General features: G+C 42.3%; 133 protein-coding genes, 1 tRNA gene and 2 pseudogenes. 41 read left to right on the forward strand and 95 right to left on the reverse strand.

Features of this window, described 5'->3' with window-relative positions:
- Window positions 1-429 precede the first annotated feature (429 nt).
- The 4 genes and pseudogenes from FTV31_RS02735 to ftsY all read right to left on the reverse strand — a co-directional run bounded on the left by FTV31_RS02735 (window position 430) and on the right by ftsY (window position 4,041).
- Window positions 430-1,095, reverse strand: a complete 666-nt coding sequence (locus tag FTV31_RS02735) for a DUF2057 domain-containing protein (protein ID WP_180012908.1) — start codon at window positions 1,093-1,095, stop codon at window positions 430-432.
- 195 nt (window positions 1,096-1,290) lie between these two features.
- The gene (locus FTV31_RS02740; protein ID WP_180012909.1) at window positions 1,291-1,884 is read right to left on the reverse strand and encodes a nitroreductase family protein; all 594 of its coding nucleotides are present in this window, start codon (window positions 1,882-1,884) and stop codon (window positions 1,291-1,293) included.
- Between the two features lie 182 nt (window positions 1,885-2,066).
- A pseudogene (locus FTV31_RS02745) lies at window positions 2,067-2,756 on the reverse strand (nitroreductase family protein).
- 181 nt (window positions 2,757-2,937) lie between these two features.
- A complete protein-coding gene (gene ftsY / locus FTV31_RS02750) occupies window positions 2,938-4,041 on the reverse strand; it encodes a signal recognition particle-docking protein FtsY (protein WP_034171087.1) in 1,104 nt (367 codons plus the stop codon).
- A 232-nt stretch (window positions 4,042-4,273) separates the two neighbouring features.
- On the opposite strand from ftsY, the gene FTV31_RS02755 reads away from it, so the two are divergent.
- Both FTV31_RS02755 and FTV31_RS02760 read left to right on the forward strand, forming a co-directional pair.
- Window positions 4,274-5,614, forward strand: coding sequence for a M16 family metallopeptidase (locus FTV31_RS02755; RefSeq protein ID WP_373686974.1), 1,341 nt, complete (start codon window positions 4,274-4,276; stop codon window positions 5,612-5,614).
- 11 nt (window positions 5,615-5,625) lie between these two features.
- Complete coding sequence (locus FTV31_RS02760; protein ID WP_180012911.1) at window positions 5,626-7,203, forward strand: pitrilysin family protein; 1,578 nt, start codon at window positions 5,626-5,628, stop codon at window positions 7,201-7,203.
- Here FTV31_RS02760 and FTV31_RS02765 read toward each other — a convergent pair.
- On the reverse strand, window positions 7,127-7,450 hold the full coding sequence (locus FTV31_RS02765; RefSeq protein ID WP_180012912.1) for a hypothetical protein: 324 nt from the start codon (window positions 7,448-7,450) through the stop codon (window positions 7,127-7,129). The two genes, FTV31_RS02760 and FTV31_RS02765, sit on opposite strands and share 77 nt — an antisense overlap.
- 104 nt (window positions 7,451-7,554) lie before the next feature.
- On the reverse strand, window positions 7,555-7,917 hold the full coding sequence (locus FTV31_RS02770; RefSeq protein ID WP_081402667.1) for a hypothetical protein: 363 nt from the start codon (window positions 7,915-7,917) through the stop codon (window positions 7,555-7,557).
- A 220-nt stretch (window positions 7,918-8,137) separates the two neighbouring features.
- Between FTV31_RS02770 and FTV31_RS02775 the strand changes: the two genes are divergently transcribed.
- The 3 genes from FTV31_RS02775 (at window position 8,138) to FTV31_RS02785 (ending at window position 9,434) form a co-directional block, all read left to right on the forward strand.
- On the forward strand, window positions 8,138-8,371 hold the full coding sequence (locus FTV31_RS02775) for a hypothetical protein (RefSeq protein WP_034171084.1): 234 nt from the start codon (window positions 8,138-8,140) through the stop codon (window positions 8,369-8,371).
- A gap of 156 nt (window positions 8,372-8,527) precedes the next feature.
- Window positions 8,528-8,902: a DUF2750 domain-containing protein gene (locus tag FTV31_RS02780; RefSeq protein WP_034171083.1), complete on the forward strand. Its 375-nt coding sequence runs from the start codon at window positions 8,528-8,530 to the stop codon at window positions 8,900-8,902.
- 100 nt (window positions 8,903-9,002) lie between these two features.
- On the forward strand, window positions 9,003-9,434 hold the full coding sequence (locus tag FTV31_RS02785; RefSeq protein ID WP_125279146.1) for a CBS domain-containing protein: 432 nt from the start codon (window positions 9,003-9,005) through the stop codon (window positions 9,432-9,434).
- Window positions 9,435-9,580: 146 nt separating this feature from the next.
- Here the strand turns inward: FTV31_RS02785 and trpB are convergent, their stop codons facing one another.
- From trpB to FTV31_RS02830, 9 genes are all read right to left on the reverse strand, one after another.
- The gene (gene trpB, locus FTV31_RS02790) at window positions 9,581-10,786 is read right to left on the reverse strand and encodes a tryptophan synthase subunit beta (RefSeq protein ID WP_180012913.1); all 1,206 of its coding nucleotides are present in this window, start codon (window positions 10,784-10,786) and stop codon (window positions 9,581-9,583) included.
- 107 nt (window positions 10,787-10,893) lie between these two features.
- Window positions 10,894-12,081 (reverse strand): VWA domain-containing protein, encoded by a 1,188-nt coding sequence (locus tag FTV31_RS02795; protein ID WP_180003757.1) that lies wholly within the window; start codon window positions 12,079-12,081, stop codon window positions 10,894-10,896.
- Window positions 12,082-12,094: 13 nt separating this feature from the next.
- Window positions 12,095-12,946 (reverse strand): MoxR family ATPase, encoded by an 852-nt coding sequence (locus FTV31_RS02800; protein ID WP_104426039.1) that lies wholly within the window; start codon window positions 12,944-12,946, stop codon window positions 12,095-12,097.
- 21 nt (window positions 12,947-12,967) lie between these two features.
- Entirely contained in the window at window positions 12,968-13,351 is a 384-nt protein-coding gene (locus FTV31_RS02805) for a hypothetical protein (protein ID WP_180003755.1), read from the reverse strand.
- A 21-nt stretch (window positions 13,352-13,372) separates the two neighbouring features.
- Entirely contained in the window at window positions 13,373-13,678 is a 306-nt protein-coding gene (locus FTV31_RS02810) for a YcgL domain-containing protein (protein ID WP_004783715.1), read from the reverse strand.
- 129 nt (window positions 13,679-13,807) lie between these two features.
- Complete coding sequence (locus FTV31_RS02815) at window positions 13,808-14,950, reverse strand: HRDC domain-containing protein (protein WP_179992997.1); 1,143 nt, start codon at window positions 14,948-14,950, stop codon at window positions 13,808-13,810.
- A 176-nt stretch (window positions 14,951-15,126) separates the two neighbouring features.
- Window positions 15,127-15,723 carry a recombination mediator RecR gene (recR, locus tag FTV31_RS02820; RefSeq protein ID WP_125279141.1) on the reverse strand — a complete coding sequence of 199 codons (597 nt, stop codon included), beginning with the start codon at window positions 15,721-15,723 and terminating at the stop codon, window positions 15,127-15,129.
- A gap of 13 nt (window positions 15,724-15,736) precedes the next feature.
- Window positions 15,737-16,066, reverse strand: a complete 330-nt coding sequence (locus FTV31_RS02825) for a YbaB/EbfC family nucleoid-associated protein (RefSeq protein ID WP_125279140.1) — start codon at window positions 16,064-16,066, stop codon at window positions 15,737-15,739.
- 28 nt (window positions 16,067-16,094) lie between these two features.
- Window positions 16,095-17,282, reverse strand: coding sequence for an O-succinylhomoserine sulfhydrylase (locus FTV31_RS02830; RefSeq protein WP_180012914.1), 1,188 nt, complete (start codon window positions 17,280-17,282; stop codon window positions 16,095-16,097).
- A gap of 142 nt (window positions 17,283-17,424) precedes the next feature.
- Between FTV31_RS02830 and FTV31_RS02835 the strand changes: the two genes are divergently transcribed.
- The 10 genes from FTV31_RS02835 to FTV31_RS02880 all read left to right on the forward strand — a co-directional run bounded on the left by FTV31_RS02835 (window position 17,425) and on the right by FTV31_RS02880 (window position 25,339).
- On the forward strand, window positions 17,425-18,522 hold the full coding sequence (locus FTV31_RS02835; protein ID WP_180012915.1) for an alpha/beta fold hydrolase: 1,098 nt from the start codon (window positions 17,425-17,427) through the stop codon (window positions 18,520-18,522).
- A gap of 55 nt (window positions 18,523-18,577) precedes the next feature.
- Window positions 18,578-19,450, forward strand: a complete 873-nt coding sequence (locus tag FTV31_RS02840; RefSeq protein ID WP_166134859.1) for an NAD(P)-dependent oxidoreductase — start codon at window positions 18,578-18,580, stop codon at window positions 19,448-19,450.
- Between the two features lie 83 nt (window positions 19,451-19,533).
- Window positions 19,534-19,800 (forward strand): YARHG domain-containing protein, encoded by a 267-nt coding sequence (locus tag FTV31_RS02845; RefSeq protein ID WP_159124442.1) that lies wholly within the window; start codon window positions 19,534-19,536, stop codon window positions 19,798-19,800.
- 31 nt (window positions 19,801-19,831) lie between these two features.
- Window positions 19,832-20,245: an HIT family protein gene (locus FTV31_RS02850; RefSeq protein WP_180012916.1), complete on the forward strand. Its 414-nt coding sequence runs from the start codon at window positions 19,832-19,834 to the stop codon at window positions 20,243-20,245.
- 338 nt (window positions 20,246-20,583) lie between these two features.
- Window positions 20,584-21,636: a porin gene (locus tag FTV31_RS02855; RefSeq protein WP_180012917.1), complete on the forward strand. Its 1,053-nt coding sequence runs from the start codon at window positions 20,584-20,586 to the stop codon at window positions 21,634-21,636.
- Between the two features lie 351 nt (window positions 21,637-21,987).
- A complete protein-coding gene (gene cydP, locus FTV31_RS02860; protein WP_004783737.1) occupies window positions 21,988-22,179 on the forward strand; it encodes a cytochrome oxidase putative small subunit CydP in 192 nt (63 codons plus the stop codon).
- The gene (locus FTV31_RS02865) at window positions 22,179-23,765 is read left to right on the forward strand and encodes a cytochrome ubiquinol oxidase subunit I (RefSeq protein WP_125279135.1); all 1,587 of its coding nucleotides are present in this window, start codon (window positions 22,179-22,181) and stop codon (window positions 23,763-23,765) included. The genes cydP and FTV31_RS02865 overlap by 1 nt, the downstream gene beginning before the upstream one ends.
- Entirely contained in the window at window positions 23,762-24,907 is a 1,146-nt protein-coding gene (gene cydB, locus FTV31_RS02870) for a cytochrome d ubiquinol oxidase subunit II (RefSeq protein WP_180003736.1), read from the forward strand. The genes FTV31_RS02865 and cydB overlap by 4 nt, the downstream gene beginning before the upstream one ends.
- Before the next feature lie 24 nt (window positions 24,908-24,931).
- The gene (cydX, locus tag FTV31_RS02875; RefSeq protein WP_004783742.1) at window positions 24,932-25,033 is read left to right on the forward strand and encodes a cytochrome bd-I oxidase subunit CydX; all 102 of its coding nucleotides are present in this window, start codon (window positions 24,932-24,934) and stop codon (window positions 25,031-25,033) included.
- Between the two features lie 3 nt (window positions 25,034-25,036).
- On the forward strand, window positions 25,037-25,339 hold the full coding sequence (locus FTV31_RS02880; protein WP_159123153.1) for a cyd operon YbgE family protein: 303 nt from the start codon (window positions 25,037-25,039) through the stop codon (window positions 25,337-25,339).
- Window positions 25,340-25,387: 48 nt separating this feature from the next.
- On the opposite strand, the gene FTV31_RS17255 is transcribed toward FTV31_RS02880, so the two are convergent.
- From FTV31_RS17255 to FTV31_RS02915, 7 genes are all read right to left on the reverse strand, one after another.
- Window positions 25,388-25,747, reverse strand: coding sequence for a hypothetical protein (locus FTV31_RS17255; protein ID WP_257227135.1), 360 nt, complete (start codon window positions 25,745-25,747; stop codon window positions 25,388-25,390).
- A 137-nt stretch (window positions 25,748-25,884) separates the two neighbouring features.
- Window positions 25,885-27,024 carry a rod shape-determining protein RodA gene (gene rodA, locus FTV31_RS02890; protein WP_125279132.1) on the reverse strand — a complete coding sequence of 380 codons (1,140 nt, stop codon included), beginning with the start codon at window positions 27,022-27,024 and terminating at the stop codon, window positions 25,885-25,887.
- Between the two features lie 100 nt (window positions 27,025-27,124).
- The gene (ispD, locus tag FTV31_RS02895) at window positions 27,125-27,838 is read right to left on the reverse strand and encodes a 2-C-methyl-D-erythritol 4-phosphate cytidylyltransferase (RefSeq protein ID WP_180012918.1); all 714 of its coding nucleotides are present in this window, start codon (window positions 27,836-27,838) and stop codon (window positions 27,125-27,127) included.
- Window positions 27,807-28,190, reverse strand: a complete 384-nt coding sequence (locus FTV31_RS02900) for a septum formation initiator family protein (RefSeq protein ID WP_034171068.1) — start codon at window positions 28,188-28,190, stop codon at window positions 27,807-27,809. Before FTV31_RS02900 ends, ispD begins: the two co-directional genes overlap by 32 nt.
- A 13-nt stretch (window positions 28,191-28,203) precedes the next feature.
- Window positions 28,204-29,493: a phosphopyruvate hydratase gene (gene eno, locus FTV31_RS02905; RefSeq protein ID WP_034171067.1), complete on the reverse strand. Its 1,290-nt coding sequence runs from the start codon at window positions 29,491-29,493 to the stop codon at window positions 28,204-28,206.
- 44 nt (window positions 29,494-29,537) lie between these two features.
- Entirely contained in the window at window positions 29,538-30,395 is an 858-nt protein-coding gene (gene kdsA / locus FTV31_RS02910) for a 3-deoxy-8-phosphooctulonate synthase (RefSeq protein ID WP_180012919.1), read from the reverse strand.
- 31 nt (window positions 30,396-30,426) lie between these two features.
- A complete protein-coding gene (locus tag FTV31_RS02915; protein WP_104426986.1) occupies window positions 30,427-32,067 on the reverse strand; it encodes a CTP synthase in 1,641 nt (546 codons plus the stop codon).
- A 228-nt stretch (window positions 32,068-32,295) separates the two neighbouring features.
- On the opposite strand from FTV31_RS02915, the gene FTV31_RS02920 reads away from it, so the two are divergent.
- Window positions 32,296-32,751: a hypothetical protein gene (locus tag FTV31_RS02920; RefSeq protein ID WP_373684945.1), complete on the forward strand. Its 456-nt coding sequence runs from the start codon at window positions 32,296-32,298 to the stop codon at window positions 32,749-32,751.
- Between the two features lie 61 nt (window positions 32,752-32,812).
- Here FTV31_RS02920 and FTV31_RS02925 read toward each other — a convergent pair whose 3' ends face one another.
- The 3 genes from FTV31_RS02925 to FTV31_RS02935 form a co-directional block, all read right to left on the reverse strand.
- Complete coding sequence (locus FTV31_RS02925) at window positions 32,813-33,919, reverse strand: YheT family hydrolase (protein ID WP_180012920.1); 1,107 nt, start codon at window positions 33,917-33,919, stop codon at window positions 32,813-32,815.
- A 69-nt stretch (window positions 33,920-33,988) separates the two neighbouring features.
- Complete coding sequence (locus FTV31_RS02930) at window positions 33,989-34,399, reverse strand: nuclear transport factor 2 family protein (protein WP_180012921.1); 411 nt, start codon at window positions 34,397-34,399, stop codon at window positions 33,989-33,991.
- A gap of 182 nt (window positions 34,400-34,581) precedes the next feature.
- Window positions 34,582-36,606 (reverse strand): NADPH-dependent 2,4-dienoyl-CoA reductase, encoded by a 2,025-nt coding sequence (locus FTV31_RS02935; protein WP_180012922.1) that lies wholly within the window; start codon window positions 36,604-36,606, stop codon window positions 34,582-34,584.
- 166 nt (window positions 36,607-36,772) lie between these two features.
- On the opposite strand from FTV31_RS02935, the gene FTV31_RS02940 reads away from it, so the two are divergent.
- From FTV31_RS02940 to FTV31_RS02955, 4 genes are all read left to right on the forward strand, one after another.
- Entirely contained in the window at window positions 36,773-37,321 is a 549-nt protein-coding gene (locus FTV31_RS02940) for a PadR family transcriptional regulator (RefSeq protein ID WP_166134890.1), read from the forward strand.
- A 14-nt stretch (window positions 37,322-37,335) separates the two neighbouring features.
- Window positions 37,336-38,268: an alpha/beta fold hydrolase gene (locus tag FTV31_RS02945; protein WP_180012923.1), complete on the forward strand. Its 933-nt coding sequence runs from the start codon at window positions 37,336-37,338 to the stop codon at window positions 38,266-38,268.
- Between the two features lie 19 nt (window positions 38,269-38,287).
- Window positions 38,288-38,992: an NAD-dependent deacylase gene (locus tag FTV31_RS02950; protein ID WP_180012924.1), complete on the forward strand. Its 705-nt coding sequence runs from the start codon at window positions 38,288-38,290 to the stop codon at window positions 38,990-38,992.
- Between the two features lie 87 nt (window positions 38,993-39,079).
- On the forward strand, window positions 39,080-39,979 hold the full coding sequence (locus FTV31_RS02955; protein WP_180012925.1) for a LysR substrate-binding domain-containing protein: 900 nt from the start codon (window positions 39,080-39,082) through the stop codon (window positions 39,977-39,979).
- A gap of 293 nt (window positions 39,980-40,272) precedes the next feature.
- Here the strand turns inward: FTV31_RS02955 and map are convergent, their stop codons facing one another.
- Window positions 40,273-41,067, reverse strand: a complete 795-nt coding sequence (gene map, locus FTV31_RS02960; protein ID WP_180012926.1) for a type I methionyl aminopeptidase — start codon at window positions 41,065-41,067, stop codon at window positions 40,273-40,275.
- A gap of 352 nt (window positions 41,068-41,419) precedes the next feature.
- Between map and brnQ the strand changes: the two genes are divergently transcribed.
- The gene (brnQ, locus tag FTV31_RS02965; RefSeq protein ID WP_180012927.1) at window positions 41,420-42,706 is read left to right on the forward strand and encodes a branched-chain amino acid transport system II carrier protein; all 1,287 of its coding nucleotides are present in this window, start codon (window positions 41,420-41,422) and stop codon (window positions 42,704-42,706) included.
- A gap of 593 nt (window positions 42,707-43,299) precedes the next feature.
- Window positions 43,300-43,515, forward strand: coding sequence for a hypothetical protein (locus FTV31_RS02970; RefSeq protein WP_004783783.1), 216 nt, complete (start codon window positions 43,300-43,302; stop codon window positions 43,513-43,515).
- A 102-nt stretch (window positions 43,516-43,617) separates the two neighbouring features.
- On the opposite strand, the gene FTV31_RS02975 is transcribed toward FTV31_RS02970, so the two are convergent.
- Entirely contained in the window at window positions 43,618-44,076 is a 459-nt protein-coding gene (locus FTV31_RS02975) for a hypothetical protein (protein WP_180012928.1), read from the reverse strand.
- A gap of 116 nt (window positions 44,077-44,192) precedes the next feature.
- Between FTV31_RS02975 and FTV31_RS02980 the strand changes: the two genes are divergently transcribed.
- A complete protein-coding gene (locus tag FTV31_RS02980; RefSeq protein WP_180012929.1) occupies window positions 44,193-45,059 on the forward strand; it encodes an alpha/beta fold hydrolase in 867 nt (288 codons plus the stop codon).
- A 504-nt stretch (window positions 45,060-45,563) separates the two neighbouring features.
- On the opposite strand, the gene FTV31_RS02985 is transcribed toward FTV31_RS02980, so the two are convergent.
- The 49 genes from FTV31_RS02985 to FTV31_RS03225 all read right to left on the reverse strand — a co-directional run bounded on the left by FTV31_RS02985 (window position 45,564) and on the right by FTV31_RS03225 (window position 76,407).
- Window positions 45,564-46,244, reverse strand: coding sequence for a hypothetical protein (locus FTV31_RS02985; RefSeq protein WP_180012930.1), 681 nt, complete (start codon window positions 46,242-46,244; stop codon window positions 45,564-45,566).
- Window positions 46,245-46,412: 168 nt separating this feature from the next.
- Window positions 46,413-47,162, reverse strand: coding sequence for an N-acetylmuramoyl-L-alanine amidase (locus tag FTV31_RS02990; protein WP_180012931.1), 750 nt, complete (start codon window positions 47,160-47,162; stop codon window positions 46,413-46,415).
- On the reverse strand, window positions 47,159-47,716 hold the full coding sequence (locus FTV31_RS02995; protein ID WP_180012932.1) for a hypothetical protein: 558 nt from the start codon (window positions 47,714-47,716) through the stop codon (window positions 47,159-47,161). The genes FTV31_RS02990 and FTV31_RS02995 overlap by 4 nt, the downstream gene beginning before the upstream one ends.
- Before the next feature lie 48 nt (window positions 47,717-47,764).
- Window positions 47,765-48,661, reverse strand: coding sequence for a LamG-like jellyroll fold domain-containing protein (locus FTV31_RS03000; protein WP_180012933.1), 897 nt, complete (start codon window positions 48,659-48,661; stop codon window positions 47,765-47,767).
- Entirely contained in the window at window positions 48,654-51,422 is a 2,769-nt protein-coding gene (locus FTV31_RS03005; protein ID WP_180012934.1) for a phage tail protein, read from the reverse strand. Before FTV31_RS03005 ends, FTV31_RS03000 begins: the two co-directional genes overlap by 8 nt.
- Window positions 51,409-51,585, reverse strand: a complete 177-nt coding sequence (locus FTV31_RS03010; protein ID WP_257227137.1) for a hypothetical protein — start codon at window positions 51,583-51,585, stop codon at window positions 51,409-51,411. Before FTV31_RS03010 ends, FTV31_RS03005 begins: the two co-directional genes overlap by 14 nt.
- 8 nt (window positions 51,586-51,593) lie before the next feature.
- Window positions 51,594-51,899 carry a hypothetical protein gene (locus FTV31_RS03015; RefSeq protein WP_180012906.1) on the reverse strand — a complete coding sequence of 102 codons (306 nt, stop codon included), beginning with the start codon at window positions 51,897-51,899 and terminating at the stop codon, window positions 51,594-51,596.
- 7 nt (window positions 51,900-51,906) lie between these two features.
- Window positions 51,907-52,827: a phage BR0599 family protein gene (locus FTV31_RS03020; protein ID WP_180012936.1), complete on the reverse strand. Its 921-nt coding sequence runs from the start codon at window positions 52,825-52,827 to the stop codon at window positions 51,907-51,909.
- Window positions 52,827-54,038: a hypothetical protein gene (locus FTV31_RS03025; protein WP_180012937.1), complete on the reverse strand. Its 1,212-nt coding sequence runs from the start codon at window positions 54,036-54,038 to the stop codon at window positions 52,827-52,829. The genes FTV31_RS03020 and FTV31_RS03025 overlap by 1 nt, the downstream gene beginning before the upstream one ends.
- Window positions 54,039-54,080: 42 nt before the next feature.
- Window positions 54,081-57,374 (reverse strand): tape measure protein, encoded by a 3,294-nt coding sequence (locus tag FTV31_RS03030; protein WP_180012938.1) that lies wholly within the window; start codon window positions 57,372-57,374, stop codon window positions 54,081-54,083.
- Window positions 57,375-57,434: 60 nt separating this feature from the next.
- Window positions 57,435-57,965 carry a hypothetical protein gene (locus tag FTV31_RS03035; protein ID WP_180012939.1) on the reverse strand — a complete coding sequence of 177 codons (531 nt, stop codon included), beginning with the start codon at window positions 57,963-57,965 and terminating at the stop codon, window positions 57,435-57,437.
- A gap of 5 nt (window positions 57,966-57,970) precedes the next feature.
- Window positions 57,971-59,002, reverse strand: a complete 1,032-nt coding sequence (locus FTV31_RS03040; protein ID WP_180012940.1) for an HIRAN domain-containing protein — start codon at window positions 59,000-59,002, stop codon at window positions 57,971-57,973.
- A gap of 75 nt (window positions 59,003-59,077) precedes the next feature.
- Entirely contained in the window at window positions 59,078-59,203 is a 126-nt protein-coding gene (locus tag FTV31_RS17500) for a hypothetical protein (protein WP_306669702.1), read from the reverse strand.
- A gap of 113 nt (window positions 59,204-59,316) precedes the next feature.
- Window positions 59,317-59,724, reverse strand: coding sequence for a phage tail assembly chaperone family protein, TAC (locus FTV31_RS03050; protein WP_180012941.1), 408 nt, complete (start codon window positions 59,722-59,724; stop codon window positions 59,317-59,319).
- On the reverse strand, window positions 59,724-60,194 hold the full coding sequence (locus FTV31_RS03055; RefSeq protein WP_180012942.1) for a phage tail tube protein: 471 nt from the start codon (window positions 60,192-60,194) through the stop codon (window positions 59,724-59,726). Before FTV31_RS03055 ends, FTV31_RS03050 begins: the two co-directional genes overlap by 1 nt.
- A 68-nt stretch (window positions 60,195-60,262) precedes the next feature.
- Complete coding sequence (locus FTV31_RS03060) at window positions 60,263-60,484, reverse strand: hypothetical protein (RefSeq protein ID WP_180012943.1); 222 nt, start codon at window positions 60,482-60,484, stop codon at window positions 60,263-60,265.
- Entirely contained in the window at window positions 60,481-60,855 is a 375-nt protein-coding gene (locus FTV31_RS03065) for a DUF3168 domain-containing protein (protein ID WP_180012944.1), read from the reverse strand. The genes FTV31_RS03060 and FTV31_RS03065 overlap by 4 nt, the downstream gene beginning before the upstream one ends.
- Window positions 60,852-61,310, reverse strand: a complete 459-nt coding sequence (locus FTV31_RS03070; RefSeq protein WP_180012945.1) for an HK97-gp10 family putative phage morphogenesis protein — start codon at window positions 61,308-61,310, stop codon at window positions 60,852-60,854. The genes FTV31_RS03065 and FTV31_RS03070 overlap by 4 nt, the downstream gene beginning before the upstream one ends.
- A gap of 3 nt (window positions 61,311-61,313) precedes the next feature.
- Window positions 61,314-61,643: a phage head closure protein gene (locus FTV31_RS03075; RefSeq protein WP_180012946.1), complete on the reverse strand. Its 330-nt coding sequence runs from the start codon at window positions 61,641-61,643 to the stop codon at window positions 61,314-61,316.
- Between the two features lie 8 nt (window positions 61,644-61,651).
- Window positions 61,652-61,942, reverse strand: a complete 291-nt coding sequence (locus FTV31_RS03080; protein ID WP_180012947.1) for a head-tail connector protein — start codon at window positions 61,940-61,942, stop codon at window positions 61,652-61,654.
- Entirely contained in the window at window positions 61,939-63,378 is a 1,440-nt protein-coding gene (locus FTV31_RS03085; protein WP_180012948.1) for a phage portal protein, read from the reverse strand. The genes FTV31_RS03080 and FTV31_RS03085 overlap by 4 nt, the downstream gene beginning before the upstream one ends.
- Window positions 63,379-63,388: 10 nt before the next feature.
- On the reverse strand, window positions 63,389-63,556 hold the full coding sequence (locus FTV31_RS03090) for a hypothetical protein (protein WP_005145897.1): 168 nt from the start codon (window positions 63,554-63,556) through the stop codon (window positions 63,389-63,391).
- A gap of 86 nt (window positions 63,557-63,642) precedes the next feature.
- Entirely contained in the window at window positions 63,643-64,974 is a 1,332-nt protein-coding gene (locus tag FTV31_RS03095) for a phage major capsid protein (RefSeq protein WP_180012949.1), read from the reverse strand.
- Window positions 64,971-65,579: an HK97 family phage prohead protease gene (locus FTV31_RS03100; protein WP_180012950.1), complete on the reverse strand. Its 609-nt coding sequence runs from the start codon at window positions 65,577-65,579 to the stop codon at window positions 64,971-64,973. The genes FTV31_RS03095 and FTV31_RS03100 overlap by 4 nt, the downstream gene beginning before the upstream one ends.
- 54 nt (window positions 65,580-65,633) lie before the next feature.
- Window positions 65,634-67,307, reverse strand: coding sequence for a terminase large subunit (locus FTV31_RS03105; protein ID WP_180012951.1), 1,674 nt, complete (start codon window positions 67,305-67,307; stop codon window positions 65,634-65,636).
- Window positions 67,308-67,312: 5 nt separating this feature from the next.
- Window positions 67,313-67,507 (reverse strand): hypothetical protein, encoded by a 195-nt coding sequence (locus FTV31_RS03110; protein ID WP_180012952.1) that lies wholly within the window; start codon window positions 67,505-67,507, stop codon window positions 67,313-67,315.
- 2 nt (window positions 67,508-67,509) lie between these two features.
- Complete coding sequence (locus FTV31_RS03115; protein ID WP_180012953.1) at window positions 67,510-67,962, reverse strand: terminase small subunit; 453 nt, start codon at window positions 67,960-67,962, stop codon at window positions 67,510-67,512.
- A gap of 104 nt (window positions 67,963-68,066) precedes the next feature.
- Window positions 68,067-68,237 carry a hypothetical protein gene (locus FTV31_RS03120; RefSeq protein ID WP_180012954.1) on the reverse strand — a complete coding sequence of 57 codons (171 nt, stop codon included), beginning with the start codon at window positions 68,235-68,237 and terminating at the stop codon, window positions 68,067-68,069.
- Entirely contained in the window at window positions 68,234-68,524 is a 291-nt protein-coding gene (locus tag FTV31_RS03125; RefSeq protein ID WP_180012955.1) for an HNH endonuclease, read from the reverse strand. The genes FTV31_RS03120 and FTV31_RS03125 overlap by 4 nt, the downstream gene beginning before the upstream one ends.
- Before the next feature lie 5 nt (window positions 68,525-68,529).
- Complete coding sequence (locus FTV31_RS03130; RefSeq protein ID WP_180012956.1) at window positions 68,530-68,730, reverse strand: hypothetical protein; 201 nt, start codon at window positions 68,728-68,730, stop codon at window positions 68,530-68,532.
- 53 nt (window positions 68,731-68,783) lie between these two features.
- Entirely contained in the window at window positions 68,784-69,272 is a 489-nt protein-coding gene (locus FTV31_RS03135; RefSeq protein WP_180012957.1) for a recombination protein NinB, read from the reverse strand.
- Between the two features lie 16 nt (window positions 69,273-69,288).
- Window positions 69,289-69,486, reverse strand: coding sequence for a hypothetical protein (locus FTV31_RS03140; RefSeq protein WP_180012958.1), 198 nt, complete (start codon window positions 69,484-69,486; stop codon window positions 69,289-69,291).
- Window positions 69,486-69,764 carry a hypothetical protein gene (locus FTV31_RS03145; protein ID WP_218948665.1) on the reverse strand — a complete coding sequence of 93 codons (279 nt, stop codon included), beginning with the start codon at window positions 69,762-69,764 and terminating at the stop codon, window positions 69,486-69,488. The genes FTV31_RS03140 and FTV31_RS03145 overlap by 1 nt, the downstream gene beginning before the upstream one ends.
- Window positions 69,703-69,927, reverse strand: coding sequence for a hypothetical protein (locus FTV31_RS03150; RefSeq protein WP_180012959.1), 225 nt, complete (start codon window positions 69,925-69,927; stop codon window positions 69,703-69,705). The genes FTV31_RS03145 and FTV31_RS03150 overlap by 62 nt, the downstream gene beginning before the upstream one ends.
- Before the next feature lie 5 nt (window positions 69,928-69,932).
- Window positions 69,933-70,172: a hypothetical protein gene (locus FTV31_RS03155; protein ID WP_180012960.1), complete on the reverse strand. Its 240-nt coding sequence runs from the start codon at window positions 70,170-70,172 to the stop codon at window positions 69,933-69,935.
- A 309-nt stretch (window positions 70,173-70,481) separates the two neighbouring features.
- Window positions 70,482-70,556 (reverse strand) — tRNA-Trp (locus tag FTV31_RS03160).
- Between the two features lie 124 nt (window positions 70,557-70,680).
- Window positions 70,681-71,121: a hypothetical protein gene (locus FTV31_RS03165; protein WP_180012961.1), complete on the reverse strand. Its 441-nt coding sequence runs from the start codon at window positions 71,119-71,121 to the stop codon at window positions 70,681-70,683.
- Window positions 71,122-71,133: 12 nt separating this feature from the next.
- Window positions 71,134-71,811: a metallophosphoesterase gene (locus tag FTV31_RS03170; RefSeq protein WP_180012962.1), complete on the reverse strand. Its 678-nt coding sequence runs from the start codon at window positions 71,809-71,811 to the stop codon at window positions 71,134-71,136.
- A gap of 1 nt (window position 71,812) precedes the next feature.
- A complete protein-coding gene (locus FTV31_RS03175; protein WP_180012963.1) occupies window positions 71,813-72,238 on the reverse strand; it encodes a hypothetical protein in 426 nt (141 codons plus the stop codon).
- Window positions 72,231-72,536, reverse strand: coding sequence for a dATP/dGTP diphosphohydrolase domain-containing protein (locus tag FTV31_RS03180; protein ID WP_180012964.1), 306 nt, complete (start codon window positions 72,534-72,536; stop codon window positions 72,231-72,233). The genes FTV31_RS03175 and FTV31_RS03180 overlap by 8 nt, the downstream gene beginning before the upstream one ends.
- Entirely contained in the window at window positions 72,529-72,693 is a 165-nt protein-coding gene (locus FTV31_RS03185; RefSeq protein ID WP_180012965.1) for a hypothetical protein, read from the reverse strand. The genes FTV31_RS03180 and FTV31_RS03185 overlap by 8 nt, the downstream gene beginning before the upstream one ends.
- Window positions 72,690-73,007 carry a hypothetical protein gene (locus FTV31_RS03190; protein WP_180012966.1) on the reverse strand — a complete coding sequence of 106 codons (318 nt, stop codon included), beginning with the start codon at window positions 73,005-73,007 and terminating at the stop codon, window positions 72,690-72,692. The genes FTV31_RS03185 and FTV31_RS03190 overlap by 4 nt, the downstream gene beginning before the upstream one ends.
- Window positions 73,004-73,174, reverse strand: coding sequence for a hypothetical protein (locus FTV31_RS03195; RefSeq protein ID WP_168386824.1), 171 nt, complete (start codon window positions 73,172-73,174; stop codon window positions 73,004-73,006). The genes FTV31_RS03190 and FTV31_RS03195 overlap by 4 nt, the downstream gene beginning before the upstream one ends.
- Window positions 73,171-73,626 carry a phage N-6-adenine-methyltransferase gene (locus FTV31_RS03200; RefSeq protein WP_218948666.1) on the reverse strand — a complete coding sequence of 152 codons (456 nt, stop codon included), beginning with the start codon at window positions 73,624-73,626 and terminating at the stop codon, window positions 73,171-73,173. The genes FTV31_RS03195 and FTV31_RS03200 overlap by 4 nt, the downstream gene beginning before the upstream one ends.
- 5 nt (window positions 73,627-73,631) lie before the next feature.
- On the reverse strand, window positions 73,632-74,231 hold the full coding sequence (locus FTV31_RS03205; RefSeq protein ID WP_180012968.1) for a restriction endonuclease: 600 nt from the start codon (window positions 74,229-74,231) through the stop codon (window positions 73,632-73,634).
- Window positions 74,231-74,968, reverse strand: a complete 738-nt coding sequence (locus FTV31_RS03210) for a helix-turn-helix domain-containing protein (RefSeq protein ID WP_180012969.1) — start codon at window positions 74,966-74,968, stop codon at window positions 74,231-74,233. Before FTV31_RS03210 ends, FTV31_RS03205 begins: the two co-directional genes overlap by 1 nt.
- Complete coding sequence (locus tag FTV31_RS03215) at window positions 74,965-75,636, reverse strand: phage antirepressor KilAC domain-containing protein (protein WP_180012970.1); 672 nt, start codon at window positions 75,634-75,636, stop codon at window positions 74,965-74,967. Before FTV31_RS03215 ends, FTV31_RS03210 begins: the two co-directional genes overlap by 4 nt.
- A 51-nt stretch (window positions 75,637-75,687) precedes the next feature.
- Window positions 75,688-76,152, reverse strand: coding sequence for a phage regulatory CII family protein (locus FTV31_RS03220; protein WP_104471652.1), 465 nt, complete (start codon window positions 76,150-76,152; stop codon window positions 75,688-75,690).
- Between the two features lie 51 nt (window positions 76,153-76,203).
- On the reverse strand, window positions 76,204-76,407 hold the full coding sequence (locus FTV31_RS03225; RefSeq protein WP_179992044.1) for a helix-turn-helix domain-containing protein: 204 nt from the start codon (window positions 76,405-76,407) through the stop codon (window positions 76,204-76,206).
- A 110-nt stretch (window positions 76,408-76,517) separates the two neighbouring features.
- On the opposite strand from FTV31_RS03225, the gene FTV31_RS03230 reads away from it, so the two are divergent.
- The 9 genes from FTV31_RS03230 (at window position 76,518) to FTV31_RS03270 (ending at window position 80,684) form a co-directional block, all read left to right on the forward strand.
- On the forward strand, window positions 76,518-77,183 hold the full coding sequence (locus FTV31_RS03230) for a S24 family peptidase (RefSeq protein WP_218948667.1): 666 nt from the start codon (window positions 76,518-76,520) through the stop codon (window positions 77,181-77,183).
- A gap of 302 nt (window positions 77,184-77,485) precedes the next feature.
- On the forward strand, window positions 77,486-77,782 hold the full coding sequence (locus FTV31_RS03235) for a hypothetical protein (RefSeq protein WP_306669704.1): 297 nt from the start codon (window positions 77,486-77,488) through the stop codon (window positions 77,780-77,782).
- A 94-nt stretch (window positions 77,783-77,876) separates the two neighbouring features.
- A complete protein-coding gene (locus tag FTV31_RS03240; protein WP_180012971.1) occupies window positions 77,877-78,407 on the forward strand; it encodes a hypothetical protein in 531 nt (176 codons plus the stop codon).
- 11 nt (window positions 78,408-78,418) lie between these two features.
- Window positions 78,419-78,652 carry a hypothetical protein gene (locus tag FTV31_RS03245; protein WP_180012973.1) on the forward strand — a complete coding sequence of 78 codons (234 nt, stop codon included), beginning with the start codon at window positions 78,419-78,421 and terminating at the stop codon, window positions 78,650-78,652.
- 229 nt (window positions 78,653-78,881) lie between these two features.
- Entirely contained in the window at window positions 78,882-79,127 is a 246-nt protein-coding gene (locus FTV31_RS03250; protein ID WP_180012974.1) for a hypothetical protein, read from the forward strand.
- 1 nt (window position 79,128) lies between these two features.
- The gene (locus FTV31_RS03255; RefSeq protein WP_180012975.1) at window positions 79,129-79,719 is read left to right on the forward strand and encodes an HNH endonuclease signature motif containing protein; all 591 of its coding nucleotides are present in this window, start codon (window positions 79,129-79,131) and stop codon (window positions 79,717-79,719) included.
- Window positions 79,719-80,084, forward strand: coding sequence for a hypothetical protein (locus FTV31_RS03260; protein ID WP_180012976.1), 366 nt, complete (start codon window positions 79,719-79,721; stop codon window positions 80,082-80,084). Before FTV31_RS03255 ends, FTV31_RS03260 begins: the two co-directional genes overlap by 1 nt.
- Window positions 80,077-80,391, forward strand: coding sequence for a hypothetical protein (locus FTV31_RS03265; protein ID WP_180012977.1), 315 nt, complete (start codon window positions 80,077-80,079; stop codon window positions 80,389-80,391). Before FTV31_RS03260 ends, FTV31_RS03265 begins: the two co-directional genes overlap by 8 nt.
- A complete protein-coding gene (locus FTV31_RS03270) occupies window positions 80,388-80,684 on the forward strand; it encodes a hypothetical protein (protein WP_180012978.1) in 297 nt (98 codons plus the stop codon). The genes FTV31_RS03265 and FTV31_RS03270 overlap by 4 nt, the downstream gene beginning before the upstream one ends.
- On the opposite strand, the gene FTV31_RS03275 is transcribed toward FTV31_RS03270, so the two are convergent.
- From FTV31_RS03275 to FTV31_RS03315, 9 genes are all read right to left on the reverse strand, one after another.
- Window positions 80,681-81,697 (reverse strand): site-specific integrase, encoded by a 1,017-nt coding sequence (locus FTV31_RS03275; RefSeq protein WP_180012980.1) that lies wholly within the window; start codon window positions 81,695-81,697, stop codon window positions 80,681-80,683. The two genes, FTV31_RS03270 and FTV31_RS03275, sit on opposite strands and share 4 nt — an antisense overlap.
- A gap of 244 nt (window positions 81,698-81,941) precedes the next feature.
- Window positions 81,942-83,165 (reverse strand): sodium/glutamate symporter, encoded by a 1,224-nt coding sequence (gene gltS / locus FTV31_RS03280; protein WP_180012981.1) that lies wholly within the window; start codon window positions 83,163-83,165, stop codon window positions 81,942-81,944.
- A gap of 124 nt (window positions 83,166-83,289) precedes the next feature.
- Window positions 83,290-83,511 (reverse strand): hypothetical protein, encoded by a 222-nt coding sequence (locus FTV31_RS03285; protein WP_180012983.1) that lies wholly within the window; start codon window positions 83,509-83,511, stop codon window positions 83,290-83,292.
- Between the two features lie 16 nt (window positions 83,512-83,527).
- A complete protein-coding gene (locus FTV31_RS03290; RefSeq protein WP_180012985.1) occupies window positions 83,528-83,803 on the reverse strand; it encodes a hypothetical protein in 276 nt (91 codons plus the stop codon).
- 30 nt (window positions 83,804-83,833) lie between these two features.
- Complete coding sequence (locus FTV31_RS03295) at window positions 83,834-84,517, reverse strand: PD-(D/E)XK nuclease family protein (RefSeq protein WP_180012987.1); 684 nt, start codon at window positions 84,515-84,517, stop codon at window positions 83,834-83,836.
- 73 nt (window positions 84,518-84,590) lie between these two features.
- The gene (locus FTV31_RS03300) at window positions 84,591-87,230 is read right to left on the reverse strand and encodes a bifunctional aconitate hydratase 2/2-methylisocitrate dehydratase (protein ID WP_180012989.1); all 2,640 of its coding nucleotides are present in this window, start codon (window positions 87,228-87,230) and stop codon (window positions 84,591-84,593) included.
- Window positions 87,231-87,527: 297 nt separating this feature from the next.
- Window positions 87,528-87,797, reverse strand: a complete 270-nt coding sequence (locus FTV31_RS03305; protein ID WP_004783805.1) for a hypothetical protein — start codon at window positions 87,795-87,797, stop codon at window positions 87,528-87,530.
- A gap of 215 nt (window positions 87,798-88,012) precedes the next feature.
- Window positions 88,013-88,372: a hypothetical protein gene (locus FTV31_RS03310; RefSeq protein ID WP_004783806.1), complete on the reverse strand. Its 360-nt coding sequence runs from the start codon at window positions 88,370-88,372 to the stop codon at window positions 88,013-88,015.
- A 112-nt stretch (window positions 88,373-88,484) separates the two neighbouring features.
- A complete protein-coding gene (locus FTV31_RS03315; protein WP_004783808.1) occupies window positions 88,485-88,931 on the reverse strand; it encodes an I78 family peptidase inhibitor in 447 nt (148 codons plus the stop codon).
- Between the two features lie 454 nt (window positions 88,932-89,385).
- Here FTV31_RS03315 and xseA point away from each other — a divergent pair, with 454 nt between their 5' ends.
- Together xseA and xseB are read left to right on the forward strand one after the other, a co-directional pair.
- Window positions 89,386-90,657: an exodeoxyribonuclease VII large subunit gene (gene xseA / locus FTV31_RS03320; RefSeq protein WP_180012991.1), complete on the forward strand. Its 1,272-nt coding sequence runs from the start codon at window positions 89,386-89,388 to the stop codon at window positions 90,655-90,657.
- A complete protein-coding gene (xseB, locus tag FTV31_RS03325) occupies window positions 90,647-90,841 on the forward strand; it encodes an exodeoxyribonuclease VII small subunit (RefSeq protein WP_005235956.1) in 195 nt (64 codons plus the stop codon). Before xseA ends, xseB begins: the two co-directional genes overlap by 11 nt.
- A gap of 108 nt (window positions 90,842-90,949) precedes the next feature.
- Here xseB and FTV31_RS03330 read toward each other — a convergent pair whose 3' ends face one another.
- Entirely contained in the window at window positions 90,950-95,473 is a 4,524-nt protein-coding gene (locus tag FTV31_RS03330; RefSeq protein WP_180012993.1) for a translocation/assembly module TamB domain-containing protein, read from the reverse strand.
- A 38-nt stretch (window positions 95,474-95,511) separates the two neighbouring features.
- Entirely contained in the window at window positions 95,512-98,268 is a 2,757-nt protein-coding gene (locus FTV31_RS03335) for an autotransporter assembly complex family protein (RefSeq protein ID WP_180012995.1), read from the reverse strand.
- 174 nt (window positions 98,269-98,442) lie between these two features.
- Here FTV31_RS03335 and FTV31_RS03340 point away from each other — a divergent pair, with 174 nt between their 5' ends.
- The 4 genes and pseudogenes from FTV31_RS03340 (at window position 98,443) to FTV31_RS03350 (ending at window position 101,656) form a co-directional block, all read left to right on the forward strand.
- Window positions 98,443-99,762 (forward strand): MFS transporter, encoded by a 1,320-nt coding sequence (locus FTV31_RS03340; RefSeq protein WP_180012997.1) that lies wholly within the window; start codon window positions 98,443-98,445, stop codon window positions 99,760-99,762.
- A 3-nt stretch (window positions 99,763-99,765) separates the two neighbouring features.
- Complete coding sequence (gene coq7, locus FTV31_RS03345; protein ID WP_004783823.1) at window positions 99,766-100,401, forward strand: 2-polyprenyl-3-methyl-6-methoxy-1,4-benzoquinone monooxygenase; 636 nt, start codon at window positions 99,766-99,768, stop codon at window positions 100,399-100,401.
- Between the two features lie 420 nt (window positions 100,402-100,821).
- Window positions 100,822-100,926: pseudogene (locus FTV31_RS17260) on the forward strand (KGG domain-containing protein); the annotation flags it as partial.
- A 73-nt stretch (window positions 100,927-100,999) separates the two neighbouring features.
- Window positions 101,000-101,656: a hypothetical protein gene (locus tag FTV31_RS03350; protein WP_180012999.1), complete on the forward strand. Its 657-nt coding sequence runs from the start codon at window positions 101,000-101,002 to the stop codon at window positions 101,654-101,656.
- Between the two features lie 456 nt (window positions 101,657-102,112).
- On the opposite strand, the gene FTV31_RS03355 is transcribed toward FTV31_RS03350, so the two are convergent.
- The 5 genes from FTV31_RS03355 to FTV31_RS03375 form a co-directional block, all read right to left on the reverse strand.
- Entirely contained in the window at window positions 102,113-102,547 is a 435-nt protein-coding gene (locus FTV31_RS03355) for a 2-amino-4-hydroxy-6-hydroxymethyldihydropteridine diphosphokinase (protein WP_004783827.1), read from the reverse strand.
- Window positions 102,504-102,884 (reverse strand): dihydroneopterin aldolase, encoded by a 381-nt coding sequence (gene folB / locus FTV31_RS03360; protein ID WP_004783828.1) that lies wholly within the window; start codon window positions 102,882-102,884, stop codon window positions 102,504-102,506. Before folB ends, FTV31_RS03355 begins: the two co-directional genes overlap by 44 nt.
- Window positions 102,885-103,016: 132 nt before the next feature.
- On the reverse strand, window positions 103,017-104,315 hold the full coding sequence (locus tag FTV31_RS03365; RefSeq protein ID WP_180002241.1) for an AarF/ABC1/UbiB kinase family protein: 1,299 nt from the start codon (window positions 104,313-104,315) through the stop codon (window positions 103,017-103,019).
- Window positions 104,316-104,373: 58 nt separating this feature from the next.
- Window positions 104,374-105,144 (reverse strand): HesA/MoeB/ThiF family protein, encoded by a 771-nt coding sequence (locus FTV31_RS03370; protein ID WP_180013072.1) that lies wholly within the window; start codon window positions 105,142-105,144, stop codon window positions 104,374-104,376.
- 39 nt (window positions 105,145-105,183) lie between these two features.
- Complete coding sequence (locus FTV31_RS03375) at window positions 105,184-105,372, reverse strand: hypothetical protein (RefSeq protein WP_180013001.1); 189 nt, start codon at window positions 105,370-105,372, stop codon at window positions 105,184-105,186.
- A 257-nt stretch (window positions 105,373-105,629) separates the two neighbouring features.
- On the opposite strand from FTV31_RS03375, the gene FTV31_RS03380 reads away from it, so the two are divergent.
- Window positions 105,630-106,139, forward strand: coding sequence for a pyridoxamine 5'-phosphate oxidase family protein (locus FTV31_RS03380; RefSeq protein ID WP_180013004.1), 510 nt, complete (start codon window positions 105,630-105,632; stop codon window positions 106,137-106,139).
- A 189-nt stretch (window positions 106,140-106,328) separates the two neighbouring features.
- On the opposite strand, the gene FTV31_RS03385 is transcribed toward FTV31_RS03380, so the two are convergent.
- From FTV31_RS03385 to FTV31_RS03395, 3 genes are all read right to left on the reverse strand, one after another.
- The gene (locus tag FTV31_RS03385) at window positions 106,329-107,975 is read right to left on the reverse strand and encodes an AMP-binding protein (protein WP_180013006.1); all 1,647 of its coding nucleotides are present in this window, start codon (window positions 107,973-107,975) and stop codon (window positions 106,329-106,331) included.
- Between the two features lie 254 nt (window positions 107,976-108,229).
- On the reverse strand, window positions 108,230-109,366 hold the full coding sequence (locus FTV31_RS03390; RefSeq protein ID WP_004783839.1) for an acyl-CoA dehydrogenase family protein: 1,137 nt from the start codon (window positions 109,364-109,366) through the stop codon (window positions 108,230-108,232).
- A 92-nt stretch (window positions 109,367-109,458) separates the two neighbouring features.
- The gene (locus FTV31_RS03395) at window positions 109,459-110,229 is read right to left on the reverse strand and encodes a 3-hydroxyacyl-CoA dehydrogenase (protein ID WP_180013008.1); all 771 of its coding nucleotides are present in this window, start codon (window positions 110,227-110,229) and stop codon (window positions 109,459-109,461) included.
- A gap of 138 nt (window positions 110,230-110,367) precedes the next feature.
- Here FTV31_RS03395 and FTV31_RS03400 point away from each other — a divergent pair, with 138 nt between their 5' ends.
- Both FTV31_RS03400 and FTV31_RS03405 read left to right on the forward strand, forming a co-directional pair.
- Complete coding sequence (locus FTV31_RS03400) at window positions 110,368-111,390, forward strand: AraC family transcriptional regulator (RefSeq protein WP_180013011.1); 1,023 nt, start codon at window positions 110,368-110,370, stop codon at window positions 111,388-111,390.
- A gap of 228 nt (window positions 111,391-111,618) precedes the next feature.
- The gene (locus FTV31_RS03405) at window positions 111,619-111,972 is read left to right on the forward strand and encodes a hypothetical protein (protein WP_004783846.1); all 354 of its coding nucleotides are present in this window, start codon (window positions 111,619-111,621) and stop codon (window positions 111,970-111,972) included.
- Window positions 111,973-112,058: the final 86 nt, after the last annotated feature.

Below are 112,058 nucleotides of genomic sequence, written 5' to 3' on the forward strand. Positions count from 1 at the left end.
TTTCTGACTTAAATTTCGCTCAAATAAACTTCGAGTAATTTAAACCAATCAATCAATGAAAATAATTTCGATCAATCAACCAGTAAAAATCCACACAAGTTGTTCTTCATAATCTCTTAATGATCTTACTTAAAACCTCGTCAGTTTTAAGCTCCAACCCAACCACTTAACGTTTCGTTTCATGCATTGCGTTGGTGTGCTGCGTATTCTATACAGTTTCCGAACCAGTGCAAGAGCTTTTCTTAAAAATATTCAAAAAAGCGCATTGTACGTTTATTTTTTAATCTGAATTGCTATTTTTAGCAGTTTTAATGCTTTTTTCCAGTCATTTTCAGCCTAAAAGTTTAAGCAAATGTGAATTTCTATTAGTTTAGTTTTTATTAAAAGGAATCGTTGCATAGGATCCCTTTTAATATTGAACAATAAATTTTAATTTTCCTGCTCGCCAAGCCAATTCATAAATTTTTGTCGTTCAGCTTTAGATGCCTGCTTCCATAACTGAATTAATTTCTGATCAAGCTGACCAACTGATGCATTTTCCTGAACGTTTGCAGTAGCAATATTCGGTGTACTTGCAGTTTGAGTGTAGACCGCTGCCGGCTGATTTGTTGGAGTTATTACTTTATTCGTTGTCAAATCCACAGATTTTCCTAAAACGCTTTGCCCTAGTAATGGTTTCGCTGCATCTTTTGCTCCCGCCTGCTGAACCAGAAGCTGATTTTTTGCATCATATAAACCAATAATTGGCTGATCTTTATATTTTTTCGCTTCATCAAAATTTTTAGGCGCGTTAATTAAAGCCAATTTATAAGCTTCACCATCTTTAAGTTCTGGAGTTTTTACAGTTACTACGCCAGATTTTAAAATGTCATGAGAATTGTCATTGTGCTGGAAAAATTCAGTATAGCGAACACTAATCGCATTCGTACCAGCATCCAGTTTATAAGTTTGATCTGAGCGCAATAGACCTGAACGTACTTCCTGATCATTCACTGCAATCATCTTGATTTCTTCAGGTACGGTTAATGTCACGGCTGAAAAAACTGATGTGCTGCCCAATAATGCAACTACAGCTACTGTGATACGTAAATCCATGTCTCTCACTCATTCCGGTTAATATATAAAATTTTCATTGCACTATGCCGTGTACAAATGACAATTCTATGACAAATGCTTTTCCTCTACAGCACTTTACTCAGCATTTATCAGACTATCTATCTTCTGATTTCTGCTGTATCACACATAAAAAAAGAAGTACTTAACAGTACTTCTTTCTCATCTCTAAATCGATTATGCAAAGGTCTTAAATCGTTCTGCATCATCCACAAAGGTTTTTTCACCTGGAGGCGCTTCGATTGAACCAAATACCAATTGAGCACGAAGTTTCCAGTTCGATGGAATACTAAAAGTTTGCGCTACTTCTTCATCAATGATCGGATCGTAGTGCTGTAGTGATGCGCCAATATTATGTTCAGCCAAAGCTGTCCAGGTTGCAAACTGCGCGATACCGCTAGCATGCTCTGACCAGATCGGGAAATTATCTGCATACAGCGCAAATTTCTCTTGCATTCCTTTAATAACATTCTGGTCTTCATAAAACAGTGCCGTTCCATAACCTGCCGCAAAACCATCTATTTTGCTATTGGTAGCCTCAAAAGCATCTGCTGATACCAGGTCGCGTAAAGTTTCACGCACAATATGCCAAAAAGTATCATGTGATTGACCAAACAAAATCACCACGCGTGAAGATTGCGAGTTAAAAGATGATGGACTATGTTTCACCGCCTCTTTAATGATGGTTTCAATTTCTGCCTGATCCAGGCTGACATTTTTCCCAATGGCATAAATACTACGGCGTTTTTTAATATGATCTAGAAATGCCATGATCTCACCTCGTTCTATTTTGATTATTAAAAACCGATAAGATCATCCTAAGCATTTTCACTACCCAAAACAGTCTTATTTCGATAACAATGTGTTTTATTTATAGAACATTCTCAGAGATGTTAAGGTTGATCCTTTGTATCAGTCACCTTAGCACATACTAATTTCAAGAATCACAGGTCTTAGCTAAATACCTGGAAGCTGTCTGGGTTTACAGACTCAATTTTATCTTCTATTGCTTCTTCAATTGAACCGAAACAGAGCTGAGCACGTAGCAACCAGTTTTCATCAATCTTAAAATGCTCAGCTACAGGGTGATTGATCTGCGCATTATAATGTTGCAAAGAAGTACCTAGACCAGCATCTGCCAGCGCAGTCCACGCAGCAAACTGTACCATGCCAGAAGTCTGCTCTGACCACAGTGGAAAATCATCGGCACTAAATAGAATCTTTTTCTGTAATTGCTGAATGGCGCGCTGATCTTCATAGAATAAAATCGTGCCATAGGCATTTGCACATTGATCCAGCTTGATTCTAATCCCTTCATAGACCGATGCCGGCACATGCTAGCGTTGAATGTCTTTCACAATATTCCAGAATTGATGATGTGAATCGGCAAATAGCACGATAATGCGTGCACTTTGTGAATTATAGGCTGAAGGACAACTATGCACAGCTTCCTGAATCAGCTCGGTCAGATAAGCCTGACTGTAATGCACACGCTTACCTAGCTGATAGGTCCCACGGCACTTTTTTAATTTCTCAACAAAAGTGAATTCTAAATTTTCAACTGCTTTACTTTTTTTAGGAAATTTAAAATCCTTAGTCAGGTCAGTTGTTAATACCTGCCCAATTTTATTGAGTAATGCCATTTTCTACCCTCTACATATAGCCTGAACTTCAATCATCAGGAAAATCCCATACAATTATAATGGGTTTATTCAGGCAGGCAGGATTTGCTATTTTTTTATGCTGCTTTTTAGAGCATTCAAACTCCTTAAAAACAAAAAAACTCCGCATTTAGCGGAGTTTATGTGACGCAAGTCGCATTAATTATTTTTCAGTTTCAAACAATGCAGCAACGAATGATTTTGCCGAGAATGGACGTAAGTCATCAATTTTCTCACCTACACCGATAAAGCGAATCGGTACATGGGTACGGCTGGCAATATTAAACAGCACACCACCTTTTGCAGTACCATCCAGCTTGGTAATGGTTAAACCCGTTAAACCTACTGCTTCATCAAACATTTCAACTTGATTAATGGCATTCTGTCCTGTACCGGCATCCACCACCAGCATCACTTCATGTGGCGCAGTCGCATCAATCTTCTGCATGACACGTTTAACCTTGGTCAATTCCTGCATCAGGTGACCTTTGTTATGCAAACGGCCTGCAGTATCTGCAATTAAAACATCCACACCTTTGGCACGTGCACTTTCGAAAGCATCAAAAATGACAGAAGCAGAGTCAGCACCATGACCTTGGGCTACGACGGCGATATTGTTGCGTTCACCCCAGATCTGTAACTGCTCAGTTGCAGCAGCACGGAAAGTATCACCCGCAGCCAGCATGACTTTTTTACCTTCGCCTTGCAGACGTTTTGCGAGTTTGCCAATGGTCGTGGTTTTACCTACACCATTTACACCCACCACCAGAATTACATAAGGATTTTTGTTTGGATCGATATGCAGCGGTTTTACACGCGGAGCCAACAGAGCCACCAGTTCTTCCTGAAGCGCTTTATACAGCGAGTGAGAATAGATCAGATCACCACGTGCGGTACGTTCAGTCAAATTGGCAATAATTGTTTTAGTCGCATCAACACCGATGTCTGCAACCAAAAGCTGTTCTTCAACTTCTTCTAATAATTCATCGTCAATTTCTTTGCCACCAATCAGGATATTGACCATCCCATCGGCAAGATTTTTACGGGTTTTGGTTAAACCCTCTTTCATACGGCTAAAGAAACCGCCTTTTGTAGCAGGTTCTTCTTCCTGAGCTTCTGTCGCTACAGGTGCAGAAACTTCAGCAGTTGCGCTTGGTGTTTCTACAATTGGCACATTAACCGCAGGTAAACTCGGTAATGTGACATCATCATCTCCGATATCAGCATCAATCAAAAATTTGTTTTGCCCATTAGATTGCTGTTGCATGCCGAATCCTTGAAAAGCATTGCGTTAAAAAATTGAATTCTAGCATAACTTGCAGGGTTTTGAGCGGGCAATCCAATCCATGAATAAACAACCAAAAAATAACAGTGTTTGGTTGCTTTCAATACAAGATTTCTGAAAAATAATCCTAAATACAAATATCTATTCATTGGAAGACTTTGTGTCCATATCTTTTTTTGCTATCTCCTCCTTATCCAGAATCATCAAACAGCGGATTTCTCCTGTTGCAGTACTCATCCTGAGTTTTGGTTTTAGCCCGGTGCATGCCGCAACACAGAGTGAATTATCCCGCACTACCATCGAAACCTATTTAGGTAATGGCTTAAAAGTCATTATCCGGGAAGATCATCGCTCCCCGATGGTGATGACACAAATCTGGTATAGAGTCGGCAGTAGCGACGAATCTGGTAATATTCTCGGCGTCTCCCATGCCTTGGAACACATGATGTTTAAAGGCACGAGCAAGGTTCCCAATGATGAATTTACCCGCCTGAGCCGGATTTATGGTGGCAGTATTAATGCCGCAACCTTTACCAATTACACGAACTATTATCAACTCTATCCCAAAGCCTATTTCCCGATGGCGCTCGAACTTGAATCTGACCGCATGAACAACCTCTTGTTACGCCAGCAAGATTTTGATCCGGAAATTAAAGTAGTGATGGAAGAACGGCGTCAGCGTACTGATGATAATCCGCGTGCCCAGGCATTTGAACGATTTAGATGGATCAGTTACCCCACCAGTCACTATCGTCAGCCTGTGATTGGTCACATGAAAACGCTCAATAATATTCAGCTCAGTGATGTTAAAAAATGGTATCGAGACTGGTATAGCCCGAATAATGCCATTCTGGTGATTGTCGGTGATTTAGATGTGCAAGAAGCTCTCGTTCAGGTACAGAAATATTTCGGTGATATTCCGGCGCGTCCCACACCCTCACGTAATGATGTACTCGAGTTTGAGCGCTTAGGCTATCGTCATATGGAAATTGAGAGCAATGTTCAGGTGCCTAATCTGTATATGACCTGGAATGTGAAATCTCTAGCTACCGCCAAGAATCCTCAAGATGCCTATGCTCTAACCATTATTCGCAGCCTGCTGGATAGTGGGATTTCTTCTCGGTTGCAGGATCGTCTGGTTCGCGACCGCAAAGTGCTTACTTCTGTGAGTGTATCCTATGATCCTTATAACCGTGGAGATAGCCTGTTTGGTATTTCCGCACTTCCGGCTCTAGGTGTAAATCTGACAGAAGCACAAACGGCCATCCAGAAAGAAATTGATTTATTAAAAACTGAAGCTATTTCTGAGTATGAACTGGCACGGATCAGCACACGCTTTATTTCAAATCTGATTTATAGTCAGGACAGTCTGAGCGGACAGGCCAAAATGATTGGAAACCTTGAAGTAAACGGATTGAGTTACCGCCTGATGGATGAACTGCCTCAGCATTATGACAGTGTCCGTGCAGAGGACATTCAGCGGGTTGCTAATGCCTATTTTGTCCGTGAAAATTTAAGTACGCTCTACCTTTTGCCTGAACAGAAAGCTCAATAATGGTTATTACAATGTCTAAAGTTCGCTCTCTTATCCTTTTAACCAGCTTAAGCCTCAGTTCAAGCCTTTGGGCAGAAAATTATTTAGATACCCAACCTGATCTGAATGATAATCCCAGTCAGTTACAAGCGATCCCTCTCCTGCAAAGTTTAAAAAACATTAATCAAAAGCAGGCATTTCAAGCACCTTTTATTCATGACCTGAATAATCACTACAAAGTTCGCACTTTATTTGTTGAAACCCGTGATTTACCTATGGTCGATATTCAACTGACCTTTAATGCCGGATCAGCACGAGATCAGGAAATTGCTAAAGGTTTATTTGGCTTATCCAGCACAGCAGCCAAACTGATGCGCGAAGGAACAGATAAATATACGGCCGCACAGGTAGCTTCAGTCTTTGATGCCACAGGCGCACAATTTAGCGTACAGGCTTATCGCGATATGTTTGTCGTTCGCCTGCGAACTTTGTCAGATCCCAAGAAAATGGAACCTGCTTTGGGTATGATGATGGAAGTTCTCAAAAATGCTACATTCAAGCCTTCGAGTATTCAGTTAGCACTCAGTAATACTCAAGTAGGACAAAAACAGCTTCAGGAAAATCCAAGTAAACTGATGGATATCCGGTTTTATCGGGCATTGTATGGTCAGCATCCTTATGCCGAACCCATTACCGGCACCATTGGTAGTACCAAAAAAATTACGGCTGATTTACTGAAAAAATTCCGCGACCAGTTTCTGGTAGCACAAAACATGAATATTGCCATTACCGGCAAACTCAGTTCTAAACAGGCACTGGAACTTTCTGAACGAATTGCAGGCAATTTGCCTCAAGGACAGAAAGCTGTTGCATTAGCTGAACCTGAAGAAAAATCGGGTTTTGATATCGTGCATTTGCCTTATAACTCATCCCAAGCGCATGTGACCTTCGGCCACTTAGGACCAAACCGTTTTACTGAAGATCGGCTTGCTCTAGAAGTGGCTAATCGCATGTTTGGTGGTAGCGGATTTAATGCAGTATTAATGCAGGAATTAAGGGTAAAACGCGGCTATACCTATGGTGCCTATAGTACTTTCAGCTTTAGTCAGGCACCCGGTATATTTAGCTTCCGTTATTCGACTAGACAAGATCAATTACTGGATAGCATTCAGGTCGCCCATCAGGCTTTTATCAACTTTGTAAATCAGCCGATTGATACTAAGCGCCTGGAAGAAACCAAGGCCGGGATGTTAAGAGCATTTCCGAATAATTACAGCAGCAATGCCACGATCAATGCCCAGTTAGGCACGATGGGCTTTTATGCAGAGCAAGCCGACTATCTATCACGCTATCCAGAACGTCTAGCCAAAATTACCGCAGCAGATGTGCAAAATGCCGTGCGCAAACATCTGCATCCAGAACGTTTAACGCTGGTCGTGGTAAGTCAAGAGTTAGATAAAGAGGCATTAAAACTACGATTGAAACAGAACCTGTTAGATCCTTCTACACCACTGCCGAATACGATTCCAATACCTAAGGCATATCCACAGAAACCGGCGGAAGCTGACGAGCCCGTAGAGATTCCTGCTGATACGCCTGCATCAATTTAAGATATTGACCGCGATGGATGCGGTGCTGTTGCAGCAAAGCCTGAGCCATATCCTGGGTTTGAGGTAAGCTCTGCTGTTCTGCAAGTTGCTGAAGTAAATTAAGTTGAGAAGTCGTCAATGGACGATAAATGGCAAATGTGGCCAGACATAAAATTAATGCCACAATGAAAATAACAACCGCATTATAAATTTGTTCAAGCTTAATTTTATTCAGAAAATCGCTTAATTTTTTGCTATCTATAGCCATACACTACCTCAAGTTGCAGCTAGTGTATGGCTGGGCCCCATGAAGTTCAAGCCAAAGATTGAATGACCAGTATAAATACACATCTCGATATGACTATAAATCGATTAGGATTTCAACAATTCGTACACACTCCAGGCAATGACCATAGCCACCAGACCTAAAACCAGTAAAATTGCAAACTTGCTTAAGCCGGCTTCTGCTTCAGGTGGATGCAGTCGATCTTCATCTGCAATTCGGACCAATTCATCATTATAGTGACTATAAAACTCTGCACGCTGGGTTTCGTCCAGAGCGCGGGTAAAATCATAAACTTCTTTACGTTGAGCCAGACTGTAATCACCTAGATGGGTATATTTGTCATAAATTGCCTCATCCAGTTTTTTACGGTGTACATGCGCCAATTCTGTAATCTGACTGGCTGTTGGGGGCATATCAAAACTGAGCCCTTCAAGAGTTCTTTGCATCATGTTGTTCTCCTTTTCTTTTGTTCTATTGTTAAAATCTATACCAACCAAACTTCCAATTGTGTATAGTTTGATCGTACAAACTATAAATTAAGTAAACAGGAAAGCTGATATAGTTGACTTTTCCATTATTTTGTAATATTAGTTTAATAATACTAAGTTATATTTGTATTTAGACTTAAAAGTCTATCCGAAATCATAATTAAAATTAAGGAGTTTTTATATTATGCAGAATATCTCTCAACATGATTTGGAACATCTGTATGCAGATGCAGTGAATACCATTCAATCGCAAATGAACTTTGTCGATGCAGTAAAACAATTAGAAGATGCAGCGCGCGCCGGTCACGGTAAAGCAGCTCTCTTTTTAGCTGAACTGTATTATCAGGGTTTTCGTGTAGAACGAGATTCACTCAAAGCGCAATACTGGCAGAACATGGCTACCATGCAAGCCTGAAGAAACGTCACCTCGGTGACGTTTTTTTATGCCATTTTTTCGAAATACTGCAATTAAGACATAATTTATTACGATTGCTTGCAAAGCTGAAACAGTAATTTCACTGGAACTTTCTAGAATAGAGCTGAACTCTAATAGCACTTTATTTTAACGACAATGCGAAAAATTATTCAATACGACCCGATTTGTAAAAACTTTCTTTTGAGGCTGACCATCCTCAAATCTATGATGTATTGCGGCGTTTTGTGGGGCGTCTATCATCAGGGTTGGGCGATGATGCGCGATCAGGAAGATTATATTTTTCCATTCTGGCTTAATTCTCTGGATGCCAAAAATTATGCCAAGGAACATTGGCCAGGTTATGTACCCCGTAGAATTAACCCGGAAGATTTCGAAAATAACTTATTACCTACACTGTCCCGACTAGCCGTGACCCCTACTTTATGTAGCGGTAATGGCACTAAACTAAAATTATCAATTCCACAGATGCGCCACCTGTTTTTTTCACAACAAAGACTGCACTTTGCCTAAAAACATGTTATTTATAAAGACATAAAATAGACACCTAGAGATGGTCAGTTGGATACATACTCTAGGACTCATAATAATTAGATAAAAAGGACTCAATAGAATGACCAACGTAGCACAAGTGCTCGGTGATAAAGTACATCAGGCAGTTTATACCATCCGTCCAGACTCTACAGTTTTAGAAGCAATTAGCCTGATGGCAGAAAAAGGAATCGGGGCGCTGGTCGTTACCCACGAAGACAGTGTGGTCGGCATTTTGTCAGAGCGTGATTACACCCGTAAAATCGCATTGATGCAAAGAACCTCTTTTGATACCACGGTCAATGAAATTATGACACCTAAAGTCATAACCGTGACTTCTGCAACTTCTGTTGAAGACTGCTTAGCATTAATGACTGACCGCCATTTACGCCACTTACCTGTAGTTGAAAATGACAAACTGATTGGCCTGATTTCGATTGGTGACTTGGTCAAAGCTGCAATGGAAGATCAACGTAAGCTGATTGATCAGTTACAACAGTATATTTCAGGCTAAAATTCTTTCTTAGTTAAATACGTAAATTAAGATTCAAGCTCAAAATGTCATTACAAAGAAATGATAATGCCATATCAAAACCGGATCAGATATAAAAAATCCCAGTCTTAAGACTGGGATTTTTTTGATCATGACAATAAATCAAATTAAAGACTGAGTTTCTCTGCCACGTAATCAGAGTCTTTATCACCACGACCTGAAAGATTCACTACAATCTTAGTTTCTTTAGGCAGTTTACCCGCTTCACGAATTGCCCAAGCCACTGCATGTGAGCTTTCTAATGCTGGCACAATTCCCTCAACGCGTGACAGGGTCATAAAGGCATCCAGACACTCCTGATCTGTCGCCGTAGTGTATTCCACACGACCTAGATCTTTAAGCAGGCTGTGCTGTGGCCCTACGCCTGGATAATCCAGGCCAGAAGCAATCGAATGCACAGGTAAAGGTTCACCCTGCTCATCTTCAAGCACATAGCATGCCATACCATGCAACTGGCTTGGTTTACCCAAAGTCAGCGTTGCGGAATGCTTATCGGTATTTAAACCATGACCTGCAGGCTCTACACCTACCAGTTTAACTTCTGGATCATTTAGAAATGCCGTGAATGCACCCATAGCATTTGAACCACCACCCACACATGCCACCACAAAGTCTGGGTTTGCACCGAAGCGTTCATTGGTTTGAACCTTGATTTCATCGCCAATAATGGACTGGAAATCACGCACCATCATTGGGAATGGATGCGGTCCTACCACCGAACCAATCGCATAGATATAGTTTTTCGGATCTTTCAAGTATTCTTCAAAAGCACTGTCGACTGCATCTTTAAGGGTCGCTGTACCACGCGTCACAGAAATCAGCTTAGCACCCAAAATTTTCATCTTAACGACGTTTGGATGTTCTTTTTCGATATCCACCTGGCCCATATGAATTTCACATGGAATACCCACCAAGGCACATGCAGTGGCCAATGCCACACCATGCTGACCTGCACCAGTTTCTGCAATGACTTTGGTTTTACCCATGTATTTCGCCAGCAGTGCTTCACCCAGGCAGTGATTGATTTTATGTGCACCGGTATGATTCAGGTCTTCACGTTTTAAATAGACCTGTGCTCCACCTAACTGGTCAGAAAGGCGTTTAGCATGAAACAAAGGACTAGGACGGCCGACATAGTTAGCAAACAGGTCTTTTAATTCACTCTGGAATTCTTCAGTTTGACGGATTTCCTGATAGGCAACATTGATGTCATCCATGGCCTGTTTTAGATCTGGTGGAATGAACTGACCGCCATATTGACCAAAGAAGCCCTCTTCATTGGGCAACGCAATACCATTAATTTGATGAGCCATAATAATTCCTGAATATTGGAATAAGGTATAACAAGTGACTTTATACTAGAATAATTCGTTTTAAAGCACTAATAACTATAGATAAAGTCACTTATAGATAAATGGAATCAACGCGCCAGATATTTGGTCATATCCTCAATGCCTTTTAAGGTCATTGGAAACATATGATCTTCAAAGATTTGCTTAATCAGGCCAATAGTATGCGTGTAATGCCAGTATTTTTCTTCTTCAGGATTGAGCCAGGCGGTTTTATCAAAATGCTGACGCAGACGCTGTAACCAGACCTGTCCTGCCTCATCATTCATATATTCGACCGAACCACCAACGGAGTTCAACTCATAGGGTGCCATGCTGGCATCACCCACTACAATCACCCGGTAATCCCGTCCATAGGTATTGAACAGATCCCAGGTATTCATGCGCGAGCTGGAACGACGGACATTATCTTTCCAGACATAGTCGTACAGACAGTTATGGAAATAGAAATATTCCAGAGTCTTGAATTCGGTCTTGGCGGCGCTAAACAGTTTTTCACACTGAGCAATATGCGCATCCATCGATCCGCCGATATCAAACAGCATTAGTACTTTAATGCGGTTACGACGCTCCGGCACCAATTGCACATCCAGAATGCCCTGTTTGGCGGTTTCACGAATAGTGCTATCAATGTCCAGCTCTTCAGCCGCACCCTGACGGGCGAACTTACGCAAACGGCGCAATGCCATCTGCATCTGACGACTACCAAGAATCTGATCATCATCCAGATTACGGTATTGACGCTGTTCCCAGACTTTGACTGCGGAACGTTTACGCCCCGGCCCACCAATGCGCACACCTTCAGGATGATCACCATAGGCACCAAATGGCGACGTGCCACCAGTACCAATCATCTTGTTACCGCCCTGATGTTTTTTATGCTGTTCACGCAGACGCTCTTCCAGCATTTTCATTAGTTCTTCAAGCGATCCGGCCTTTTTTAGTTCTTCACGCTGTTCAGGAGTTAAATGCTTTTCCAAAAGTTCTAGATCAAACCAGTCTTTGGGCAGTTTATGCACCTGATTCAGCAGTTCATCCAGATCAAAAGTCGCGATACCATCAAAATAATCTTTCATGGCGCGATCGAACTTGTCGAAGTAGCGCTCGTCTTTGACCATCACAGTTTTAGCAAGCTGATAAAACTCGTCCTGATCGGCAAAAACCACGCCTGCCGCTACCGCCTGATTCAGATCAATCAACTCACGGGTAGAAACCGGTACGCCATATTTTCTAAGGGTATAAAACAATCGCACAAACATGCGTGTTTCTCCCTTAGCGACGCGACATAAAGGCTAGACGTTCAAGCAGTTGCACATCCTGCTCATTTTTGATCAACGCGCCGTACAAAGGCGGGATCGCTTTGGACTTGTCGGTATTTCTTAAAATGTCTTCCGGCATATCATCTGCCATTAACAGACTTAACCAGTCGATCAGTTCAGAAGTTGAAGGTGGTTTTTTCAGACCTGGAATCTGGCGTAACTTGAAGAAGACTTGCAGAGCTTCATTGACAAGCGTTGCTGAAATATTCTCAAAATGCACATCGATAATTTCACGCATGGTCGCTTCATCCGGAAACTCGATATAGTGGAAGAAACAACGGCGCAAGAAAGCATCTGGAAGCTCTTTCTCGTTATTTGAAGTGATGATGACAATCGGACGCTGGGTAGCAGTAATGGTTTCACCCGTTTCATAAACGAAGAAAGACATCTTGTCGAGTTCATGCAGCAAGTCATTTGGGAACTCGATGTCTGCTTTATCGATCTCATCAATCAGCAATACACAGCGTTCTTCACTGGTAAATGCTTCCCAGAGTTTACCCGGCTTGATGTAGTTCTTGATGTCATAAACGCGATCATCACCTAACTGACTATCACGTAAGCGTGATACCGCATCATATTCATACAGGCCCTGCTGTGCCTTGGTCGTTGATTTGATATGCCAGGTAATCAGCTTCAGTCCAAGGCTTTGTGCCACTTGTTCAGCCAACAGGGTTTTACCTGTACCCGGCTCACCTTTAACTAGCAAGGGTTTTTGCAAACTACGCGCAGCTTTCACAGCCAGTTTTAAACTGTCAGTGGCAATGTACTGATCCGTACCTGAGAATTGTTGAATATCAGCAGACATGATTGAACCTTATTTTTTTATTTACAGCGGTGAACTTTTCTTGTTTGACCCAAGACCCGTTTTACTGGATGCATAGGTCGACCAGCAATAGCCAATCACAGACCCGATACCAATGACAAATAAAATAAGTGACGCATTAATCCAAACGAGTTCATATTCCTTGGTCAGAATCCCAAACAGCAGCCCGAAAATAGCGGGCGCAACTGAAGCATTGCTGCCTTCAGAAACGGTTGGAGTCAACAGCACGGCAAAGGCCAATAGCCATAAAAAACCGCCCATTGCTTTTGGCATGCGCTTGGTCACGCCATACCAGCAGGCTAACGCAATCAGACTGCCCAGCAGATACACTGCAAACGCAATACTCTGATCAGGAATTGAGTCCAATACAGCTACAAAACCATTCATTTCACAACTCCTGAACTGAGCTTAAGCCCCACGAAGACCTTCTGGTGCTGGCGCATTCGGGTTAATCAAACCTTCTGGTGGCATTTGCAGGAAGAAACCACGGGTAGAAATTGAATCCATCACATGTAAAACATTGGCACGTGCCAGTTTACGCGATTCACTCAATTCAAGATGCATGACAAAAGTCGCACGACCAAACGCAACACGTACCGGTTCAGCCAATACCTCTAGTGGTTCAAATGTTTCGGCTTCGTTCTCATCTGCAGGACGCGCCACATAAAGATACATTTCATCTTTTTTGCTAGATTTGTAGATAGACACTTGCATGTTTCAAACGACTTTTCTGAAAAAACAATCGCAAGGATACATCAAAAAAACGACAGAAACATTAGCCGCTTCAAATGCATCAGTCGTGATTTTGTATAATTGCTTTATCTTTAATCAATCCAGTAAAAATCACTCAACCACTTTCATCTGGGTCGACAGATAAGACTCATCCTGATGCAATACCTTAATTAGCGGCAGAGTTAATAACTCATAGCGCCAGCCGAGCAAGTAGTTTGGCAGATCCTGTTCATCCTTATGACATACCACATGCTGATATAAGGCATTCAGCCATTTCTTGCGCATCAGCACTTCTTTAGGTACAGAGATTTCATTGGATATATTCTGGATCATTGTTTCGACCTTCTCACCAATCTCTCTGGATGAATGGCGGATTGGGCGTGCCAGACGCAGTGGCCAGTCGGCCTGATCAGGCAGGAATTTCAACAGATCAAGAATAGTCTTGCCATGTTCACGGACAATATTGGCCCGGATGTCTTTCATCTGACTGAGCTGGAAATTATTGCGCGGGAATTTCTCTACTAGATCAATCATGGTCGAGTTTTTCAAAATAAAACTACGCGGCTGATTCAACGCCTTGGCAATCTGCTCACGCCATACAGCCAGTTGTTGTAACTGCATCAATTGACGGCGTGAATGGCGATAATTACCGACATCCTGATAAAGTAAGGCAGTCGGCGTTTCTTCACCAATTTCATGGGTCAAAAAACGGCAATCTTCAAGAGCGAAATCGAGCAGATATTTGCTTTCCAGATCCTGTTTGACTTTATCCGACAACTGCACCAGATAATGCACATCATTGGCTGCATACAGTAACTGTTCAGAACTTAAAGGTCGTGCCAGCCAGTTAGAGCGGGTCTGATCTTTTTCAATATCGACATCCAGCATCTGTTTCAAGGCATTCTGATAGCTGACCTGCAAACCATGTCCGAGGAATGACATGCCGACCTGTGTATCAAAGACATTACTCAGGGCTTTTTTCTGGGTGTAGTGATAAATCAGGTCAATATCTTCACTACAGGCATGGAAAATATTCTGTTGAGCATTAAAAATCTTATTCAGAAATTCACTCAGATCCAGTGTTGTTCCATCCAGCAGGTAGACCTTGTTATTGACATTGATTTGAAAAACACCAAGTTTTGGCCACAAGGTGTCTACCTTAATGAATTCTGTATCCAAGCCATAGACCGGATTTTGATCCATAAGATTCAGGACATGATTTAAGTCGTGCTGATGTTGAATAAATTGAAACATAAAGACTGAGTCTAAAATTAGATGCTCGATGAAGCTATATTACCCGATATATAGAATTTTTATATAAAAATATGACAACCAAATCACACTTTTTGTTCCATATTTTTCGAATATAGCTTATCTAGTTTATATTTTTAATAATATATTTTTTATATTAAGAGAATATAATTAATATTTCACTTAATTCGCATCCGGTTATGCACTGCCTGACTCAATGTATGACTATCGACATACTCCAGTTCTCCGCCTTGAGGCACCCCTTGAGCGATACGCGTCATTTGCACCGGTAAATGTTTACTGGCTTCAACCAGATAATGTGCGGTTGCTTGTCCTTCAACAGTCGCATTGGTAGCCAGAATCACTTCCTTGATCTGTCCCTGACTTAAGCGTTGCAGTAAATATGGAATACCGATTTCTTCAGGCCCGATTCCATCTAGAGGTGACAGATGACCACCCAGAACATGATATTTACCGCGGAAACTGCCGCTTTGCTCAATTGCCATGACATCTGCCGGTGATTCCACGACACAAAGCAGTTCATCATCACGCTCAAGTGAGGTACAGATATTACAGACTTCATCTTCCGTCAATGAATGGCAGATCGAGCATTCATGAATGTGATCGGTTGCTTCAGTTAAGGCATGTGCCAGACCGATCGCCCCTTCACGATTTTTCATGATTAAATGCAAAGCCATACGCTGGGCCGATTTCGGCCCAACGCTTGGCAAAATGCGTAATGCTTGAACCAGTTGATCAAAACGATCACTAAACATTGCGCATACTTCCTTAGAATAAACCAGCCAGACCAGGTGGTAAGCCCATACCTGAGTTTGCAGATTTCATTTTCTCTTCAGAGATCGCTTCTGCTTGACGCGCTGCATCATTCATCGCTGCTGCAATCAGATCTTCGATCATATCTGGATCGTCCTGTAACAGTTCAGGATTGATTTCGATACGTTTCACCACATTGCGGCAAGTCATGGTAACTTTCACCAGACCGCCACCAGCCTCAGCATGCACTTCAGTTTGCGCAAGCTCTTCTTTGGCTTTTTTCATGTTGTTTTCGACTTCTTTTTGCATGCGCTGTGCTTGCTGCATCAACATATTAATGTTCATAAAGATCTCCGAACATATATTTATAAAATTAGATTAGATCTAAACCGCGTGTAATGTCGCGAATAATATCATCAATCTCTTCCAAACCAACAGAAACGCGAATTAAACCTTCACGAATACCCGCTGCTGCTTTGGCTTCTGGAGACAATTTACCATGCGTGGTTGTTGCTGGATGAGTAATCGTTGATTTCACATCACCTAAGTTACCAGTGATTGAAATGAACTGGGTATTGTCAATTACTTTCCAGGCGCCTTCACGGCCACCTTTCACTTCGAAAGATACGATACCACCGAAACCGGTTTGTTGTTTTGCAGCCAGTTCATGACCGATATGTTCAGGCAAACCAGCATAGTAAACTTTTTCTACTTTCGGATGTGCATTTAAGAACTCAGCCAGTTTTTGTGCATTGGCAGAATGTTCACGCATACGTAAACGTAAAGTTTCCAGACCTTTCAGGAATACCCAGGCATTGAACGGGCTCATAGAAGGACCAGTGGTACGTACATAACCGAAGATTTCTTCAAGCAATTTATGGTTACCTACTACAGCGCCACCGAGTGCACGGCCTTGGCCATCCAGATATTTAGTCGCAGAATATACGACTAAGTCTGCACCAAATTTGAGTGGTTGTTGTAACACTGGTGTACAGAAGCTGTTGTCAATCGCGAGCAATGCATCATTGGCATGCGCAATATCTGCCAAAGCCTGAATATCTGCCACTTCAGCCAGTGGGTTTGATGGAGATTCAACAAAGAGTAATTTGGTTTCTGGCTTGATGGCATTTTTCCATGCATCCAGATCAGTCAAGTCGACAAACTCAACTGCGACACCAAATTTAGCCACGTATTTTTCAAATAGAGAAACTGTTGAACCAAATACTGCGCGCGAACAGATCACATGATCACCTGCTTTCAGGTAAGCCATCGCTACAGCCATAATGGCAGCCATACCAGAGCTGGTCGCAACAGCACGTTCTGCGCCTTCTAAAGCAGCCAGACGCTTTTCAAACATGGCAACAGTTGGATTGGTAAAGCGAGAGTAAATATTACCCGGCTCTTGGCCTGAAAATTTCGCTGCAGCTTCAGCCGCATTTTCATAAACAAATGACGATGTTAGAAAAATCGGTTCACCATGCTCACCCTCAAAGCTGCGGGTGTGACCGGTACGGATGGCTAAAGTTTCTAATTGATAGTTAAAATCGTCTTGCTGGCTCATCACTTTACTTCAGCCCAAAGGCTGCCTTTTGTAAAAAATTGCCAACATTTTGAGCGTCTAAGCTATTTCAGGTCAAGGCATAATAAGCAATTATTGCTTAGACTTCGACCAATTCTCCTTTGTATACGGATAAATTATTTACATGATTCAGTTAAAACAAAATATTCAACGCCAGAAGAAAAAATTAAAACACCTGAATGCGCGGTTATTTAACTCGTCTTCCCTGATTCTTTCGCAAAAAACACCCTTTGAATATATTGCTGCGACTGAGTTCTGCAAAATTCGCTATTATGCAGCACCTGAAAAAAAGTACCGTGAGCCGTTAGTCTTTGTTGCCCCTCTTGCGATCAATATGGATATTTATGATCTGTATCCTTACCGTTCACTGGTCAAGCATTTTCAGCATAGCGGTTTTGATGTCTATTTAGTGGAATGGAAACGTTTCCGTTATAAACACCGTCACTTGAACTTTCTGTCTTTTATTGACGGCGCGATTCCTCAGGCGATTGAACGGATCTGCTCGCATTCAGGCAGTCAGTTTATTTCCCTGCATGGCTGGAGCATGGCAGGAATTTTCGTCACGCTTTATACAGCATTGCATTCGCCTGAACATGTTAAAAACCTGATTGTGCTGGGCAGTCCGATTGACAGTTATGCTTCAGGTCGAGTCGGCAAGTTATTTAGTACCACCAATAAGCTCATTTCTAAAAATAAAAACCTGCAACAGGCCATTCACCAAGGATTGATTCCCAAGGAATATATTCATTCGCCCGGCATCATCAATGCATTGGGATTTAAGCTGCTTGATCCGATTGGCTGGTTTAAAAGCCAGAAGCAGTTTTTGATGAACCTAGAAAATGTTGAAGATGTTTATGAACATGCCACCATGGGCAATTTTCTGAACAAGATGATTGATTATCCGGGTGGAATCAATCAGGACATGGTGCTGCACTTATGGCTGCAAAATCCTTTAAAAAATGGCTCGATGACTTTAAACGGCCGAACGATTGGCCTAAAAAATATTAACTGTTCCTTACTGGTCGGGGCTGGGAAAACCGATCAGATTGTTACGGAACAGTCAGCTAAACCTTTGATGGAATTGACAAGTAGTACCGATAAGACGTTTACTCTTATCCCGGGTGGTCATCTTGGACTGATGTCCAATCAGAAAACAGCCAATACATTCTGGCCGAAACTGACCACCTGGCTGGCACAACGCTCAACCCGGATAGATGCTTAATTCCGGAAGAGCCGGCAATTTTCAGGTATTTATTATTTTATTCAGAGGGTATGACATGATTCAGTCAGTGGCATTTATTGGTTTAGGCGCAATGGGTTATCGCATGGCAGCGCATTTACCCAAGCATTTTGAGACAGTCTATGTCTGGAACCGTACTTTTGCCAAGGCTGAAGAACATGCTGCTGAATATGGCACCCAAGCTGTCGCTTTAGAACAGGCAGTTCAGGCAGATATTATTTTTTCCTGCCTGCCGACCAGTGCCGATGTTGAAGCATTAGTCCAAGGCCTCAGCCTTAAAGCTGGCAGTATCTGGGTAGACTGTACCAGCGGTGTTCCTGACGCTGCCCGACGCTTAGAAGAAGCACTGGCTGAACAGGGTGTGATTTTCCTGGATGCGCCTGTGAGTGGCCAGACCATTGGTGCGGAAAATGGCACATTGACTGTGATGGTCGGCGGTAATGCGGAAGGCTTTGAAAAAGCCCTGCCAGCGATGCAGGCGTTTGGCAAATTGATCAAGCATGTGGGGACATCAGGTGCCGGCTTTGCGGTAAAAGCGGTAAATAATATGTTACTGGCTGTAAACCTGTGTGCAGCAGCAGAAGGCTTTACCACACTGAAAGCGCACGGCGTTGACCTGAATGAAGCGCTGGATTGTATCAATGCATCAAGCGGTAAAAGCAATGTGACTGAAACCGTTTTACCACAGCGTGTTTTGAACCGTAGCTTCCCTGTTACCTTTGCCCTGCCTCTTTTAGCCAAAGATACAGGCATTGCACTTGATCTTGCGCGCGATGCCAAACTGGCAGTACCACTTCTCGCTTTAGGTCAAAGTCTGGTGCAAGCTGCTAGCAATCTGTCGGATAAAAATAGTGACTTTTCCAGTGCTGTAAAAATGTATGAATCATGGAGTAATATTACCATTGAGTAATATCTCGCCATTGAATAATAATAAACAAACCTAATATTGTGACTATAGACTAGCCACATGCAGTGATACCTGAGGAAACTCTTATGAATAAGTTATTTGTTGCAGCACTCGTCGGCTCTGCAACTTTGTTTGGGGCTTCAACATCGGTTCTTGCATCTGAACAGGAATGCAAAAAATTGAAAAATGACCATGATGTCATTTATGCATCAAAAGGTTTCTGTTTCAAGGATCCTGAAGCAAAAGCAAAGTTTAATGACAATTGCTACACAACCAAGCCAAAATTTTCAGAAAAAGAGCAGCAACGTCTTGACGCGATCAAAGAACGTCAGAAAGAATTGAACTGTAAATAATACAATTCAATTCTGCTCAAGGAATGCACTTATGACTTACGATGACCAAAATATTTTTGCACGAATTCTGCGTGGTGAACTTCCAGCAATTAAAGTGTATGAAGATGACCAAGTTCTTGCATTTATGGACATCATGCCACAGGCCGATGGTCATACTCTGGTCATTCCTAAAACACCCGCAATCACCCTGCTTGACCTGGATCCTGAAGTTGCAGCCTATACCATTCAGGTGGTGCAAAAAATTGCCAAAGCGATTGAAAAAGGTTTAGGTGTAGATGGCATTGTACTGATGCAGCTCTCTGGCGCTGCAGCGGGCCAAACGGTTCCGCATGTTCATTTCCATCTGGTACCTACCTCTTTGCACAATCTCGGCAAACATGCTGCACAAATGGGTGATCAGGAAAAAATCAAACAACTGGCAGAGAAAATTAAAGCTGCTCTTTAATTCATTCTTCGTCCTTAAAAATGGAGCTTCGGCTCCATTTTTTATGCCTTATTTTTCATTTTTTATCATTATCAATAAATACAGAATTCATCTCAAATAATTTTGTTAAGAACAGTATTTCTCATTCACTTGATCAGCTTTAACTAAAGCAAAAAAAATCCTGCACAGAATCTTAAAAATTAAAATTGCTCCCTTTTTAGATTTCATAGATCTGCAATATTTCCTTAACCATACTGACTTATTCATCCTCAATACTGAGCACCAATACAGGATGGTAGCCAAGACCGAGCTACTGCATACACCTCAAAAGACCTAAAAAAGTCTGATTGGAGCTTTATATGAAAAAATCACTTTGCATTTTCGCAATTGGGGCGAGCGTTTTCACACCGCTCATGGCAGTCGCTGCTGATGTCAAAGTCTATGGACGTGCACATGTGTCTTTAGATTATCTGGATGATGGCCAGGATTATAATGAAGTTGGAATTTCCTCCAATGCATCACGCCTTGGATTTAAAGCTGAACAAACACTTGAAAATGGCATGACCGTATTTGGCCAGATTGAGCAGGAAATTAACTTTGCTAGTGGCTCTGCAAATGATGATGTCGAGTTTGCTACTCGCGATACCTTTGTCGGTTTAAAAGGTGATTTCGGCCAGGCACGGATCGGCCGTTTCGACAGCCCATTTAAAGTGGCGCGCAGTCCAGTTAACTTCTTTGGAGATATGGTCGGAGATGTACGTAACGTGACTCGGGTGGGAAATCTGCGTTTTGATGAACGTAATGCCAATAGTATTGAATATAAATCACCAAAATTCGGTAACGGCTTTAATGTTCTAGGTGCACTTTCTCTGCATGAAGCCAACAGCCCGGATGCTTCTAAGGATGGTGAAAAAGATAAAGATAAGGCTTATGACCTTGCCCTTACCTACCAAAAAGATAAAGTTGATTTTGCAGCGGCATATGAACATTATGAAGAAGAAGCCAGTCGTGGTGAACGTGATGGTTTCCGGATTGCAGGTGCCTACAAAATCACGCCAGACTTGAAACTCGGTGGTCTGTATCAGTACCTTCAGCATGACAATACCGAAGTCAATCCTGATGCTCAGGTCTTTGGCATCGCGGGTGAATATAAATTCGCAGCCAAGACCTCATTGCGTGGACAGGTCTTTCACCGTGATGTAGATGCCGATGATGCCAATGCTACTTTACTGGCGATTGGAATTGAACATCGTCTTGACCCAGCAGTCCGCATCTACAGCAATCTGGCCAGTGTATTAAATGATGAAAACTCAAATCTGACACCTTGGGCACAAGGCCGTAGCAATGCAGTGGCTGGCGCACGTGGTGAAGACAGCTTCGGACTATCGGTCGGTATGCGTTACGACTTCTGAAGCCCTCCCCAATTTCATATTAGAAAAGAGCCTGCCTGATGCGGGTTCTTTTTATTTTTTAATTAATCCCGACTATTTTAACTAGAATAAAAACTGAATAAAAACCCCAGCAAAATAATCAGGATTAATATACTTGAAAAATAAATTCCAACCATTTTAATCAGATTAAAATAATCTATTGTTACAAAAAATAATCACAAATATTTAGAATAATTATCAAACTTTTAATTAAATATTATTAATATTTTCAATAACTTATAAATATATATTTATTTAAACTATTTGGTCTATTTATTTTTTAGTTACAATCGATTAATAATATATAACAAACCACATAATAGGCTTGTTCACATGAGCTTAGTTTCTAAAAATTTAAACCAAAAAACAGTAAGAGAGATTACTGCGATTTTAATTATCAAGATCATTCTACTTCTGGTAATTAAAAATATTTGGTTTGATGCGCCTACTATTCCAAAAGATTTTGACACTCAAGTCGCCGAGCGTATCGCCGGCAATCCTTCCCAAATCAAGGAGACACGTTGATGATTTCTGAAAGCGTGGTCGATCTTTCGCGGTTCCAGTTCGCTATGACCGCGATGTATCACTTTATTTTTGTTCCACTGACCTTAGGCCTGGCATTTCTGCTTGCCATTATGGAAACCACCTATGTGATTTCCGGCAAAGAAATTTACAAGGACATGACTAAGTTTTGGGGAAAACTGTTCGGGATTAACTTTGCCTTAGGGGTAACCACAGGCTTGACCATGGAGTTCCAGTTCGGAACCAACTGGGCATATTATTCGCATTATGTGGGTGATATTTTCGGTGCACCATTGGCCATTGAAGGTTTGATGGCCTTCTTCCTTGAATCTACTTTCATTGGTTTATTCTTCTTCGGTTGGGACCGTTTATCCAAAGTACAGCATCTGGGCGTGACCTGGTTAGTTGCACTGGGATCTAACATGTCTGCACTGTGGATTCTGGTTGCCAATGGCTGGATGCAAAACCCGGTTGGTTCAGCATTCAACTATGAAACCATGCGTATGGAAATGGTGGACTTTGCAGCACTGATCTTTAACCCGGTTGCACAGGTTAAATTCGTACATACTGTTTCTGCAGGTTATGTGACTGGTGCCATCTTCGTACTGGCGATTTCAAGTTACTACATGCTGAAAAAACGTGACCTGCCATTTGCACGCCGTTCATTTGCGATTGCTGCCATTTTCGGTTTAGCGTCTACCCTTTCAGTGATCTTGCTGGGCGATGAGTCTGGTTATGAAATTGGTGATGTACAGAAAACCAAACTGGCTGCGATTGAAGCAGAATGGGAAACTGAACCAGCGCCTGCAGCATTTACTTTATTTGGCTTCCCAAATAAAGAAACCATGTCTACCGATTATGCTGTGAAAATTCCTTATGTTATGGGGATTATCGCTACACGTTCTGTAGATACTCCTGTTACTGGTATTAAAGACCTACTGGTTGAACATGAAGGTCGTATCCGTAACGGTATGGTGGCTTATGAACAACTGGAAAAACTACGTGCTGGTGATCAGTCTCCTGAGCTGAAAGCTGCATTTGCAGAAACTCAAAAAGATTTGGGCTACGGTCTGCTTCTGAAAAAATATACTGCAAATGTTGTAGATGCTTCTGACGAGCAAATTAAGGCAGCAGCAAAAGATACTATTCCACATGTACCAAGCCTGTTCTGGGCATTTCGTGCCATGGTCGCTTCTGGCTTCCTGATGCTGGTTCTATTTGTTCTTGCAACTTTTGCGGTGGCTAAACGCAATGCAGAAAACAAACCTTGGTTATTAAAATTTGCATTATTTGCACTACCACTTCCATGGATTGCGGCACAAACTGGCTGGTTTGTTGCTGAAGTAGGTCGTCAACCTTGGACTATTGGTGAGGTTCTGCCTACACATTTATCGACTTCAAGCTTAAGCACAGGCGATGTATGGGGTTCAATCATTGCATTAGCAGCGTTCTACACTGTACTGCTGATCATTGAAATGTACTTAATGATTAAATTCTCACGCCTTGGCCCAAGTTCTCTACATACTGGTAAATACCACTTCGAGAAACTTGAAGCTGCAAAAAAGGCAAATGAGGAGGCTCAAGCATGATCGAATATGAATTACTCAAAATAATCTGGTGGGTACTGGTTGGCGTCTTGCTGATTGGTTTCGCCCTGACTGATGGCTTTGATATGGGCTCCATGGCGATCATGCCATTCGTGGGTCAGAATGATGAAGAACGTCGTGCGGCAATCAATACGATTGCCCCGCATTGGGATGGTAACCAGGTCTGGTTTATTACTGCGGGTGGTGCCCTGTTTGCTGCCTGGCCAATGGTTTATGCAACTGCCTTTTCTGGTATGTACTGGGCACTTCTGCTTGTTCTGTTTGCCTTATTCCTGCGTCCAGTAGGATTCGACTATCGCTCCAAACTGGAAAATACCAAATGGCGTAATGCCTGGGATTGGGGCCTAGCAGTTGGTGGTGCTGTGCCTGCACTGGTTTTCGGTGTCGCATTCGGCAATATGTTCCTGGGTGTTCCATTTACATTAGACGAAACAGTTCGTTCGACTTATTCTGGCAGCTTCTTTGCCCTGCTCAATCCATTTGCACTGGTATGTGGTGTTGTCAGCTTATCTATGCTGTGTGCACACGGTGGTGCATGGTTGATGCTACGTACAGATGGCGATTTACGTGAACGTTCTGCCAAAGCAACCAAAATCATGGGGATTGTTTATCTGGTAGCTTTCCTGGCAGTCGGTGCATGGTTATATTTCGGTGGTATCCAGGGTTATACCCTAGTGACTCCTTACGAAACTAACGGTATCGCTAATCCACTAGCAAAAGAAGTACTGACCAATGCCAACCCAGGCTGGATGAACAACTACAGCACTTATCCAATCACTATACTGGCACCAGTTGCAGGTATTTTAGGTGGCATTATTGTGGTATTGGCTGCATCTAAAGCCAAAGCAGGTTTGAGCTTCTTGGGTTCATCTTTAGCAGTGATCGGTGCAATTTTGACTGCCGGTTTTGCCCTGTTCCCATTCCTGATGCCTTCAAGCATTAATCCGGTTGCAAGCTTAACCATGTGGGATGCGGTCTCCAGCCAAAATACCTTAACTGTGATGACTGTGGCTGCATGCATCTTCGTTCCACTGATTCTGTGCTACACCACTTGGTGTTACTACAAGATGTGGGGCGTGATTACCAAAAAACATATTCAAGAGAATTCACACAGCCTGTACTAAGGCTGTGTCTTAGGAGATAAAATTATGTGGTATTTCGCATGGATTCTCGGCATTTTGATGGCCTGTTTCGCTGGTGTACTCAGTGCACTATATATTGAAAATCATCAAGACCTGGATGAGAAATAAGAGATGACAGACGCTGCAGTTGAACAAGTAAAGATAGAAAAAAAATCTAACCCTTTTGCAATGGTGATTTCTTGCCTATTGGCTTTTCCACTCGCAGCGGTGTTGCTGGTTCATCCTGCTGCAATGCTGGATGCCAACGGGGAATATAGCCACCGCGCCATGATGTTTATCATGATCGGGATTTCAGGCGGTTTTATTCACGGGGTTGGCTTTATCCCTCAGCACTGGTTCTGGAAATGGCTATTTAGTCCGTTTCTGGCTTGGCCGTTAATGCTATGGGGTTATTACACCTGGTTTCTTAATTAGGTATTAAACAGCCAAAAACAAAGCCCTCATTTGAGGGCTTTTTGTTCTTTATTTCTTTTGTGAAACACAGCCTGGTTCATAGGTAGTTCCCAAATCCTGAAGGGATTGAGTAAACTGATTATCCAGTGTACTCACAAACCGGAATTCATCCTGCGCTGTCGCAAGATGCAGATTCTGTTCTGATAGATACTTTAACTGCTTTAAACCGGTTGCATATTCACAGGCTTTAGCAATCATAAGTGCAGGATGCTCACGTCGGTCTACCGATGAGTTCAACACGGCAAGTTTTAGCTCTAACTCATCATATTTTTGTTTGGTTTGCGCCTTAAATTCAGCCTGACTCAGTGGTTTGGTCCAAGCTGAAACAGATAAGCCCAAAATTCCAATGGCTATAATTAATTTATGCATTTTCCCCTCAACAATAAAAATTACATACGATTTATCTAAGTTATTGAATATTTATAGCATAAAGCTACTTTTAATAAATATGAGCAATAAAAAAGCCAGAACTGGTCCGGCTTTGAAAACTTACTTCATTGAATTTTTTAACGATGAGTATGAATTGACATCACAATACCCATCCCTGCCAACATGGAAATCACAGCTGTACCCCCATAACTCATCAATGGCAAAGGGTCACCCGTTACAGGTAAAATCCCACTGACCATGCCTGAGTTTAAAAACACGAAGAAAAAGAAAGTCAGTCCGATCGCACCGGCATACAAACGGCCAAAGTTATGAAAGCTATTCATGCCAATAATCAGACAGCGAATAATAATGGCCGTAAACAGGCTGAATAGCAGAAACACCCCGATAAAACCAAATTCTTCGGCATAAGTCGACATGATGAAGTCGGTATGATGTTCAGGCAGATAACCTAGATGAGACTGCGTACCTTGTGAGTAACCTTTTCCCATAATTCCGCCTGAACCGATGGCAATTTTGGACTGGATAATGTTCCAGCCTGCGCCCAAGGCATCTGATTCTGGATCGAATAAAGTTAGAATCCGTTTCTTTTGATATTCCTGCAACAAGAACATCCACAGCAGTGGCACTGCAACGGCCAAAGCAGCAAAAGCTCCAGCAATTAGACGCCATGACATGCCACTCAGGAACAGTACAAAAATCCCGGGGATCACCAGACCGATATTTAAATCAGGTTGCAGTGCTACCAATACAAATGGCACGCCTAAAATCACCAAAGCACCGACAATATCCAGAAACTTCGGCGGGAAAGGTTTACGAGCAAAGTACCAAGCCATCATCAGTGGCATGGCAAACTTCATTACCTCACTCGGCTGCATACTCCCCACACCCGGCAACGTAATCCAGCGGGTTGCCCCAAGACGCTTTTCACCAATCACAAAGACCAGCAGCAGCATAAAGATACCGAACATATAAAAATATGGACTGGCAGCTTGATAAACCTTCGGTGGCACCTGTGCACAGATAAACATCACCACAAAGCCCACACCAAAACTGATCGCCTGGCGAATCACCATCCCCGAATCTTCAGAGGTGGCACTGTAAACCACCATCAGACCCAAGATCGCATTTAAAATCAGGAAACAAAGCAGCCATGGATCAAGGTGCAACTTGGTCCATCGGGAGGCATTCTGGGGATTAATACTACGTCCATCGCGTGCGGACTGCCGCAAAAAACGATACTGCTGTGAAGGGATCATTGGCCCACGGGTAGAAAATTCATGATGGCAAAATTATAAGTTAAAGTGCTCCGGAATAAATCGCCATTGACCGATTTATTCCATTTTTATTGCAATATATTTAGCGCTGGACAGCCAGAATCAACTTCGCCAGTTCCAGATCATCTGGATAGGTAATTTTAATATTATCGGAACGCCCCTGTACTACTTGGACGGGTTCATCTATATGTTCCAGTGCACTGGCTTCATCGGTAATGGTAGCACCATCTGCTAGTGCCTGCTGAATCGCACGCTTCAAAGTTCCAAGTTTCGCCATTTGTGGTGTTTGCGCCTGCCATAATGTCGAACGATCTACTGTCATTTCAATACCATGATCCTTTACGACACGTTTTAAGGTATCCCGTACCGGAATAGCCAGAATCGCAGCCTGATCAGTTTGAATTGCTGTATTGACCAAATCAATTAAAGAGCTTTGACTCACACAAGGACGCGCCGCATCATGCACCAAAACCCAGTCATCTTCTGAAGCAATCTCAGATAAATACTCTAGTGCATTTAGTACAGAGTTGACGCGTTCTGCACCGCCCAAGCAAAAATGCGCTTTATCCAGACGAGAAAGTGGCAGAGTCTTGGCAACATTATCCTGCACACCGATTGCAAGGACATAACCTGCTAATGGCAATTGATTTAGACGCGCAACCGTATGTTCAAGAACGGTCTGCTCCTGAATCATCTGATATTGTTTAAGTTCGGTTTTGGAAAATCGGCTACCGGAACCTGCAGCTGGTAAAATGACCCACAATTTATGGTGTTGTTGGAACATCAGCTGATTCATTGGTTCTCAAGTCTACTTTATTCGGATTAAGATAAATCGGTTTATATTGAGTACTAATAGTGCTCATTTGCACAAAGGTTTCATGCGGTTTGATCAAACCTAGATCGAGACGGGCATGCTCTTCGATGGCTTCAATACCATTCTTCAAATCATAAACTTCTGCGGCCAGAACGCGATTACGTTCTTTCAGTTCTTCATTCAATTCTACTTGTTGCTGAATTTTCTGGGTCAATGCCTGATGGTCATTATAACCACCCTCACCGAACCAGTATAAATATTGAAACCCTGCGATCAAAACGATCGCAAGGCCCAACAGTACTTTACTCATCAAGGAGTCGAATACATTTAACATTGACATAAGTCGCTTAGTTCAAACCTTTGAACTCAGCTTTACCGCGATATGCAGCTTGAGTCAATTCTTCGATACGAAGTAATTGGTTATATTTCGCTACACGGTCAGAACGGCAAAGTGAACCAGTCTTGATTTGACCTGCTGCTGTACCTACTGCAAGATCTGCAATAGTAGAATCTTCAGTTTCGCCTGAACGGTGAGAGATTACAGTAGAGTAACCATTTGCTTTCGCAAGGTAGATTGCATCTAAAGTTTCAGTCAATGTACCGATCTGGTTGTACTTGATCAGGATTGAGTTACCTACTTTCTCGTTGATACCGCGTTGAAGAATCTTAGGATTCGTAACGAACAGGTCATCACCCACCAACTGGATTTTATCGCCAAGGATAGAAGTCAGGTAAGACCAGCCTTCCCAGTCAGATTCGTCCAGACCATCTTCAATCGAGATGATAGGGTATTGATTTACCAGACCTGCAAGGTAGTCAGCAAACTGGTTGCTTGTGAACGATTTGTTGCCTTCACCAGCCAGGATATATTGACCATCTTTGTAGAATTCTGAAGATGCACAGTCAAGCGCAAGCATAATATCAGAACCAGCCTTGTAACCAGTTTGCTCGATTGCAGACAGGATCACAGTAATAGCTTCTTCGTTAGAACGAAGGTTTGGCGCAAAACCACCTTCATCACCAACTGCAGTGTTCAAACCTTGTTTCTTCAAAACTGATTTTAAAGAATGGAAGATTTCAGCACCCGCACGTAACGCTTCAGAAAATGAAGTGAAACCTACAGGCTCAATCATGAATTCCTGAATATCAACAGTGTTGTCTGCGTGAGCACCACCGTTCAGGATGTTCATCATTGGAACAGGCATAGTCAAAATCTTTTGACCACGGAGATCTGCGATGTATTGGTAAAGCGGCGTTTTCTTTTCTTCAGCAGCAGCACGCGCAGCAGCAAGAGATACTGCCAAAGTTGCGTTTGCACCTAATTTTTCTTTGTTTTCAGTACCATCTAAAGCGATCATCGTATTGTCGATGTCTTTTTGTTCGAATACTGATTTACCCACTAACGCATCACGAATCAGAGTGTTTACGTTGTTAACCGCAGTTTTAACACCTTTACCTAGGTAACGTGCTTTATCGCCATCACGAAGTTCTAAAGCTTCACGAGAACCAGTTGAAGCACCAGATGGTGCACATGCACGGCCAACTACGCCAGATGCCAGGATAACGTCTGCTTCGATGGTTGGGTTACCACGAGAGTCCAAAATTTCACGTGCACGAATGTCAACGATTTGGCTCATGAACAATTCCTCAGTTGATTAATAACAGGATGCTTAAAACTGCATCAATGGGTATCTAATTTTTCAAATCCTTTCACTAGAGTATCCAGCTCTTTTAATTGAGCCAGGAATGGTTCTAGTTGAGATAAACGCAAGGCACAAGGACCATCACATTTTGCCACATCCGGATTTGGATGAGCTTCCAGGAACAAACCTGCAAGACCTGTTGCCATACCGGCACGCGCCAGTGTAGTAATCTGCGCACGACGACCACCGGCAGAGTCAGCACGACCGCCTGGAGTTTGTAATGCATGTGTTACATCAAAGAATACTGGCACGTTCATTTCTTTCATGATGTCGAAGCCCAGCATGTCTACAACCAGATTGTTGTAACCAAAAGCAGAACCACGCTCACAAAGAATCAGCTTGTCATTCCCTGCTTCCAGACACTTATGCAAAATGTGGCGCATTTCGTGCGGAGCAAGGAACTGGGCTTTCTTGATGTTGATAATGGCATCAGTTTTTGCCATCGCTTCAACCAGGTCAGTCTGACGACTTAAGAATGCAGGTAGCTGGATAATGTCAGCAACTTCTGCCACAGGAGCAGCCTGATACGGCTCATGTACATCAGTGATAATTGGCACATTAAAATGTTTTTTAATGTCGGCTAACCACTCGATTCCATTTTCCAGGCCAGGCCCACGGAATGAGTTCAGGCTTGAACGGTTGGCTTTGTCAAAACTTGCTTTAAAGACATATGGAATATCTAAACGTTTGCAGATATCAACATAAGTCTCTGCAATTTCAAAAGCTAAGTCTTTCGACTCAAGTACGTTCATGCCGCCGAATAGTACAAATGGCAAGTGGTTTGCCATTTGTATATCGCCTAAACGTACAATTTCTTGTGGTTTTAATTGTGACATTTAAACTTCCTAGTTGTGTCTTAAACTCGCATTATTTGGTTTTTTGGTACTGTTTTTTCGCAGCATCAATGAAACCGGCAAATAATGGATGTCCATCACGTGGCGAGCTGGTAAATTCCGGGTGGAATTGTACTGCAATAAACCAAGGATGTGCAGGAATTTCAACAGTTTCTACCAGGTGTTGCACTGGAGAATAACCAGAAATCTTCATGCCTTTTTCTTCCAGCACTGGGATATAACGGTTGTTCATCTCGTAACGGTGACGGTGACGTTCGATAATTTCATCCGAACCATACACTTCAGCAGTCTTGGTACCCGGTACCAGTTCAGACTTCTGTGCACCTAGACGCATGGTACCGCCAAGATCAGAATCTACTGAACGCTGTTGAACTTCACCGCGCTCATCTAACCATTCAGTGATCAGACCAATCAATGGAGATTTGGTTGAACGGTTGAATTCTGTTGAAGTCGCATCAGTGATACCCGCCACATTACGTGCATATTCGATCACTGCAAGCTGCATACCTAAACAGATGCCCAGGAATGGAACACCGTTTTCACGTGCAAAACGAATTGCTTTCATTTTGCCTTCAGTACCACGTTCACCAAAACCACCTGGAACCAGAATCGCATCCGCATCTTTCAATACTTCATTGACATCTTGGCTTTCAAGTTCTTCAGCATTGACATAGTCGATCTGAACTTTCACACGATTTTGAATACCGGCATGTAAAAGTGCTTCATTCACAGACTTGTAGGCATCCGGAAGTTCAACATATTTACCAACCATTGCCACACGAACGGTGTATTCAGGGTTAAGTAAAGCTTCTACCACATTATCCCAGTCAGACAGGTCTGCTTCTGGAAGATTGTCATAGCCAAAACGTTCACAGATGAGATCGTCAACGTTCTGTTCATAGAAAGTACGTGGAATCTGGTAGATCGTACGTGCATCTTTACACACGACTACTGCACGCGCTTCTACGTTAGTGAACAAGGCAATTTTACGCGTCGTATCTGCATCAACATCATGTTCAGTACGGCAGATCAAAATGTCTGGTTGAATACCAATAGACAGAAGTTCTTTTACTGAGTGTTGAGTCGGTTTAGTTTTTAATTCTGCTGCAGACTTAATGTATGGGAGTAACGTTAAGTGCATCAGCATCGTACGCTTATGACCAAGTTCAACCATTAACTGACGTACAGATTCCATGAATGGGAGAGATTCAATGTCACCTACAGTACCGCCGATCTCAACGATCGCAACGTCATAACCTTCGCCAGCGCGAAGTACACGTTCTTTGATGTTGTCAGTAATGTGTGGAATAACTTGTACAGTACCACCCAGGTAGTCACCACGGCGTTCTTTATTCAGAACATCCTGGTAAACACGGCCTGATGTAAAGTTATTCAGTTTGGTCATTTTCGCACGACGCAAGAAACGTTCGTAGTAACCCAAGTCTAAGTCTGTTTCAGCACCGTCTTCTGTAACAAAAACTTCACCGTGCTGGAATGGGCTCATAGTCCCTGGATCGACATTAATGTATGGATCCATTTTTACCATGGTCACTTTTAAACCACGGGCTTCTAAAAGTGCAGCAACAGAAGCAGCTGAAATACCTTTACCTAGTGATGAAACAACACCACCAGTCACGAAAATAAAATGGGTCATTGGGTTTCTCGTACAATCGAGCCTAAATCGGCCTGCAATGTTGCGCAATTTTACTTTACCTTGTACCAATAAAGCAAAGTCAATCCGCATCAAATCAAAGAACAATAAACAATTGACTATTCTAACAGCAATTCCTTAAAAAAATTACAGTAAGTTCATATGATTTATATATTGCATTTTGCTGCTATAATAGGAACATTCACACCCTACACTATTCTGTTTGATGCAATGATGATGAAGAAACTTTTAATCTGTACCCTGATCCTGACTGGCCTTACACTGACTGGTTGTGTAAAAAAAGAAGCTCCAAAAGAAGAAGAACAAACCGAAGTTACTCCAGCATCTGAAGTGGTTGCTCCGGAACCTGTACAACTTGAGCCTGTTGAACCATTAGAATCAACACCAGTTGAACCGGTTGAAGAAGCACCAGCAGCACCGACTGTTGAAATCCAGCGCGAACAAACTGCGAATACTACGACTGAAATTCGCCGTGAAGTTAAAAAACCGGAACCTGCTCAATCAGAGCCTGCGCCTGCAGCTGAAACAAATTCAAGCACTGAGCAGCCTGCAAAACCTGCAGCAACACCAGCCGCTCCTAAAAACAACTCATCTTCTGCAAACAAGTCTGAAGATGACGCAGTTGCAGATGCGATTGCTGCTGCTATGCCAGCACTTGAAAACTAATATAATCCTTCATCAAAAAAACCCAGCTTATGCTGGGTTTTTTATGGTTTAAAAATCTCTTTCAAGCTGCCTTTGGAGTATTGGAAAGTTGTAATAAGTAATCCGCCATCAGACGAGTGGCCCATGATTCTGTCTGCATTAAGCCCTGATAAAAGCCACAGTGGCTACCTTTTTTAGTGGTGACAACCACAATATTTGGCATGGCTCGAATGACATCCTTATACGGTTCCAGATTCTGGATATGACAGACCGGGTCATCTTCCGAGTTCAAAATCATCAATGGAATTTTGACATTTTCAAATACATAAATTGGATTGGTGGCCTTGGTATAACTTTCATAATCTGAAAAGCCTGCCAGCTCATAGTAGCGCTGTTCAAATTCAGACAAGTCTTTCACCTCAAGCAATTGCTTCCATGAAGGATAAATCTGCCAGGTTTCCTGATAAGGATGGATAAAACGTTTGATCAGTTTTTTAGCCATGACTTTGCTATAAAACGGATGTACATAGGCAAAACCGGTTTCAGTATTATAGCCTGGGCATAAAGCAAAGGCTGCTTTGAGTGGGGTTTGCTCGCCCTCTTCACCCAAGTAGCGAACCAACAGTCCTGTCCCCGCAGAGGAACCCACACCATAGAGATCGGATTGAGGAAACTTGTCCTGAATATAGAGCAACTGTTCACGCAGATCTTGGGTTGAACCAAACAAGTTCATTTTTGGCACAGGCATTGGCAGGTCAGCATGACCACGGCGCAAACACAGAGCAACACGCCAGCCTGTATATTTATGTAGGTCACGCACCAACTCCCGCATGGATTCCGGAGAGCCAGTAATGGTATGCAATAGCACAATGGTAGGTGTACTTGGCGGTAAATCTAAACCATACCAGGCAATGCCAGTAATGCCGCCATCGGACATATTCAGCTGCTCAAGCACATCATATTGCAGCTTAATCGTGCGTTTTTTTATCAAGTCCAGATATAGAATGTGCGCATGCGCATTCGATAACCACGGTGTTGGACGATATTTCTGTTTTAAAAGTGGTAAACGTTCAATCACACCAGAAAATAAACCATTCGGATTATAATAAAGTGTTGGAAGATCGGCTCCGCTAAAGCGGTCCAGATATTCACTTGAAAGTTGACTCATTTTTTTAAGCCACATTTTCATCTGCATTCCCCTCTAGTTTTCTATCAGTGATGTACAAACTTCATGCCGACTTGAATCAATTGTAGGAAATTAAGTATTAGCCTGATAAGCCTGAATCCGCTGGCCCATTTCTATAGCTAAGGCTTCAAGTCCAGATTTTGGTCGTATCATTACTTCAAAATCAATGATCTGACCTTCATCATTGAACTGAATCATGTCGATTCCCTTAAGTTTCTTATCGCCGACATTGGCGGAGAACTCAAGTACAACATTGTTACCATCTTCACTAAGAAATTCGCGGTGATAAGTAAAGTTTTCAAAGACCTGAACCACATTGGTCAAGATAAAAAATACAACCTGTTTCCCGGGATAAGGATGAAAAGCCACGGGTGAGCGGAATACGACATTATCCGCGAGGAGTTCATTCAATATGGACATATCACGTGTTTCTAACATTTCATGCCAACGCATAATTGCAGTTTGGGTTGTTTGTAGTGTCATTATTATTTCCTTTTTGTTGTAAAGTCCCCCTTTGCAAATAGGGGGATTTAGGGGGATTCTGGTGTTTTAGAATAGAATCCTCTCCCTAACCCTCTTCTTTAACAAAGGAGAGGGAACAATCAACTTTCTTTTATGACAATTTCGTATGAAAGCAAAAACTGTCATCTTTTAAATTTTATCAATTAAATTACCGCAGCCAATTCAGCACCCTGACGGATTGCACGTTTCGCATCCAGCTCACCTGCTTCTTTCGCACCACCAATGAGATGCACGTTTTTACCGGCAGCTTTTAGTTCATCAAACATGGCAGTATAAGATTCCTGACCAGCACAGATAATGACATTATCTACGTCTAATACTGCAGGTTGATCATTTACCATCACATGCAGACCTTGATCATCAATTTTTTCATAGCTTGCACCAGCAATCATTTTGACATTACGATGCTTTAAGCCAGCACGGTGAATCCAGCCTGTGGTTTTACCCAGACTTGAACCGACAGAAGCTGCTTTACGCTGCAATAAATAAATTTCACGTTCAGGTTGTTCTACATTGGCTGTCTTAAGTCCACCGACATTTTCATAGTTAGTATCGATTCCCCATTCATCATAGAATTTTTCCGGATTGACACTACCACTTTCGGTCCCATGACTAAGCAGCTCGGCTGTATCAAAGCCAATACCCCCTGCACCAATAATCGCCACACGCTGGCCGACTGGTTTACGCTCTCTTAGCACCTGCAGATAAGACAACACTTTAGGATGATCAATTCCAGGAATATCGAGCTGACGCGGTGTCACCCCAGTGGCAACCACAATGTCATCAAATTCGGCTGAAATCAGCTGATCAAAGGTCGCGGTGCAATTTAATTTCAATTGAATACGGGGTTGCAATTCAATCTGACGTTTGAAATAACGCAAGGTTTCATAAAACTCTTCCTTACCTGGAATGGTCTTCGCGATATTAAATTGCCCACCAATCTGCGCTGAAGCTTCAAATACTGTTACATGATGACCACGACCTGCTGCATAGATAGCAAAGCTTAAACCTGCTGGTCCTGCACCAATCACTGCAATATTTTTGGCTACATTGGTTTCTTTAAAAATCAGTTCAGTTTCATAACACGCGCGTGGATTCACCAGACAGGTAGCAATTTTCATCGAGAAAATATGATCCAGACAGGCCTGATTACAACCGATACAGGTATTAATTTCATCACTACGGCCCTGTTCTGCTTTTAAGACAAACTCAGAGTCTGCCAGCATTGGACGTGCCATTGACACCATATCGGCATCGCCTGTAGCCAGGACATATTCTGCCATTTCCGGCGTATTAATACGGTTAGAGGTAATAAGAGGAATATTCACCTGACCTTTTAGCTTGCGCGTAACCCAAGTAAAGGCCGCACGTGGCACTTTGGTAGCAATGGTCGGAATACGCGCTTCATGCCAGCCAATACCGGTATTAATAATCGTCGCGCCCGCTTTCTCAATGGCTTTGGCCAGTTGGATTACTTCTTCTAGAGTTGAACCGCCTTCAACCAGATCCAGCATGGAAAGACGATAGATAATAATAAAATTCTCACCGACCATTTCACGGGTACGGCGTACAATTTCAATCGGGAAACGGATACGGTTTTCATAACTACCACCCCATTCATCATCACGATGATTGGTACGTGCTGCGATAAACTCATTGATCAGGTAACCTTCTGAACCCATGATTTCGACACCGTCATAACCGGCGTATTGAGCCAGGCTGGCACAGTTGGCAAAGTCATCAATGGTTTGCTGCACTTCAGCAGAGCTTAAGGCATGCGGTTTGACTGGATTAATCGGTGCTTGAATTGGAGACGGCGCGACATTTTCCGCCTGATAAGAGTAACGGCCGGTATGCAGGATCTGCATGGCAATTTTCCCGCCAGCCTCATGTACAGCTTGGGTAATCACTTTATGCTTTTCAGCTTCTTCAATCGTGTCGAGCTTGGAACCGCCCTGAAAAGTGACGCCATGATCATTCGGTGAGATACCACCTGTCACAATTAATGCTACGCCACCCTTGGCGCGTTCTGCATAAAAGGCAGCCATCCGATTATAACCACCCGGCGCTTCTTCTAAGCCCACATGCATGGAGCCCATCAAGACACGGTTTTTAAGCGTGGTAAAACCCAGATCCAGTGGGGCAAGTAAATTCGGATATTTAGACATTTCAACTCCCTAGCGTGCAGATGTGCTGGCTATTTTTATTCAGGCTGACTGATTTATTTCCATCAAGCAGCAGCCTTATGCAACTTGTTGCACTAATTTATAGTGCAGAATTGATTTTTATGCAACATGTTGCATAATAATCCTGAGTCACTTTTTTGAGACGTTTATGTCTTTATCACATGTTTTACTCACCAGCCTGATTGAGAAACCGAGCACCGGCATTGAACTGGCACGCCGTTTTGACCGCTCAATGGGCTTCTTCTGGAATGCCACCCATCAGCAGATCTATCGTGAACTGAATGCCATGCTGCAAAAAGGCTGGATTTCAACGATAGAAGAGGAAGATTCTCATAGCCGTAAAAAAACCTATCAGGTAGAACGGCTCGGTCGGGAAGAACTGGCTAACTGGATGCTGGAGCATAGTTCACCTGCACAGCTCCGTGAAGAATTGATGGTTCGTCTGCGTGCAGAAGCCCAGCTTGGCGGCAACAGCACCTTACCTGAACTGGAACGTCATCTAGAAATACATAAAGAAAAGCTTAAAACCTATCAGCATATTTTCGCCAAAGACTTTGCTCAAGCTGACGAAAATGACCGAACCCTGTATATTCATAAAATGATTCTGCAACTGGGTATTGATCAGGAACTGGGCTGGATTGCCTGGCTGGAACAGGTTATTCCCAGACTTAAACAATTCGATGTAGAAAAATTATAAATACGGAGATATGCATGCCCTTCTATACCATGGCAGATGGCGAACAGTTATTTGTACGTGAATACGGTCAGGGTCAACCTGTACTAGTCTTATCAGGTCTGGGCATGTTGAGCTGGCAATGGGCAGCTTTTCTCTATCCACATCAGAAAAATTTCCGCTTTATCATTCCTGAATGGCGCGGTTTTGGGGCGTCTAGTCACTGCAAAATCCCGCAAGACCTGGATGCGATTTCCAGTCACTGGCTTGATGTTCAGTCGGTGATCCAGCAGCTCAATTTAGATCAATTCATTGTAATTGCTTACTCTATGGGCGCAACCACTACCATGCATGGCTTGTGCTATGGAGATTTTTCCAAACACATAGCAGCTTATTTGCATATTGATCAAACACCGAAGATTCCGGTCGATAATGCCTGGGCATTTGGACTTTTTGGTCCACGCCATCAGGAATTTATTGAAATTTTGCAGCAGCTTTCATCACTACTTGCAGAACATCAGCATATTGAATTCATTCGGGATCTGGATACTGCAGTACGTCAGCAGATTGCAGCATTATGGCTGCGCTTTATCCAGCTACAAAATGATCGTCCAGCCAGTTTGAAAGTATTTAAGTTCATCATGAATCAACCTCGTCTGCAAAGCCTGCTCCTGCCTTCTAGCCGGGTGGATTATATGACGTGGTACATCAATAATTATTTATATCATCAGGAAGATTATCGTGAAGCTCTGACGAAGCTTACTTGTCCAGTAACTTTCTTTAGCGGTGTGCAGTCAAAACTTTATCCTGTGGAAGGTCAGCGCCTAATTGCCCAAAGCCTGCCTCAGGCTAAACAGGTACTTTTTACAAAATCTGGCCATACCCCCTTACTGACCGAACCACTCAAATTTGCCAAGGAGCTCGGTATCTTTCTGAAAGACAATTTACAGTCGAGTTCATCAGCGGCCTAAAGATTCAGGAGAAGAAATCATGAAAAAACTGGTGGTGTTTTCAGGTGCTGGCATGAGTGCGGAAAGTGGGATCAACACCTTCCGTGATAGTGATGGGCTTTGGGAACAGTATCGTATAGAAGAAGTGGCGACACCCGAAGCTTGGGCTAAAAATCCGGAACTGGTGCAACGCTTTTATAATGCCCGACGTAAAAACATTCTGGAAGCGCAGCCAAATGCAGCTCATCAACTCATTGCCGAACTTGAAGATGATTTTGATGTCCATGTGATTACTCAAAATATTGATGATCTGCATGAACGTGCTGGAAGCTCCAAGGTCATTCATCTGCATGGCAATATCCGCCTAGCCAAAACCTCAGGCCCGAATTGTCAGTACACCACCGAGTTTTATCCGATTGAAGGGACTGAATTAGATTTAACTAAACACTTCTGTAAGGAGGGCTATCCACTACGTCCACATGTAGTCTGGTTTGGCGAAGCCGTACCTGCTTATGAAGAAGCACAAGATTGTGTACAGGATGCTGACATTTTCGTGGTTATTGGAACTAGTCTGCAAGTATATCCTGTTGCTGGCTTAATCCATGAGATTCCAGCTCACTGCAAAGCTTACTATATTGATCCCAAAGCAGATCAACAGCATTTACCAGTTCAGTTTCACAAGATTTCCCAGACAGCCACAGAAGGCATGAATACCTTACTTAAATTACTTGAGTCTAAGATCTAATCATCATTCAAAATTCGTATTCTATAGTTGACAGTATGCAACAATCATTTTTTAATCAGCCTATTGTTGCAGGAATGGAATTAAACGATGCTGACTGATCTGGATGATTTTTACTGTTTTGCGCAGGTCGTGGAACATGGCGGCTTTAGTGCGGCTGAACGTGCTACCGATATTCCCAAATCCAAGCTCAGCCGCCGCGTTTATAATCTGGAAGAACGCCTTGGCGTCCGCCTGATTCAGCGTAGTTCTCGCCATTTTGCCGTCACTGATATTGGCATGAATATCTATCGACATGCACAAGTGATGCTCAGTGCAGCACAGGCCGCCCATGATCTGGTGGATCATCTCAGTACTGAACCGCGTGGTACCATTAAAATCAGCCTGCCCGTCTCCATTGCCCAGAATGAAATGGCAAAAATCCTGCCGGATTTCCTGAAAAAATATCCTGAAATTAAAGTCCAGATGATGATCACCAATCGACGTGTGGACATTATTAATGAAGGTTTTGATCTGGCCTTACGGGTACGGACCAGCCTGGATGATGATCCGAATCTGGTAATTCGTCAGTTTGAAAAAATTGAACAGCATCTGTTTGCCAGTCAGGGCTATTTAAATGAATTTGGCGATCTGAAAACACCTGAACAGCTCTCTGAACATAAAATTTTAAGCATGGCTGAGGAACATACTGAACAGTTCCTGATATTGCAGAATGAGCAGCAGCAACAGAAGAAAATCCGGATTAACCCAACCGTAATGGGTTCAGACCTGAATATGCTGGCACAGCTGGCAGCTTCAGGCTGCGGCATTACCTTACTGCCCGATAATGTTGTACGGCAATATGTAGAACGTGGCGAACTGGTTCGGGTACTTTCGGACTGGAAAACGGCACATGGCATTTTTCATCTGGTTTATCCTTCCCGTCGTGGCTTGTTACCGGCTGTGCGGGTATTTATTGATTATCTGGTTGAGCACCTGCATCTTGCATAAATAGACATATTTCAGGCAAAAAAATAGCTCATTCTTGGGGAAAAATGAGCTAATAAAAACGATTCACTACAGCATGAAGTGAATGAAAGGAAACTACTACCGCCAAGCCAAATCTAATATACAGCAATCAGACATCTAACAAAGCAAACATCAACTAACCATAAATAGATTAAGAAGATTTGGCTGGCTAAACCACTTCTTCATGTAGTGTTTTGTAGGCTTTCGTCACCAAGAGCAAGCAAGCTGTAATTTATGTAAGCTACTGTATTTCAATGCATAACATGAAAAATAATTTAAATTTCCGGATACTCGCCTGTACCTTCTGGCCACGGCGATAACAGCTCAAAACCTGTGTCGGTTACAACTACCATGTGTTCCCATTGAGCTGACCAGGATTTATCTGCAGTAACCACTGTCCAGCCGTCCTTCAGCTCTTTAACACGTGCTTTACCCATGTTGACCATAGGTTCAATGGTAAAGACCATACCGGGTACCAGTTTGATGCCCTGACCTGGTTGTCCGTAATGCAGAATGTTTGGCTGTTCGTGATAAATTTTACCAATCCCATGACCACAATATTCACGCACAATGGTGTAGCCTTCACGCTGTGCAACAGACTGGATTGCATAACCAATATCGCCTAGGGTTGCGCCCGGTTTAACGGCATGAATCCCGGCAACCATAGCTTCATAAGTGGTTTCGACCAGACGTTTGGCTTCAGGAGTTGGTGTACCGACATAATACATTCGACTGGTATCGCCAAAATAACCGTCTTTAATGATCGCAACGTCAATATTAATAATATCGCCATCTTGCAAGACCGTATTCGGAGATGGAATACCATGACAAACCACTTCATTCGGTGAAATACAGGTGGTTTTGGTATAACCATAATAGCCAATATTAGCTGGCGTCACTTTTAGCGTATTAACAATAAAATCATGACAAAGGTCATCCAGATATTCAGTTGTGACACCCGGCTTGACATGCTCCCCGATCATTTCCAAAACCTGTGCAGCCAAACGCCCAGATATACGTAATTTTTCGATATCTTGTTCGGTTTTCAGAGTAATTGCTGGAGCTCGCATGGATCTATCCTCAAGGTGAATCGGGAAATTATAGTCCTTTTTCAGCCAAGATGCGCATTTGTTCGCTCTGCATGACAATTCTTAAAACTTGCTCTAGAGAATCTCAATGCTGCTTATTTATACAAACAATAAGCTTAAAATGATGAAATGGAGCCTAAATGATTTATTTATTTAAAAATAAATTATATTTTTTTCAACTGAATATCAAAGATATATTTCTACCAAGCTTTTAAAGTTCACATTATCCGATCGTCAAGATCAGTAAAATCAAGGCTTTCAGCATTAAATTAAACTCCAAAAATCATCATATATACACTAAAATCGCTTTCTTTTATTTATCTGTTCTCCCTCTATGACAAGTCTCCGTACAAGAGATATTGTGGCCTTAGGTTTTATGACCTTTGCACTGTTCATTGGTGCGGGCAACATTATCTTTCCACCGATTGTGGCTCAACAAGCCGGTGAGCATGTATGGTTAGCTGCCCTAGGTTTCCTGATTACGGCAGTTGGCCTACCTGTCATCACCATCGTGGCATTGTCACGTGTTGAAGGTTCAATCCAGATCTTAAGTTCTCCTTTAGGTAAAGCTGCCAGTCTTTTACTGACTGTCGTGTGTTATCTGACGGTTGGACCTTTATTTGCGACACCACGTACTGCAACCGTTTCTTATGAAATCGGCTTCTCTTCATACTTTGGCAATGCACCTAGCAATCTGCTGATCTATAGTGTGATCTATTTTGCTGTAGTGACTCTGGTTTCCCTTTATCCAAATAAGATTTTGGATACGGTTGGTTATTTCCTGTCTCCGGTAAAAATTATCGCATTGATCATTTTAGGCGGTGCTGCAGTATTGATTCCTGCCGGCAAACCACCTGCTGCAGTGGGTAACTATGTTACAAGCCCGGTCACTGAAGGCATCGTTAATGGTTATCTGACCATGGATACCTTAGGCGCATTGGTCTTTGGTATTGTGATTGTGCGTGCAATTACCTCTCGTGGTGTAACGGATCGCAAGCTGATTACCAAATATGCAGTCAATGCAGCGATTATTTCAGGGATTGGTCTAACTCTGGTTTATCTCAGCCTGTTTAAACTAGGCCTAGGTAGTCACGATGTTGCCCCTAATGCTGCGAATGGTGCGATTATTCTGCATGCCTATGTACAACATGCTTTTGGTGATATGGGTGCTTATTTCCTTGCCACCATGATCTTTGTTGCCTGCATGGTGACTGCGATTGGCTTAACCTGTGCATGTGCTGAATACTTCTCCTCTATTACCAAACTGCCTTATAAAGCCTTTGTCTTTGTACTGGTCGGCTTCTCGCTGGTGATTTCAAATCTTGGTTTGACCAAACTAATTGCCGTTTCTGTGCCTGTATTGAGCGCGATTTATCCGCCTGCGATTGCAGTGATCCTGCTAAGCTTCTGCGGTCATTTCTTTAAAAAGCCTGCTCAAGTTGTTGCACCGACTACACTGGTTGCATTTATTTTCGGTGTTTTTGATGGGCTTAAAGTTGCTGGTCTTGAATTACCTGAATTGCTACAGAACTTACCGCTTTCTGAACAAAATATGGCATGGCTGATTCCATCTTTTATTGTTCTTGTCATTGCCGCTGTGATTGACCGCATCAGAAATTAATCTTTCTAAGAGGTCATAAAAATCGTATTTTTACCCAAAATCCGGTTTTAGCGTGATCAATATCTGTCAGGTTTTACCCAAACCGGCATTTATTGTTTACACCCTCTATTCTTGGTCACAGCCACATTAAATTTTAAAATACTTTATAAACTTTTAATCAATTATTTTAATTAGCTTCTTTCTTACTTCCGTTTTCATTCTTTAGCAGAAGATCAACACAACTCGCTATTTTACTGTTTTTTAAACATATTGTTTCCTGATTAAACCAACTCACCCTCATCATCCTACATAGACTTACATTCTCTGGATTATCTCTACAAATCTTTGGCGTAGAATTTGCTTTTCCCTATGGTAGCAATGAATGATCACTTGCACACTTCAGCCGGACTGCCCTCGCTGAAATGTTTAAGATGATGATTCGGATGCAATCATTGATAAGTACAGTAATACGACTAAAGGAGGCCTTTTTTAACTGTTAAAGTTCACTTAAATAGTTGCAAAGGTTGAAATTAAGAAGTACAACTGTATATTCAATTCAGACTAAATCAATAAGATTTACTCTTCAATAATACAAATAAACGGGAGGGATGGAGATGTTATCAGTACATTTCAAAAAGCAAGTCTTCATTGACGCTCTTAAGGCAAATACCAATCTGGTGACTTTCTTGAGCACCACGGTTGCGCTTATGCTGACCTTGATTGTGCATTGTTTAATTCAAGGCAATTTAAAATTTGAGTACGTCGGTTATGCCTTGATTGTCTCGGCAGCCTTTTTCTTATGGGCTGTGATTGACCAGAAATACCGATAATTTATTAATAAATTTATACCCCAGTGGATGATCTGGCCAGTCATCCATCTGGTAGAAAAGAATTGAGCAATAGGCTCAAAAAATAAAATCAACCATTAAAAATTAAAATAATCCGATCGCTGCCCCATAAACAAGCACACCCGTCCCTCCCAATTCCGCAATAATCAAACTGACCATTGCCAAAGTCATAAGCACACCCGGCAACTGAAATTTACCCAGTTGATGCGGTCGCTTAAACTGATTAGTGGTGTCTTTCAAAAACCCATGCAAGATATAAGCACCAATCGAGAAACTGAAAAAAAGAATATTGATCAATACACAGACCAAATTAATCTGCGAAGATAGTGTTGAATAATAAGCCAATACTGCCAGAATCAATGTCGCAGGTGCATAAAGCAGACTGCTGCGATGCGCAATATCCACATAATAATGCGCCCGTGAATTGACAGACTGACGGATTTGCCAATATTTCCATACCCCAGTTAACATTCCCACCCATAAGAATATTCCACTAAAAATAATCGCGATCTTTACTGCCAGATCAAGTTCTATTCCCTGCATAATTTCATTCCGTTTTTATCATCGTACTGACTTTTTAGTCATTGTTTTAACAAGTTTCTTTGAAGAAGTCAGGTAAATTTAAGCATTCATTCTGATTCAAAAATATAGTGTAGCCCATGTCTGAATTCGAAACATTGACTCTAAAGTGCCAGGATGGCTATCAATTAAGTACACGTTTTTATCCAGTCACTGATGCTGAATGCAAGAAATCTCCTATATTAATCTGCCCTGCGACTGGCATTACCAAACAGTTTTATCATAGTTTTAGCTGCTGGCTGCAAACTCAGGGTTATGCAATGCTGGTATTTGATTTTCGAGGTATTGGGGAATCTTTAAAAGGTTCGGTTAAGCAGTCTAAAGCCAGTATTGTGCAATGGGGACAACTGGACATTCCGGCTGCAATTGATGCGCTATTAGCTAAAACTCAGGCAGCAAAGGTCATCTTACTCGGTCATAGTGCTGGTGGACAGCTTCTGGGTATTGTCCCAAACTATGCCAAAGTGGAAAAAGTCGTGGCAATTGCCGGATCGACTGGTCATATTAAAGGTTTAAGGGGCCGCACCAAATTACTAGCGCCAGTGATGTTCAATATCATTTTCCCATTGGCACGTATCACCAAAGGCTATGGCCCAACCCAAGCCATTGGAATGGGTGAAAACCTGCCAAAAGATGTGGCACGTGAATGGGCAGAATTTTGTAGTAGACCGGGTTATGTCATCAATGCGATTGGCAAAAAGATCGCACCAGCACATGACTATCATGCCCAGATCACCTGCCCGATCACATCAATCTGGGCTTCGGATGATGAAATCGCCACTCAAGCGAATGTCAAAGACTTGTTGCGCTTATATCCAAAAGCAGTAACAGAAATGATTGAGCTAAAGCCCCAAGAATATGGTCATAAAGGGATTGGCCATATGCTGATGTTCAAGAATTCACATCAAAACTTATGGCCAGTCATTGAGCAACAGTTATCTGCCTAAAGATGATTTAAATGGCTATTGATAGGTTAATGTGCTTTAATACGCTCAGTATGAGATGAGCCTCTTACAGTATGTGCCTCAGATGTGCATACGACTAGCCCCTAACCATGGGGCTTTTTATTTATATAGATCAAATAATTAGAACTAATCGGCGTAAATCTGGCGTAAACCTAAAGTTATCCACAGCTAACAACTTCTTGTTTATGCTTATTATATCACTCATCTTGAAATAAAAAGAATGGATGGAAAAATGAAAACATGGACCTACTTTTACATAGAGCACACGATAAAGAATGGAAGGATTTTTAGGAAAAAGTCTGGGTGGGGTTTAGGTAAAATAGGAAGGGTTGAATCTCATTAGTAAACAATAACTCAAATTGATAAATTCCAAAACATTTTGAGTTGATTTATCATTAAACGTACCACTGAAATAAACACCCTTGTTTTTTTACAAGGGCTTACTCTTGTTAATGGATTTTTAGAAACACAATATTCAATTAAGATTTAAAGTTTTTCATAGAGAGTTTTTATAAAAGAATCAATATTGGTAATACATGTATCCAAAAAAGGCAACAAATCCATTTGATTTTCACCTATTAAAATTTTTCTATCTTTTGTTATTCTAAAATTAATGGGGATATCACCCTTTTTAGTGACCTCCACATTGCCATTGTTTACTATAAAATCATCCATCAATACGCCATTAACTCGACATCCCTTGAACACAATATTTGATGACTGCCCAGAGGCTCGCAAAAGATTTACGCCTCCAGCAGAGACTAAAACAGAATTTACAACTTCCTGATCACTTTTTATGTCAAGTCCATCTTTATGTTTTGTATAATTTGTTAAATCGCAAAAAATTTTTAACCAGGAATTATTATTCTCGAAGTTGTGTAATTTTTTTATTTCATCAAAAATTTCTGGGCGTTCAACTCTCAGCAAAGGTAAATTCTTTTGCGCAGATTCTTCTAATTTTGTAAGCGTTTCTCCATAAGGGAAATAGAATCGTGCCTTTGGAGTGCTTAATTTCGCATTAATATCTTGGGCTGCATACTCTAGACAACTTCGCAAATGCTCTAAAATGGACTTAACTTTGGGTCTCGAAATCTTTTTGTACGAAGATATTGTTTGGTAGGTTTCCTTAACATCTTCTAATAATTCATCAATTGATGTTTTTCTCATAATCTTTTCATTAAGAGGTGATTAAAATTACATCCTATACAATAAGAACTGCGCTCTCAATACATTGAAAAATGAAATTATATTTCAATCAATTCCCACACCCGCATTCATCTTAATCGAATGAGCTGTGCAACTAATAATTATTTATTTAAGTAAAAAACAAAGCCCTCATGTGAGGGCATTATTATATTTAATTAGGATATTAGCCACAGCCTTAGCAGCCAACCAGTAACGCGCATTGAATCGGGCAAGTTCATCTTCATTTGAGATAAAACCAAGCTCTACAATCAAACCACCAGCATTTACGTACGCTAAACGGCCACGTGCAGATTTACTTTGATCAATCCAACCATTGTCACCACGTAATCTACTGCCTAATGCATCGGCTACAGCTTTGGATAAGTCCTGTGCTAGTTTCTTGTCTTTGGGTAGTGCAATCGTTTCAATGCCATTCGCCTGCTTTGATGCCGCAGCATTCATGTGGAATTCTACCGCAACACTTGAGCCTTGAATTAACTTTACCGCAGCAGACAATGGGTCGTTCTTGGTGCCAGTGCCATCGGTTTTGACCTGCAATCCAGCTTCATACAAATAATGAGTCACTGCATTTCGGAAGTTAGTCACCAAATCCGCTTCTTTAATTTTGCCGTTTACTGCACCGGGGTCTGTATTACTGTGCCCTGCTGTAATGGTGGCGAATCTCAAAGACTGGTTGTGCAATTGTGGCTGTGCAATTTTACGGCCTAACCAGCTTAGAGCTGGCAATACAGTCCCAATAATAAAAGGCGCATATTGTTCAGGGATAAAATTAAAGTCTAATGCCCACTGAATAACTAAAACTGCAAGCATTAAAAAAGCCCCCAGTAGTGGGAGCTTTACGGATAAGTACTGAAGTGCACTTTCTTGGATTAATTTCATTTTTCCTCTCTCATGTTTCGTTCATAAAGTTTGTTGCGGATTTCTTCAACCGTTCTTAAAAGTTGGTCGGATTGTTTTTCAAGAACTTGGATGGACTGGCTATTTGCCATTGTCTGAGTGTTCACTGTGTCAGTTTTGGCAGTTTGATTGTTCCAGGCGGCAGCAAAGACACCTATGATTGCAATCCCGCCCCAGCGGACCAGATTGGTCACACTATCTATTTTGGTTTTACTTTCATGCAGCACCCGAATCTGCATATCGACTTCTTTGTGCTTGACCTCAGCATCCATTCGCAGCTGCTTTATATCAGCTCGAATACTTGATTTTGTTCGGTCTAGATCTGCTTCAAAATCCCCTTTTGCCTGTTGCAGGTTGTTATCCAGGTGTTTTTGCTTTTCCTGAAGCTGATCAAACTGCATGCTCATTCGGTCGATCTTTTGAGGCACATCAGCCAACTTTTCCATGCTTTGCCGCAACTGATTGATGTTGTCTGAAATTGCGTAAAGCTGACTTGGTGTTATTGGTGGCGGATCAGTTGAATAATCGTTGGACATTGCGCCCCCTAAATTTTGGTAATAAAAAAGCACCTGGAGGTGCTATGGTTATGATGTTGGAAACGCTCTTGATTTTGCCTTTATTGGTGGAGCAAAACCTTTTGTAACTCTAATCTCGTCAATGTATCCATTTAAATAACCGCCTTGCAAGCTAGAGTTTAATTGGCCGACCACAACAGGTTGGTTTGAGTTAAATAATGATGCCATTCCGACATTATGATCAATTAACTCAATGCCATTTACAGCAATCTTAAGGCTTGCACCTTCTCTTACACACTGCACATCATATTTAATATTAGTTGTTAGTGTAATCGGTGCTGATACTGTTATGACAGAACCACCATTAATGGAATACTCAAAATTTATTGCGCCATTAAAGTAATAAAAACAAAAAGACTGCGCTAAGCCGTTATCTGCCCTTTGACTTAAAATTGTGTGGAAATTATTGTTTGAAGAAAGTCGAATTGAAGCCTCAATACCAAAGTCCTGTGCGCCAAACCAAAAATCTTCGCTGTCGGCTGTATATATGTATTTTCCAAGCGTAGTTCCTAAAATACTTAATGCTTTACTACCCCACATATGGTCAGTATCTACAACTTTTGCAACATTGGCATCCGATGAAGTCCAGATTCGCTTACCGGTTACGTCCACCAGTCCATTTTCGAAGTTGAGCAGAGAAACTACATATTGGAATGGCACATTAGGAAAAGTAGAAACCTGAATAATTGAGCTAAATTTCTCAATTCCATTTTTTACTGAACTGAAACACACGTTGTAGTTTTTATCTTCATCAATATCTCCATCTATATATGATCTATCACTACCATCAAGCACAACCTTTGGTGGTGGTGGGTTTTCGATATCAATGGCTGTTTCAGAACAGTAATAACGCTGCTCATCAACAAAGCCATCTAATTTCCAATTTAATTCGAGTCTGTTAGTCATTTTTAAACTCAACTGTTAAGTCATAAGGTGCGCTAAAGAATTGAGATAACTCAACTGTATGCACAAATGGATTCAAGCACTCATATCCATCACGCACAGTCTTTAAAGTAAGTTCAACCGTTCTTGCATCAGGTTGCATTGATGCAATAGAGAAATTAAAGGTGTTAACTCCTGTGACATTTGCATTTGAGGTCGCTAATTCAATTTGATTTTCATCAAGCTGGGATAGGATTAAATGCGTCTGGGTGTTGGGTTCAATATTTACACTACTGTCAAACCAGCCTAGCGGTGTGCCGCCAGTCTGTTGAATGCGGTTTCGATCAGACCATGTGATAATTAAATCGGTCTCAATTTCTTCAGGCCAATACTCACCATTGATTTTGACGTTGGCTGGCGGATAAGGACGGATTGCGCGAGATTTGATTTCAATACTTTGCCCGGTTTCCAGTAAATCCTGAAGCCCGCTCGGTGTTGTTGTTAATACCTGGGCCTCAACAACTTCACCGTCCGCATACTGCGTAGAATCAAAAGCCACATCAGGCAGGTCAAAAACAAACAAAGATCCGCCGCTATGCTTTTTAGGAACTGTATCTAGCACACCGCGTTTCACAGTTAAGACCTTGGTTTCGTCATCAAAACTCACAAAGCCCATTAACTCATTATTTAACAAGATCAAGTTATTTGAGTTTGCGGTTTGAGTTAATGATCCAGCAACCGTGAATGCTGAAGTCGTTTCAATAATTGGCTGATCGAGCTGCAAAATATCGCAGTAATCAAGACGAGAAACTTGCTCAAACTCACCCACCCCACCATCCGTATATAACAAGGCGTTAAGCGAGTTACTTTGCGGTTTTGCTGCAATTGCTGCGACATAGCCAATGTCTGGATTATTAGATAATTCCAAATCAGCATTTGTTTGACCTGCGCGGAGCACAGTTAAATAATACGGGGCTTCAAATACTGCGTTCATGCTTGGCTGCGGTGGCTGTGGTGCTGATTCAACCGGAGCATCAACTACAATCGAAGTATTCATTTCGCCTGAATACGGAATCACTTCTTCAAAATCAATCGTTACAGTATTATCAGCACCATTTCCAAGATTGATTTTCATGATTCTTACTAGAATAGTGCCATTCCACTTGCTCGACCACGGCAATCGAATCAGGTCATAGCGGTTCCATTTCCGCGCCTCTTTCCAGCCAGTTGTGAAGCTGCCAGACCATGCTGGTGTGGAAAACTGCTTTAACTTCCAGTTCGCCACAATCTCGGCATTGCGCATATTCATGAAATATGGAAATTCGACGGATTCGGCATTTGCATGCCCCATCGTTAAAATTGAGCCGTTTTCATAAACTGAAAAAGTAGAATTCTTAATACGTTCACGGTCGTAATAAGTAACATTGAGTTGATTCACAATGTCATCACTATTCATAACCTCAAGAGATAAATCCTTGATTCTATTTTCAGCAATATCATGGATTTCATTTTCTTCAAGCCAATCGTCACGAAATAAGACCACCTCATATAAACCAGTTTGTCGATTTACGCGGATTCCAGCTTCTATATGATAACAGAGCTCTTCAATGGCTTCGATGCATGACTTTTCATCAATCGCCCATGAAATACCAAGCCCTTCATCATAAATGCGATCCGCTGCTTTCATGAAATTTACATTATTCACATCGGATTCCGGCTTACCCATTGCGGTATCGTCGGTTAAAATTTCACGGATTTTATGAATCGGGTTTATATCAGATCCTGTTGCGCCATTATTTGGAATAATTTCATACTGATAAAACCCTACAAAACTTGCAGAATGATTAAAAAAATAACCGCTTGAGTTTTGCTCAGGAAATAAATTTCCAGTAATATTTGCAGAAACAGATCTCTTATTTTTAATATCAACATACCATCGAACGGTGCGAGTGCCGGGAATAATTTCAGATCTAACATTGTCAGCACTAAAACTTGCGGAGAACAAACCAGGTATAAATGGTCTTCCGCCAACATTCCCGAACTCAGCTTCAAATATAGCAACTATGCCGCCTTCACAATCTCCAAAGACGACTTCAGCATTAAAAAGCAATGGGTTATCCGACTCACTAAAACCATATTCAGTGCCAGGAGCGTATGATATCTGGTTGTTACCAAAAGAATCATCTTCTGTGTAAACCCTATCCAAAGCCTGCTGAAATCCATCACTTCTCCGCTCACCTGGACTATAAGACCAGTTAACATTAAATGAAATATCAATGTGCTTGGCGTTTGTTGGTTTTAAGCCTTGACCCTCCCTCTCAAAAGCACCAATCTCACAAACAACCGCCCCATCCCCGCGAACTTCATACCACTGCTCACGCCCGTCATTTCTAACGCGCGTACGCTTCACCCAAAGCAGCATCTCTTTCATGTAGCCTGAGTTGCCAAGGTAAAAACCTTTGTTGTCTGAACCGCCATGAAAAACCAAATAGGACTGATACGGATAGCCTGAAACTAGCGGAAAATATTGTTGATAGACTTCACTTGGCTGCTGATTTGGGTAGCCGATAAAAACATCGATAAGACCATTAACCCCACCCTCATTCTCACCATACAGATTTGGTGCATACACTGCTAAATTAGGTTCTGATTCCCCTGGTCTTCGCGTAAGCCATTTTCTATTATCAAAGTTAATCGCAATTAATTTCTCAATTCGATTACCAATAAAAGCTGCAAACTTTGCGTAATAGCGATACCCAACAACCTGCGAACTACTTTTTCCCATTTCTCGCCACCTCTACCACTTGCAAAGCCATTGCATCGTTTGTATCAATAAAGTCCTGAGCATCTCGACCATTTTTCAAGAAATCCTGCCAATCCCAACCTTGGCGTAAAAAAAATGCCCGGGTTCCGCCCGAGCACATTTTTGCTTTTCGAATATCGGACATATAAATTTTCATTTCTTACCTGACTTGGATTTAATCGCTTGAGTGGATTTATCCCAAATATCCGTAATATTGGCATGCACATGCGGACTGCCAGCAATGTCGTGAAATGAAATACCTTCATCCGCAATCGTGCCATCAAGCTGATTTGGTTTAGGTTGGTTCTTTTTCTGCATCTTTTTCATTTCGAGGAAGGTGTAGACACCGACCGCTACAGATAGAGCAGCAAGCCCAATACCAACCGCGAGCCAAATAATTGCATCTAAGTGCTGCAACTGAGTTGCATCAAAACCAGCCAATAAAATATCAATATTCATTTTTATCCTACTTAATCAACTGAGTTTCTAACGGGTTTTCGGTCGGCATATTTGGATGGCCGCCAAAGCGCTTATGGTTGTTGAATTTTTCATGACACATTTTCAGTGACTGATCACAGCCCGGTGCCACTCGTACTTCATCGCCGACTTTTAAGCCGATGTGCTGGCGGTACATGCGAATACTGCCATTTACACCATTACCTGTAATGAAAGTAAAAACACCGTCCTTTTTCAGCACACCGCGATTCAACCAACCAGGTGCGTATGATTTGATTTCCATGACCGGATCACCATCTTCAAAAGTGGGATTACCCAGACCATCCAAAACAGGTTGGCCTAGCTCATCGAGTACCGGGATCTGTTCAAATACCAGATTGCCTTCATCATCTTTGACTTGAGTCGGACTGACAGCAAAAGTCACACTAAGGCCATTGATCGCAGTCACCGTTACATCAAATGACCATTCATTAAAATCAAGACCGCAGTACTTGTCATAAATCGTATTCGGACAGGTGCGCTGATATTTACGGGTCAAGATCTTGCGACGCATAAAACTTTCTGCGGTCGAACAGACCAATGTCATCGTATTGTCACGGTCATCGAATTTTGGCTGGGTTACCCGGCCTTTAAACAAGACCAGTGATTCAGATCCATCCAGTTCGATTAAGGTGAAATACACTGATTCCAGATAAATCTTGTTGAGAAAGACCTGAGTGAAATTATCGTCAGCACCATTGAATAATGGATACGGATGCGGAAAAGTCAGCTCGACTTCGCACTTATCAATATCGGCATCTTCAATATTTCCACGGCTTAAACCGCGCACCGGGTAATATGTGATGTCATTATGAATGATCGCTTTGCGTGCACTGGTGAAATACCACTGCTTGTTCCCATGTGTAAATTGATAAAGTTCTGAACGTGCCATTAGTTATCAATCTCCACGACTGGAACGGTGACTTGTGATTTTCCGGCACCTAAAAATTGAAATTCGATCTGATCAGCATCAAGGCGATGCAGCCCCAGGTAACAAATGCTTTTAATGTCTTTTCGCTGGGCGTTGATTGCCGGTGAAACCGTAAATAAACCGCTTGTTCGGCCAGTGATTTCGTGCGCTGACCAAGTGCCATCCTTGCGTTTGACTGCAATATGCTTACGATTAGCTTCAATAATATATTGGTTATCTACAACCAGACTGGTAGTAATATTCCCGGTATTCAGAATATTGAGATGCTGCTCATACAAAGGCATCCAGAAAGCACGTGAACGCCCGGACCGGCGAAATAGAAAGTGTTTATACTCATGGTATTCGAACCATGTTTTTAGTAATGATCTAAAAGGCTTTAAGTATTTTGGCTTCTCGTGATGGGTATATGGCTGAAAACCACCCACCGCACCATCCACAATGTTCTGATGCTGGGTCAGTGTTATTTCCAGTGAGTCGCCATCAAGCAGCAAGGGCTTCCAGTAAATATCCTCGCCCTTGTATTGCTCTGGCATGTCACCCTCATGTTCTGGCAAATCCTCAGCCAGCACCCGAAAAACGATTGAAGTATTTGACCAAAAGCCACCAGCATTGATTGAGGCATCACCATCAATGATGCAGATCCGCAGTGGCATAATCACAGCATTGGTCGCTGTGATGTTTTCAGCAAGTCGAAAGCCATCCTGATATTCAGTTTCGAGTTCCTGAATCACTTCATCCGTTTCCGGGTCCCGGACTTCTTCCTGGATAATGATGTAGCGGCCACGATCAATGATCTCGACCACCTGAGCACCTTCACTGCTCTCAATAAAAGCAAAACCGACTCTGAGGTCGGCTATGGTGTCTGCTGCATCGAGAATAATGTAATCATCATCAACAATATCTGGAATGACTCGTTTTACCTGGCGCAGCGGAATGCCCCATTGTTTGCGTAGATTGGCATAGAGCATGTGAAACAGATCACCCATAGCTTTACGCATTGCTGTGTACTTAAAATTTAGAACTTGTCGCGGTGCATCACGTAGTGGATAGCGGATTTCAGAACCATCAAATGACTCATGAACCTCGGTCATCCATTCCAGACTTTCAGTTGAATCTAGTAGAGGGCAATTTGTTAATACATGCACCTCGCCATATGACGTTTGTATTTTCATTTTGTCCTCATGTATGAAAAGAAAAAGCCCACCGAAGTGAGCTTATGCAAATCCTAGTTCGCGTTGGTTTCGTTTAAAGAATTTCACAAAGGCTTTCTTGCCATCTGGTCCAAACAGGTAATCCCCGAGTTTTTCGCGCTCATCTACGATGACAAAGTTTGGGTTTAGATTGACGTTTGGTGATGAATTACTTTCACGGGCCTCAGCTATATATTTCCCAGCACCCTGTCCTTTATCAAAACTTAAGACTTTCGGAGCATCTAAGGCTATACCACCATCTGCAAAACCATTCTTAATAGATTGGCGAAGCGCATAGAATCCTGACGGCCCACCCAATGCAGCGATCTCTTCTTGAGTTAAGACACCTTCTCCCTTATGGACAATACCGGCAGGCTCATATTTACCACCATATCCGGTAAATCCTCCATCCGCATAACCAACTGGAGTAAGTGCCGAAACGGCTGCCTGTAATAACCCTGTTTCCATTGTAGCCATTGCAACGGCTGGCAAATTGTATGGGAAAGGTGCTGATGCCCAAGCTGCCGAAATAGCCGTGTAACTATTCATAGCAGTTGAGAATAAAGCTGCTCCCTTCTGAATACCGCCAAGAATTGCATAAGCAGAACTTGAGGAATCCACAAGGCCCATCATCATGCCGGCAAAGTCGGCACCATATTGAGCACCATACGCCATTTGCATTTGAAGTCTTTGCTGCTGATATTCCTCCTCTGTAATCAGCATTTGCTTGCGTGCTTCAGCAAGTAAATCCATATCTTGCTGGTATGGCGATTTATCCAAACCCATCATGGATTTGTAATCTTCCCATACACCTTCACGTTCAGCATTTTGTTCCATGCCTTGCTGAATATTGGCTTGCTTTACCAAAGCGTTTTTCATCTCTGGTGAGTATTCAGCTGTGTTAAGGATTTCCTCTCGGACTATTGCGTAGTAATCACGGGCATAATCTTCAGCAGTCATCCAGTGACGTTTTGCTTCAAGCAATTCTTTAGATTGGCTGATTTGCAGCATCTTACGCTCGATTGCATATTGTTCATCAAGCGCTTGAAGTTTTGCTTCCCTTTGCACCTTGGTTAGTTTTGCATCTGCTAAAATCTCTTGCTCTTTAATATTAAAAGAGTACGAAAGTTTTTGGCTTTCTGTGAGCCTGTGTTCCGCAACCTCCCAAGCAAATTGCATTTCAGCAAGCTTTTTTTCCTCTGCGTAACGAGCTTCTGCTAGTGCTATGTATTGACCCATTCCGTTTTTACGAAGTCTGCTTATCTCATCTGTAAGTGCCAACTTTCGCTGGTCATCGATAGATGAGTATTCAAAGACGATTCGCTTCTGTTCTTCGAGGGTTCTATTTAACTCATTTTGAGCTTTTGCTTCCTCTCTTGCAGCGGCGGTTCTTGTTCTTGAGCGCACTGCCGATGTGGCATGAGTCTTATTGTATGCCTCAACGGTTTTATTGAGCTTTTCTTGCTCACGATGCTTAAAAATAATGGCGGCTGCCTCTTCGCGAGTTACCTTGCCATTTTTAACAGCCAGCTCCGCAAGATCAGCTGCCACTTTCGGGCTATAGCCTTTGCTAATAATCGTATTGGTCGCCTTAGCAATAGCACCTGATTGTTGTGCTTGTTGCGCAAATTCGGAAAGTGCATTGGTTGCATTGCGAATACCACCTGCCGCAGCATCCCCACCGTTAGCGACACCATATAAGGTTGATTCAAGTTGCGCGATTAAACTATTTTGCTTACCCGCCTCATCGCCAGCGGTCTTGACAGACCCAGCGAACAAATTAAATTCATCTTTTGCTTGCTGAGTGATGTTTTTATTACTGTTAATCGAGCGGCTAAAATCCTCAAGCGTTATTGCACCTGACTTGTATTGCAAAGCAAGGGCGGATACTTCTCTAGCCTGCTCTCTTGTCATGTCGCTATGTCGGGCGACCTTTAAGCTATATGAAACAAGCTTAGAGGCAGCGTTATCATATTCATCATTCAGCGCTGCGAGTTGTTCTTTTTCAACAACCAATTGTTCACGCTGCTTGACCTCGCCAAGCTCTTTGTACTTTTGTACTGCATCCGCTACAGTTTGATTGTTTGCACGTAAAGACTCGGTTGATTTATCCGTGTTATCACGCATGAGTAAATAGCTTGCCGCAACAGTAGCTACAGTCAAACCTAAGCCGATTGGTCCACCAAAAAGCGCCAATGCTCCACGTCCTGCGGTGGCTAAAGTCCCCATTGAGAGCGCTGCTGCCTTTGCTGCGGCTGCTTTTTGATATGCTGCGGCAGCATTTGACATCATTGCAGCAGTCTGTGCGTTCATTGGTCCCATGGATTGAACCATTGCAGCAGTTGCAGCTAAGTCTGCTTTGGCGCGCTCATAATCTGCCAAAACCTTGTTTCTGGTTGCTATGGTATTTGCAAGCATTGCTGCGTTGGTTTTACCAAACTCAACAACCATGCGCGAACCCATAGCTACTGCAACAACCGCCCCCGCTGTTGCAACAACATTCAAATTGTCAGCCAAGATGCTTAGTGCGCCAGCCATTTTGCTTGTCACACCATAAGTGACGTTAATCTCGCCAACAAATGCACTAAATGAATTGCGCACCTTTTGCAAACCATCGGCAAGGCTGTTTTCCATGTTATCTGCTAATGCTTGGTTTGCATCTTTAGTCACTTCAAGCGTTGTTAATAGATCGCTTAATGCAATTTTCCCTGTAGCACCTAATTGTCGAATTTCAGCTTCGGTTTTTCCTGTCACCTTCGCCATATCAGCAATAACATTGTCAGCTGCTGAAACAATACTAATCCATGCGTCTGCATCAATCTTGCCTTTCGCCATGGATTTATTCAGGGCATCCATCGCGCTTTGTGCTTGGTCTGTACGTGCAGCATTTGCAACAAACGCATAAGATAGCGAATCAGCAACATTCAGCGTTTGTTCTGTAGTTTTGCCCAGTGACTTCATGCCGCCCGCAAGCGACAAATACACTTCTTGCGCTTCGCTAAGGGAGCGATATGTGCCGTTAGCTGTTTCAAGTAAACGCTTCTGAACCATGTCATATTCGGCGGTATCAGCAGTGGCGTTTCGGATACGCGCAGCCATCTGCGTGTATTCATCTGCCATATTGATTACAGAGCCAACCGTCAAGCCAGCCAATGCAGCAGCACCCAACCCCGCAATGGCTTTTGAGGCAGATGATACGCTCGATTCAATTCGCTTAGTTTCGCGTTGTGCAGTATCACCTGCCTTTTTCATAGGCTCAGTAAAGTTGCCAATCTTGGCGATTAAATCTAAAGTTAATGTTCCAAGTTTGGTGCTCATATAAACCTCTGGGCAATAAAAAACCCCGCAAAATGCGGGGTGTTGTGTGTTTATTAGTTGTTACAGTGCTTGATACTGTTTCACCATTTCATCGTACTTTTCAGCAAAACCTGACAAATCAACCTCACCGTCTTTGTTGTACTCGTAAGGCCATTCTTGGTATCTAGTGTGTGCGATCTTTCCTTTTTTCATCTGCTCTACAACTTTTTGTGGTGTTTGGCTCACACCCTCATAGCCATATATTGTCTGGTTGCCATCTATTTTAATTGCGCTCTTGGTTCTAGGGAAATGGTTTCTTCCGACAAAAACCCCCAACTTACCATTGATAATGCTAACCATTAATTCATTACCATATTGATGCGCATAACATATCTTTTTGCCATCAAATATGTCTTTTTTACAAGAAACCATCCAACCGTACTCTACTTCTGCGTTAAGTTGTGGAAGGTTTTTTCTCTTTGGTCTGATAGTATCGTCTTGTGAATAGCTGCCACTTTCTAATACTTTTGTTAATTCAGAAATTCGCTGCTCAGAATCATCAGCATGTGCAAATCCAGCAATCAGCATGGTTAAGATTAATAATTTTTTCATTGAAACTATTTCTCTAGATCAGGGTTATTTTCTACTAACAACTCAAACAATAAGTCAGGGTCGTCAATAATTTCATCCAAAGACTTGCCTGTCTCTAGCAATTCTGTAATAGCTTTATTCAATTCAGTTTTGCTAGGCTTTTTAATATCAAAAGCCTCCAACTCATCCCTATCACTCCAAAATTCGTAAATTTCATTTTTTAAATTCACTTCTTCGGAATAAGAAACCCACGCTGCATAAAGTTCTGGATCGTTTTTTTTGATCTCATTAATCTTATGGCTTAAATATTCATTAAAACTGAAATAAGTCACATTACTATCTTGCTTTATGTTGAGTTGTTTTAGCTCTTGCTTTTGTTGGCTTGTTAATGGGATTTCTTTTAGCTTTTCATCCGCATCATCAAGTGAAATTTCGGATAGGCAGTATTTTAATTTGGAATATTCTGGCATATCCAGTTTAACACCAAAATTCCCAATGCTGCCCCCTCTTTTCCAGCCGCCGACAATTGCAGCTCTAATAAAAATAAAGCTATCTTCTTCTATTCCATTATTTTTTAAAGCATTTGTAAATTTCTTAGCATCCGACCTTGATAAATACGCTACGACCATTCCTTTTATTCTTACCACAACAGCGTTAGGGTCATGGCGATTGTTTGGCTCTCTTTGTAAACATGCAACCTCTTCCATAAATTTGCTTTTTTCATTTTTTGACCCACAAAGAGTGCTTAAATTATTTTGGTAGTTACTTTCGCCAACCACATCAAAATCATACATACGCCCCCAAGCGAAGAAAACCTTAGAGCGTGTAGCCTTATTTTGAATTGGCCGCTCCTTTCTATTTTGAATATTTTGCTCCAAAGTAGGTATTGTTGGTATTTTGTTTGTGGTTTTAGGTATTGGTACCGATTCTTGCTGACCACTTGTATTGGCGCTGCCCTTTAATTCAGTAGCTGAAATATTTTTAAGGTTATTCCCACTGAAAACTAACCATGCGATAAAACAACAGAATAATAGTCCAATTATAATTATTTCCCACATACCCTGCCCCAAATTTATAATTTAGAACAAGATACTAACTATTTGTTAAAAAAGAAACCGACCTAAGTCGATTCCTTACTCACCACCGTATGTTTGAAGCATATATTCCTCAAGCGACATTTCCTGTGGTTGCTCCTCATGCGGCATAAATGACTGTGCTTTTACATCTTTAGCGCCCTTAGAGATTAGGTATGTAGCCATTAGATTTCCAATGGCTTGCTCTACACGACGACCAATAAAAAGCGAGCCTCGTTTTTTTCGATAGACTCGCCATTTAGCCAATTCAGAAACACTAATGTTTCTCTTAGCTTCTTCTATTGTGCGTCCGCCGATTCCATTGATGACGAGTTCGCACCAGAACTCATTTTCTTCAAATGTTTCATCTGCTGCTTTCCCACAAAGTCGTTTACATCATCACTAGCACGATGCAATGCATCCATAATTTGCGGTGCTGATTTGCCGACTTCATCAAGACTAGCAAATAGCGGCTGCTGCGTGTCTTTGTTGTAGATCGTGGCAAGGATGCGCATCTTCACCAAGTCAGCCATGAGTAGCTTGTCTAGGTTTTTGCCGCGGGTGATGCCCACAGATTCATCATAACTAAGGCGCTTAACAAGCACCTCAGATGAAAAATCCTCACCATCAATTGTGAATTCGATCTGCTTCTCAACAAGTTGCACAGTGCTTCCTGTTGAAAAGCTTAAAATGTCTACTTTCTTCATTATGGAGTCACCACTCGTGGAGTTGTAACAACTGGTGAAGTACGAACAAGGGTGAACGTATAGCCAACTAATGCATCTTGTTCAATTGTTGGTGCGGCTGGGTTGATATAACCCTCAAACGACCACCAAATACGATCTTCGGGCAAGTCAATACCTGCAATCGCTTCATAGGTTGGTGCAGTCTTAGAATGGCTTGAACCTACATACCACTTCACTTTTTCACCTGAATCGGCAAGCTCAATTAGTTTTAAATGGCTTGTGTTTTCATCATCAAGATCAATTTGAAGTGAACCTTCGCCTGGATCACGCAGACCACGCTCATAGTCTTTGGTCTCTGAGTCTAAGCAGGTTGAATCAATCTTTGAGAACGAATCCTCACCGAATGAAAATGCTTTTGGGCAAGTGAAACGAACCACCGCATCATTGACAACAGCAAAAATCTGTGTCCCATTTGATTTAATACGTGCCATGAGTAGCTACTCCTCAATTTTAGGCATAAAAAAAGCACCCGGTTGGGTGCTATGTGGAAATTTGGAATTTAGTTGCGTTTATATTCGACGCATTCTTGATTTGATTGTGGCATTAATTTGCCACCAATAATGACGTTGGTTATGCGCGTTTCAGTCTTTACGCATTCCCATTCAGACTTATTTAGTTCCATTTTTGGGCTTGTTGATTCTTGCCAGATGGCATACACCATAAGACAGGCAAAAGCTGCAATCAGAAGAATAACAACCGTTGCTATAATTTTATCTTTCATGATCTATCCAAAAACCAATTCGCATCAAAGCCGCGACCAAAAATATTGGTGTCAGCAATACGCTCAAAATGGTTCGGGTGAATATTGGTGACATAGCAATGCGGCTCTAAAGCCTTTCTGATTGCAGCACGGATATCGGATGCTCTTTTCTGCTGAGTGTCGTAAACCACAATCTGGAATGACACATGATCAAGGTTAGCCGGACAATCTAGATGGTTTTCAGGATTTGCTGTGACTACCGACCAGACTGCATAAGGATATGCTGTACCACTTGGTGCAATATCTTCCCAGACTTTTAAAGGGCTGGTGCCAAGCAATGTTGTAACTTCAGGACTAGCTTTCAGTGTCGGAACTACGGGTAAAATATTCATAACTTGGCGAGTTCCTTATCAATCTCTTTTCTGAAATTTCCAGCAAAACTATCAGTCACAGGCTGGATGTTATTTTGCAATGCTCGACGCATAAAAGAGGTTCCTGGATTATTAACACTAGGGAATTCAATAAACCTCCAATGTCTGGTGTCCCCACCGATTGTATCGGGTGGATTGGGGTTGGAAAATGACGCACCACCCCGCACACCGACACGCATCACCACTTCATTTGGGTTTCGGGTTTTACCGGCAGCAATTGCAATATTTTTCCAAATCTTTTCTGCGGTTTCTGGATCATCCAGAGCTTTTGCATTATTTCGAGCTGCATCACGGACAATCGCCATAGCTTTACGAGCTGAACGTCGAGCAGCATTTTTGATTAAGCGAGGATTGCCAAGTCTTTTAAGTTTCTCTTGAACTGACTCCAAGCCTTCAATCTTCACTTCTACCGTCATGACTTACCCCACTAATGACAACTCCAATGTCATGTAAATGCGACCATTCTCGTTGTCTGGTTTAGGTGGTGAAACGATCTGAAAGGTCTGGCCATCAAACAAAACGCGCATACCAGTGTCAATATCACTACGTTTACGCAGTTTTAGCCGGGCTGTGGTTTGTGATCCGGCAGCCTTGGCATTTAAGCTATCTTTCACAGAAAGGAATTCTAATTTAGACCAGAGCTTCTTATATTCAGTCCAAGCTTCGGTTTCATAATTGTATTCATCATAAACCGTGGTTTTATGCTGAATCGTTACACGGTGGCATAGTTCGCCGGCACGTTGGGCCATAGATCACCTCAAATCGCTGTAGGCTTACGATATGGATAAAGCAGGCTTTGTACCGGCATCGGCATAAAGTTGCCATTTACCGGCATTTCCTGCTCAGCATTGCGGTACTGGTCCCAATATCCACACAGTAACAAAATTGCCTGATGAATCGCTTTAGGGTAATCAGATTCAAACTCATCAGTGATGTAATTCAACACCACCGAATCCGCTGCATCCAAATAACCCTGAAGCATCGTGTCATTTGAATCATCGTCATAGCGCAAATGCTCTTTTAGAGTCTCAATACTTACGATACTCATTCTTCACCCCATTTCTTTTGCGCCAATTTGAAGTTTTCATGGCTAAATTCGCCTGAATGATCCTTTTCACAGTGCCACAATGAGCCTTTATGCGTCACAAACTGGCCTGATTTATACTGGTTTTCAGCCTTAAAAATGCCTTGATATTGGCTTTTTTGGTCTGAATTTTCGGTATTTTGAGGTGTATTAGGTGCGGATTTACCAAAAGGATCATCCAATTGGTCACGTTTTGACAGCGCTTCAAGAGAATAGTTCTGCTGCTGCATGTAAACCGTGTCACCACCAACCAAAGGCTCTAAATTGAACTGCTGACGCGCCTCATTAGGTGTAAAGATTGAAGCTTTCACACCACGTTCCTGAATACCCATTTTTGTTTCTTTATCCATGCGGAGTAGAGAATCGACATCAAGGAATATTTCAAGGCCACGTGCTTTTAAATCAAATGCATCATCAAGCAGGTTTTCAATAGCTTCTACCGGACTTTGCAGGCAGTCAGAAAAATAGATTTCATTCAAATCACCAACCTTCTGCCCTGCCGGAATTGTTCCATAACCCACCTTAAACGCTGGCACATGTAACACTGAGCAAATAATTTCATTCGACATTTTTAGCTGCTCAATCGTTTGAGTATCTGAAGCCGTCATGCTGATTGGCTGATATTTCAAATCATCACCGAGCACCGCAGTTTTACCGATGTTTTGGCCTGTATAGTTCGCATTCCATGCTGCACCGATGGCACGTGCTTTATCTTCTGAAATCGCACCAGGTGCAACCAGAATACCGCTTGGTCGGCTCATGTTCCCAAAAGAGGTTTTAGAATTTTTCAGAATGTTTAAGCCAAGTCCTGCTGAAATTCCATACGCAGTGATGGCAGGAATGCCAACCAATGGATGGTAAAGGCAGTTTTCACGATCATGAATGATTTCAGAAGCCGGAACAACAACGGATTCTGTCCCATTCAGTCGATCTACGCCGAGCTGGTAAAAGACTTGCCCATCATCACTAATCAGTGGTTTTGTTTGATCTGGATTTAAAATAACAATTTTAACTACCTGCCCAAATACATCACGCACCTTAAATCCGTATGCATTACCACGGAGCTTTCGGCAGATCATCCAGAACTCTAAAAACTGCTGCCAGTTCTGGTAATGGTTTGGCCGTTTAAGAACCACCAGATCCTTAGGAATGGGGGCATTAACTAAAATTTCGCCTTTCTGCTTTTTAAGCAAAATTCCCATTTTCCCAATATCTTGGGAGATTAAAGAAATACACGAGAAAACTGCTGGATGTGCTGCAAGATCTTCCCGGGTCAGCTCATCGTTCTTTTGCCAAGCACCAGAATAAGGCTCGTGTACAAATAAAGAAGTCCACCCTTGGTTTGAATGGACTCCTTGGAGGGATTTCTTTTTACCAAATAAATTTCCGAAAAAGCCCATTCTTTACATCCTATTCTTTGGTTTTATCTTCTTTCTTTGCTTTTGGTGCTGCTTTTTTCGGTTCTGTATAGACCTCTGCAACACCAATTTTGAGCAATACATTTGCCTGAAAATCAGGAATCTCTTTCACATCCCCAACATTGGAATCGTGGGTCGTTTTTAAATATTTAATTTTCATAGACTGTTCCTATAGCTAAACAATTGTGATGCTTAGATATAAAAACAGCCCCGGTTAAGGAGCTGTTTTGGTGCATTCAATTTAGATTACGGTGTGTAATCAAGGAATGCCGCTGCGATTGGACGACGTTTCGCCCAGGTGATGAACTTCTCAACACGTACCGCAAATTTGTTTTCTTGCCATAAGTGATGAGTCGTACCGCCATCAACCAGAGTTGCTTGGTCGGAGTAAGACACATCCACACCACCATCCTGAGCAAGCAGGATTTCAGAGGTTTTAACAAGAATAATCTTGTCGCCTACTGCCTGCGATGTGATGACTGGGATACCCATTAATGTACGGGTGCCGCGAAGTGCCATGCCTGCGAAATAACTATTGCCTAAAGCATCACGCAACAAACTGATTTGTGCAGCACGTGTTTCAGACATTAAGAAATACGCACCATCAAGCGATAGATTTGCTGCAACAAACGTATTGATCAGAGCGAGTAGATCGGCTTCGTACGCTGCTGCAGTTGTGCCTGTATTTGGAGTGGCTGTTACCCCATTTAAAACACCTGCTGGGCGCGTAGTTGATGCAGCCACCGCGTCAAGGAAAGTGTTATCAATAAGCGTTTTTGATGCTTCGATAAGATCATCACGTACTAAAACGTCTACCGCTGGATCAGAACGTCGCATTAATTCCTGCGTATAAACAGTAATTGCTGCAAGCTTGTGCTCTTTAATTTCCACTTCGCCATAGGTCGGGTTAGTTAATGGCTTGGCTGCACCTTCACCCACCCAAGCAGCAGTGCCGCCTGTTAATTGGCTTGGGATTTTTGAGTTAAACGGTACCGCACGAAACCCATTCAATTGTTCAAATACGGTTGCTGCGCGAAGCATTTCAACAAACTCACCAACCAAGCGGTTTTCTTGCACTAATGCAGATGCAAAACCAACGTCAGTTGTGGTACCTAGTGTGGCTTTTGTCACTAAGTCCTGAACTTCATCACCAAAGCCAAGCTGTTTTGCCATGTCTACTGGTGTGATGTAGTGGCCTTTTTTGGCCTCAAGTGCGGCTGCAAGTTTCGCTCGGGCATATTGAGCAAAGCCAATACCTTTAGCTAAAGGCACGATTTCAATTTTAGAATCGTTGCCTTCAGGGTTCGGATTGCCTTCAGCTGAGGCTTTTGCTTGTGCAGCGGTTTGGCCAGCAGCAGGAGTTGCATTTTTTGCAGCATCTTCTGCCTGTTTGATCATGTCTTTAACGCGGTCAATGTTTTTCTGAATAGTAGCGATTTCAGCATCAATTGCATCAATCTGCTTTTCTTCATCTTCGTTTGGCGTTTGACCACCATCAAGTGCTTTGGTTACGATGCCTTGCTTTTCAGCATTCTTTGCAGCAAGAGCATCAAGCAATTGTTTTAAATATTTATTCATAATTTCACTCCACCCTTTGTTGGGCAATTCAATTTGACTACTACGTGTTTTTGTTCTGCCGAATCGCCAGCAGGGGTTTTTTCTACTTTCGGTTTTTGCGGCTCGTCACCAATCGCGGTTTTTTCTTGCTGCTCGAAAGATTTAGAAATCGATTTAACTTCTGTGATGGATGCTTCTGCATTTGCTGGGATGGTTACAGCTGATAATTCAAACCACTCCCACTCTTTAAAATGCAGACCCCATGAACGCGGGATGTCTTCAACTGTGAGACCGCGAAAGCCAATAGATAGACCTTTAACCAGCCCTGACTTAATGGACTGCCAAGCCTCATCAATGCGGTCTTTCAACTTGCCTTCTTCTTCGATCTTGGCGATCTGAACAGTCACCTCAATGCCTTTGTCTGTCACTACTGCTTCAGTGACCTCACCAATTGGCTGTGAATGCATGTGCTGCCAAAGGAAAGGAATAGGTAAAGCAAACTTGGCACCTTGTGGATCCACAATATCGTCGGCTCGATCCGGGCTTGGAGTTGAAGCAATTCCCTTAATAATTCGTTGCTCAGCATCAAACGACTTGACCTGTAGCAAGCTGTAAGCTTTTTTCATTGGATTCCCCAATAAAAAAGCCCGCTTAATGCGAGCTTTGGTTAAAAGATTTGGTTAGATAAAGAAGACGTTGTATTCTTTTTCGGCCTGTTCTGGATTCATACTCATCAAGGCCACCGCGTTAAACGTGGCAATCAATGGGTCAATCTTCCCGACACCCGATTCCTGCTTACTGATCATCATGCCATTACCCTTCACGACCGCGCGTGCATTACCAACACACCAGGTCATTAAGCCTTGGCCTGCATGGTAAAGATTGCCTTCTGCTAATTTGCGCTCAGTGGTAAGGATATAGCCCATCAACTTAAAGCCCTGCTGGACCGCAATAAGCTTATCTTCAGGAATGCCAGCATCGAGCAAGCCATCTAAGAGACCACCTAGACCCAGTGGATCCAGTCCAATTTTGTCGAGCTTGCCAGAGTCGAAGCATTTCTTTGCAATGGCTGCCAGCTGGTCAATGTCATCACCAATGCGCTCGACAATGGTTAGGCTTTTTTCCTTCTCATAATCAGCGTACTTTGGCGCGTTCTCTTTGCGCCTTTCGACTGCAGTTTTATTGCACCAAGCATGATTCCAGAGCCACCATTTACGGCTTTTGTTATGACGACCAAGTACAGCAAAACCCAGCAAGTCATCCAGACCACCACCATCGATACCGCAGGTAATAACGTCTGATTGCTCAATCAACTTATCTAAGGTGAATTTTTTAGATTGCTGTAACCAATATTCAGCACCAGCCCACCGGTTGGCTCGGAGGTTTAGACCAATTGGTACGTTTAAGTGTTTTGCAAGGAAGTCACGCAGCGATTCTTCGCCAGCGTCTTTAACCTTCTCAAATTCGTTAATCAGGTAATCAAGATCAACTGATGCGCCCAGGTTTGGATTGGTGACATAGAAGTTTTCAGGTTTTAAGTGCTCACCTGCCTCAAGCATCCACTCAGGAAACTCGTAAATCAGCGGCAAGAACTGAGGATTGACCTTTACACCATCCCGAATATCACGCGCATAGTCCAGCAGCTGCTTAAATACACCGCATGGCGTTTCGTCTGACATGGTAGACAGATAAATCACACAACCTTCGGGCCGTGATGCCAGACCACCTTTTGCTTCACGAAACATCGATTCGGCGTTTGAGCGCTTCCCAAACAACCAAACCTCATCAATCAGGATAATTGAAGCCTTTTTACCGGCAGCAGCATTACTTTCCGCAGCAATCACTTTTAAGGTCGCATTGGTGCCCAAGTGAGTGACTGTTTTGGTGTGCTCAGACACATTGAACATTTCCTGAAGCTCAGGATCGGCTCGAATGAAGTCTCGAATTGGATTAAAACTATTATCTGCGACCTCTTTCGTGGGCGCTAACAGAATAAGCTCAGCCGACATACGATCATTTAAGATCAAGGCCACCATCATGATTCCAGCTGCAATCGTGGACTTGGTGTTTTTCTTGGAGATCAGCAAGAAGAATTCGCGAATTAAACGCTTCTTCTGTTCTGGATCGTAGGCACCAAAGATTGCCCGGACAAATTCAATCACCCAATCAAGTGTGACCTCACCCATTTTTGGGCTACCCATCACATCGACCAGGATTAATTCTTTAAAAATCCGCTCAGCTACATCGGCCACTTCTGGGAAAAGTGGCTCACATGGCATGAGTGACTTTTTAGCGACAATACGTTCCTCCCAGTCTGGGCAGGAGGTTGTCCATTCTGGGAGCATCGCTGACATAAATTTTAAGCCTTGTATTTGTTGTAGATTGGCTCTACACCCATCATAGCTTTTGTTGCAGAGGGAAATTGCTTGGCATGAACTACCTTGTCCTTTTGATAAACCTTAAGCAAGCCACTTTCATCATATTCAATGGAGAGATCGCCTTCTTTAAAAAGGTACTTCCCATTTTCTTGCCTTTTAAATGATAACCAACCCATGATTAACTCCTTAGCTGCGAACCAAGTGTTCCAAACTTTCCGCCTTGAGTGGCCTTTTTGGCTTCATCGGCTTTGGTTTCTTTCTTGCCTTTTTCAGCGACTTTTCCGTGGAAATATGGAAGGGCTGCTTTTGCTGCATCCATTCGCAATTTCATATCTTCAACCGGATCAGTCCAAATCTCTTCTAAAAATTTGAGCGGGTCAGCACGACTACCAGCAGTTTCAATGTCTTTTTTTGTGATAATTGGTCGCTGTTCTGGTTTGGCATCAGCTTTAACTTCGGTGTTAATCTTAAGCCTTTCAATGTGTGCAATCACATCAGGGTCTTTGGCTAATCTCGATCCAGCTTGTGAAGCTGATTCAGGGCTGTACCCCGCGAAAATAGCGGCTTGCTTGTTATCTGCACCATCATGTTTAGATTGGGCAAATGCCTTCTTTTTTGCTGTTAAAGCCATGTGCCCTCCTTTAACATATTTGTGAAATGGGAAATTTTTTTATACGTGGGATGGGCGGCGGTGTCCGCTGACTCGGGATTTCAAACTTTTTGACTCCCCCCGTGTTAGTCCACAAAGATTCCATAAGTCGCAGCAGAAAATATATCCGCAAATAGGAAACCTATAAGCACTATAGGAAATGAGTCAGGATTGGTTTCAAATGAGAGCTTAAGCAAGATTGTTTGAATAGTTAAAACACCAAAAACAATTGCAGCCGCTATTGATTGCTTAGTCATACTCGACTCTCCATCTGTGTCTTCTTCTTATGACACGACACACACAACGACTGAAGGTTTGATTCATCATCCGTACCACCTTGAGCCACATTAACGATATGGTCCAACTCAAGCTCCATGGTTACACGACCACATGAGCAGCAGGTCCACTCATCACGTGTATGAATCTTCTGCTTGAGTCTGCGCCACGGTCTACCACCACGACCTTGACCCCAATTGTTCTTAGGTGGTCTCGGTGCCTTCGGTGTCATCGCCTGTAGTTTGCTTTGCAGTCTCGGTAGCTTCATGACCATCAATCCAAATACTGTGACTTCTTAGGCTCTTCCTCCTCACCACCTTCCAACTGAATCAATAACTCATTGATCTGAGCATTCTGTTCATTGTTAATCTGGATGAGTTGGTTGTTTTGCTGAATCAACTGGTTGTTCTGCTCGATTAGCTTTAGAAGTAAGTCGTTCGATGCACAACCGCATTCTTTCTTTTGATCGTTCATATTGTTCTTTCATCCATTTACGTCGTGCTTCACAGCCTTGGCATGTCATTGACCTACTCCTGATAACACCACTTCAAATCATCCGGCACAGTCAAATGCACATGCAAATGAGTCACAGCAAAGTCATGCACATAATTCAAATACTCGGTCATTTGCTTAATGCTTAACTTGGTTGTGCTGCAAAGTCTTATCACTTGCTCTGCAATCACCCGGTATTCTTCACACTCATTCTGCTTAAGCATTGCAATCGCATTACAGGTCTCAGCAAACTCTTGATCATCACGACGATAGATATAAATCAGGAACTTCTTCTTAAACTCATAATGCAGTGAGTCTTTATCCTGACCAGTCTTTTTCTCTATCTGGCCAAGCCACATCCAATACAATCTATTCTGCGCAGTGGATCTATCATCCTGTTTCCGATCAATCACCACCCTTAACGGCTTACCCTCATTAATCGCTTGAGTGTAATTGGTATGCATGTAGTTGATGGCTTTGGTGATGTCTGCATGACTCTGGATAGGAAACACGGCTTTTTGCATTTCCTATCTCCAATGTTTATTTGATTAATGGTACTTGCTGAAAGTCACAACGCGCGAAGCCGTTATATGCAGAGCCTTTGATGTGATTTTTCTTTTGCTTCTCGCAGATATCTTTGGTGGCGTAATGTAGTTGATATGCTGATGGGCCGCCTTTGTAGTGCCCTTCCTCCCAATACCCAATAGTCAAAACCCAAACTGTTACCCATGTAATCATCAAAACACCTCTTTATCTTCCACTACCAACATCCGATTCACTCTCGCCAGCCACTGATCAAACATGGCTTCGCTCTCGGCCCGATTACCCAATTCAAAACGGTCGAATGCAGCATGGCATTTAAAACAAAGGGGGATGGTCTTACTATCATCAGCCTTGATTCCGCGACCTTTACCGTCACGGCTTGAATTTGAATGAGCAGCCTGACTATGTGGATTACCGCACCGAATGCATGGCAACTTTCTGATTGCCGCGAGTCTTTTGGGGTTGCGCTTCATAGAGATTGATTCTGATGTTTCTTGCTCGCTCTCGGTGGCGTTTAAGCTTTTCATCAACATTCACCATCTCTTTGGCGGTCATCATGCTGCGTGACAGGCTGAGTAAAATATCAATCTGGTCGCAATGCTCTTTTAATTCCCTTTGTGCAGATACTATGTCCATAGGCTTCACCAAATTATTGCAAGTGCCATCAACACCCAAAATACCAGACCAGCGATAATCAACTTGGTTCTAAGCTTCTTTTTAGCCACTTCATGTACCGCTCTGCCAAACACATCATCTTGAGCTAAACATGCTTCAGCAGACTGACGATTAAATACGACTGGCTGAACTGGTTTGTACCGAGCTTGAGTCTTAGTGTGTTGAGTTGCTTTTAATCGTTTTGCTTTCTTTTGTTTTCGATTCACATTCACCACCAATAAGAAAAAACCCCTCAACATCTAGAATGCAAGGGGCTTTGATTGCCGTAATACGTCCGGCTAGAGTCACCGAAGTGACAAGGGTTTATTCATCCAGCCATTTGCCACACTTACGGCATTCAACCTGAACGAAAATATCAGAGTGATAATCGTAGTGATGAAAGCAGAATAGGCGTTTTAGGAATTGGAGCATGTGGATCTCCTTTTGATCTCATAAGTAAAGCAAACCACCGGATGCCTCGGCGCAATATTTCCGGTAATGCGCTATCTATGACAGGTTTGCTTTCTTTTGAAATCTGGCACGCCATGTAGGACTTGAACCCACACCATCGATTTTGGAGACCGATGCTCTACCAGTTGAGCTAATGGCGCTTTATTTTAGGCAACAAAAAAGCCCACCATTTGGCGAGCTTTTAAATCAATCTAGTGCTTTAACGTACACTTCGATCACTATAACAGAAATATGCCATATCCCGTGCGCACGGTCAATAACCATTCAATCTATTTTCAAGCGTTTATCATGGCCGCATAAATAAAACTTGCCGCAGTAGATCATGCTCTTGATTGAGGTTCTGCCCAAAGTAAATTCACGCACCATTTGATCGAGCGACATCCCCCTCACATTCTTCTCAATAAACAACTGCACAGCCACTTTCGCTGAAGCACAAACTACCGTCGACTTATTAAAATCCACAATCAACTTCCGCACTTGTTCAGCCTCAAAATCATTAATCTGGCAAATGACCTGATCCTTACGTGGTGCCACCCCTTTGTTATTTTCAAGAATCAGCCAGTAAATCTGATTTACCCCAAGTGAGTCCGGCTGATGCCCTGACTTCATACGTGAAATCTGGATGTATGCCCCATACTGCTTAAGCCAATCTTCAATACTAAAACGATCCCAGTTCATAATTTCCGCCTTAACCATCGCATTCATCCCTATTCCCTCTTAAATCTTGCTTAAATCTAAAATTGTCATTGTTCCCCAATGCACTGCACCAGTATCAATCCAGTAGCAGTTATCGCGCTTACATGGCTTCTGGGTAACCGTATGCCCCATGATTACCGCATCAATGCCGGACACATGGGTGTATTGCTTTTTATCTTCGTCCAGTCGATCACGACCCCACATGGCCAACTCAGATGGATCGCGGAATGCTGTTGGCTCTTGAGTGAAAGTCTCTTTGAATTCATCCCAATTGTTCTGCTCAATATGCCCATGAACAAAACCGAACTTTTTACCGTTATGACTGATTTCTAAAACCACTGGCAATTCAGCGAAGGTTTTCGCAATGTTGTACATCGCCTGCCCATCCAGCATATAAAACCACTCACCACCATTCGCCACATGACAGCGCTTATAGGATTCGTTATGCAGCCCACCAATGCATAAATCCTCATGATTGCCACGCACTGACGTAAACCATGGCTTAGACAGCAATTCGATACACTCGATATTTTGAGTACCTCGATCCACCAGATCACCAACCGCAACCAACAAATCATTTTTAAAGTCGAAGCCAATTTCTTTAAGTCGAGTCATAAGCAGGTTGTAGCAGCCATGAATATCCCCAACAGCCCACAATTTCCCTTTAATTTCTTTATCCCAAATTTTTACTAAAGCCATCTCACCCTCGCTTAATTTCTGAAATTAGCAACATCGCAGCATCCCGCTGCTCTTGATTCGTTCTGCCTTGCCAACCTGTAATTCGATTAAAATCTTCTGCCTTCAACTTTGTGCGTGTCGGCTTTACCAATACCACCGCTAAACCACATTCTTTTGCCATTTCTGCGAGCAATTTGCCTGTTGCGTGGTTCTCTCCTACATTCTTAGCAATCTTCTCTCCTGTGGTCTTAGAGTGGCCAAAACGGAAATTGGATTTCTTGTTCAGCCAACCTGCCTCAATGACTACCTTTTTGATTTCATCCTGATGAGTGCGAAATAACTCCACAGTCTGAGCAAAGGTTAAATTTTTAAGTTCCAGTGACTGCCCTAAGACAGCCACTCCTGATTTTTCCAAGTCTGGATCAATGCCGATAATCAGGTCAGTCATTGGCACCTCGCAGGGCTTCTTCATCAAACCACCACAGGAACATCCCGCAGCAAATTGCATGAGCCAAATGATGCTCTCCTGTTTCAGGGTCTTTCTGCTCACCCTGCCACCAAGCGTCTATGTGGCGTTGCATTGCATCGTAATATCGCACCTTAGCGTCAGGCACATGCTTCCAGTTGTCTACCTGATACTTATTAGCTCCAAACTCTAGAACGCGAATTACGGCATTTAGAGCGCCTTTTGGAAGCAGCGACATACGCGGCTTATTTTTGTCAAACTTTTGACCCTGCTCACTCATCCCAATCACTCCAATCACCCCGAATCAAATCCTCAAACTGCTTACTTTCTTCATCTGCCACTTGATGCATCATTTCAAACTGCTGCTGAAGCAATTCTTTTTCCTGTAAATCGGTCGTTCGGTTGATCTGGTCTCTTAATTCTGTGAATCCTGTCATGCCGTTCTCCCTAGTGCTTCAACCCATTTATCTAATTCAATCTGAGCAAACTGTTTAATTTCACGATCCTTGCTATGGCTTAAGTGAGCCGCTTTAATGATGATTTGCTCAATCTTTTTCTGATTGCTTTTCTCGTCCAGCTCAATAATCGATATGCCATAACTGATTGCATTCCACTGGCTTTCCGAGATTCCCTTGTCCATCAATGAAACTTTGCTAACAAACTGCCGTGAACAATTTAAAACTTTGGCTAGAGCACTGGTCCGACCTACTCCCATCTCAAGCCAAGCGCGTATTTTTTTATTTCTGCTCATCCCTGCTCTCCCGCTGCTTGTGCTTCCTTCTTGCGCTTTCTCAAATCAGCCATATAGATTCGGCATGCTTCACGAGTCTCTGGTGTTCTGATTCCATAGTTGTAGGCTTGGCGCTTTGCCAGAATTTCAACCCAATCCACGGTTTTATTGTCGTTTTGGTCTTTCACGCCACACCCCACTCAACATCATTAAGAGTTGGCCTAAACACCACCACACAGCAGCCAAATGGCGCATTTGATTTTGAGCCACCAAACTTCAGACGACCCCTAATGAAATGGATTTCTCGCCCCAGGCAATAGTCTTGAAACCACCTTGCATCAGTGCGAACCGGAACTAAAGCAACCACTGTATGCCCTTGTTTTGCTGTATAGGCCGCCTTAGCCACCCAATCAACAATCTCCCGACCATACGGAGGATTCATCCAACAAGTACCAGTCCACTCTTGTTTTAAGCCATCATCAGCCGGGCTAAAGAACCGCTCACACTTTGCGTTTTCAGGTAGCGCACAAACATCTAATTCAAAGTTAAAAACAGCATTTAATTTGTCGAAAAAATCTTGAGGTGTAGCCCAAATATCAGTTCTATTTTCAGCTAATCCAAATAGCTGATGATTCGCCATTGTGTTCACACCCCACCCCCTGCGCTTTTCCCTACACGTTTCACCATTGCAGCCAATTCAGGCGGACACGGCACACCAGATCTCGGTGCATAGTTATGCCCAATCGTTTTCACTTCCGGCTTTTTCCAAAGTTCCTGAGCACGCCCTTGATCTTTCGCTTTTTGCAGATAGTCCTCGTAAATGTCCTTAAATGCTCTGTGAGCCGCTTTTTGCCCCTCCACATCCAAGATATGGCGAACTTCATCTAAAGCGCATTTAGCAAGAGCTGTGATCGGTTTTGATGGGTCTGCTTCAAAGTTCATTGCTTTTGCCCAAGCCTGATCAGCAGTCCACCAGTCAGCCGCAATACACCAGCTGCGGAATTCTGGTAGCGATGGACACCATTTCTCGGTCAGCATGCGATCCAAACCGCGTTTGATGTCTTTAGGTGTAAGGCCATTCAAAACAGTGCAAGTGGTTTGCTGTAATTGAACTGGATCAATAGAACCAAACTTCTTGTCAAACTCAGCACCATAAAGTTGCTGTATGCGACCTAATACCTGATCCGCCACTTCAACTGGAAAATCCACAGCGAAGGCATTTTGAAATAACTGAATACTGTTCATTAGTTCACATCCTTCATTTGTGGTTGAGCAAAGCCTTGACCAAAGCGATGTGCTTTAGGTTGGGTAGACTGGTTCTGGTTTTGATTCTTCACCCACTCCGCCATAAATCCCTTCCATGAGTTCACAACACAGTGTTCAAGGACCTGATTTAAAGTGAGACCAGATTTTTGTTGTTCAGAGATAAGAGACTTGAATGCTGTTTCTGAATTAACAGCTTTCTTCGCTTTGCGAACTTCCATGTATTCAGAGATAAGCTTTTGATCTGCTCCTTGAGAAACCAGAGCATTAGCAAAGTTGAATTTCCCTTTATATATATTGGTAGATTCATTGGTAGATTCTATTGATAGATTCTGTGTACCGTTTTTGGTACTGGTCGCAGTACCAATTTTGGTACTGGTTGAAGTACCGTTTTTGGTACTAGTACCAATTTTGGTACTGGTTCCTTTTTTGGTACTGGTTAAGTCATCTTCGCGGCCACGCACACCAACCAATTGATAAACTTTCACCCCATTGCCACGCGTTTCTTCAGTAAAGCGAATAAGGTTTATTTCTTGCAGGCGCTCCAAAACTTTCATAATGGTTTTGCGGTCGCACTTGGTATCAACCTCAAGGCGTTTGATGCTTGGCCATGCCTTATGATCCTCTCCTGCGCGGTCAGCCAACGAAAGTAAGATAGTGCGCTGAGGGCAGCTTTCTACAGGTGCAGTCCACGCCCAGCGAGTTGCATCTAAGCTCATTGCACAACCCCCTCACTCACAAGCTGCTCAATTACCCACTGTTCACCTTTGTTAGTGAATTTGGATTGTGGGTAGCCTTGTTCTGTCTGTTTGACTTCACCATAACCTTTGTCGATAAACCACTGGGCAAAGGTGCGCCCAGCGATACGACGGTCATATACACCCATATCAGCAAGGTATTGATTGAGTTTTACGGCCGACATGCCGACCTTTTTACCCACCTGAGAGGCATTTAAAAGATTTTTAGTGTCGGCAACACGGTCAAAGTACTGAACTTTAGGTGCTGCGAGTTCTAATTGACGCGCTTGATCGGCTGCCAGCTGAAGGGCTTCTGCAAAAGTTTGGGGGAGTTGTACAGCGTTTTGGTTTTCTAATTCATACCAGCGCTTTACCAGTGCTGCGGTAAACTCTGGGCAAAGTTGAGCGACCACAGTGATTGAATCTAATTTGCCTTGTTCGCCAGAGAAAATATAAACGCTTGTATATTTATTTGGGCTAAGTGATTGTTTATTTTCAACTTTCACCATTGGAGGAAGTTGAATGACACCGCGCTTTGCCAGTCGTTCTATTGATAGATTAACTGCTCGTAGCTCGGATTGAACAAGCTCTGAAATATCAAGGCTTGTTATACTGTTTTGATTATGATTAAATTGTGTCATCATATTCATGTTTACTTTCCTGTCAGTTAGTGAACAACCGGAAAAGCCTGAGGTCGTAACTCAGGCTTTTTCTGTTTCTGGGTTATCAATACAAGCTTGGATTTGTTTATCCAGCTCAGCCAAAGCAACGTGCATCTGGTGAATCACCTTTGACATGTCTTGCACTTCACCTTTCGTGATACGGCCATCCGCCATGATTTCGCGGAACAGGCTCATCACATCACCGCCCTTCATACCAATGCACAGCACTTTGTCAGTCAGTGACATGTCGCGGCATTCAGGAATTTCAGGTAGATCAATTGCAACTTTTTCATGCTCAGCAGATAGAGCATGCAAAATGCGGAAATCACCAGTTAAAGCCATAAGCTTTGAAGCCTCAGCCAGTGTTAAGTGGTGAGTTTCAGTATTTGGATTTACCTTGCTGTTAAGCACAGCCGGGCTTTTGATTCCCATACGTGCGGCTAGAGCTGAAGCGCCACCCGGGTAGTCATGAACTGTGTTGTACGCTGCATCCGTTATGTTCATTTAAGGTTCCTTTGAACGTGGTTGTTTAAATTCAAATGCTTAATAATTAGATCAAGCAGTTAGGGGTAACTTTTTTCTACTAAGGGGTGTATGTGTTTCTACATTTAAAAATCGCTGGTATCCGGTTGGGACACCGTTGCTTCTCCAGACAGAAATCGTTCCTTTGGAGCAGCCGAGCAATTCTGCTAATTCGGTATCTGATTTGCAGCCATAACGCTCGCGCAAATCATCAACTGTGAATTGATAAACGCTCATAATATTAAACCTAAATCAATTAAAGTTTAACCTATTAAACAATATAGTTTAAGACTCTGTCAATCAATATGTTTAATATTCCAAACATCAACAAATAGGATTCAATTTCCATGATCGAGACCGTGGCCGATCGCATTGACAAGCGAATGAAAGAGCTAAAAATTAAACAGGTCGATCTAATTAATAAAAAAGTGGCAAGCAAAGGGACTATTTCTTTGTGGCTATCTGGTGGGGCTGTTCCAAGTGGCGAACGATTGGTTAAATTGTCTAATGAATTGAAAGTTGATGCGGCTTGGATTTTGACTGGTCAAGGCAACATAAATGACCGATTGGACAATAATGTTGACTTAAATCCTTTGGCTACAGTAATTTATGCTCCTGTAATATCGTGGGTTCAGGCAGGGGATTTCACCGACATGGAGTCGATAAGCAATTTAGCGGAATGTGAGAAGCTCCCATTAGTACCAGGCGCAGGCAGAAGAAGCTTTTATCTTGAGGTGAAAGGTTTGAGTAATGCGCCATATTTCGAGGAAGGCGAAAAAATCTGTATCGATCCAGATTATCAACTTGAAGACATTCAGACTGGTGAGATGGTTGTTGTGAAGTGCAATGATACAGCAACCTTTAAGGCATTGATTTCAGAGTCAAACGGATACTTTTTAAAGCCTCTTAATCCAAACTGGAATGAGCAGGTAATCCCATTAAATGAAGATTGTATGCTCGTAGGTAAATACGTAGGCTCATTTAAGCCAGCTAAGAAGTTTAACCTGTTCTAAATCTTAAAAGTTTAATAGCCCGCCTAGTGCGGGTTTTTTATTGTCCAGAATTTAAGTATCCAAACATAAAATTAAAAATTTGTTTAATTTGTCAAACTTTTATATTGACACCCAAGTTTAATTGTTTAAACTAAATATCACAGGAAATAAAAAGCTCCAGCGTAGCCTACGACAACTACCTGGAGCGTGACCCACACCAAACTGTGAGTGAAATTATTATGAATAAAAAACCTATTCGCTTCAACCCAAACATTACAGGGGCTTTGTTCCTGGGTATTTTGGGAACTCTTTCTTTAGGTGCTATGGCATTTGATTCAAGCAAGCCTGTGAGCTTTCAAGCTGAATCTATCGAAGATCAACCGCAAATCGACATCGCTGCCCCATCGTACCAGGTGGAAAACGCAGTCTGCCACCAGTACTGCACCGCAAAAGTTAAAGCTGGTGAATACGACATCTATGTTGATTATCAACTTGATAATGGATCAGTCGAGTTCCTAGACATTCTGAACGTGGTTCATTTTGACAAGACTGTGAATGCATACGTTGATCGTTATGAGATTGAAAAGATTAATGCTGCGATTGCTGGGGGTGCTAAATGAACACTTACGCTCAATTCTGTGGATGTGGTGCGGCAATTTCACTTAACCAAATCTTGCTGGAGTAATTCTTAATTTTAACCTTGTGGGAGAAAAGATGATTCTTGATTCACCCGACCAGATCTTTACTGCTTTAAGTGATGGTCGAGAAGTTTACTGGTGTGAGGAAGGATCAGAGGATTGGACACCGTTAAATCAGAAAGCACAGATTAATTTTTCTGATTTATATACAGGTTTTCTTAAGTTCATGGCTTTGGACCTACCTGTAATCAAAATGCCAATCCCTGTGTTGGATAGCCGATATTTTTCAGCCTTTATTCGCAATGAACAGGGTTTTGAAATTTACCGAATCGGAAACAACCCATGCCGTTTTTATGCCCTCAAGGTTAAGGGAAGCACTTTTATATCTGATTATTTTCGAAATATCGATATTTACCAAATTGAACCGAGCGGAATGCTCAAAAAATTAGATAAAACCATAGCCCCTAAATGGCTGACTGAGAATCTGGAACGCACCAGATCAGGAAGCAGAAGAAAGGCCCGTAACGCAGCCTTAGAACAGACCGGATTCTTTAGCACACAGGAATATAAAGATTTCCTTCGGTCTAAGAAGTATGCACCTAAATAAATGGAATCAATATGAAGTTCCTAAAAGTTGAAAACAAGATTTTGAATATTGAGCAAATCAAAAGCGTTATTGAAAACTTCGTAACTGTTGGTTTTTCAAAAGAAGCTGATGATTTGCCATTTAGCGATCCAATAAAAGAAGTTCGCGGCATCATGGTCCACATGATCAATAGCTCCGAGTTTGAATATTTTGTTTTTGAAAGCGAAACCATTGAATCATTTTATGAAAAATTGGTGGCAGCATGAAAAAACACTATCGAGTCCACCCTCTCATGAGTGAAGCCTTCATTATCTGGCTCACTCACCTTGGGTATAAATGCGTAATTTCCGCTGGCGGTGCACAGTTTTATAACACTGCTACAGGTAAGGGCTTTCCGCGAAACGTAATGATTATGGCGAATGGTCGCTAGAATAAAGCAGCGACTGAGTTGTTTGAAGAATTTAAGGGGCATGACCCTTTTGGCGAGGTGGCAGCATGAGCACATTAAAAGATTTGAACAAGCACCTGTTTGATCAACTGGATCGCTTGGCAAAGGCTGATAAGGATAGCCTAGATTCTGAAGTTAAGCGCGCCCAAGTCATTTCACAAGTGAGTGAGCAGATTGTGGATGCACACAAAACTCAATTGGAAGCTGTGAAACTGGTGGCTCAATACAAAGGCCTTAACTCGAATCAAGAAGCGCCACAGATTTCTGTTGGTGATATGAATGTGAGTGTTTGATATGGCGAAAGGTAAACCGATCAAATACACCGAAGAAATGCTGATGTTTTTACGTCAGCATGAGGAAACGCCACGTGCTGAGCTAACTTGCAAATTTAATGAGAAATTTGGCTACAGCCTTTCAGTGGACAGCATAAAAGCAAAGTGTTTACGCATGGGGTTAAAGACTGGCCGAACCGGTTGTTTTTCACCTGGTCATAAAACTTGGAATGCTGGAGTAAAAGGACTTACCAGTGCCAACTCAACATCGTTTAAGAAAGGCAATACTCCTTTCAACCACAGGCCGGTTGGTTATGAGCGAATCACTGTTGATGGTTATGTTGAGATTAAAACGGCTGAGCCGAATGTTTTTGAGTTGAAGCACAGGTGGATCTGGGAGCAACAACATGGACCAGTCCCTGACAACCATGTCCTTGTTTTTAAGAATATGAACAAGCAGGACTGTCGGTTAGATAATCTGATGCTGATCACCAGGGCTGAACTTGCTCGATTGAATCAATCTTTTTCAAAGCTTGCCACGCCAGACACAAATGAGACGTGCATCCTGATGGCAAAACTTAAAGATAAAACACATAAATTGAAGGTGGTGTGATGGATATTGAAAAATTAAAAGCTGAATTTGAGCAGACCGAATGCTTTAAACGTCTTGAGCATGTTGCACAGTACACATTTTTTGAATTTGGAGCATACATCAAACGTACTGATGTTCCTGCTGATATTGAAAAGAAGTGTGGAAAATTAATCACAGCCCTTCTTTTTAGTTGGTCCGCCTGGAAGGAAGCCAAAGCCCAAGCCATTCCTGATGGTTTTGTGGTTGTACCGAAAGAGCCAACTCAAACAATGCTTGATAGTGCTAGAGATTGGTCTGCTAAAAAGTATGGAAAAGCCGTTGGTAATGATGGTGCTTCCGGTTGTTACAAGGCCATGATCGAAGCACAGGAGCCAGCCAATGACTGAAATTCAACAAACAAACATTGCTGTGGCGAACTACATCATTGATCAGCTGTATAAAGAGAAGCCTTTCAATTTGGTTTTGGATGCAGGTCAGACCGGATCTTTATACAACATTGCGAGTGAGTCACATCACTTGCACAGTGACTTTGTGCGAAAACTGGAAGCAACCTTAAGACAGCGCGTGAGCAATGGCACTGGTGTGATTCTTGAGATTAATAGCAATGCTGATCTGTATTACCACATGCTGTCGTCATATATCGCGAAGTTTGATCAGTATGGCGTGGTGAAGAGTTTGGGAGAGGTTTCATGAATGCAGTTATGAAGTATGTGATTGAGGTTGAAAGTGACACTCCACCAACTGTGTTATTAGGCCAAAATCTGTTTGGCGGACGTGTTACTGCTTTGAAAATTGAAGATATGCCAAAATTGGTTTCAGTTGCTTGGCTGGTAGAGCGTTATGGGTTGTCAAAAACGACCATCATCAAAAAGCTAGAAGGACATAATCAAGGTACTGATGGCAAACACCTTTATGATGCTAAAACCGCAATGGCTGTATTGTCTAACGCACCAAAAAGCAAACGCGGAGCTAAACGAGTCAATTAAGACCCGTTTAGCATTTTGCTGATTTCACTTGCAGTTGGGTTGTAGTAAGTATTCAACAAGATCTTAGGCGTTTTGTGGCCGGTAATCTTCATCAAAATTTCAATCGGCACTTTTCTCAATTTAACCAGTCGAGTGATACCTTCATGACGTGTATCGTGAAAATGCAAATCATGCAATTTTAATTTACGGACACGGTTTCCAAACATGTTTTGGAAAGTCCCACTTTCAATATCGACCAACCTATTCGATCCATTATTTGGAATAAGCTTCAAAAGCTCCTTTGCGCTATTTAATAGGGGCACATCCCTTGCATCGCCATTCTTAGTTTCTGGTAAATGAATATAGTCATCATAGATATCTGTCCATTCAATTCCCAGAATCTCCCCTTGCCTCATACATGTCTCGATTGCGAACAAGAAAGACCAGGCTATAAGCTGCTCAGTGGTTTGCGGAACCTGGCCACGTTCATAATTATGCGCTTTCAAAATTAGTTCAATCTCGCCATCGCTAATGCGTCTGTTTCTGGGTTTAGGTTGTGGCGGTTTACTCATTGAGAAAAAAGGGTTGGTTTCAATCAGGAATAACTCTTTTTGAGCAAATGTGAAAATTGCAGAGAATAGCGACACATCCCGGAGCAAAGTACCAGTACTCACTTTTTTAAGTCGCTCGTTGCGCCACTTAGTTAGTACTGGAGGAGTAATGTCGTGAATAGACATTTCAGCGATTTCAGGAAATGTTTTGATGAAATGCTTAATTGAAATATTGATCGATCTGCTTGTCTTTTTATACTGCCCAACTTTTTCATAATAGTTGTGCATGAGTGCAGAAAATGGATAGTATGGCTTTTCATTGATATCGCCATTTGCTTGTTCAGTTTTGAGCTCAAGCAATTTTAGCATTGCCCATTGCTCACACTCTTTCTCAGTATCCCGGGTGGCACTGATTCGCTTACCTTTGTACATAAGTTCAATGCGATAAGAATCACCACGTTTTCTAGCTTTAGGTATCTTCATCTTGGCGTAAATTTGGCGTAATTTAATTAATATTCTAACCTAAAAACTGTTGTTTTCGTCCAAAATGTAAATAATTCAAGAAATTAAAAGAGGCATAAAAATGCCCTAAATTTACTTATAAGCTATTGTTTATACTATATATTTATAAGAATACTGAGCACAAACAACAACTTATCTATCCAACCAATAACCCCTAACCATGGGGCTTTTTCATGTCTATATGATTTTAAAGTTGTATTAAAATTTAACCGAAAAATGCAATGATGCTCTGAATCACCACAGCATTCACAATATCAATAAAAAATGCACCACACAGCGGTACGATTAAAAATGCTTTATGTGATGGACCATAACTATTGGTGACCGCCTGAATATTGGCAATCGCAGTCGGTGTTGCTCCCATACCAAAACCACAATGTCCTGCTACCAATACAGCGGCATCGTAATTTTTTCCCATGATTCTAAAGGTCACAATTGCGGTAAATAAAATCAGTACCGCTGTCTGCGCAAACAAAATGGTAATGAGCGGGCCTGCCAAATCGGCCAACAACCAGAGTTGCAGTGACAATAAAGCCATAGATAAATACAGGGACAATGACGCGTTGCCAAATACATCAATGGCACGGTCGAAGATATCGACTTTTAGTACATGCTCCAGGAAGTTACGTACAATCACCCCTGTCCCTAGGGCCCAGACAAAGGTCGGCAGTTCGAACCATCTTCCCTGACTAATCTCTGTCATTTCATTCGCAACAAAAATACATAGTGCAAACATCCCCAAAGTCGACACTGCATTACTGGCTGTAATTAGTCGGGTTTTCTTTGGATATTCGAAGGGTGCGGTGTTGATGCTAGTATCGAGTTGTTGTTCATTAGTCTCTTGCGCTACTGTCTCTGCCAACTGATTGCGTTTAATCAGGAATTTGGCAATCGGACCACCTACCAGTCCACCAATAATCAAACCAAAGGTAGCACTCGCCATACCAAGGACAATTGCCCCCTGGATGCCATATTGAGTTTCAAGCACTTCACCCCAAGCACCGGCAGTACCATGACCACCCGTTAAAGTAATCGAGCCAACAATCAGTCCAATTAATGGATCAAGTCCAAGTGCTGTCGCTAAACTCATACCAACCGCATTTTGTACGACTACAAATAAAATGACACAGACCAGAAAGATCAAAAGTGATTTTCCGCCTTCTTTGAGCTTCAAAAAGTCTGCACTTAAACCAACGGAGGTGAAGAACATCAGCATCAGGATGGTTTGAATCTCTGAATTAAATGTGGCACTGATATTAAAAAATTTATAGAGAATAAAAGCCGCAATCGCTGCGACTAAACCGCCGATCACGGGTTCAGGTAAATTATAATTTCTAAAGAAGCCAATTTTACTAACCAGATACCGCCCAATAAAAAGAAAAAATACTGCAATCACCAAGGTGCCAAAGGCATCGATTTCATAATTCATAACATTCCCTATTGGCTTTATTTTCATACAGTTTTAGGAAATAAGTATGAAAAATCAATTTTAGAAATGTTATGCAAGTTACTGTTTCTAGTAATTGTTTAATTTACAGCCTGAATAGAGACAATTAATGTGGTGGAATATCATAAACCCAGTTGCATGCTTGCTGGTCTATGGTGGTTTCACAGACATAGTAATCATGATCCCAAGCATCTTGATGGAAGATTACCTTTTTATGGTAAGTTACCTGTTTACCATTTTCGACACAGATAAAACTGTCGCCTTGGTTTTTGACTTGAGTTCCGTTACGGAAACCACCAATACAGAGGAATCGGGATTGTTTGGGCATAGTTTATTAATTAAAATTATAAAGATGTAAAATCATTCTCTTTTAAAGCATATTTTTCAATAAAATCTGTATATGACTTTAAATTTTGAATAGTTTTTTCGATATCAATTAATTTTGAGTCCTTATCTTTAGTCAAGTATTCAGCCGTAAGAATTGTCATTGTTTCACCGTTACCAAAACGTGCTGGTTTTTTAAAACTTAAGTTCTCTTGCTTAGCCTTTTCTATATAATATTTATAACAATAATTTCTAAATTTTGTGTAATTTTCAGGTTTCAAAGCATTTATTTTCAAAACAAGTTTATCTTCTTGAATTTGAAGGTATTACCAACAGCTCTCATTTTTTTGAAAAGCCCACCAATACCCCATGAACCCACCATTTTGATTAGGGACATATCCCCAATCACCACGATTTAATTCTTTTTGCAAATACTTAAAAAATCCTACCCAATTTTTATGATTCCATTCTTCTTTATGAACATATGCATTAACTTCATTTTCTATAGAATATATATAATCTTTGAAATCATTAAAAATATCACTTGGTATAGACGTATAATTGTCTAATACAGAAATTAATCTATCTCTAGAGAAAATCTTAAATCCATCTGCTATTTCTTTTTTATAATTTGACTGGTCATGCGTTTTAAAAAATATTGCTAAAACGTTTTCTTCACCCACCTCTGAAGAAATAATATTTCTATATCTGGTTAGTTGATCTCCATGAGATTTTGCTGCAGTTTTATCTTCAATGACAATAGAATAATTATTTATTTTTAATAAGATATCTATATTTTGATATTGTTTTGAAAGACTAAATTTTTCAATATTCTTTGGTATTTCCTTATTTTCTAATTTAAAAAATTCTGATATTAAGTTTAAAGCACAATTTTTTAAATCCTGATTAATATTATTATATTTAGGATTTGCATGATCTAATAGCCAAAAAATAAAAGCATCTTGTGATAATTCTTTTGTTGCATATGTAAATATATTCGGTTTATGCATTTTTATACTCAAAAAATAAGGGCTGATTAATCAGCCCTTATTTCTAACTCAATTTAATTTATTTTTCAACAAATTAAGCTAATTGAGCAGCAGCGATTTTCTTAGTATCTACGTCTTTGGCAGCATCTGTATACTCGCCCATCTTGTCGAAGTTCAAGTATTGGTAGATGTCAGCAGACATGCTGTCGATTTGAGCAGCGTACTGTTGGTATTCTTCTGGAGAAGGTAATTTACCTAATACAGCAGCAACAGAAGCAAGCTCAGCAGATGCTAGGTAAACGTTAGCACCTTGACCTAGACGGTTCGGGAAGTTACGAGTAGATGTAGACACACAAGTAGTGTTTGGAGCTACACGTGCTTGGTTACCCATACATAATGAACAGCCTGGCATTTCAGTACGAGCGCCCGCTTTACCATAGGTATTGTAGAAACCTTCTTCCATCAATTGGTGTTCGTCCATACGAGTTGGAGGAGCCAACCATAGACGAGTAGATAAAGAACCACCAGGTACTTTGTCTAGAAGTTTACCAGCTGCACGGAAGTGACCGATGTTAGTCATACAAGAACCGATGAATACTTCATCAATTTTCACGCCTTGAACGTCAGAAAGAAGTTTCGCATCATCTGGGTCGTTCGGGCAGCAAAGAACTGGTTCAGTAATTGTTGCTAGGTCGATTTCATACACTTTAGTGTATTCAGCGTCAGCATCAGCTTTAAGAAGTGATGGGTTAGCCAACCATTTTTCCATGTTCTCAACACGGCGCGCCATAGTACGAGCATCGCCATAGCCTTGTGAAATCATCCACTTCAGCATAGTGATGTTAGAACGTAGGTATTCAGCAACTTTCTCTTCAGAAAGAGTGATCGCACAACCAGCAGCAGAACGTTCAGCAGAAGCATCAGAAAGTTCGAATGCTTGCTCAACAGTCAGGTCAGTTTCCATTTCTGTCAGGTCGATCTCAAGGATACGGCCAGAGAAGATGTTTTTCTTACCTTTCTTCTCAACAGTCAGGTCACCTTCTTGGATCGCTACGTAAGGAATTGCATGTACTAGGTCACGAAGCGTGATACCAGGTTGCATTTTACCTTTGAACTTCACAAGAACAGACTCAGGCATGTCTAGTGGCATAACGCCAGTTGCTGCAGCGAATGCTACAAGACCAGAACCTGCTGGGAATGAAATACCGATTGGGAAACGAGTATGTGAGTCACCACCAGTACCAACAGTATCTGGAAGAAGCATACGGTTTAACCAAGAGTGGATAATACCGTCACCTGGACGTAGAGAAACACCACCACGGTTCATGATGAAATCAGGAAGCGTGTGTTGCATTTGAACGTCAACTGGTTTTGGATACGCAGCTGTGTGACAGAAAGATTGCATTACCAGGTCAGCAGAGAAGCCTAGGCAAGCCAAGTCTTTCAATTCGTCACGAGTCATAGGACCAGTTGTATCCTGAGAACCAACTGTAGTCATACGTGGTTCACAGTAAGTACCTGGACGGATACCTTGACCTTCAGGAAGACCACAAGCGCGACCAACCATCTTCTGAGCAAGAGTGAAACCTTTGCCAGTGTCAGCAGGTTGTACTGGAGTACGGAACAGAGTTGAAGGCTCAAGACCAAGCTCTTCACGTGCTTTAGTTGTCAAACCACGACCAATGATCAGGTTAATACGACCACCCGCACGAACTTCGTCTAGAAGTACTGGAGTTTTAAGGTCAGCTTCAGCGATTTGAGCGCCGTCTTTGAACGCAGTTACTTTAGCAGCAGCCTTGTCGATTTTAAGAGTGATTTCATCACCCATGTTCATGTTTGCTACGTCGATTTCAACTGGTAACGCACCAGCGTCTTCCATAGTGTTGAAGAAAATCGGAGCAATTTTAGAACCTAAGCAGTAACCGCCTTCTTTCTTGTTAGGAATGTGAGCGATTTCGTCACCGAAGAACCAAAGTACAGAGTTAGTTGCAGATTTACGAGAAGAACCTGTACCAACAACGTCACCTACATAAGCAACTTTGTTGCCTTTCGCGATGAGTTCTTTGATTTGGTTTAATGGACCAACTTCACCAGGAACTTCTGGGTTGATGCCATCACGTTCGTTTTTCAGCATTGCATTTGCGTGCAATGGAATGTCTGGACGGCTCCAAGCGTCTTGTGCTGGAGACAAGTCATCAGTGTTAGTTTCGCCAGTTACTTTGAAAACTGTCAGTTTGATTTCTTCTGGAACGTCTGCACGGTTTGTGAACCATTCAGCGTCAGCCCATGATTGAAGAACAGCTTTTGCATTTGCATTACCTGCACGTGCTTTATCAGCTACGTCATGGAACGCATCAAATACAAGAAGCGTTTTTTTCAAAGCTTCAGCAGCAAGACCACCAAGCTCTGCGTCTTCTAGAAGTTCAACTAAAGGAGCAACGTTATAACCACCAAGCATAGTGCCCAGTAAGTAAACCGCACGTTCTTTAGAAACTAGTGGAGAAGTCGCTTCGCCTTTTGCCAATGCAGCTAAGAACGCAGCTTTTACGTATGCAGCTTGGTCAACACCCGCTGGAACACGGTTTTCAAGCAAGTCAACTAAGTATGCTTCTTCACCAGCTGGGGGATTTTTTAATAATTCAACTAATGCAGCAGTTTGAGCATCATCAAGTGGCTTCGGTGGGACTCCGAGTGCGGCACGTTCTTCAACGTGTTGGCGGTAAGCTTCTAGCACGGTGTTATTCCTCTTTTTTAAAAAATTACCTGTGAATTCCTGCTTTATAAAAGCTTCACAAATAATATGGACTCTAAAATTTTACTAAAATTCCAGTTAAAAGTTAATGCAAGTACAGTGTTTCTTTGTGATGCTCATTATTTTATAACTAAATGATGCTTATAAAGATCATTCAATAATCAAATCATCATCGCCTTGCATAATTTAAGTACAGATATGGCAACTTTTAACCAAATTTGACGCATAAAAAAGGCAACATCGATGTTGCCTGATTTACTTAGAAAAAGATACTACACCTTAGTGGACTGTCGTTGAGTTCAAATATTGCTGAAAAGCGTCCCGACAACCCTCAAATTTTAATTCGCATTGATCTTCATAAGTCTGACTATGGTTGTTGCTGGCAAAGGAAATCTCGACCAAACAGCGTTTTTTGTCTTGCTCCAAGATCTGCTTAATCACGACCTTGTCTCCTACACTCAGGACATAGCGTCCGCCACCGATAATCGCCAATCCTTTTTCATCTTCTAACAGCAGATCTGAGTGATATAAATACTTCACGACGTCCATATTATTGTTCTCCTCAAGGCTTTGGAGTTAAATTCATTATTCAATATAAAGATAAGCATTTCTATATTTTAGATTTAGCAATTGTCACAAATTATATTTAATATTGCTTAGGCTATTTTTATTATTAGAAGAATTTTCTTATATCTATAAACCACTATTTATTTTGAATGATGATTTCTTAGTTTGTTTTATTTAAATATAAAAAAAACCGTTCCTTAGAACGGTTTGTAATCTGGCATTTTATCATGCGGTGTGGCGATACATTTTTCGGTAAATTCAGCGCGGACTTTCTCACGGGCTGCATCTACATCGGTCTTAATTTCCTGTTCCGGAAGTGCATAGACTTCATCGATAATATTTAGGATAAAACCGCGAGTAATGTCATCATCGATCTTGTTGGCATGCTCAACAGCCTTTTCTTTCTCGATCGCATTCTGACGATCCAGCATAATGGTTCGTGCAGCATTCCCCACACTACGACAATAGCCATGCCACTGCTCTTCAGGGGTTAAAGGTTTTTTCTCTGCACAGCCGACCAGAGCAACCATCAGCGATAAAGCAAATAACTTTTTCATGAATTTCTCCTTCCGAGAGGCACTATAAGAGATCAGCGCAGATTTGTCATTTAAAATGAAATTTCTACCTATTCTTATTGATACTGCCTGCTCGAAAGTAGCATTTCATATCTTAACCACAGCTTGCCTGAACTACTTTCTTAGTGGCTGGATCTACAGTGACCGTCACACGCTCTTCACGATAATCCATAGTGACAGGCTGGCCAGGTGCAACCATGCGTACCATTTGAGCTTTGGTTTTTTCTTTGATTTGCGCTTCAGTTAAATTCGATTGACCCACCAGTGCAGCTGCCTGATCAGCGATACATTTAGGCTGGTTTGCTCGGAAATATTCCCATTCTTCGACCACTTGCCCATTTTTTATATGACAATAGCCCACTTGCCCATTAGTTTCATTACGGATTTCCAGCTTTCCACCCTGATTGATACAATAGGCACTCGCTGGATTGGCTGTTCCTAATGACGCAGAGTTTGAATCAGGCGACTGGGTTGTACTACAACCAGCAAGGAGGATGGATGCAAATAATCCGGACAAACCAGATAAAATTATTTTTTTCATGAGCGGTATTCTTCTAAAGGAATTCGCCTTTAATGTAGCATATTCCATTTATAGCGTCAGATCTGAAAAGGCTTGAGTGTTTGTAATTCTGTAAAAAGCGGCAGGATCATTTCTTAATATCATTAGGTTTAATCCCATTTAAGTTCTCACTATTTCCTATGATTTATATCAATCAATAATTAGCTTTTAAAAGTAATCTCTTTCTTAAACTAACTAAAATTTAGATTTAGTTAAATATTGGAATGGCTTTAATATGACAATGTCATTACATTATTATACAAATTGTTTATCACCCTTCATCAACCAAGCATTACTCTAATATTTTGTTTTTAGATCATTAAATTAATTATTTCCCAGTTTCTTTGTCCTAGCCTTTTTTATGCACGAAGCTTGATGTTTGTACTAGCGGCCATATTGATTTAATATTTGATTGAATTTTAAACTTTATCTCGGCATGCAAGACGATCTCCAGCTTTCTTTAAAAGAATACCTTTCTACGGTTCAGGAAGTGGTTAAAATCACTTTCGATACACCGGTGTGGGTCAAAGCTGAGATTCGAAATTTAAATATCAAAGCTGGCCATTACTATCTGGAACTGGCAGAAAAAGATCCTGACAATGATCAGGTCATTGCCAGTTGCCGGGCCACCATCTGGAAATTTGCTGCACAGAAAATTGTGACGCAATTTGAACGTGAAAGTGGTATTGAGCTAAGCCGGGACCTTAAGGTTTTAATCAAAGTCAAAGCCAGCTTTGATCCGCAATATGGGTTTTCCCTAAATATTACAGAGATTGATTCTGGATATACCTTGGGTGATATAGCCCGACGTTATCAGCAGATTGTAGAGAGACTGACAACCGAAGGTCTGATTGATCGCAATAAAAATCTGCCTACACCTTTTGACCTCAACCGGATTCTGGTGATTGCTCCAGAAAAGGCTGCAGGTCTGGGCGATTTCAAGAAAGATGCTGATGCTTTACAAAAAGCTCAGGTATGCGAATTTATCTATCACAGTGCGACCTTTCAGGGAAATACGGCAGCGCAAAGCATCATGCAAAGCTTGGCACAAGCTTTAAAGCAGTGGGCACAAACTTATCATAACGCGCCTGACCTGATCGTAATCATTCGTGGCGGTGGTGCAGTCAATGATCTGGCTTATTTAAATGACTATGCATTGGCTGCCCTGCTCTGCAAACGTTCAGTTCCCGTCTGGGTTGGTATTGGTCATGAAAAAGACAGGACGATTCTGGATGAAATTGCTCATCGTTCTTTCGACACACCAAGTAAAGTGATTGCTGGAATTCGCAATCATGTCGTCGAGCTAACTCAAGAGGTTTTAAATAATCTGCAAAGTATCCAGCGGCTTTCTCAACAGCAAATTCAGGCTTATCAAAACCAGAATGAGCAATATCTAAAGCAAATCCAGAATCTGGCCAATCACCAGATTATGAATGCCTTGCAACGTTTAGAGCAGCTCAAGTCCAACACCTCTAACCTTGCCCAGCAACAGACCCAACTGATTAACCAGCAGCTAGATGCCCTAATGCGGGAAACACTCCTGCAAAATCCCAAACATGTTTTGTCCAAAGGCTATGCCATTGTGCGGCAGCAAGATCATGTGGTTCGTTCAATCCATCAAATTGATGTGCCACAACCCGTTCAGGTTGAATTACACGATGGCCTATTTTCAGCACAACTTACGCAGGTAACTCCCCATGAGTCATGATACTTTGAGCTTTCAAGAAGGCTATGACATCTTGAAAAAGAATGCTGAATTACTTGAATCTCAGCAAGAACCAGATATTGATAATCTGATGAAAATCGTTGAAGAGTCTATGCAGGCGTATAAAGCCTGTAAATCTCGAGTGGAAGCTGTTCAGAATGCACTAAACGAGACCTTTAAGGATTAATTTTATTAAATACCTTAAATCAGTATAGGCTGATGATTTAAATAGCTTAGGCTATTTTGAAATCTCTTCCCTATAAAAAAGCCCTCACTGAGAGGGCTTTTTATTAGATTAGAACCGCCAGTTATAGAACAAGTCAATTGCACGTTCTAAAGACTGACTGGCTTCCAGATATAAACGCTGATTCATTTGATAACGTAAAGTCAGCTTGTTCACTGGGGTAAATACGCCAACCCCATAACGGATATACAAGTCTGGCGTAATATAACCGGTTACAGACACCTGAGTATCATCCCCTGTGCCCTGTGCATCCAGTGCCAGACCACTCAAGCCAAAGCTACGACCAATCTGGTTGGTCAAGGCACGCGTACCACCCAAGCCCAGACTGATCCCGGCGGCTGCAATGGTGTTGTTTACATCAGATCTGAAACCTTCCGCCTGACTTAAACCTGAAGCTCCTTCATTGATACGACCAGTAATCAGGGCATTCAACGCTTCCTGTTCAGACAGACCAGCATCGTTATACACCTGAATGGCAGGACTTGAGGCTGTACCTGTAACACGTACACCCACTGTGCTGCCTTGAATGGATTTATTAGCATCAATATCCAGGGTTGGATTGGACAATGGACCATTAAAACGCGCAATCGCACGGTTCAGATCCAGACTTTGTCCATAGGCTTCAATTTTCACCCGTTGTGATACCCCGATCGCCCCATTGGCACGCATCGCAGATTCCAGACCACGTTGCGTCAGATTGACACGACCTAAGAGTGGTATACGGCTGTCAAAGCCCTGGAAGATCACCTGATTTCCTAACGACACTGCAACATCTGCGCGAATATTCCATGGACGTGCCGCTTTCAGAATGGCGAGCTGGTCATCTCCTTCACGTACAACACGAACATCAGAAGACAAGCCCACGACAGGTTCAGAGGCTTCAGGCATGGAAATCAGTGCACGAGGAACATCGACCTTGCCACTCAAGCTTAATTTTTTATTGAACGGATACATATCCAAGGTCAGGTCAGGCGTAACCACTGCAGTAATCAGCGGTGCCTGACGAATCAACAGATTTTCGCCCTGAAGTTTGAGCTGTACGCGTGGATCACCTTTCCAGTCTACAGAGCCGGTTAATTTACCAGCGCCACGGCCACTGTTAAATGCACCATTAATAGTCGCGGTATTTTGGCGGACTGATGAATAGAGCTGCACATTGGTCAGATTGACTGGCAATGAAATCATGCTGATTGCCCCATCCTTAACCCGAATTTCACCTTCAAGTAATGGATCGGTTAAGGTTCCGCTAATTTTACCTGCATACGACAAGGTACCATCCAGATTACGCACATCCTGAATGAATGGCTTAAAGACCTTTAACTGAACCTGATTAAAGGCAATCTCGCCACGCATTGGTTTATTGTCACGATATGGATCAATAATCACATTGGCATAGCCTGTACCAATATCTGGTGTTTTCACATCCAGACGAATCTGTAGACCGGCGGCCACGCTTTTTGCGACCAGCCCCACTTCATCATATTTTAAGGTCGAGCCTAAATATTCCGGATCATCAGAAGATAAGCCGATCACACCATTACGGGTTACCAGACGTGCATCAATCTTCGGTTTAGCACCTTGTGCCCAAGCTGCCTTGGCATAACCATTCACTTTACCGGTTAATGCTATGCCTTCTGGCAGGAAGGCACTAAAGTCAGCCAGATCCAGGTTACGGGTAATAAAAGAAGCACTGCCTCGGGTTTTATTGACTCGAATTGGCTGATCAAAGCAGAGCTGGCTTTGCTGGCTCATCCAGCAATGAGCGCCAACAAACAGATCCGACTGTGCAGTGTTATAAATCACAGCTGCATTTTGACGCTGCACCAGATGGGTACGCAGTGAGTCGAAATCACCGCGCTGGATCTGGCCTAACCAATTATTTTGTGCATTAAAACCACCTGCCAGCTGAACAAAAAATTTAGACAGCTTGTTTTCAGCCTGAACTTGCAGTACATGCGCGGCGCGCGTTCCAGCTAGTGAAACTTCACCACGTACAATCTGTCTATTGCCACTACGCAACTGATCCATGGTCGCAGTCAATAAGGTCGGTGTGGTTTGTGAAGTCGGCAACTGACCGCGTACCCGAATCTTGTCTACGCTAAATAGGTTCTTGAAGGCAAAATTATCCACTGCCAGATTTGCAGTTGCTTGTAAACGCGGTTGTGCCTGCATATTAATATAGCCTTGTACCCGGCCTCTTAATCCCGGATAAAGTTCATATAATGCCGGCGCATTCACTTTAAGTTGCAAATTCTGCGCATTACCTGTGGCCTGTAGCTGGTTGCTGGCATAAGACAGGAACAGGTTATTGGCTTCAAACTGCTGCGGTACAAAACCACGCTGCTTGGAGTCAATCAATACAGCCAGATTACCCTTACCGCGTACCGGTTTATTATTCAACATACCGGCCAGATTTAAGCGTTGAATCTGGATACGCTTCACTGCATCCGACCAGACACCTTGAGTTTGCAGATTACCAGACAATTCACCTTTAAGCTTGGCATTGAAATACTGAGGTTTGAAACGCACCAAAGAGGCATTTACATTCCAGCCAATACCATTCGCCAAGTTCACCTGACCATTGGCATTAATTTTTCCAGCGACCCCATCATGACGCAGTTCCTTGATACTCAGCATATCAGGCGTACCCGACATGCGCAGTTTCAACAATCCCTGACTGGCCTTGATCTGGCTGGCACTTAAGGCACCATCATAATTGACCGCATAACTTTTGAATCCGCCACCTGCTTTTTCATCATGGAACAACAAGGCAATATTACTATTACCTGTCAGATGAACGGTTTCATTTTGCGCAGCCAGTCGTCCGGTCAGATCTACACCGCTGAGATTAATAATTTGCTGATTCGGGCGTGCATAACCACTGGCTTTTACCCGACCATTCAAGCGGTCAATTGGTGAAGCTGCAGCCAGAGTCTGAGTATTCAGGTTCTGGGCATTTAATACTGCGGACCATTTGAGCTGACGTTTTTCTTCTGGCAACTCAACCCGTGCATTGCCTGTTAGACTGCCGGCCTGTCCATTTCCACTATATTTAAAACTTGGAACATTCAGGATGTTATTTTTCAGGTTTAGTTGTGCCTGATACATTCCTGTAGGTAACAGTCCTTCTTCATGCTGAGCAACCTGGGTAGCGACATGGATATTTTGCTGGCCTTCGACCAGTACCAGATCGACATCTCCTGATTCACTTTTTAACCAGCCAATATAAGGCACAGCACGATCAATATTTTTCCAGGCTACATCCAGTAACATCGGTTGAGCTTTATTGTCATTAACCGGCTTCTGATCCAGCTTGATATTCCAGGTTTCATAGCGGTCAAAATCAACCAGTCCTGTTAAATGCAGGCCATTTTCCAGATTACCGGTAGAGGCAATATTACCGTCCAGACTTGGTGGCAGAAAGTCCTGCACCACCTGTGGAATTCGCTGATGTTTCGGATCAATCCCATTCATGCGGCCTGTCAGATCCCAATCCACCCGATCAGCCCAGCCCACGGTACCTGCTAGGCTTACCGAACCTTTCATTAGCTGACCATTTAGATCAGTAATATTGAGCTGATTGACCAGGTCGGTATACATCACTGCGGTATATTGCCCATCCGGGATATTTTCACCTTCAATATCGGTGCGAACATTCAGATCCAGGCGCTTGGTATTCCCATTAAACTCAGCCACACCATCTTTCGTAAACAGTTTCTGCTCTGTCAGGATTGGCCAGTGATATTGCTTGAACTGGAGTTCACCACGCATGGGTACATTAGGACGCATCGGGTGCAGGACCGCCCAGCCTGTCAGCAAATCTGGAGTGTTGGTCGCGACCCCGGCCTGAATAGTATCCAGTGTACCTCTAGCACGTACTTGAATATCATGAATATTCAGGCTTTCTCTGAGTGAAGGCAGATTTAAAATCCCGCGTGCATCTAGTGGATATTTACCTTCAAACTGCATTTTCCCAGTAGCTTCACGTACCGACAGATAGCCCATATCCATGCGGGAATCTTCGAAATTCAGCTCGGTACCGGACCATAATGCTTCATTCAGTTCAATATTATAAAAATCGACTGTATTGGTCTGGGTTTTAATTACTAGGTGATCGAGAAGTAAATGATCAACCCGCAATACGAACGGTAAACGAATAGCATTGAACTTGAATGGCTCATCACTTGGCGGATTTTTATTAATAATCTGTAAATTCAGTACATCTGCTTCAGTCAGATGAATTTCTTTTTTGATAATCGCCCGCCAACCCAGCTTGACATCAGCACGGTCAATTTTGACATCGACCGGTTTCAGGGTGACCAGAACATTTTTCAGGATAATCCCGCGCCACAGGTTCCCACCTTCATATTCGTAATGAATGATTTCCTGGCGCTGCATCACCTGATCCAGCAGGAATTTACTGCCTTTATCGGTAGAAAACAGGATCGCCAGTACAGACAGCAGAAAAATAAGAGAAAAAAGGACCGACAATAGAATACTTCTAAAGATACGGCGCTTTTTCGGCACAACTTCAGGTTGTTGCTCTTGTTCTGGCTGTGGTTGGTTCTCGACCATGATCTACCCAAATAACTATTTTTTAATTAATAAATGTTTTATAACTGCGAGCCAATAAAGAAGTGCAGACGAATCGGATAATTGTCATCCGACAGTCCGGTCGCCACATCTAAACGAATTGGGCCAATCGGTGAAGCCCAACGAATCCCCAGTCCCGCACCATATTCTGTCGGATTACTAAAATCCTCATTATAGGCATTTCCGGCATCCGCAAATACTGCAGCGCGCCAGCCTTCCCTGAACTGATAATTATACTCCAGTGAAGCTACACCCAAAGCTTGTCCGCCCACTTTAAAGCCTTCAATTTCCGGAGAAAGACTCTTATAGTCAAAACCACGGATACTTTGATCACCGCCACTAAAATAGCGCAGGTTATAAGGTACTTTGGCAAAATCTTCAGTAAAGATATAACCCAGATCCGCACGACCGACAAACTGGTGATCGGCATTTTCACCCAGTGAATAGATAAAACGCCAGCCTGCATTCACAATCGCCATATCGGCATCAGACAATAGAGCTTCACTGCCCAATTCGACTTTATAGGTTTGCTTAAAGCCCTTGGTCGGGTTCACGCGGCGATCACTATCAGTACGGGAAACTTCATAACCCACCAGTAAAGACTGCTGTTCATCTTCAGTATTGAATCTGAATGCTTCCGGAATCTGGCTAAAATCAACCGAATCATCCTGCGTCAGACGATCCAGACGGTAACGTAGACCGTAAGTTTGTTGCCAGCTGCCACGCGGATTTTTAATAATCCGGTCAGCACCAAGTACCGCGGATTCAATTAACAGGCCATCACCTTGGGCCACACCATCACGTTCTTCACGCTCATAACCACCCACGATACTGATATAGTCATTAAGTGGATGGTTGTATGGAATATTATAACGGCCATCAATTGACTGACGGATTTGTGACAATTCAAGGTTGGCATCAAATGAGTGACCACGCTTGTTTACGATCGCGCGGCGATATTGTCCACGTAAGCGTGTTCCGGTATCCGTACCATAACCCAGACCAACTTCGGCACTGTTAAGACGGTCTGCATTCAGTGTCACGATCACCGGAATTTTTTTCTCTTCACGAGCCTGAGCCTTTAAACGTTCTTCTTCGTCTTCTTTAGTCTGTTGCTGAACCCGCAAAGTTCTTAAATTTGGATTCTCTGCATCACGACTACCGGCAAACTGATCTTCATCCACCACATCCTGTGTAACTTCCTGATCGGATGCCGGTGCAGCTTTCTTGGCTACACCTATTTCATCTTCTGAAAACTTCTGTTCTTCTATCAGACTCTGAATATCCGGTGCCAGTTCCAGCTCTCGATCAATAGGATCAGGACGAATCGCATCCACCAGCGTATAGTTAAAATAACGTGAGTTCGTCAGGTTGTTGGCCAGACTATTCACACGCCAGAAGGTGTAATCAGCACCATCTTCCCAGGTGACCAGACTTTCCAGTACATCACGATTTAGCGGAAATTCTTTTTCAGGATCACTCATCCTGAACTCTACATTACCCAGTTTATAACGCTCACCTGTTTCAAAGCGTAGGTTCACATCGGCTGTATTTTCGGGTTGGGCAATGCGCACATCATGCAAGCGCCAGTACGCATCAAAATAACCATTATTGCTGGCTGCGGTATTAATCCGGTCTTTGGTTTTTTCATAATCCCCATGGTTAAAGATATCACCTTCTTCCTGTTCCGGTAGAAGACTAATAACCTGGAACTGCGGCTGTTCACCACCTGGGCCACTAAACTCAATATTATGGGTATTGATAATGACCGGCTCATTCGGCGTTACATAGACTCTAACCCGACTATCCGATAATTTTTCAAATCTGAACTGGGCATTGTAATAACCTACAGCTTGGGCAGCCTGATTGGACAGATTACGGAGTTGCGGTAATGCAGATGAAAAATCTTCAAAGGATTCCTGGGTAAAGCTGGAAAGTTTAGCTTTTACATTATTTCTGAGATTCGTATAACCTTCTGACTGGGCTTTACGATTCAATCCGCCATTGCTTTGCGCAGTGCCATTTCCATTCACAATGACCACATCTGCACTGATCCGAGGCAAACTGGCGGTCATAATCTGGCGAGGTGGACGGATTTTATAAAACAGTCGTTTGAAAATATTCGGACGTTTGTCATTTTCAGGCGTTGTTGGTGCAGGCAATTCGGATAAGGTCGCACCCGACTCATTTCTTTGCACGATGATCTGACTATCGGCCTGAATGGACTGCATCAGCTGATCAACATTCACAGGTGCCTGATTGATTTCAACCAGTTCCTGCTGACTCATGTCATTGACTACGGTTTCAGTTTGCGCTGATTGGCGATAGGCTTGCGCTTCGCGTTTCGCTTCTTCTGCGACCTGATAAATCTCATTGGCCATGCTCTGGTCAATCGTTTGCACCGGCAGGCTTTCTAAATCATCAAACTCAATTGGCTGAAATTCACCCAGAGACGTTCCCATATTCTGCTGCTCTTGCAGCATTTGCATACTATCTACGGTCGAAGTTTCAGGTTCTAAGGCTTCTTCAACTTTTTCTGTCGCTTCAGCTTCGGTCGTCGCTACCCCTTGTCGAACGGCTTCCTGGGATAACTCTTCGATCATTTCTGCCTGAGAGAGTACTACCGGAGTTTCGGTCTGCTCGGTCTGTGCCATGCCCTGATGCGATAACATCATGAAAAATATGCTCATACATAGCCTGGCTCGGCCATGATATGGTACGAGAGACCCCATACTACGATTCAGCATCGTTTGTTTAAATTTTCTCTTTGCGGGCATAGCAAACTCTAAACGAATACATTCTTTAATTGATTATTTGACCGAAAAAGATAAGCTAAAGAACTTAAATTATTGGGTTTTGCCTTTACATGGACGAAAGTATCTTACATGATTTTTCTCAATGTTTACGTATATCTCACATTTCTTAATAAATCTTAATGTAGCACGTCTTATATGAACAACAATGAACATTTGTTAGCGAGCCGCCGCTTTTTACCCATGTTCCTGACCCAGTTTTTTGGTGCACTGAATGATAATGTTTTTAAACAGGCCTTATTATTGGTGATTACCTATGGCTGGATTCAGCAACAATCAGCCAGTATTAGCACACTAAATAACCTTGCCGCACTGTTGTTCATTTTGCCTTATTTTATTTTTTCTGCGACTGCAGGTCAGATTGCAGATAAGTATGAACGTTCCCAGCTGATTCGTTATTTAAAGATTTTTGAAATTGTGATCATGATTCTGGGCACCATTGGCTTTCTGCTCGGTCATTTATGGATTCTCCTGTTCGCCCTGTTTTTAATGGGCACTCAATCCACTTTTTTCGGCCCGATTAAATATGCCATTTTGCCTGAAGTATTAAAATCAGATGAATTGATGTCAGGTAACGCACTATTCCAGTCAGGTACATCACTGGCTATTCTGTTTGGTATGATCTTAGGTGGTGCAGTCATTGCGGCTTCTACAGGCAATCTGATTTGGATTAGCCTGACGGTGTTAAGTATCGCCGTGATTGGCTATCTCTCCAGTCGTTATATTCTGAAGCAGAGCATTCCAGCACCTGAAATCAACATTGACTGGAATTTTTTCCGGACCAGCTTTCAAACCATTAAATATGCCAAAAGCTTACCGCTGGTTTTTTTAATTCTGCTGGGTAACTCCTGGTACTGGTTTTATGGGGCAACCTATCTTACTCAGATTCCACAGCTTACCTTACAAAACCTGCATGCTTCTGAAAATGTCGCCAGTTTGCTACTGACCTTTTTCTCTGTCGGGATCGGTTTAGGTTCTTATTTATGCCGCAGATTAGGCGGTACTGAGGTCAATATTAAAATGGTACCGATTGGCGCTATTGGTCTCGTGGTTTTTGCATTATATCTAGCCGCAAGTCTTGCCTTTGTTCCGGAACGTACCGGTACGTTACTCGACTTGGCAGATGTATTCCAGCAAGGCTGGAGCTATTATCATGTGATGCTGGCGGTAACTTTACTGGGCATCAGTGGCGGTTTTTATATCGTGCCGCTGTATGCAATGATGCAGGCACATTCTCCCCGCTCACATCGTGCACGTGTGGTTGCAGCAAATAACATCCTGAATGCCGTTTTCATGGTATCTTCTGCTATATTCTCAATTATTATTTTAAGCGTTTTAGAATTTGATCTTAAAATACTTTTCTGTATTACTGCAGTGTTGAGTGGCCTGTTTACTTTATGGCTGCTCTATAGATTGAAACCGATGATCAAAACCGCAAAAGCCCCTTTGGAGGATTAATTCATGCGTCAATATACAGGTGTCGATAAGCTTATTCATTCTTTTGACCAGGCATTACGCAGTCTTGTTCCAGGAACGACTTCCTCACAACGGGAAAATCCAGCCAAACCGGTTGAAACCCAGCTTACTGTGAGTGATGCCCGTCATGTGGCTGGTTTAATGCGTGTGAATCATAGTGGTGAGGTTTGTGCACAGGCGCTTTATCATGGACAGGCATTAACCGCGAAATTACCAAATGTACGTCGGGAAATGGAACAGGCGGCAATTGAGGAACAGGATCATCTGGCCTGGTGTGAGGACCGCTTACAAGAACTGGATAGCCATACCAGTTTACTTAATCCGGTCTGGTACGGCCTTTCCTTTGGGATGGGTGCAATTGCCGGCATTGCGGGGGACAAATACAGTCTGGGCTTTGTTGCAGAAACCGAACGCCAAGTGAGTATGCATTTACAGCATCATATTAATCAGCTGCCCGCACAGGATGAACGCTCACGTCGCATTCTGGAACAAATGAATGAAGATGAACTGCATCACCGTGATACTGCTTTGGCTGCAGGCGGTGTAGATTTACCCCTTCCAGTCAAGATTGCCATGACTGGTATTTCCAAGTTAATGACCAAAACTAGTTATTATATTTAAGTATCAAATAAAGCCCTCATTTCTTGAGGGTTTTTTTATGCTCAAAATAATTAAGGAAAAATAGTTTAAGAACCTTTTTTTTAAATTTTTTATTTATCATTATGTTATATGCTATTTTATTTAATTTCTATTAAAAAAATTATTACCTATTTTTAATTCAAATTTTGATTAAATCAAAGTCCAATTTATAAATTCATATTTTAAAATATGTCGCATATATAACCTTTTGTTTCTTTATGTTTATATAAAAAACAGATTTATAAAATTAAATTGATACATTTGCTTCATAAGCAATTAGTTAGATTAAATTTAATATTTACAGTCATAATAATCCATCAACAATGTAAGTTCACAACTTGCTTTATATCTATGCATTCGTTAACTCAGTCAACTTCCCCGGAATTTTAAAGGACGGTTAAAATGGCTAATCAAGATAATGAAAAAGATACCGATAATTCAAATCGTGGATTCGCAGGCATGGAAGCGGAGAAACAACGCGAAATTGCAAGCCAAGGCGGGAGAGCTGCTCATGCAAGTGGTAATGCCCATGAATTCACTTCAGAAGAAGCTCGCGAAGCTGGTTCACGCAGCCACATAAATGACCGTGGTCGCAGCCGTGATGATGACGACGACGATGATGACGATCGTCGTGGCGGACGCGGTCGAGGTCGTGGCCGCAGCCGTGATGATGACGACGATGATGACGATCGTCGCGGTGGACGTGGCAGAGGTCGTGGCCGCAGCCGTGATGATGACGACGATGATGATGACGATCGTCGTGGTGGACGTGGTCGAGGTCGTGGCCGCAGCCGTGATGATGACGACGATGATGATGACGATCGTCGTGGTGGACGTGGTCGAGGTCGTGGCCGCAGCCGTGATGATGACGACGATGATGACGATCGTCGTGGTGGACGTGGCAGAGGTCGTGGCCGCAGCCGTGATGATGACGACGATGATGATGACGATCGCCGCGGTGGACGTGGCAGAGGTCGTGGCCGAAGCCGTGATGATGACGACGATGATGATGACGATCGTCGCGGTGGACGTGGCAGAGGTCGTGGCCGCAGCCGTGATGATGACGACGATGATGACGATCGTCGCGGTGGACGCGGCAGAGGTCGTGGTCGCAGCCGTGATGATGAGGACGACGATGATGATCGCCGCGGACGTTCCAGCAATGGAGGACGAAGAAGTCCACCACGTGATGACCGAGGAAGATTTACTTCTCGTTAATTCATTGCAATATAATTAGCTTTATAAACATAAAACGTGGATTTAGGTCCACGTTTTATTTAATACTTTCATTCTACTTTATCGATAAAGAAAAATAGAAGCTATTTAAATCAATCCTGTAGATTTTTATTTTTTATCGTCCTTATTTTTTGATATATTTAGATGACTATATTATTTAATATTTTTTATAAAAATTAAATTTTATTTAAAACCAAGTTAAAATATAATTACCTTCATGGGAAATTAATTAAAATTTAAAATATATTTATTGTTCTTTATTTTTTAAAATTGGCTGAAAAAATGATTATTTAGAGGTAATTTATGGAAACAGGCATTATTCTTGGCATTCTATTTGCAATTATGGTGTTATTAGCTATTTTTTATAACAAGAAAAAGTAGATAGCTGTTTTTGGCAAATATAGATCCCCTACTTAGATAAAGCTGACAAATTCATTAGATTAATTTCAGATACAGATTAAATTTTGACTTGTGGATATTGAAGACGGCGGTCATATTCAAATGCAGGATGAGACCAGATGTCATGCATCGGGATTTTTACGTCTAGTGCAAGCGGTAATTTTTTAGGATTAAATTCCATCTGGCTTAAATCATTTCCCCATGCAATCAGGTCGACATCCAGGCTGATCTGATGCGATGGTCGAACCCGCCCTGAATCCGTTTCCATTTGCTTTAATAAATCTGTCATATCTTGAACAGAAACTTCACTGTATAGGAGGCAGGCCGCATTCCAGTAATCTGCTCCGATACTATCCCGACATGGAATGAGGTAAATTGGAGAAAACCGGACTTCCCCCAACTCACTGATCCGTTGCTGGGCAGCCTGAAAATGTTGCTGTGGATGACAATTACTCGCCAGTGCTAGGGCGAATATCGTTGCGGTGGCGTTCAAGACGTATCCCTACAGAATTGGCTTGCGCGATAATGGCAGGCTTACGGATCGTAATCATAATCGATTCTACACTTTCAAAGGTAGCAAAAAGCGCGTCTAGTACCAGTTTTGCTGCATGTTCGATCAATTTTGGCTGAGCTTCCTGAATCACCCGCGCTGAAATCTCGCAGATTTCGGCATAATTCAAAGTATCTTCCAGTTCATCTGACTGTGCCGCTTGTTCTAAGTTGGTACGAATGTTTAGATCCAGCATTAAAGGCTGAATGATTTGACGCTCCCAATTAAAGCAGCCGACTACTGTATCGACCTTTAAGCCTTCAATAATAATTGCGTCCATTTTAAAACTCGGAATTTAATATTTACCAATAATCTCCCTAAATCCCTCTTTAATACAGAGGGACTTTCATCACTTCTATTTATTTTGTAATGAAAGCCTCCCTTTCTTAAAGGGAGGACGGGAGGGATTAAATTAGTGCTTTAACAGCAAATTTGGATCCATAGTCTGAACCATCTGCAAACGCTGATCTGCATAGATATCTGTATACGGCGCCAGAATTCTCATGAAACGGTCGAAATACAGCATTTGCTTGAACAATAAAGCAAAGTCACGTGGGAAACGAATACCATGACGTTCACCGACTGCCACCATATCCATCATGATATCGTTAAGATCGGCTGGGCTTGAAGTCAGCAATTCCTGAGGATCAGCTAACATCACACCACTAAACAAGCGTTCAAGATCAGCCGCAAGTACTTTGGTATCAATCTCAACTGCAGTCATACCCATTTTCAGCATATTCTCTGCCATCAGGGTATAATTGGTATGCTGCAAGGCATCCATAAAGGCCATACACGCTGTCCAGACTTCTGGTTTAAGCTGGCCGACAATACCAAAATCAATAAATCCCACACGACCATCTTCAAGCAGCATCAGATTACCCGCGTGTAAATCAGCATGGAAACTGTTACACATCATCAGGCTGCCAAACCAGGTGTTCATTGCAGTGATGAGAACCTGTGACGGGTCTTTAGCGACCTTTTTCACCACTTCAAAATCAGTCAGTGGCACGCCATATAAACGTTGCATGGTCAGCACACGACGTGTTGAATATTGATGATAAACCTTAGGAGCAGTTGCTGCCTTATTATTGGTGATATTCAGATAATTGACGAAATCATCCAGATTTTGTGCTTCTTCAATAAAATCAACTTCACGCACCATCCGGGTTTTGATTTCTTCGACAATATCTGCCAATGACGCAAATTTTACTTTCGGCACTGCTTTTTCCAGCAGTTTGGTCGCCCAATGCAATACATTTAAATCGGTATATAGAATTGTTTCCACACCCGGCTTTTGTACTTTAATAACTACATCTTCACCAGAAACCAGCTTGGCCGCATGTACCTGTGCAATGGAAGCAGAAGCCAGTGGTGTTTCTTCAATTGAGGCAAAGATTTCATCCAAGTTTCGGCCAGAAAACTCTGATGCTAGCACTTCCTGGATATAGCTGAATGGCAAGGTCGGTGTTTGATCCAGACAGCCCTGAAACTCTTCCACATATTCACGCGGAAACAGCGATGGCGTACTGGCAATAAACTGACCGAGTTTGATATAGGTTGAGCCTAAAGACTCAAACGTTTCACGCATGAGTTTGGCATTACTTGGCTTTTCAGTAGCATATTTAATGCCGGCCTTCGCCGCAACTACCGCGGTTTCACCCATACGGGCAACCGAACGTATTCCATCTAACCAGATATTTTTTTTCATAATGTCTTAGGAAAAATTAATTACATGCAGTGTAGCAAAAAAATTAAATTTTGCAGGCCTATCTTGCCTGACAGACTGGGCAATCTGTATCTTTTTCGAAACTTAAAATGCGCTGTTTAAAACTCAGACCATCCCAAAGTAAAAGTTTCTGCCTAAGTGGCATTTTACCCAGGCCTAAATAAAGCAGAGCATGATGAGCTTGCAAACTCGCCATCACATTCGGCGTAGTCGCCAATACGCCTGAATCTGCACAGCGCAAACTGGTATCAGCCTGATGTTCAGATGGGAACAGGCAAGCATAACAGGCTGAATCCCCTTCCATCATGAACAGTTGCCCTTGCAAACCAATCGCAGAAGCACTGATTAAAGGCACATTCAGTTTTACACAGCTCTGATTGACCAGATAACGTGTCTCGAACTGATCACATCCATCCAGCACCAGATCTTGATGTTCAATCATACTCTCTGCATTTTCAGCCGTTAAAGCTTGATTGATAGATACAACCTGAACATTCGGATTAATCTGAGCCAGTCTTTTCGCGAGTGTTTCTGCCTTATAAAGGCCTAGATCATTTGGCGTAAATGCCAGTTGTCGTTGCAGATTACTCATCTCGATGGTATCAGGATCGATCAGGGTAATTTTGCCTACGCCCGCTCGAGCCAGAAGTTCTGCCAAGGCACAGCCAATCCCGCCACACCCCACGATACAGATATTAGAAAATTTCAGCTTTTCCTGTGCTTCAATATCCCAACCATCCAGAAGAATCTGGCGACTATATAAGTGCAATTCAGCATCGGTGAGTTCAAACTCTGGGGATATGGCATCCATAGTCGATATAGACAACGTCGTTCCTTGTTTCGAAGATTTTTAAGAAGCATGTGCCACAAAAAGTGCATTTACCGAAATTTCAATATGCGGATAAATCTCGAGCAAATTAACTTCTCTGCGCATAAACAGCAAATCAATAAATGGCTTGGCAATACTAGCGCTAAATAGCATATCAGTTAAATGCTCCGTATCAAGCTGATAGTGTCCTAATAAATATGTAATAGTCATATTATGAATGCACTTAACTTGATCTATATGCCACTTAATTTATTCACGTATTACATCTTCCTGGAACCTCGTTCTTCTATTCTTTTATCACCCTGTAACTGAATTTCGATTGTTTAGCACTTCTGTAGCGGCTGCCTGCAATTCGGTAGGAAAATGTATCAGTTCAGTGAGACCCTCTGTATCCATTCCTAAATATGATTAAGCTGCTTAAGGAATAGTAATTATCCTCGCTTTCAAAAATAGTATGGAGCATATAGATGAACGAACAAAATCAGCATAATAATCGTGAAAAATTATGGGAACTAATCAAAGATGTGCGTTACACCATGATCAGCCATGTAACCGAAAGTCAGGAAATTCATTCTCAGCCGATGACCATGCTCAATTCTGAGCAAATGAATGAAGATCAGAATTTGTATTTCATCCTGCGTGATACCAATGATCTGGTGAAAGCTGCCACTACTGGTCGTACTCAGATCGGCCTATCTTTCGCTAAACCTTCTGATGGTATTTATGTGTCAATTAGCGCAAATGCACAGATCAGTACTGACCGTATTTTGATTGAAAAATTATGGAATCCATGGGCAGAAAACTGGTTTGAGGGTAAAGATGATCCTAGCGTGCGTGTACTGATTGCTGAAGCTGAAAGTGCAGAATACTGGAATGTCACCGATAATAAAGTAACTCAGCTATTTAAGGCATTAAAAGGTGGTGTGACTGGCGAAGCTGGGGAACCAGATGCTGAGCACAAAAAAGTTGATCTCTAAGTAAATAAGACTTTCACCTTCAATTTAGCCTCTTAATAAGAGGCTAAATTTTTGATTTATTTTATTTAAAAGATGAAATGTATTATATTGTAATGACAATTATTTTCTCTGATAAATTCGAAAATAAACAAATTAATCGTATAAAAAAGGCCGCAATTGCGACCTTTTTAACATGTTTAAATGAATATATTAACTGACCTGTTTAATACCCTGAATCTTAGCAATTTCCTGCTGTTTAAGCAGATTACGCTGAATTTTACCGCTAGAGGTTTTAGGCAAATCACTTACAAACTCAATCTCTTTCGGATAGGCATGTTTAGATAAACGGGAACGTACATAGTTTTGCAATTTCAGCATCAGTTCTTCACTAGCGGCATATTGTGATTTAAGCACTACAAAGGCTTTCACAATTTCGGTACGTTCCGGATCTGGCTTTCCAACCACAGCGGACTCCAGCACCTCTTCACACTCCAGCAAGGTACTCTCTACATCAAAAGGTCCAACTCGATAACCCGAAGTCGTAATAACATCATCCGCACGACCAATGAAATCTATTCCACCATGTTCATTCAGTTTTACGGTATCACCCGTTAAATAATACTGTCCTACAAAGGCTTTACGATTATTACCGCCATAGCCTTCGAACCACATCAAAGGTGAGGCTGAGCAGTCCATGGCCAAAGTACCAATACCGCCTTTTTCGACTTCCTGATGCTCTTTATTTAAAACTGCAAAACGATGTCCTGGAATGGCAAAGCCAGCAGAACCGATTTTCTTGTGATGCTCCAGCGCATGATGATTGGCAATCACCATTCCCAGTTCCGTCTGTCCATACTGGTCGTAGATATTCACGTCCATTTCATGATTAAACCATTGAATAACTTCAGGCGTTAATGGCTCACCTGCACTACTGACCACACGTAAACATGAGCTAATCTCAGCATCAAATTTTTCCTTAAAGCCATAGAACATCCGGAACGCGGTTGGAGAACCGGTCAGGTTATTTACCCGATATTTTTTAATGACTTCAACAGCATTGTCTACGCTAAAGGCACGTTCATCCAGAATGATGCTATGTCCCAGACTTAATGGACCTGCAATTCCATAATACAGACCATAAGCCCAACCTGGATCTGCCAGATTCCAGAAAGTATCTTCGTCACGTAAATCTACGGCGTGCAGCATATAGCCTTTAAATGCCAGTAAAGCTTTAAGCGGAACAGGCACTGATTTTGCAAGTCCCGTTGTACCCGAAGTAAACATCATCAGGAAAATGTCACTAAAACGACCTTGAACCGGCTCAAATTCAGTTGGATATTGCTTCAGTTCAGTCCAGAAATCTGCATCCTGACTGGCACTTTCAGGTGTTTGATGTACGGTTAAAATATGTGGAATATCGAGATCATTCAGTTTTGCACGCTGTTCCTGATTGGTAATAATGAGTCGGGTATGTGCGGTATTAATACGATGCTCGATTGCCTTGCTTTCAAAAGCGGTAAATAAAGGCTGATAAATCGCACCAATACGCCAGGTGGCTAGAATGGTAATTAATAATTCTGGGGTTCGTGGGAGCAGTCCGGCAATACAGTCTCCTGCTTGTAAACCCAGTGAGGTCATATAATGAGCCAATTGTCCTGAAGCCTCAGCCAATTGTTCAAAAGTCCAATATTGGGTCTTGCCATTTTTACCTTCCCAGATTAACGCGATCCGGTTTTGTCCCAGAAAACGTCCACAGCATTCTGTATAGGCATTGAGTGAATCTGGCGTTCCTGCCAAATGTTGTTGAACCATAGTGTCAAAATCAAATTCACGATACGCTTGTTCTAGTGTCTTCATCACGACAACCTCTATTCCGTTTATAAACAGACTTTATGTCTATGTCCGTTGTATTTGTTGTTCTGTCTACCGTCTGCGAATTCCATTGCAATGCCGGTTTTATATAACATGCCCTATTGCTAGGACATGTTAGGTGTCACTCTACTGAGTCACTTTTCGCTTTATCAATAATTGACCATGTTTTATAGACCATCACAATTTCCATCTCCCTCAAATGAGCTGCAGGATTTGAACAGTCGGCTATTTCATGACTTTTAAACTTTGCTCACTTCCCGGGCAATGACCAGACGCTGAATATCTGATGCACCTTCATAAATCTGGCTCACTCTGACATCACGGTAAATACGTTCAACCGGGAAATCTGAGACATAGCCATAACCGCCATGAATCTGAATCGCATCCGAGCAGACTCGCTCTGCTATAGTCGAAGCAAACAGTTTAGCCATGGACGCTTCTTTTAAGCATGGTAATCCTGCATCTTTAAGCGTTGCTGCATGTAAGACGAGTTGTCTTGCTGCCTCAATCTGGGTGGCCATATCTGCGAGACGGAATGCTACTGCCTGATGCTGCACCAGCTCTACACCAAAAGATTTACGTTCATTGGCATATTCAACGGCAGCATCCAGTGCAGCTCGTGCCATACCTACAGATTGTGCTGCGATCCCGATCCGGCCAGATTCCAGATTAGACAAGGCAATCTTGTAGCCCTCACCTTCTTGTCCTAGCAGGTTTTCAGCCGGAATCCGGCATTGATCAAAAATAATAGTCGCGGTATCAGAACAATGCTGCCCCATTTTTTCTTCCAGATTCGAGACGATATATCCTGGACTATCGGTAGGTACCAAGAAGCATGAGATTCCTTTCTTGCCCGCAGATTTATCTGTCACTGCAAATACCAATGCAATCTGGGCATGCTTACCGGTAGTAATAAACTGCTTGGTGCCATTTAATACCCATTCATCGCCATCACGTTCTGCCTTACATTCTAGTGCGCTGGCATCGGAACCGGCTTGAGGTTCCGTCAGGCAGAAACACCCCAACCATTCACCGGTCGCCAGTTTGGTCAGGTATTTCTGCTTTTGTTCCTCGGTACCATAACGCTGGGTAATCCCGCAAGGCAGTGAATTTTGTACACTGACAATGGTCGAGATGGCTCCATCTCCAGCAGCGATTTCCTCAAGGGCCAGTACCAGCGACACATAGTCCAGGCCTGCTCCACCCCATTGTTCAGACACGGTCATACCGAGTGCACCGAGTTCACCGAGTTCTTTCAATTCTTGTGCTGGAAATTGAGCCGTTTTATCCCTTAGACCAGCGGTAGGTTTCAGTTTTTGCTGCGAATAGTTTCGCATCATCTCCTGAATCATTTTCTGTTCGTCATTTAAAAGCACTGCGTATATCCCTTACTTATCTTTTAATTTTCCATATAGAGTGAATAAACCTATCTACTCTGACTTTTGTATTTTGCTTCGTTGGCTCGAACTTATTTTGGAGCCATACGGATGGCGCCATCCAGACGAATCACTTCACCGTTCAGATAGCTATTTTCGAAGATATGACCTACTAACTGGGCAAACTCCTGAGGTTTAGCCAGACGTGGTGGAAATGGAACCATCTGACCCAAAGCATCCTGTACATTTTGCGGCATGCCTTTCAGCATTGGGGTTTCCATAATGCCGGGTGCAATGGTCATGACACGAATCGCTTCACGTGCCAGCTCACGCGCGAGTGGCAGAGTCATCGCAACGACTGCCCCTTTAGACGCAGAATAAGCTGTTTGGCCAATCTGACCATCAAAGGCTGCAACTGAAGCCGTATTCACAATTACACCACGCTCTTCTTCATCGGTTTGCAGCTCATACTTCGCGATTAAAGCCGCCGCAAAACGAAGCATATTGAATGTGCCACTTACATTGATATTCAACACTTTCTGGAACATCGCCAGTTCATGGATTCCATTACGGCCTAGCACTTTGGCAGAGGGTGCGATCCCAGCACAGTTCACCAAGCCATTGAGTTGACCATACTTGTTTTCAACATGATTAAAGAAAGCTTCAACCGCCTGCTCATCCGTTACATCCAATTGTACAAATTCAGCCTGCTCACCCAGTTGCTGTTGTAAGGCATTGCCCTGTTCCTGGTTCATATCGACTAGAATCACTTTTGCACCCTGTTCTACCAGATGAGTCGCTGTGGCTGCACCCAGACCTGATGCACCACCAGTTACCACAATCACTTTTCCCTGAATTTTCATGTTAATGTCCTGTTCCTATTTTTATGACAAGCTACGACTTAATAGGCAGAGTAAACAGAGATTTTATTCTGTACAATTTCCAAATGTTGCATCTTCACTGATGGATTTGGACAATAAAGAAGGGATATCTGACTGGCTATGCAATTACCAGCCTTGGAATATAGTAAGGGAACCATTTCAATTGATCTGGTTCATGAAGCACTACTGAATGCCAAAGCACAGCATTATGACATTGCTGCGATTCTAACTAAGGCTGCCATTCCCTTAGAGATTCTGCACTCTGCTAAAGCACGGGTGTCAGTGGCGCAGTACGCCGCGCTATGGACTGCACTTGCAGACAGCATGAATGACGAATTTTTTGGCATGGACAGTCATCCGATGCGCCGTGGCAGTTTCAAATTGCTATCTAAAATGCTGTTACAGACTGATACGCTGGAAAAAGCTCTGCAGCAAATCCTGCAATTTTTTAATCTGATTCTAGATGATCTGCAGAGCATACTGATGGTCGAAGAAAACTTTGCCTATATCGTGATCTATGACCAGAACCAGACCAAGCGCATGTTTAGTTATGCAACCTATCTAATGCTGATTCATACCCTGCTATGCTGGTTAAGCGGACAGCGGGTTTTACTTAATCAGATTCAACTGAAATGTGCCGCACCACTCGATGATTTTGATTATAAAGTCCGTTTTTGTGAGCAGATTGAATATCAGGCCAGTGAAAACTATATCCAGTTTGATGCAGCCTATTTGCAGCTCCCAGTAAAACAGGATCAAACCTCCTGGTATCAGTTTATTCAACAGACTCCGCATAACCTGCTAGTTCGCTTTAAAAATCCTTATGCGCTAAGTGCACAGATCCGCAAACAGCTTTTAAAAGTACCTCCGGCTGAATGGCTTGAACTGAATGAGCTTGCTTTGAAAATGAATATGTCTGAAGCCACCATGCAACGGCGTCTTAAAAATGAAGGTGTGACTTATCAACAGCTCAAAAATGAAATTCGTCGTGATACAGCCATTGAACTATTAACCCGTACGGATCAAAGTTTGCAGGACATCAGTGATCAGCTTAACTTCCAGGAAGTCAGTGCTTTTCATCGTGCCTTTAAAAAATGGACAGGGGTTAGTCCAGGTGCCTATAGACAAAATATTACTAGATAATTTATATTTAATAAGACTTAAAAACGATTAAAATTTAGCATATAAATTTAAATTTATATTTTCTCAACAGTTATATTTTTCAAGGCTTACAGCCCAAAAATAGAGGACTGAACGGTCATCCATAATGCTTTGCATTCCCTATTAATATAGTTTATTTTTCAATCAATTTTTAGTGCTTCACTTTTGGCTGTACTCCCTTTCCCTCTTTCCTTGTTGAAGGTATTTTCCATGTTAAAGATGACTGATGTTCTTGGACAAAATCTTGTTCAAAACTTCGCCCAGGCTTTAGTTTCTTCGACCGATCTTAATGCAGAGCAATTGAATCAAGGCATCTTGAATGCGTCTGATTCTGCCCTCAAAGATGCTATTGTGCACTTCTTTAACCAGATTGATGCCACTGAAGCTGCGAAATCGCTTGAAATTCCGGCTGAGCGCATCGTTGCATTACAACAAGGTATTGCACTGAAAGATGAACAATATCTTGCTGATACTGCCAAAGTCGTGGCTCTTTGCCTGGCAATGGAAACTGGTAGCCTGGATCAAGTCGAGGTTTATGACTGCTTGCAAGACTACCCAATGTAAGCTATCCAGATTGATAAAATAGTGACTCAAAAAGCGATGCTGATGCATCGCTTTTTTTATGGCAATCGTTATTTATAAAACCTCCT

This window comes from Acinetobacter sp. YH16031 (assembly GCF_013417335.1).
Lineage (GTDB): Bacteria > Pseudomonadota > Gammaproteobacteria > Pseudomonadales > Moraxellaceae > Acinetobacter.

Coding starts and splice junctions, on each gene's coding strand:
- FTV31_RS03015 (WP_180012906.1), bottom strand. CDS start 51,899: ATGAATATTGATATTTTATTGGCTGGTTTTGATGCAACTCAGTTGCAG.
- FTV31_RS03050 (WP_180012941.1), bottom strand. CDS start 59,724: ATGAAGAAAGTAGACATTTTAAGCTTTTCAACAGGAAGCACTGTGCAA.
- FTV31_RS03395 (WP_180013008.1), bottom strand. CDS start 110,229: ATGAAAATTCAGGGAAAAGTGATTGTGGTAACTGGTGGTGCATCAGGT.
- cydP (WP_004783737.1), top strand. CDS start 21,988: ATGAGCTTAGTTTCTAAAAATTTAAACCAAAAAACAGTAAGAGAGATT.
- FTV31_RS17255 (WP_257227135.1), bottom strand. CDS start 25,747: ATGCATAAATTAATTATAGCCATTGGAATTTTGGGCTTATCTGTTTCA.
- FTV31_RS03055 (WP_180012942.1), bottom strand. CDS start 60,194: ATGGCACGTATTAAATCAAATGGGACACAGATTTTTGCTGTTGTCAAT.
- cydB (WP_180003736.1), top strand. CDS start 23,762: ATGATCGAATATGAATTACTCAAAATAATCTGGTGGGTACTGGTTGGC.
- FTV31_RS03335 (WP_180012995.1), bottom strand. CDS start 98,268: ATGCCCGCAAAGAGAAAATTTAAACAAACGATGCTGAATCGTAGTATG.
- FTV31_RS03400 (WP_180013011.1), top strand. CDS start 110,368: ATGCAATTACCAGCCTTGGAATATAGTAAGGGAACCATTTCAATTGAT.
- FTV31_RS03025 (WP_180012937.1), bottom strand. CDS start 54,038: ATGAAAATACAAACGTCATATGGCGAGGTGCATGTATTAACAAATTGC.
- FTV31_RS03170 (WP_180012962.1), bottom strand. CDS start 71,811: ATGGCTTTAGTAAAAATTTGGGATAAAGAAATTAAAGGGAAATTGTGG.
- eno (WP_034171067.1), bottom strand. CDS start 29,493: ATGAGCCAAATCGTTGACATTCGTGCACGTGAAATTTTGGACTCTCGT.
- FTV31_RS03340 (WP_180012997.1), top strand. CDS start 98,443: ATGAACAACAATGAACATTTGTTAGCGAGCCGCCGCTTTTTACCCATG.
- FTV31_RS03375 (WP_180013001.1), bottom strand. CDS start 105,372: ATGACTATTACATATTTATTAGGACACTATCAGCTTGATACGGAGCAT.
- FTV31_RS03095 (WP_180012949.1), bottom strand. CDS start 64,974: ATGAATAAATATTTAAAACAATTGCTTGATGCTCTTGCTGCAAAGAAT.
- FTV31_RS03310 (WP_004783806.1), bottom strand. CDS start 88,372: ATGAAAAAGTTATTTGCTTTATCGCTGATGGTTGCTCTGGTCGGCTGT.
- FTV31_RS03190 (WP_180012966.1), bottom strand. CDS start 73,007: ATGAGCAGAAATAAAAAAATACGCGCTTGGCTTGAGATGGGAGTAGGT.
- FTV31_RS02780 (WP_034171083.1), top strand. CDS start 8,528: ATGCGAAAAATTATTCAATACGACCCGATTTGTAAAAACTTTCTTTTG.
- cydX (WP_004783742.1), top strand. CDS start 24,932: ATGTGGTATTTCGCATGGATTCTCGGCATTTTGATGGCCTGTTTCGCT.
- FTV31_RS03175 (WP_180012963.1), bottom strand. CDS start 72,238: ATGACTGACCTGATTATCGGCATTGATCCAGACTTGGAAAAATCAGGA.
- FTV31_RS03240 (WP_180012971.1), top strand. CDS start 77,877: ATGATTCTTGATTCACCCGACCAGATCTTTACTGCTTTAAGTGATGGT.
- FTV31_RS03350 (WP_180012999.1), top strand. CDS start 101,000: ATGACCGTGGTCGCAGCCGTGATGATGACGACGACGATGATGACGATC.
- FTV31_RS02835 (WP_180012915.1), top strand. CDS start 17,425: ATGATTCAGTTAAAACAAAATATTCAACGCCAGAAGAAAAAATTAAAA.
- FTV31_RS02735 (WP_180012908.1), bottom strand. CDS start 1,095: ATGGATTTACGTATCACAGTAGCTGTAGTTGCATTATTGGGCAGCACA.
- FTV31_RS02955 (WP_180012925.1), top strand. CDS start 39,080: ATGCTGACTGATCTGGATGATTTTTACTGTTTTGCGCAGGTCGTGGAA.
- FTV31_RS03235 (WP_306669704.1), top strand. CDS start 77,486: ATGGCATTTGATTCAAGCAAGCCTGTGAGCTTTCAAGCTGAATCTATC.
- FTV31_RS02805 (WP_180003755.1), bottom strand. CDS start 13,351: ATGAATGGTTTTGTAGCTGTATTGGACTCAATTCCTGATCAGAGTATT.
- FTV31_RS03065 (WP_180012944.1), bottom strand. CDS start 60,855: ATGAATATTTTACCCGTAGTTCCGACACTGAAAGCTAGTCCTGAAGTT.
- FTV31_RS03265 (WP_180012977.1), top strand. CDS start 80,077: ATGACTGAAATTCAACAAACAAACATTGCTGTGGCGAACTACATCATT.
- FTV31_RS03260 (WP_180012976.1), top strand. CDS start 79,719: ATGGATATTGAAAAATTAAAAGCTGAATTTGAGCAGACCGAATGCTTT.
- FTV31_RS03385 (WP_180013006.1), bottom strand. CDS start 107,975: ATGAAGACACTAGAACAAGCGTATCGTGAATTTGATTTTGACACTATG.
- FTV31_RS02825 (WP_125279140.1), bottom strand. CDS start 16,066: ATGAACATTAATATGTTGATGCAGCAAGCACAGCGCATGCAAAAAGAA.
- FTV31_RS03060 (WP_180012943.1), bottom strand. CDS start 60,484: ATGAAAGATAAAATTATAGCAACGGTTGTTATTCTTCTGATTGCAGCT.
- FTV31_RS03075 (WP_180012946.1), bottom strand. CDS start 61,643: ATGGCCCAACGTGCCGGCGAACTATGCCACCGTGTAACGATTCAGCAT.
- FTV31_RS02900 (WP_034171068.1), bottom strand. CDS start 28,190: ATGTTAAATGTATTCGACTCCTTGATGAGTAAAGTACTGTTGGGCCTT.
- FTV31_RS03135 (WP_180012957.1), bottom strand. CDS start 69,272: ATGCAAAAAGCCGTGTTTCCTATCCAGAGTCATGCAGACATCACCAAA.
- FTV31_RS03115 (WP_180012953.1), bottom strand. CDS start 67,962: ATGGCTTTAACAGCAAAAAAGAAGGCATTTGCCCAATCTAAACATGAT.
- FTV31_RS02980 (WP_180012929.1), top strand. CDS start 44,193: ATGTCTGAATTCGAAACATTGACTCTAAAGTGCCAGGATGGCTATCAA.
- FTV31_RS02930 (WP_180012921.1), bottom strand. CDS start 34,399: ATGACACTACAAACAACCCAAACTGCAATTATGCGTTGGCATGAAATG.
- FTV31_RS02995 (WP_180012932.1), bottom strand. CDS start 47,716: ATGTCCAACGATTATTCAACTGATCCGCCACCAATAACACCAAGTCAG.
- FTV31_RS03210 (WP_180012969.1), bottom strand. CDS start 74,968: ATGAGCTTAGATGCAACTCGCTGGGCGTGGACTGCACCTGTAGAAAGC.
- FTV31_RS03035 (WP_180012939.1), bottom strand. CDS start 57,965: ATGAAAAAATTATTAATCTTAACCATGCTGATTGCTGGATTTGCACAT.
- FTV31_RS02855 (WP_180012917.1), top strand. CDS start 20,584: ATGAAAAAATCACTTTGCATTTTCGCAATTGGGGCGAGCGTTTTCACA.
- FTV31_RS03285 (WP_180012983.1), bottom strand. CDS start 83,511: ATGCCCAAACAATCCCGATTCCTCTGTATTGGTGGTTTCCGTAACGGA.
- FTV31_RS02975 (WP_180012928.1), bottom strand. CDS start 44,076: ATGCAGGGAATAGAACTTGATCTGGCAGTAAAGATCGCGATTATTTTT.
- FTV31_RS03185 (WP_180012965.1), bottom strand. CDS start 72,693: ATGACAGGATTCACAGAATTAAGAGACCAGATCAACCGAACGACCGAT.
- FTV31_RS03125 (WP_180012955.1), bottom strand. CDS start 68,524: ATGAAGCTACCGAGACTGCAAAGCAAACTACAGGCGATGACACCGAAG.
- rodA (WP_125279132.1), bottom strand. CDS start 27,024: ATGATCCCTTCACAGCAGTATCGTTTTTTGCGGCAGTCCGCACGCGAT.
- FTV31_RS03010 (WP_257227137.1), bottom strand. CDS start 51,585: ATGTCCGATATTCGAAAAGCAAAAATGTGCTCGGGCGGAACCCGGGCA.
- FTV31_RS02920 (WP_373684945.1), top strand. CDS start 32,296: ATGATGATGAAGAAACTTTTAATCTGTACCCTGATCCTGACTGGCCTT.
- recR (WP_125279141.1), bottom strand. CDS start 15,723: ATGTTTAGTGATCGTTTTGATCAACTGGTTCAAGCATTACGCATTTTG.
- FTV31_RS02945 (WP_180012923.1), top strand. CDS start 37,336: ATGCCCTTCTATACCATGGCAGATGGCGAACAGTTATTTGTACGTGAA.
- FTV31_RS02950 (WP_180012924.1), top strand. CDS start 38,288: ATGAAAAAACTGGTGGTGTTTTCAGGTGCTGGCATGAGTGCGGAAAGT.
- FTV31_RS02800 (WP_104426039.1), bottom strand. CDS start 12,946: ATGTCTGCTGATATTCAACAATTCTCAGGTACGGATCAGTACATTGCC.
- FTV31_RS03200 (WP_218948666.1), bottom strand. CDS start 73,626: ATGGCGAATCATCAGCTATTTGGATTAGCTGAAAATAGAACTGATATT.
- FTV31_RS02785 (WP_125279146.1), top strand. CDS start 9,003: ATGACCAACGTAGCACAAGTGCTCGGTGATAAAGTACATCAGGCAGTT.
- FTV31_RS02765 (WP_180012912.1), bottom strand. CDS start 7,450: ATGGCTATAGATAGCAAAAAATTAAGCGATTTTCTGAATAAAATTAAG.
- FTV31_RS02935 (WP_180012922.1), bottom strand. CDS start 36,606: ATGTCTAAATATCCGAATTTACTTGCCCCACTGGATCTGGGTTTTACC.
- FTV31_RS03245 (WP_180012973.1), top strand. CDS start 78,419: ATGAAGTTCCTAAAAGTTGAAAACAAGATTTTGAATATTGAGCAAATC.
- FTV31_RS03070 (WP_180012945.1), bottom strand. CDS start 61,310: ATGACGGTAGAAGTGAAGATTGAAGGCTTGGAGTCAGTTCAAGAGAAA.
- FTV31_RS02880 (WP_159123153.1), top strand. CDS start 25,037: ATGACAGACGCTGCAGTTGAACAAGTAAAGATAGAAAAAAAATCTAAC.
- FTV31_RS03100 (WP_180012950.1), bottom strand. CDS start 65,579: ATGAAAAAAGCTTACAGCTTGCTACAGGTCAAGTCGTTTGATGCTGAG.
- FTV31_RS02760 (WP_180012911.1), top strand. CDS start 5,626: ATGTCTAAAGTTCGCTCTCTTATCCTTTTAACCAGCTTAAGCCTCAGT.
- FTV31_RS02985 (WP_180012930.1), bottom strand. CDS start 46,244: ATGAGAAAAACATCAATTGATGAATTATTAGAAGATGTTAAGGAAACC.
- FTV31_RS03090 (WP_005145897.1), bottom strand. CDS start 63,556: ATGAAAATTAAATATTTAAAAACGACCCACGATTCCAATGTTGGGGAT.
- FTV31_RS02810 (WP_004783715.1), bottom strand. CDS start 13,678: ATGCAAGTGTCTATCTACAAATCTAGCAAAAAAGATGAAATGTATCTT.
- FTV31_RS03085 (WP_180012948.1), bottom strand. CDS start 63,378: ATGGGCTTTTTCGGAAATTTATTTGGTAAAAAGAAATCCCTCCAAGGA.
- FTV31_RS02845 (WP_159124442.1), top strand. CDS start 19,534: ATGAATAAGTTATTTGTTGCAGCACTCGTCGGCTCTGCAACTTTGTTT.
- FTV31_RS03120 (WP_180012954.1), bottom strand. CDS start 68,237: ATGACTAAGCAATCAATAGCGGCTGCAATTGTTTTTGGTGTTTTAACT.
- FTV31_RS03105 (WP_180012951.1), bottom strand. CDS start 67,307: ATGTCAGCGATGCTCCCAGAATGGACAACCTCCTGCCCAGACTGGGAG.
- FTV31_RS03250 (WP_180012974.1), top strand. CDS start 78,882: ATGAGCACATTAAAAGATTTGAACAAGCACCTGTTTGATCAACTGGAT.
- FTV31_RS03220 (WP_104471652.1), bottom strand. CDS start 76,152: ATGAACATAACGGATGCAGCGTACAACACAGTTCATGACTACCCGGGT.
- FTV31_RS02865 (WP_125279135.1), top strand. CDS start 22,179: ATGATTTCTGAAAGCGTGGTCGATCTTTCGCGGTTCCAGTTCGCTATG.
- map (WP_180012926.1), bottom strand. CDS start 41,067: ATGCGAGCTCCAGCAATTACTCTGAAAACCGAACAAGATATCGAAAAA.
- ispD (WP_180012918.1), bottom strand. CDS start 27,838: ATGAATCAGCTGATGTTCCAACAACACCATAAATTGTGGGTCATTTTA.
- FTV31_RS03255 (WP_180012975.1), top strand. CDS start 79,129: ATGGCGAAAGGTAAACCGATCAAATACACCGAAGAAATGCTGATGTTT.
- ftsY (WP_034171087.1), bottom strand. CDS start 4,041: ATGCAACAGCAATCTAATGGGCAAAACAAATTTTTGATTGATGCTGAT.
- gltS (WP_180012981.1), bottom strand. CDS start 83,165: ATGAATTATGAAATCGATGCCTTTGGCACCTTGGTGATTGCAGTATTT.
- folB (WP_004783828.1), bottom strand. CDS start 102,884: ATGGACGCAATTATTATTGAAGGCTTAAAGGTCGATACAGTAGTCGGC.
- FTV31_RS03180 (WP_180012964.1), bottom strand. CDS start 72,536: ATGAGTGAGCAGGGTCAAAAGTTTGACAAAAATAAGCCGCGTATGTCG.
- FTV31_RS03040 (WP_180012940.1), bottom strand. CDS start 59,002: ATGTGGGAAATAATTATAATTGGACTATTATTCTGTTGTTTTATCGCA.
- xseB (WP_005235956.1), top strand. CDS start 90,647: ATGAGTCATGATACTTTGAGCTTTCAAGAAGGCTATGACATCTTGAAA.
- FTV31_RS03275 (WP_180012980.1), bottom strand. CDS start 81,697: ATGAAGATACCTAAAGCTAGAAAACGTGGTGATTCTTATCGCATTGAA.
- FTV31_RS03315 (WP_004783808.1), bottom strand. CDS start 88,931: ATGAAAAAAATAATTTTATCTGGTTTGTCCGGATTATTTGCATCCATC.
- FTV31_RS03000 (WP_180012933.1), bottom strand. CDS start 48,661: ATGACTAACAGACTCGAATTAAATTGGAAATTAGATGGCTTTGTTGAT.
- FTV31_RS02740 (WP_180012909.1), bottom strand. CDS start 1,884: ATGGCATTTCTAGATCATATTAAAAAACGCCGTAGTATTTATGCCATT.
- FTV31_RS02815 (WP_179992997.1), bottom strand. CDS start 14,950: ATGTTTCAATTTATTCAACATCAGCACGACTTAAATCATGTCCTGAAT.
- FTV31_RS02840 (WP_166134859.1), top strand. CDS start 18,578: ATGATTCAGTCAGTGGCATTTATTGGTTTAGGCGCAATGGGTTATCGC.
- FTV31_RS02795 (WP_180003757.1), bottom strand. CDS start 12,081: ATGTTTGTGCGATTGTTTTATACCCTTAGAAAATATGGCGTACCGGTT.
- FTV31_RS02830 (WP_180012914.1), bottom strand. CDS start 17,282: ATGAGCCAGCAAGACGATTTTAACTATCAATTAGAAACTTTAGCCATC.
- FTV31_RS03020 (WP_180012936.1), bottom strand. CDS start 52,827: ATGGCACGTTCAGAACTTTATCAATTTACACATGGGAACAAGCAGTGG.
- FTV31_RS03365 (WP_180002241.1), bottom strand. CDS start 104,315: ATGAAAAAAAATATCTGGTTAGATGGAATACGTTCGGTTGCCCGTATG.
- FTV31_RS02770 (WP_081402667.1), bottom strand. CDS start 7,917: ATGATGCAAAGAACTCTTGAAGGGCTCAGTTTTGATATGCCCCCAACA.
- FTV31_RS03110 (WP_180012952.1), bottom strand. CDS start 67,507: ATGGGTTGGTTATCATTTAAAAGGCAAGAAAATGGGAAGTACCTTTTT.
- FTV31_RS03380 (WP_180013004.1), top strand. CDS start 105,630: ATGAACGAACAAAATCAGCATAATAATCGTGAAAAATTATGGGAACTA.
- FTV31_RS02850 (WP_180012916.1), top strand. CDS start 19,832: ATGACTTACGATGACCAAAATATTTTTGCACGAATTCTGCGTGGTGAA.
- FTV31_RS03030 (WP_180012938.1), bottom strand. CDS start 57,374: ATGAGCACCAAACTTGGAACATTAACTTTAGATTTAATCGCCAAGATT.
- coq7 (WP_004783823.1), top strand. CDS start 99,766: ATGCGTCAATATACAGGTGTCGATAAGCTTATTCATTCTTTTGACCAG.
- FTV31_RS02925 (WP_180012920.1), bottom strand. CDS start 33,919: ATGAAAATGTGGCTTAAAAAAATGAGTCAACTTTCAAGTGAATATCTG.
- FTV31_RS03225 (WP_179992044.1), bottom strand. CDS start 76,407: ATGAGCGTTTATCAATTCACAGTTGATGATTTGCGCGAGCGTTATGGC.
- FTV31_RS02990 (WP_180012931.1), bottom strand. CDS start 47,162: ATGAAATTAATCCAAGAAAGTGCACTTCAGTACTTATCCGTAAAGCTC.
- FTV31_RS03270 (WP_180012978.1), top strand. CDS start 80,388: ATGAATGCAGTTATGAAGTATGTGATTGAGGTTGAAAGTGACACTCCA.
- kdsA (WP_180012919.1), bottom strand. CDS start 30,395: ATGTCACAATTAAAACCACAAGAAATTGTACGTTTAGGCGATATACAA.
- FTV31_RS03165 (WP_180012961.1), bottom strand. CDS start 71,121: ATGAATGCGATGGTTAAGGCGGAAATTATGAACTGGGATCGTTTTAGT.
- FTV31_RS03150 (WP_180012959.1), bottom strand. CDS start 69,927: ATGGACATAGTATCTGCACAAAGGGAATTAAAAGAGCATTGCGACCAG.
- FTV31_RS03305 (WP_004783805.1), bottom strand. CDS start 87,797: ATGGACGTCGTGAAGTATTTATATCACTCAGATCTGCTGTTAGAAGAT.
- FTV31_RS03295 (WP_180012987.1), bottom strand. CDS start 84,517: ATGCATAAACCGAATATATTTACATATGCAACAAAAGAATTATCACAA.
- FTV31_RS03130 (WP_180012956.1), bottom strand. CDS start 68,730: ATGAACGATCAAAAGAAAGAATGCGGTTGTGCATCGAACGACTTACTT.
- brnQ (WP_180012927.1), top strand. CDS start 41,420: ATGACAAGTCTCCGTACAAGAGATATTGTGGCCTTAGGTTTTATGACC.
- FTV31_RS03145 (WP_218948665.1), bottom strand. CDS start 69,764: ATGAAGCGCAACCCCAAAAGACTCGCGGCAATCAGAAAGTTGCCATGC.
- FTV31_RS03005 (WP_180012934.1), bottom strand. CDS start 51,422: ATGGGAAAAAGTAGTTCGCAGGTTGTTGGGTATCGCTATTACGCAAAG.
- FTV31_RS03370 (WP_180013072.1), bottom strand. CDS start 105,144: ATGGATGCCATATCCCCAGAGTTTGAACTCACCGATGCTGAATTGCAC.
- FTV31_RS02940 (WP_166134890.1), top strand. CDS start 36,773: ATGTCTTTATCACATGTTTTACTCACCAGCCTGATTGAGAAACCGAGC.
- trpB (WP_180012913.1), bottom strand. CDS start 10,786: ATGGCTCATCAAATTAATGGTATTGCGTTGCCCAATGAAGAGGGCTTC.
- FTV31_RS03140 (WP_180012958.1), bottom strand. CDS start 69,486: ATGATTACATGGGTAACAGTTTGGGTTTTGACTATTGGGTATTGGGAG.
- FTV31_RS03215 (WP_180012970.1), bottom strand. CDS start 75,636: ATGAATATGATGACACAATTTAATCATAATCAAAACAGTATAACAAGC.
- xseA (WP_180012991.1), top strand. CDS start 89,386: ATGCAAGACGATCTCCAGCTTTCTTTAAAAGAATACCTTTCTACGGTT.
- FTV31_RS02970 (WP_004783783.1), top strand. CDS start 43,300: ATGTTATCAGTACATTTCAAAAAGCAAGTCTTCATTGACGCTCTTAAG.
- FTV31_RS17500 (WP_306669702.1), bottom strand. CDS start 59,203: ATGGCTACATACCTAATCTCTAAGGGCGCTAAAGATGTAAAAGCACAG.
- FTV31_RS03080 (WP_180012947.1), bottom strand. CDS start 61,942: ATGAGTATCGTAAGTATTGAGACTCTAAAAGAGCATTTGCGCTATGAC.
- FTV31_RS02915 (WP_104426986.1), bottom strand. CDS start 32,067: ATGACCCATTTTATTTTCGTGACTGGTGGTGTTGTTTCATCACTAGGT.
- FTV31_RS03230 (WP_218948667.1), top strand. CDS start 76,518: ATGATCGAGACCGTGGCCGATCGCATTGACAAGCGAATGAAAGAGCTA.
- FTV31_RS03330 (WP_180012993.1), bottom strand. CDS start 95,473: ATGGTCGAGAACCAACCACAGCCAGAACAAGAGCAACAACCTGAAGTT.
- FTV31_RS03405 (WP_004783846.1), top strand. CDS start 111,619: ATGTTAAAGATGACTGATGTTCTTGGACAAAATCTTGTTCAAAACTTC.
- FTV31_RS03205 (WP_180012968.1), bottom strand. CDS start 74,231: ATGAACAGTATTCAGTTATTTCAAAATGCCTTCGCTGTGGATTTTCCA.